The following is a 115343-nucleotide window of genomic DNA, read 5'->3' as shown; positions in this document are numbered from 1 at the left end:
GTAAAAGCAGCGTTGTATAATTTCGAATCCTCATCATACGAGAAGTCCAGGCTTCCGATGTCATAGCCAATCCCCATAACTTTCCCATCATAATTCTGACCTAAGTCCGTCATTTCCTGAATCGTTTCGTCTGTACGTTCAAGGTAAGATTCATTTTTCATGCGCTTGAATTCTCCCATGTCCTTCGCTTCAAAAGCAGCAATATATTCTTCAACGTGTTCTTGAACGGCCTGCTTTAAATCACTCTCGAGATTGTCTGATAACACCTCTTCCTGGCTCTCTGTAGAAAACTCTTCAAACTCTAACGTAATAGGTTCATTCGACGTTTGGTATGTATTTAGTGAAACGACTTCATCATACACTTTATCTCCTCTATGAACTTCTCCTTTTAATACATGCTCACCTGGAGTTAATCCATTGATAGCATATATTCCGTTTGACAGTTTTCCAACTTCTTCACCATTTAAATACAAGGAAACTTCATTTATATCAGACTGGACTTCAGCCTTTGCTGCATCTAATTCAATCGCGTAATGATCAAAAACAAGCCACTTCTTTCCAAAATCTTTAATATGTAAGAAATGTTCTGATTCAATTTCTTCCGATGTACCCGAAGAGGTTCTTAAATAACCCACCGTTGAAACAAACTCACCAGGATGTTTTTTATAATAGTCGATCATATGGTTAGCTTGAGAAGCATTAAATGACTGAGAATCATGAGGAAAAGAAATCAGGTCTGCCAGCTTTTCAGGATCCTCTTGATTGACTGCATGTTCAGCTGAAGAAATTTTATCTAAATAAAGCCAGCCTGTTACTAAAAAAACTAACAGGAGTGAAATAGTAATAATTGAAATGAAGATCCTCTTCCAGTTTCTTTTCTTATATGACTGCTGTGATTCTTTATACTTTTCATAGTAGTTGCTGGCGTCTAACCACTCGGTGCTATTCGCAAATTCAGCAGGCTGTTTTGCTTTCTTTTTATTTTCTCCCACTTTTCTCCCCCCTTCCTCTAAAAACCACTTCTATTTTACTATAAGACTCAACAGGACACTCATGTTTTTCCAATTTTCTCCTCTTCTTCAAATAAAAAAACCTCTCATGCAATGAGAGGTTTTAAGCTCTTTCCTTAACTTTTGTATCTTGAGTGAGGGCTAAAAATTCTCGTACTTCTTGGGATGACAGCCCGATTTCCTTTGCTTCTTTCAAGAGACTGACCCATTCCGCATCCAACTTCATAACCTTATCCTTTTTCAATGAATGACCCCTCCACCATTCACCTAGACGACCCGGCGGTCAAAACCATAGCCAGGGGGAGCCTGACCTTAGACCCGTAGCTTTGCGTCCTTATTTTTCAATAAGTTTGCCTTTATTCAAGGAGAAGTTGTTTTGTTAATCTTCATTATAATAACCTTATCTCAAATATACAATATATTTTTCTGAAAATTATGATATTATTCGGTAATTTTCGTGAGCGACTACGGTACGGTCGAATTCGAAGTCAATTTCGTCTAAATTATCCATAATGGTTAAGTCGACAATAACCGATCTCTGGCATTGACTAGGGATGACTTTCCCTTTAAACATAATATCGTTTCTTTCAAATTCTACAATGTTCCCAGGTTGAGCTATCTTTTTGTCTGGTGTAAACATAATTAAGTCCCCCTTAAACATTTTAACAATATAAAATATAGAATAATCCAATTTCATACATCTGGCAAGCAATACCTATCTTTTTACTAAAAATTCTAATATTTCCGTAATATTTTTATTATCATATCTGCTGATAATAGAGTCCGGCCTTTTTATCGGCAGTTAAGCCTTTCTTTCCGGCGCTTTACTCCCCTCCCCTTCTCCTTTTAAAAAACTAAAAAAACTATATTAAAAAAAGCAAGGCGCAGGTAGTGACCCCTAAAAGTTAGAGTTTTTATTATGCAGCTGATTGGCTGGTTTGAGTTCGGTATTGTATGGGACTTAAACCAGCCAATTTTGCTTTTACGCGTTCATGATTATAGTAGTCCACGTAGACCTCGAGCTTTCTTTTAAGCGCTTCATAAGAAACCACTTCTTCTCCGTAATACATTTCTTGTTTGAGGATCCCGAAAAAATTCTCCATGGCCGCATTATCTGCGCAGTTTGCTTTCCTGGACATACTTTGAAAGATTTGATGTTTCTTTAATGTTTTCACCCACGTGTTGTGTTGATAATGCCAGCCTTGATCGGAGTGGATGGTTGTCCGGTATTCGGCTTCCGTTTGAATGGTATCCAACGCTTCCTTCAACGGCTTTAAAACAAAGTTCAGGGTTGGCCGTTTGGAAATGCCAAAAGAGACAACTTCTCCGTTGAATAAGTCCATAATCGGACTTAAATAAAGTTTCTCATTTCCTGCACATTTGAATTCCGTCACATCTGTGACTAATTTTTGGAGCCGAATGGGCGTATGGAATCTGCGTTTTAATCGATTATGAGCCACTTTCCCGACCGTACCTTTGTACGATTTATACCTGGATTTACGGGTGAATTTTTCACATTTCAATCCGAGCGTACTCATGATCCGTTGAACTTTTTTATGGTTGATGATATACCCCTGGTTTCTAAGTTCGAAGGAAATGCGGCGATAGCCATAGGTTCCGTTGTGCTTATGGAAGAGGTTCGTAATCATTTCTTTCCACTCTTTATTCGGATCTTCCTTCTTGAACTGCTTTCTCTGGTAATGATAAGTGGCTTCAGGAATGTCCACTCTTCGTAAGGCATCTTTTAATTTGAATCCTTCTTTTTTGAGTTCGAATACCAGCGCTGTTTGTGCTTTTCGAGATAGGCATTCGGATTCTCCTGAAAAGCTTTTAACTTTTTTAGATAGGAATTCTCTAAACGTAGGAGTTCATTTTCACGTTCTAATTGTTCTTCACGAGTTAATTCTTTATCTGATTTGGTTGACTTTTTCTTATGATTTTTTGACATAGAGGGCCGTCCTTTCGCTTTTTCTTGGAGGCCTCCGATCCCTTCCTTCCGAAAAATGTTGGACCAGTTCGCAATTAACGCAGGGTTGTTCAATTGGAAGGCAATCGCAGTCTCCTGATGAGAAGCGCCTGTCTGTTTCATAAAGTTTAATACATCCAGCTTGAATTGGACAGGGTAGACTTGTTTCGAATGCTTCCTTTTTAAACCTTCTTCTCCGAAGGCTTGATAAGCACGAACCCAGCGTAAAATTTGAACATCACTAGGGATCGAGTACTTCTTAGCTAATAAAGCGTACCCTAGATGACCTTGGAAGTACTCCGTTACCACCTGTAATTTAAATTTCTCACTATACTTTGACATACAAAAACACCCCGGAAGTTAGATTATTAACTCTAACTTCTGGGGTGCACTACCGCAAAGGCCCTGCTTTTTTTAAGTACCATAGTAATAATAGTAGTTGCTGTTTTTCTTTTCGCGGTCGTTTAAGACGACACCTAGTATGTTCGCTTTAGACTGCTGCAATAATTCTTTCGCTCGCTCTGCTGCAGAAAATTCTGTTTGTGTGCTTCTTACGACTAACAGTACTCCATCTACTTCACTGGCCAGCACCTGCGAATCGGATACAGCGAGTATCGGAGGTGTATCCAGGAGGACTAAGTCATAAGTCTGGCGTGCTTCTAGAAGCAGTTTCGCCATTGCTTTTGAACCTAGAAGTTCTGATGGATTAGGCGGAATAGGTCCGCTTGTTAATACTTCCAGATTCTCTACTGCTGTCACCTGAGAAATATCTTTTAATACTTCTCTTCCCACGAGAAAATTACTTAGTCCACGAGTATTGTTCAGGCGAAAAGTGTGGTGAACAGTAGGTTTTCGTAAGTCGGCATCAACTAAGAGAACTCTTTTGCCCTGCTGAGCAAACACCGCAGCCAAGTTAGCAGCGGTCATGGACTTCCCTTCGGCGGGACCGGAAGAAGTAACCAATAATGTGTGGAGATCCTGATCCACGGATGCAAATTGCAGATTGGCACGAATCGTTCTGTATTGTTCTGAGATTGGAGATTTTGGATTGTCATTTGCAATAATTTTTCTGGCTTTCAATGCAAATTGCTTCTTTTTGGATTTACGTACCAACAGATTCACCTCTCACTTTAGATGAACGACTCGGCTGTCTATTCATCTTCTCTGGTCCTAAGTCTTCTTCAGACACGGTTGAGATGACTCCCATAAGCGGAAGTCCAAGAGTCTTCTCCACATCCTGCTCTGTCTTAATCGTATTATCCAAGTATTCAAGCAGGAAGGCCAGACCAACGCCTACCATTAAACCAACTACAATAGCTATAGCAATATTTAATAGTGGTTTTGGGCTTACTGGGGAAGGATTAGAACTCTCTACAGCGGGAGACAAAATACTGACGTTATCCACATTCATCAGGTCAGGAATCTCCTGTTCGAACGTTTCGACAGTGCCGTTTGCGATACCTACTGCCATAGCAGGACTTTCATCAGTAACCGTAACATTCACTACCTGTGATTCTTCAGCACTGGATACTTGAATCTTCTGGCTTAGCTGTTCGGCTGTCATTTGGAGGTCCATATTTTCAATGACTTCATTTAATATTGCTGGACTTTTTATGATGACGTTATATGTACTGATAAGTTCTATGTTTGTACGTATATTATTTACGTCGTACGGATTCTCTTCCATACTTTCTTCTTGGTTAACTATAAATTCGGACGAAGCTTCATATGTAGGTGTTAATACGAAAAAAGTTATAATTGCGCTAATGATCGCTGCGCCAGCAGTTACAGCAAGAATCATCCACAATCTCTTCTTTAAAACTTCGAAGATTTCCTTGAGAGAGATCGTCTCCTCCATAGATGTTGTACCTCCACTTTGTGTAAAATTTTCAAAAAGATATAAACATTATATCATACAATGTCTTTATTTGAAGAAAGGATAGCAATTCTTACTAAAATTAATCAAAGAGTGAGGAATTTCGACTAGGAAATCTTCACTCTTTGCTCTGCTGTGATTCGATTCTCTTTAAAATAGGGCGGTACTTTTCTCCTGCTACTTCTGTTATTTCGACGATAATCTCCAACGTAAAGACTAACAGAACGACGACGACAAGCGAGTTAATCAGGGTGGCTTGGGAAAACAGCACGGCCGATAAACAAAATAAAGCACTTAAGGTGTAAATTACGACCACCGTTTGCGGGTGACTGTACCCAAGCTTCAGTAAGTTGTGATGCAAGTGAGAAAAATCGGCTTTCATAATCGGCTTTCTTTGCATTGTCCTCCTTACCATAGCAATAATCGTATCGGAAATAGGAACACCAAGGATAAGAATAGGGATAACTAAAGAGAAAAGGGTCACATTCTTAAACCCAAGCAGGGATAAGACACTGATCATAAAGCCTAAAAACATGGCACCTGTATCCCCCATAAAGATTTTTGCCGGGTAAAAGTTAAACACTAAAAAGGCTAATGTCCCGCCAAGCATCATGAGTCCAATTAACATGACGAACTCATTACCCACCATTATTGCCATGCCGGAAATCGTAAGCAGGGCAATCGATGAAATACCGGCTGCCAGCCCGTCCAATCCATCTACAAGGTTAATGGAATTGGTAACTCCTACAATCCACAATAAAGTAATCGGGATGCTCCAAAACTGAAAATCGATCACAGTCTGGTCAGGCAAATTAATAAATTCGATTTGAATTCCTGAGGCAATCACAATAAAAGCAGCTGTCCCCTGGCCCATTAATTTATATAAAGGCTTTAAATTGACAATGTCATCAATAATTCCCGTACAGACAATAATCGTCGCACCGAGAAGAATAGGAAAAACTAAAGGATCATCGGGCATGTACACGATAACTCCAAGGACCACACTTAGATAAACAGCTAAACCACCGAGACGCGGCATTGGTTTCTTGTGCACTTTTCTCCCATTCGGATGATCCGTTGCTCCTACAAGGAGAGCGAGTTTAATGACAAGAGGAGTCACAATCAGTGCTAAAATAAAGCAAAATAAAAATGCACGAAGTTCCACTGTGCACCTCCTTTCGATTCACTATTTCTTTTAATTACACGTGGGATTCTACTTCATTTTCAAGTGGAAGTTTATACAGTAAGTCATAAATTTTTGTTACTTGATCCGCTAAGTGGTTCAATGAATAACGGCTTCGGGCAAAGTTATAAAACTGCTGACCCATCGTCTGTCTTTCTGCGCAGTCCCGTTCATACGCCTGCTTGAGCGCTTCGCTCACCTGATGAGACTCTGTCACCCAGCCATATTTAGGAGATGGAACAAGCTGGTTGACACCGCCGACTTTAGTGGAAATCACGGGTACTTGTGCCCGCGCAGATTCTAATAACACAAGAGGAAAGCTTTCACTTTTTGAAGTAAGCAGAGTTACATCCATCGCAGGAAGGACGGAAGACACATCATCACGCCGGCCTAAAAAGCATACATCTTTTTCGACGTTATACTGCCTGCAAAGGTGTCTAAGCTCTGATTCCCTGGATCCTTCTCCAATCAAAAGCAGTTTCGCGTTTTGATGCTCCTTATGCAAGGAGGCAAAGGACTCAATCGCGATCTCATGCTGTTTGACAGGCTCAAGCCGCGCTACCATCCCAATTAGAAAATCATCTTCAGAAAAACCTAACTCCTGCTTTGTTGCTGTATGGTCAGGTTTATCATTAAAGTCGATCCCGTTATAGATCGTAGAAATTTTGTAATCCGGCACACCGAGCTTTAACAGCAGCTGCTTAAAACTTTCGGAAATAGCTAAACAGTGATCAGCAGAACGAATGACCCACTTATGAAGCCTCGTAAAAAATTCACCTTTTACGCCGTGACCAATAAAGTCATCTTCTGGATCACTGTGCAGCGTCAACACCCAAGGGATGGAAAGTGTCGGCTTCAGCATTTTCATCAGTACATTAGCCCGCGGTCCATGCGTATGAACTACACTAATTTCTTCTTTTTCAATATATCTCTTAATTTGAAACAATACGGAAAGATCGTAAGGAAAGGCTTGATTAAAATTTACTGTATCAATCGATAATTCTTTTGCTCTTCGTTCCATTTCTCCATCTTCCAAAACACCAAGCACTACTTCATCATGGTCTAAAGAATTCAGCAAAGAAAGAATGTGGCTCATGCCCCCGCCTGTTTCGTTCCCTGCATTAAGGTGAAGAATTTTCATAGCGAATCCCTCTTTTCTACCGTATTGCTTTTAGGATGTTACTTTCTCAATAAAATATGCCAAATGAACCTTGGTAATTGTAACATCCGTTTCCAGCGTGACGGTTGTTTTATTAAGCGGTAAAACCATTCCAAGTTAAGATTCTGCCATATCTTCGGTGCTCTTTTTACATGACCGGCCCAGCCGTCAAAGCTGCCTCCGACACCCATAAACAATCCATGCGTAAATTCATTACGATATTGATGTATCCACTTCTCCTGATTAGGAAATCCTAAACCTACGAATACTAAATCAGGTGCAGCGTCTTTTACCTGCTGGACAATCGAAGAGTCATTCAAATCGAAATATCCGTGGTGCCGTCCTGCGACTGTTAAATCCGTAAATCGTTTTTTTATATTCACAACAGCCTGATCCAGAACTTCCTGTCTGCTTCCTAGAAAAAAGCATCTCCAATTTTCTTGTTCGGCTTTTTCTAAGAGCTGATGCATGAGATCAAATCCTGCAATTCTCTCAGGAAGAGGATCCTTCAGCAGCTTGGAGCCAATTACAACTCCTATGCCGTCTGCAATTACATAATCGGCTTTTTGAAGAATACTCTTATATTCTTCATCTTCGTCTGCTGCCATGACGATTTCAGGGTTTGCCGTTACTAGAAACGTGTTTTCTTTATGGTTAATCGCCGGAAACAAATGATCTTTGAGAAGCTGATCATTCGTTACCCGGATAAAAGGAATTCCTTTAATTTCAACATACGTGCTATCTTTACTCATAACAAGCCACCTTCCTGCTTCTTAACAATGTTTAAGATTACATTTACAAAATCCTTACAATTTAAGGATAGTTAGATAATAGGCAATAGGTTTATTATAAAGGGAAGGCACACAAAAACAATCAGAAAATATACTGAGGTGTTTAAATGTATCGTTTCACTGGATGGGTGTTTATTTTACATATCATTCTTATCATTCGCGGCCTAATTATACCTCACCCGCTTATGGGGTATTTTGTGAGTCTTGTGATTGTATTATCATCCCTAGTCTATTTAAAAAATGGACTGTTTCTATTATTTGCCTTCTTCCCGCTGCGTCCTTTTTTGGTCGAGATTAATGAAGGACTGACTTATTTGGGCGACGCCCTTATTTTATTTATTCTTGGAGCTGTGTTCATTAATAAAAGACCATGGAAGAACCTGTTTAAAAACTACAGCTGGCTTGCTGCGGTCGGTGTCTTTCTCTTGATCGGCCTTATTTCAGGACTTCTATCAGGAATTTCGCTGACCGCCGGGATTTTTCAAATACGTGCTTTAATAATTACTGTGCTCGTTTTAATTTTGGCGAAAGAAATTACGTGGAGGAAAGGGGATCTTCAGAAGATCATCTGGATTTCATTAGGAACAGCGGTCCTCCTTTCCCTGCACGGCATCGTAGAGAAGCTGACCCTAAGACAGTGGCTTCTGCCCGAAGCCTGGACGGAATGGAATTTAGCTTCAGCTAATGCGATGCGGATCTATGGTCTAATCGGGAACCCAAATGTGCTGGCGACTTATTTGCTCATCGTCTTTTTTCTAACCTTTTTACTCAAAAAGAAGACCTGGTGGCTAATCCCTGTACGATTGCTGATCGTCGGTACAACACTGCTTACTTTTTCAAGAGGGACGCTTTTAGCATTTGCCGGGGGAACGGCTATCTTCTTGCTCATCTATAGATACTGGAAGAAAATTATTCCGTTAACCTTATATGGTGTTGCTGCTTTTGTGCTTATTTACTATCCTGTCGTATCAGCAACCGAGCTCATTGAGGAAAATGGATACTTCCACGAAACAGCTCAATCTGATCAGTCAGAATCCAATTCAGCGGCGAAAAAGCCAGTGACTGTTAAGGAAAACAACGTATTTATCGAGCGTTTCAAAGAAATGTTTGCCAGTGAAACGGTGCAGGCAAGTGCCGAGTGGGGACGGATTTATGTCGTCTTAAAAGGAGTGGAGATCTTTTTGGATCATCCGCTTATCGGAAGTGGTTTTGCCACCTACGGAGACGCAGCTACCCAAAGCTTTTCTTCTCCGATTTATGAGGAGTATGGAATACTCGATGGTCTGTATGCTGATAACCAGTACATCGCACTGCTGACTGAAACCGGCATAATAGGCACGCTGATCATTCTCACTCTCTTTGGATGGTTGATTTATAAGCTGTGGAATATTCAACACAGGCTTTGGAGAACGATAAGCTTAAGTGCTGTCTTCGTATTCATGATTTCCGGCTTATTTTATAACATCCTTGAAGATAAGACATTTACACTTTACTTCTATTTCATAATAGGTTACGTATTAAACAAACGAAATATGGAGACTGATTATGAAATGGATTAAACTATTTGGAATGGTTACCATTCTATCTGCTTTTGGAAAAATATTAGGCTTTTTCCGTGAAGCTCTTATCGCTTCCTTGTTTGGTGCCAGTCAGACAGCGGATATATTCTTTGTCGCTTATCTAATTCCGACCATTCTGTTCACAGCACTTGGGACAGGAATTCAAGCCGGAATCATACCGCTTTATATCAGTGAAAAAGAACGGTCACCTGAACAGGCCTCACTGCTGATACGAAGACTCGGAACCTTTTTTATCTTCGTTTCTTTAGGGTTAACCATTATTGCCATGGCTCTTATTCAGCCTCTAGTCTTTTTGTTTGCACCAGGGTTTGGGAGCAATGAGCAGAATTTAGCTGTGATCCTGACTCTGATTATGCTGCCTTCCCTTTTATTTATGACAGCACAGTCTCTTGCCCAGGGGCTTCTGCATGCGAATGGAAAATTCGGGCCTTCCGCCTGGGCACCAACTGTGAACAATTTAGGAATCATTGTCTCTATGTTTGCTCTATACGAATGGCTGGGTATCTATGGACTGGCTTGGGGCGTATTGATCGGAAGCATTTTGCAGATTGCTATTCAGTGGCCATGGATACGGCCCCAGCATAGAGGACCGGTTCTATTGCTTCCCTGGAAGGAATGGGGTGCTATTAAGCAAGTCATTCAGCCATTTTGGCCGATAATTCTCGCTTCACTGTTCGTGCAGTTAAATGGAGTAATCGACCGAATCGTGACCTCTTTTCTGGAAGAAGGAAGTGTGTCAGCCCTTAATTATGGAAACCGGCTTTTATGGCTCCCGCTGAGTATTCTGCTTATGCCGATATCGACGATTCTATATCCTCAGCTGGCCAAACTGGCAGCGAGAAATAAAGAAGAGTATTTCCATCTGGTCTACCGAGGGATTACAGTAATTGCTTTATTTTCAATTCCCGTAATGGCAGTGATGGCATCTGAAGCGGAGACATTGGTATCCTTCGCTTTTGAGCGGGGGGCTTTTGATACGAAGGCTGTCTCTTTAACATCGATCGCATTTTTATTTTTCGCGGTCGCCCTGCCGTTCTTTGCCATAAGAGATTACTTAATCAACAGCGCGTATGCGGTCAAAGCCAATCAAACCGCACTAAGATCCTGTATTTATGGGGTGGGAATTAATATTGTAATCAGCGCGAGCTTAGCTCCTATTTTTGGAGTGGGAGGAGTCGCTTTTGCAACAAGTCTGTCCATGCTGTTTCAATCGGTTTATTTATATTACACATTAAAACAAAAAGCACGATTTAAAAAGACAACTTTTCAAAGAGACTGGCTAAAACTTAGTCTCGTGTTGATTTTAACGATGTGCGGTTCTTTCCTGCTGTCTTACAGCTTCCATTTCGATAACCCATGGCTTCAACTGATTATATGTACATTAATAATTTTTGTTTTTTACCTGTTTTTATTGAAAATATTTAACCTGACCTTTCTAAAAGAAGAACTCGCTCACTTACTTAAAAGGAGGGAAACATCGTGAAAGTCTTAATTACCACCATTTTCGACTATCCTCATGAAGGCGGCTTGTCCACTCATGTAACGACATTAAAAAAAGGCCTTGAGACCAGCGGCCATACAGTAGATGTGCTGTCAATTTCTAATATATCCACCTGGAAAAAGAAACTGCTGGCACAAGGTCCTGGTTTTTTAATGAATAAGCTTAAGAAAGGCAAGGGACAGCTGACCAATGATAAACAGCGTATGAAATTACTTGCTGAGCTGATCAAAGACCATGAACACCACTATGACATCATTAACTCTCAGGATATTTTTGCTACCTTAGCCTCTTTGGAAACGAACCTTCCAGTAGTCGCTACGATTCATGGTTATTATGCTTATGAAGCGATTAGCCGAGGCGCCATCGAAACAGACAGCTCGGAAGCGAAAGAAATTAAGGACCTTGAACGTAAAGCCTACACAAAAGCGGTCGCTAACATTACAGTCGATCAGCGCATTAAAGATTATGTGTATGAAACCGCACAGGCGGAAGCAACCGTTGTCCGAAACTTTATAGACCCTGAACCTTTCTTGAAACCCGGAAAAGAGATAAGATCCAAGTTCGGCTTTCCTGAAAATGCCCCTATGCTGTTTGTCCCGCGGCGGCTTACAGAAAAGAACGGCGTCATTTATCCACTGATTGCATTAAAGCAAATAGCGGAAAAACATCCGGACGTTATATTAGTGTACGCCGGAACAGGAGAGCAGCTTCCAGCAATTAAGAAAAAGACTTCTGAATTCAACCTTGAGGACCATGTTTATATGCTCGGCTCTGTCGCTCACTCCGAAATGGTGGAGCTTTATAAGACATCGCAGATTGCTCTAATCCCTAGTGTCCACTCTCACGGAGTGGAAGAAGCCACTTCTATTTCTGCCTTAGAAGCCATGGGTTCAGGCACACCTGTGATCGCCGGGGCGGTTGGAGGACTGAAGGAATTAATCGACCATAGAACGAACGGTCTTTTGTTCGCTGACCGTGATGAAAAAGAATTAACCCACCATATTCTATATCTACTGGATAACCCGCTGCAGGCTCAGGACATGGCAAATAAAGCCCAGCAGAAAATCCAGCAGATTCACTCCCATTCGGCCGCATCGGAGAAATTCCTGGACATTTATGCAAAAGCCATTCAAAAAGAAAGCACCCCCTCTTTTTAAAGAGGAGGTGCTTCTGCATTAAGATGTTGCCTTGATCCCGCTTTGCTTACGGGTAACTTCTTTTTTATATTTTTTCTTTTCCTGTTTAGACATTTTCTTATACTTTTCCAAGAATTCTTCATAATGGCCGAGAACTTCTTTCGCAGGGCCGTACTCTTTTACTTCCCCATATTCCAGCCAAAGAACTTTTTCACAGAACTTCTTCATCTGCCCAATGGAGTGGCTGACAAAGAACATCGTTTTTCCACTCTTCTTAAACTCATACATCTTATTTAAGCTTTTTTCAGCAAATGCTTTGTCTCCGACAGAGAGCGCCTCATCAATAATGAGCACATCCGGGTCTACATTGACTGAAATCGCAAAGCCTAAACGAGATTTCATACCGCTGGAATAAGACTTCACAGGCTGATCAATAAACTTTTCTATTTCAGCAAATTCAATAATTTCATCTTCCAGGCTTTTAATTTCAGACTTGCTGAAACCAAGCATAAGGAGCTTCAGTTCAATATTCTCTCTGCCTGTCAGCTTATTATCCAAACCTGAGTTAACCGCAATTAGGGCTGCCTGTCCTTTTACATCAACAGACCCGGTCGTTTGGGGAACGATCCCAGCAATAATATTAGATAAAGTCGATTTACCGGAACCATTGACCCCGACAAAGCCGACGATGTCTCCTTCATCCACTTCGAAGCTGACGTTTTGAAGTGCGTAAAAATCTTCTCCGTAAGATTTACGTGGCACGATCAGGTCCAGCATACGTTCCCGCGGATTTGAGAAAAGCTTATATTTTTTGGATACATCTTTTACGATGACTGATTTAGCCATATTATCACTTCCGTTTTTTATAGAAAATCAATAAAGTGCCTTCTAAACTTCACATGCAGCGCCGAACCAATCAGGAACAGGACAGCAATTAGAGAGACAAAATACAGCGTGTACTGCCACTCCTCAATAAAATACCATCCCTGGCCAAGCAGTGATGTACGATAAGCTTCTACCACATAGTAGAATGGGTTGATCTGCATAATAATCTTCAACCAATTCAGATCTTCACCGAATTTACTGATATCCCACAAAATCGGTGACAGATATAAAAGCATTCTGAGTGTGGACTGTAAAAGCATCTGAACATCTCTTACGATTGTAGCTAATGTTGAAGTAATTAAAGAAATCGCATATAGCAGCACCAATACTCCAATCATATATAAAGGCAGCTGAATATAATAAATACTTACCGTAAAACCAAGCAAGTTGAGAATAATAATAACAACAGCCAGCAGCATTAAGTGCGGATAAAACTTAGAAAAAATAACATAGCTTGGGATCACACTCATCGGAAAATTCATCTTAGACAGCATTTTAATTTTGGTATAAATCGACTTCGAAGCCTGGATCAGGCCTTGGTGAATCATAAACCAGACTACGATACCAGAAAGCATCCAAGGGAAGAAGTCCATTCCTCCCTCACCTACTCTATTTCGTATACCAAAACCAAACACAAACCAGAAAATGGCAATTTGAATTCCCGGATTGAGCAGCTCCCATAGCATCCCTAAATAATTATTATTGTTCGAGCTTTTCAACTCGTATAAAGATAACCGTCTTACTAAATAGAAATATTTTATCTGTTCTTTTAACACGGTTAAAGCAGACTTCATATATGGTACCTTCCTTAATCCTTTGATCATAACACCCGTCAAATTATACTAAGGATTCTTTAGAAAAACAACAAGCAGTCTTATTGAAAGACGGTTTCAACTACTCGCTTAGAAGATTCACCTTTTTCCCAGGCGCAAAATCTTTCATAAAACGCTTCGAAAGAATCATCGAGCTGGTAGTTATTTCGTTCGAATTCTTTTATAGAAGCAATGACTTCTTCAGTAGTCTTAGTCAATGGACCTGGTGCTTCCTTCTCAAGATCTAGGTAAAACCCGCGTAGACTGTCACGATATTCATCAATATCATATACGTAGAATATAATCGGCCTTCTTAAGTTCGCATAATCAAAGAAAACGGAAGAATAATCAGTAATTAAAATATCAGATATTAGATACAAGTCTCTAATATCTTCGTGTTTAGAAAAGTCATAAGCAAACCCTTCGAATGGGCCAAGATCAAAGTTCTCGGCAATTAGATAGTGCATACGCAGAACAACTACATATTCATCGCCAAGTTCATCCTTCATTTTTTGAAGATCTAAACTCAAATCAAACTTGTATTTCCCTCTTTGATAAAACTGATTGTCTCGCCACGTAGGTGCATAAAGCACAACCTTTTTATCTTCAGGCAGATTCAATTTGGTTTTTAATGCGCGAATCGTCTGCGGGTTATTTTGATTATATAAATAATCATTTCTTGGATATCCCGATTCAATCATATTTTTACCGAATAAGAAAGCACTCTTGAATATTTCGCTGGAGTACTCATTAGGAGCTACAAGGTAATCCCACTTATTTGCTTCCTTAATAAAGTTGCTCTTATATTTCAAAGTGTTCGTGCCGGGCATATGAACTTCATCCATATCAGCGGCCAAGCGTTTTAAAGGAGTACCATGCCATGTTTGGACATACTCAGTACCCTTTGGTTTAGGAAGCCAGTTAGGAAGACGTGTGTTCGTAACCCAATACCCCGCTCTTGTCATAACGAGCAGCCACTTTAAAGAGAAACGTCTTACAACAGGAAGATCTTTTTCCATAAAGTCCGGATAGTGGCGTCGGTCTGCACTCCATATCAACTCATAAGATGGATAATTCTCTTTCATATACTCATAAATCGCTCTTGGGCTGTCGCTATACTGTTTGCCATGAAAGCTTTCAAAAACCACTAAATTTTGATTGCTTGGCAGAAAGCTGAATAAACGGAAAACTTTCTTATAAACGTCTAAGGCCTTCTTGCCCCTTCTAACTTTAACAATTTTTCTTTCAGCTTTTCTAAGTGACTCCTTAATAAAGTTGTCTTCAACGATTTGAACACTGAGATACTTCATCACTTTAGTCTTAGAAACCTTAAATTTCACATCAATGTCTTCTATATTAGTAAGAAACGACTTATCTAAGTCATTTTTACCGTAGAACTTTAAGCGGGGACTCTCTCGCCACATCGTTTGATTTCCATCAGAGGTCTCTAACTCAATAGAAAACTTCAAATAATTTGGAAGTTCACCTGTGTAGAAATTAACGAGATCAGCTTCCGCCTCAAATTCATCGAATGAAGAGTTCTTTTGGGCTGTTATATTTAACGGGATTCTTGTTTCAACGTTTAAAGAATCACTAATCAACAAATTAGCTTCCCTTACGTTATCTAAATCCACTTTTTCTACTTTACCCAATAATGAAAGCTTTCCTTCTTCACTGAGAGTTAAGCTATTGATGCCGCCAAAGAAGTCAATTTCACTGAATCTAAAGGAAACATTTCCTTTCTTTGTTAAATATGGGTGGAATGTTTTTCCTGATTCTTCTCCTTTAACTCTGACATATTCAATAGCATGATTATTGGAATTTAGTCGGTGGTTTCCTTCTCCATTTTGCAAATAAAGATCCCAGAACTCTCCATTCAGCAATTTTTCATTCCACTTTTGGTACTCTAAAATTCCATATATTAGCCTTACATTATCGTTAACATCTTTTTCAAACAAAGGCAGATTAATCTCTTCATAAGATTGGCGATTAATTAAGATTAATCGATTAATCCTATCGTCTTCCTTTGAAACGGGAATATATATGGATATTTTTTCATCCTTGTGCAGCTTTACATCTGCTACGAATGGCTTCAACCTATTTTTCATATAAAATAAAACCCTTTCTGATGATATTTTTCTAATTAAAATTGTTTAATTTCATTGTACACTCTTTCACAATTGTTTGAATCAATATTATTAAAAATTAAGTCTTTCTTTCTAGTGAATATTTCTCTCTCTTTAAACCCATTCTCAATATAACTTTGAACCTTCTGAATTAAAGAGTCTTCAGTAAAGCAGATATCTCCTAAAAAAGTTTCTTCCACGGGCCTTAGTATACCGTTTCTAAAAAAAGATTCCCTATCAAAATGATAAAAAACAACTGGTTTTTCCATATAATGATAATCAAATGATACAGAAGAATAATCGGTTATCATAAAATTACTTTCCAATAAAAGGTCTTGAACAGACTTTTCACCAAGTTTAATAACCTTAATATTTTCCCGTGTAATGTCAAAATGGTCAATAAAGGGCTGCATTCGATAATGAGGATAGCAATTAAGTTCTACATTATACTCATCTAATAATTTATGCAGATTGGGATTTTTTAAAAAACTCTTATATCTGCCAAAATAATCAGATTCTAAGAATTGCTCTTCATTTAAAAGCCAATCTCTCCAGGTTGGTATAAATAATATGGAATAGTTATTATTCTTCTGTTTGAGCAGGTTGTCAAAGCGAGTCAGTCCTGTTACTTTTACATCTTCTTTATCATACCCCAATTTTTTAATGACTAAATTCTTTTCTGATAGTGAGCTTACACAAAATAAATCAAATGGATATTTATAATAATCTTTATGGTACTCTACATTTTTCCTTCCTAAAACACCATGTTGAAGAAAAACCCTTTTCCCATTCTTAAATGACTCAAATTCTACTGCTTTTGCCGGGAGAAAGTATTCTAAGTCATGCGAGCCTATGAATGCAGTAGCTGTAGCCGAAATCTTATAATGTTCTAAAGTTCCTATATGAAGTACGTTTCCTAAGTACTCAATATTTTCTAAATCACCTGACTGAGAGTCAATCGCATAATAAACTTTCATGTCTGGGAAATTCTCCCGGCAATATTTAAAAAAGTGATACCCCGTATCCTGAGCTGTATCTGGACGTTCCCCAATCAGCCAGATATCTTCATGCCCGCTACGGTTTTCCTCCCAATAGCTTTTAGTTAAATACGGTATGGCTTCTAAAGGAATCCGATTTATTTCAATTTTTATGTTGCCACTTGGAGTATAAGTTAAATACAGAATCTCATTAAAAGATGTTTTTGTTAATACTGTACGGTCTATAATATCATCTTTAAAATAATTAAACTCTTTTTGCCCTACTCTCCTCTCCTTAATATTCCCTTTGTATCGGAACCGTACATAAAGATCAAATATCTTTTTCTCCTCATTAGAAAGATCCAAAAATTCGTTCACATTAAGTTCACAGCTAAAACCACTATAAGTGTACCGATAACCGTGGCTTTCAAGATTGTTTTGAATCCCTTCTAATGGAGTAACATACTCTCTTTCTGACTCTCTTTCCCGAATAACTAAATACCTTAACACACCTTCTTTTTCAACCCACTCTACTGTGTCCAAGTAAGCATACCCTTCTATTTTCAAGCTTTCATGAGATAACTGAATGTTCGTGACATTCCGTTCGATGCTCAAATCTTTAAAAGCAATGGACAACTGTTGATTAATGGTAGAGTAAAAATAAATTTGAAAAATCTTATCATCTTCTATTGTAATTCTTGATTGATAGGCTAACTCATCATTTTCTAGTTGGAAGCGTATCTTTTGTTTATCGTTTTCTAAAGGGATCCGTAAAAAAACATCTCCCCTGTAAATTTCTTTATGTTCAGAAGGAATTAAATCTTTATAATTCAATTCAAACTCAAATTTATAGACGTCTTCATTCCCACTTTTTGGTTCTAGTTTTAGTGGCACAACAAACTCTTCATAAATGTTCCTCCTTAAAATTAAAACTTCGACATCTCCCGTTTTCGCTCCAATAATACTGCTTTTTAACACACCCCAGCATTTAACTTTCCAATCATTGAAAACTTTTGCTTCTACACTTTTCATCTTAATTGTGGCCGATTGAATTTTAGAAGAAAGTTTTCCATTTCTAGTTATATAGAATTTATTCCATCTGGATTCTCTTCTGGATGGAAATATACTGCCTTTGGTGTTGTTAATTAATTGATCATTTTCTATCTGAATTCTATACTTTTTATTTTCTGTCTTTAAATAATAGTCCCATATTCCTTTAGAAGGCTCCCAATTAGAAAAGTCTATATGACCTTCCCATTTATTATGTTTTATTACTAGGGGCAGTTGATAACTTAATTTAGATCCTCTTCTTTTCACAATAAACTCTAAATTATCTTTCAGATGTTTCTCTGCAAAAACCTTTCCCTTTATGGTAACTTTTCCATTAACTTTATCGAGGCTTTCTACTACATGGGGTAATGTATTAGAGGAGTTATGTTCACACATGTCTATTACCTTCACACTAAAATTGTTCTTTATAGTGGTATAAGGCACTACCAGGAAATCACTGATTTCTTTAGCATGAGACCAGCCTTTAATTTGGTTATGTAACGCCTGATCCAGGCTTAAACGAATTTTTTCTTGCTCAACAACTAAATAAAAAGCATACTTACCGCTATGTAACAAACTGTCCTTTAAATTAACAACTGCTTCAGACTCCGAATCAATATTAATTTTTTGGACAGTTTCTTCATTATTCATATTAGTGATTATTAATTCTTTTTTTACATTGATTTTATTAGGTAGATTTGCAAGCTGGATATGCAGCTCTCCCTTTTCATATAAGATAATATTCTCTATGTTGACGTTCTCCAGGTTAAGGGAAGTACCCTCAACATTTTCTTTCCACCAAAATATATTAAAAAAAGCCAGCGCGCTTTTTAGAAGTTCCATAAAATCGTACTCCCCTTCAAAACTTTATAAAAAAATTCTCACATCACAACGGTTATTTTAAACATATAATTGAACTCCATCAACTTATTATATCTAGAAATATCTCCCCTTCTTTTTAGAGCAGCAGCAAAAATTTGATTACATTTTTGGTCAAATTCTATCATTTTTCGACATATTTCATTCATTTTCCTGTAACATGATGATATACTATGTCCATAATAATGAACAACATGAAATTTATAGAAGTAAATTAATAGATTTGTACGAAAGTCTACAACCTACCTAGTTCCTGTTTTATTACATTTTAAAATTCCTTTTGAGAGGGTGAGGCTTATGACCAAACTTCTTAAAATGTAAAGGTTGAAACAATTAGAAACTAGGAGGTAGAAATGTAGATGCGTTTTGGGTTTTTTAAATTATTGTCAGCTCTTTTGTTTTTGTTACTGCTAATTGCTTATTTTCCTGCATCGGGCACTGTAACAGCCGAAGAAGAATTTAGAGGGGTTGCTCTTAAGAACCCTACTAAGGTTTATAGCACAGAAAGCAGAAATTCAAATGTGCTGAAACAATATAATGAGGGGTCGATCCTTCAATACAGAGAACACAGCAGCAGCTGGTATATTGCCACTATATATTTAAACTACAAAGCTTACACAGGTTACATACATAAAGATGATGTAGAAAATTCAGTGAGCACGCAACACGATTTAGAAGGACGAGCAATTAATAATCTAGTTAGTGTGTACGAGGAAGCAAATATAGGGGCACAACCTTTAAAATCATACGGGCAGGGTTCTATACTAAGATATAAAACTTTTTCTAATGATTGGTATGAAGCCACCGTGTACTTAGACCACAAACCCTATACAGGTTATATACATAAAAGTCATGTAGAGACTTCCGTGCAGCCTCAACAAGATTTAACAGGAATTGCTCTTCAGAATACTACGAATGTGTATTCTAAAGCAGCAACAGGATCAAAGATCTTAAAATCTTATTCGAATGGAACTATTCTGCAATATAAGTCCTTCTTAAATGACTGGTATGAAGCTACTGTTTATTTGAATCATGAACCTCATACGGGGTACATTCACAAAAGCCACGTAGAGACAGGAGAAGTAGATGGGGCAAAAGATTCGGGTATTGCGTTATTAAAACCAACTAATATCTATTCAAATGCCCGCACAAATTCACAAGTTATAAAATCTTTTTCTCCAGGTACCACCTTATCTTATAAAGATTATTCGAGTAATTGGTATATCGTTGAAAAAGGGGTGAACGGTGTAGAGGAAACAGGATACCTTCACAAAAGTCATGTGGAGAAGCCTTCTTCAACAAATAATGCCCGCAGAGGGATTGGATTGCAGTCCCCAACACATGTTTTCAACGCTGCTTCAACAAATTCCAAGCCACTGAAGTCATACGAACAAGGAAGCATCCTTCAATACAAAGACTTCTCGGCCAATTGGTATGAAGCTACAGTGTATTTGAACCATGAACCCTATACAGGTTATATTGCCAAGTCACACGTCGAGAATCTATCGAGTGATCAACAAATAGTCAGTGGACTAGCAGCTGTTGATCAAACAATTATGTATGAAAAAGCATCAAAGCGGTCAGGGATCATTCATGTCTACAATAAAAATGATATCCTAGACCTTAAAACATTTAGTGCAGATTGGTACGAAGCGAAAGCGTATATAAATGGAGAAAGTAATACTGGATATATTCACAAAGACCAAGTTAATACAGAAAAATTAATCTATGAAACTACTAACTACGATATTCACTTTGATGATGTGCTAGAAATTCAAATGACTAGAACTCCAAAAGCAGACGGTGCTGGAAAAGTGAGTGCTACTGAAGAAGAGGTATCTTATTACTTAAATCCTGATAATTTTGATAAAAACTCCAGCAGTTTTTACCAGTTTTTAAAATTATCACAGCCTGCAGGCCTGAATGCTGAAGAAGCCAACCGTAAAGTTCTTTATAATGCTGAAATATTGGAAGGAAAAGCTTCAGCTTTTATTGAAGCTGGTAAAATACACAGCATTAATGAAGCTTACCTGATCTCCCATGCTATTCATGAAACTGGATATGGCACATCCACCTTGGCTAGAGGTGTTCCTGTTGATAACAATGGTAATGTGGTTTCAGAAAGTAATAAAGTTCATACTGTTTACAACGTTTATGGAATAGGAGCAGTAGACGATTCACCGGTATCAGGGGGAGCTAAGAGAGCTTTTAACGAAGGATGGTTCACTCCTGAAGAGGCTATAATTGGAGGAGCGAGATTTGTTTCTGTTAATTATGTCCATAGCGGTCAGGATACTTTATATAAAATGCGCTGGAACCCTGACAACCCTGGTTATCACCAATATGCAACTCATGTAGCATGGGCTGATTTACAAACAAGAACAATATCTAACATTTATGATGCTCTTAACAATTATGTTTTAGTATATGATGTTCCAGCTTATATCGGTCAGCCTTCTTCTTCGCCTAAACCAGATCCTGATGACTCAGCAGGCACTTATATTGAGTACCCTGCTAATGTAAAAGGAGAAGTTGCAGTACAGACTGGTTCAAATCTGAACTTAAGAAGCGGCCCATCAATAAATGATTCAATTCAAGCTTCTATACCAGGCGGAAGTAAGATTGATGTGCTTGGTACTAATGGATCTTGGTATGAAGTCTCTTTTGATGGTACTAAAGGATGGGTTAGCGGAGAGTTTGTTAAATTGCTAAATCTATTAGAGGTTAAAGCAAGCAACTTAAACGTTAGAACCGGCCCTTCTACTTCCTATCAGCCGGTTGGATCACTGCAAACCGGAGATTTTGTTGCAGGCGTCTTAGACAATAGTGATAAAATCATAACAAGTAATGAATGGTATCAAATTAACTTTAATGATTATACAGCTTGGGCAAGCAGTGGCACCGACCATAGTTTCATTGTAAGAAGATAACAAAAAACAGCAGTTCTCCTTGAGAGAACTGCTGTTTTTATATAATTTGGTAATAACTTCAAAACTATAGAATTCAGTTGTTTTAATTTGTAACATCTTGTAGTATTAGACTAAGCACGCACATTTCTATTATATTCTATAATTTTTATTAAACTGTAAATATAATGTTTTAGTTTTGTAAAATAAAAGGTATATACTCTATAATGGTATGTTTATCAACCAAGGAGGAGAAAACAAAAATGAAAAAAGTAATCACATATGGAACCTTTGATTTACTTCACTGGGGACATATTAATTTATTAAAAAGAGCAAAAGATTTAGGAGATTATTTAATTGTTGCTATTTCATCTGATGAATTTAACGCCATTAAAAATAAAGAAGCTTACCACAGCTTTGAGAATCGTAAAATGATTCTAGAAGCCATTCGTTATGTAGATGAAGTGATTGCAGAAGAGAATTGGGAACAAAAAGTAGAAGATGTTCAAAAGCACGATGTGGACGTTTTCGTTATGGGTGACGATTGGAAAGGTAAATTCGATCACTTAAAAGATTATTGTGAAGTAGTCTATCTTCCACGTACTGTCGGGATTTCAACTAGTAAAATAAAAAACGATTTACTTGATGTGAACGATGGTTAGAGACTTTATGATAAGCAATTATCTGCTTATCATAAGAATTATTTTTAATATCGCTAAGTTAACTCCCCAACGGAAGAAAACGGTGTTTGTTTCTTCTTTTGGGGATAATATTTTGTTTACAGTTGAAGCTCTGAAGAAACAGTACAGTGGAGAAATCGTTATTTTAAAGGAAGATCGATGCAGTTTTGCCTTTCAAGAGGACGAACAGACGACTGTTTTGCCTTTCCAATTCAAACATCCTTTAAAGTTCGTTCAATCTATTTATCATTTAGCGACTTCTGAGAAAGTATTTGTAGATAATTATTTCGGTTTCTTAGCAGCTACTGAATTTCGGGATAATGTAGAGTGCATTCAGCTATGGCATGCCTCTGGTGCCGTTAAACGATTTGGACTGGCCGATCCATCTATTGAGGGCCGGACCCAAAAAGCGAATGAGAGATTTAGAAAAGTATATCAACGATTCGATCAAGTGATTGTAGGCTCTGATAAAATGGCCGACATCTTTAAGAAAAGCTTTGATCTTAAAGATCATAATATCTTAAAGACAGGTATTCCGCGTACTGATTTCTTTTTTGAGGATCACTCAGATATCGAGGAAAGTTTAAAACGAAAATATCCTCAAATTAATGGAAAGCAAGTCATTTTGTACGCTCCTACCTTCAGGGATCACCAATTAACTGACCCTGATATTCAGCTGGACCTTAAGCTTATGTATGAGTCTCTTCACGAAGACTGTGTACTTCTTTTAAGACTTCATCCTGCTGTAAATTCAAGTTTTCGTAATCCTTATCCTGAGTTTATTGTTGATGTATCAAGCGGAGATCATATTAATCATCTATTATTAATAACCGATATTCTCATCACTGATTATTCTTCTATACCGTACGAATTTTCACTACTCAATAAGCCAATGATCTTTTACTCTTTTGATCTTGAAGAGTATGCGAGAGTTCGTGGTTTTTGGGAAGACTATCATGCAATGACGCCAGGCCCTATTGCTTACACTACTGAAGAAATTGTTGAAATTCTTTGGGGAGAAAATTATAACTATGAAAGAATAAAACAATTTTCCAAGCAATGGAATGAGTATTCCGATGGCCGATCCAGCGAAAAATTAATTCAAGCAGTCTATGATAAGAAAGTCTTAAGGCAGCCTGAAGTCGCAGGTCAACTTTAAAAGCTCCATGTGCTTATGCACATGGAGCTTTTTTTAACTTGCAACAGATACTGCTTTTTTCTTTTTTTGATAACCTCTTCTCTTCGTATTTCCAACTACGAAAGATCCTAACGGAATGAGAGAAATTAATTTAATAATAAACATTGTTAGTAGTAAAGATATTAGGAATAAACCAATAACCCCCGTACTGTTGCTTCCAAAGAAATCTCCTACATATGGTGCAATAAGTCGCTGGACTTGCCAATGCACTAAATATATCCCTAACGAATAGTTACTGATTAAATTAATAATCGTGGAGTCCATAAAATAACGCTTTAAGCTAAGAATACTTAAGGTTATGAAGATCGTAAAGGCAAATAAGTCTATTCTGCGTGAATGAACGCCTGTTTCCCCACTCTGAAAATTTATATATATAATTGCTATTGAAAGAAATACACATAAGATTGGCAGCCATATATTTTTAGTAAGAAAACTCAAAATTTCCTTATAATACTTTCCAATAATAAAGGCGGCCGTAAAATAACCGAACCAGGCAGTAAATAAAAGCTTGTGATGTTTTGTGTAGTCTTGTAAAAATTGAAAATTAGCATTGAACGCCATTAAGTGAATGCACATTATAAATAAACTGACAGGTAATAAAGTTTTCATAGAAATATTAAAGGTCACCACAATATAATGAAGAATATAAAACTGCAGTATAATTAGAATAAAATACCCTTCAAATTGCCCAAAAAGCATATTGTCTACTACCTTATCTGATAAAATGATATTGGGGTCCATATATTTCTTTACTAATGCATCGATAATTGAAAAAGAGATAAAAGGCAATATAATAAATTTAAATCTTTTCTTAAAAAAACCTTCTGGTAATTTATCTGGATACCGATTTGCTAAAATGATTTCCGATAAAACAATAAAGGTAGGGGTAGCGTAACACAGTAATACTCTGGCTAATGCATATAAATCATAGTCCGGGAGGCCTAATTGTCTTCCAATGTGGGTTGTACTATGCAAGAAAACAATGGATAGACAAGCTAATACCCTTAAGTAATTCCACTCTTTAACCATACACATTTAACTCCTCTTCTTTTATTGAAAAAATCAACCTCCTAATAACATTCAATAATCTAACAAATTTCATCATTGTTTTCATTGTTATTTTTAGGCATACATTAAGGGAACCATGTATCATTTTCCACATAAAGTGACAAACTTCTCATTTTCGTCGAAGTGTAGTTATCAGTAAGCTAAGAATAACAGGAAACATTAGGACAAATGAAACCCTTAAGAATATCGCGAACATAAGCCAAATAAAAATCAAAACCCCGTTAAGCCAATTGAGACTCAACAGGGTTCTCTTTTCAATTACTATTATTCCACTCCGAACACTAACAGGAAAATCCCCCAATAACTAAATAGCGGGTCCTCTTCACTTTTTACCTCACTATTTACTATATGTGTTTACTAAGTTGTAGAAACTTTGAATTTCCTCTTCAAGACTATCGCTTGTAGGAACAGCGTAAACATTCTTGACTGCCTATTATTAGGGTATCGTTCATAATAATAGGCCTTGAAGGTATCAGCGTTCCCTCTAAATGTATCTCTCCTATTTTTTCACCGCTTTGAGTATCCAATGCTTGAACTGACCCTTTATATTTGAGAAATAAAAGGTCTCATCCTTAGCAGCTGGCGGAGCCTTCATTTCTTCATCTTCGTATTTCCAAAGGAGCACTGCTTACGATTAATAATACATTTAAGATAATGATAGAACTAATCACTGTTCAACAAAACTTCAAAACTTTATCAGTCACCCTTTTTGGTTTTTTTTACATTTCCCCTGTAAATTCTACGAATGGTATGGAGAACCGGTCGTTTACCTTTTTGCACAACCCCCGTCATCTCTGCAAATAAATGCAGCAAAAACAGCATAACAAACGTTATCCCCAGAGAAACACTAAAAGATGTTAATGAGAAAAGAATAGCTAAAAAGCCAAAAAGTGCACTGAACCCATAAATAATGAGCACTGTTGTTCTGTGACTGAAGCCCGCAGCCAAAATCTGATAGTGGATATGCTTATTATCTGGCATCATAATTTTCTGCTTGTTTAAGAATCTTCTTATGATCGAAAACAGAGTATCAAATAATGGAATTGCCAGCACAATGATAGGAATGACAAAGCTGAACAATGTCACATTTTTAAATAAGCCGACCATAGAGATGACCGCCATGGAGTATCCCAGAAATAAGGATCCTGAATCTCCCATATATATTTTGGCAGGGTAAAAGTTGTGTACTAAAAATCCTAAATTACTTCCAATTAACACGATACACAGATAAACAATGGCTACTTGAGGTTCTATCGCTAAAGCCATGATGGCGATGCTTATTAAGGATATTGTCGTAACCCCGGTGGCCAGACCATCCAAACCATCAATTAAGTTGATAGCATTCGTAATACCAATAATCCAAAAGTAAGACAAAACTATACTTACTGGATCACTTAGCGGAATCATCCCGATGAAAGGTATAGTAAGAATATCGATCTGCAGCCCTGAGAATATTAAAATTGACGCTGCCAGAACCTGGCCAGCAAGCTTTGCAATTGGCCTGATTTGAAAGCGATCATCTAAAAGACCCGTTAATACAATGACAAAAGCTCCAATTGAGATAGCTGTCATATATTGAATGGCCGGCTGAATAACCAGCATTCCTACCACCACACCTCCAAAAATGGCTAAACCGCCCATTCTCGGTGTAGTCACCTCATGAATTTTTCTTGCTTCGGGTTGATCCATCATTTTCCACTTTCTCGCCAATTTAATAACTGGAAATACCAAAAGGTAACTTACAGTCATTGCCAGCAGAAAGGCTATCGTAATTTCTATATAAATATTCATAATAATCCTCGCTTAATCGAAAAGGGAATTCCCTTAAAATTAACTAACATTAATAAGAATCTCATTATATCACACGTAATGTCGTGTTTTGGGGAATTCAGGGGAAATTGAAAAAGCAATGTAATAATTCAGTAAGAAAGTCGGCCAAATTGGTGATTTCAAGTAACTCAGAATAATTTTGGAAACACATAAAAAAAAGCCCTGAAATCTCAGGGCTTCCTCTACTCTATTAAACGCTTTTTTTAATTTGTTCATTAACCGATTGTTTAACTTCTTCGATCAGACGTCGGCTTTCTTCACCGGAATTCGTTTTAACGCCATAGTAAAACTTGATTTTTGGCTCAGTGCCGGATGGACGTAAACAGAACCAGCTGTCGTTTTCTAAAATAAATTTCACAACATTGGCTTTTGGCAGATCAATGGATGCTTTTGTTCCATCCACGTTCACGCGCTCAGAAGTGGAATAGTCTTCTACCGCTATCACTTGAAGACCGCCAGCCTGTTTCAGAGGATTTCTTCTGAAGTCCTCCATAATTTGTTCGATACGTTCAGTCCCTGTCTTCCCTTCCATCGTCATGGATTGAAGATCTTCTAAGAAATAACCGTGTTTTTCATACAGAGCATCTAATGCTTCTAATAAAGTCTTGCCTTGAGACTTCCAGTATGCGGCTACCTCAGCCGATAAGACAGCGGCTTGGATGGCATCTTTGTCACGGGCGAAGTCTTTGACTAAATAGCCGTAGCTTTCTTCATAACCAAACATAAAGGTATGCTCGCCTGTTTGTTCATACTCTTTAATTTTTTCACCAATGAATTTAAATCCAGTTAACGTATCAAGACTGCTTAACCCGTGATGTTCAGCAATCACGCGGCCAAATTCAGAAGTAACGATTGTCTTGATGACGATACCGTTTGTTGGAATTTCTTCTGATTGAGAAAGCAGATAGTCAATGAGAAGGGCACCTGTCTGATTCCCTGTTAATACTTTATATTCCCCAGATTCATCCGGAGCTGCAACACCTAAACGGTCAGCGTCTGGGTCTGTGGCAATCAGAACATCTGCATTGATTTGTTTTCCTTTTTCAATCGCCATCTCAAATGCCTGGTGCTCTTCTGGGTTCGGAGACGCTACTGTAGAAAATTCCGGATCAGGCTTCGCTTGCTCTTCAACTGTATAAACGTTTTGAAGGCCCATCTGTTCTAGACCTTTTTCTACAAGCATTTTTGCCGTTCCGTGAAGTGGTGTAAAGACAACACTTAAGTCATCTGCCAAGTTAGATAAGTCTTTATTAACATTGACCGTTTTTAAAGCTTCCAGGTAAGGAAGATCGACTTCTTCATCAATCCACTTTAACAAACCGCTTGCTTCTAATTCTGATTGATCGGCAGCTTCAACCTCTAGTTCGTTTTCTACCTGATTTACCATATCAATCACAGTACTCGCTTCATTAGGAGGCAGCTGGCCTCCATCTGAGTTGTAAGCTTTAAAGCCGTTGTATTCAGGAGGGTTATGGCTGGCTGTAATTACTACACCTGCTGCTGCACCTAGGTGTCTTACAGCAAAAGATAATTCCGGAGTGGGGCGTAGAGAGGAAAATACATAGGATTGGATCCCCTGACGTCCAAGCACTTTGGCCGTTTCTACAGAAAATTCTTTAGACATATAACGGGAATCATAAGCGATTACAACCCCCTGTTCCTGCCCGTTTTGACTTTCCACATAGGAAGCTAATCCTTTAGCAGCACGTCGAACAGTGTAAATATTCATGCGGTTTGTTCCAGGTCCAAGCTTACCTCTCATTCCACCTGTACCAAATTCAAGGTTTTTATAATAAGCGTCCTCCAGCGACTGCTCATCCTGCTGCAGCTTATCCAACTGGGTTCTTAGGGAAGGGTCCAGTGAAGTAAAGTTGTTCCAGCGGTTAAAGTGATCATTCCAAGTCATATTATCAGTCCTTTTTTTAAATTTTCTTACTATGTATTAAGAAGTAATTATACCATATAAAACGAGTTTTTCGGGGCCTTTCAGGTACAAAAAAAAGGACACAAATTTTGTCCTTTTTTGTCTATACTTGAAGTTGTTGAATCATCTGTTTAATTACATCTTCAGAAGAAGACAGCTCGGAGCTTTCCGTCTGCTTTATAATGGATTGAAGGATTTCTTTTAATTCTTCTGCTTTCGTCATTTTTCTCTCACCTTTTTCTTTATACTTAGTGTCCTATATACCTTTATTAATCGAGCTTAAAACTGTTTTTTCGGCGGTTTTCTCTTTTTATTTATCTCCTTCTTAAGAAGAAGATAAATAATACGGCAGCTATCGCTCCTGTACTATCTAAAACGACGTCTCCGAAGTATGGTGTTCGATTAGGTGTAAGTCGCTGGTGAAGTTCATCTGTTATCGCATAAACAACCGTAAGCAGCCATGCAGACAGAAGCGAAATTTGGACAGAGAAATTCCAGGTGCGGACAATCGCCCAGTAGAAAAGCAGCGCCAAGGTAAAAAAGACCACGACGTGTGCTCCTTTTCTAATGAAAAATTCTACAAAACCTTCCGTTCCATGAGTGGCAGCACTGACTATCTGTCCGTTATATGTAAAGGATATCTCGCTTATGTAAGGAGTCAGCCATGCCAGATCCAGCCAGCGCTGTAAAAGCGGCTGAACGTTTTGAGCCTCATAAGGTGTCGAAGAAGAATAAAAAATAATCCCCATCCATAGGAAAGCAGGGATCCAGTTGCTTAACTTTTTCATATGTTGCCTCACTGCTTTTTTTACTTCATACATATATTAACACATTTCGTCAATTTTAGTTTTATTTTTTCAAAAAAATTAAAAAATAGCCATTCATTAGAATGACTATCCATTAGAATGAAGTTTTTCCCGAAATTCCTTAGGACTGACTCCCTCCTGCTTTTTAAATACGCGGGTAAAATAGCTTTGGCTGTTATAACCTAGAATAATACTAATTTCCATAAGCGAATAAGGAGTCTCCCTTAATAAATCTTTAGCTTCTTTAATTCTCTGCTCGTTTATATATTTAGTTAAAGATATGCCCGTGTCTTTGTTAAAAACACTCGAGAGATAATTGGGATTTACCTTTAACTCATCAGCGATAACCTTTAAATTGATTTCCTCTGTTAGATTTTGAAAAATATAGTTCTTCGCTCTATGTACAAGCGGTGAAACCCGGCTGGTCAAATTTTTCTGCTTCATCACATCCAAGAATGCCTGGATCACCATGAACTCGAGTTTTTCTATTTCCTTAATCCCCTGCTTTGTTTCCAGGTGGTTAATGTAAAAGTCATGGAGTGTAAAAGCTTCCGTTTTTGCTACCCCTTCTTCAATCGCTATCCTCGTTAATTTTGAAATCAATGTAATAATATTATTTTTGGCAGACCTCAGCTCATCGCCATTTCCTAGTGGAAACAATGACGATTTTCTTAATTTTTTATATTCCTCTAATGCTTGATTATCCCCCTGTTTAAAGTATCGGTTGAAGTTTTCGTTTAATTCAAGAAGATGTCGAGAGTATTTGGATTTAAGCTGATTATTCTTAAATTCCCGGTAAACCTCCATTTCTTTTGTTGGGATTTGCGCGATCGAATATTCCCCATCCGCTTCGCCGGGAAGCAAGGCTTTAAGAAGCCGTTCAACAGCCATGATTTCCTTTCTTTCTACTACCGGAAGCTGTTTGAAGTAGTCAATTGCTTCTTCTTCATAAGAGAAATCAAGCCCATTGAGCACCAGCAGCTTACGGACCTGAAACTTCCCAACTTCATGTATTAAATAAGGGCCAACCCCAATAAAAGTATAAACACCCTCCTTATTCACAATAGGATAAAAAAAGAAATACTGATAAAATACGTCAGAAAAGAGCTGCAGCTGAAATGGATGGTTTTTGCTTTCCGTTAAACAGTGTTGAAGGGTATGGTGAAAAATTTTAGGCGGACGCTGAAATGTTTCCGGAAAATGCCTAATAATCTCTTCTTGTTCATTAAGGATTAAAATCGATGTTCGAAATACCTGTGAACAATCTTTGAGCAGTTGAAACAGTTCCACTTGTTCCATTTTCATTGGACGAAAGCCCCTCCTCCCTGTACATCCAATATAAATGATTTTCAAAAAAATAACACCAGCTGTTTAGCTGATGCCCCGTTTATACCCTTTATTTGTTTTTGCGAGAAAAATTCTTACCTCTTCTACTGTTAATCCCATTTCTTTAGCCTCTTTGATCATCTCAATCCAGTCCGTATCTAATACAGTCTGATTAGCACATGATTTCATTAATAATGAACCTCCCCGTCCATTCTGCGAACTTTTTTTATTTTGGTCCGCTCGATCCTAAAACCTATGCCTATTATAAATAATTTACCAATAAATGTTTTGAACATTCTTTAGTTTTTTTTCACATTATTGCAATTAATTCTCGACTTCAAGATTAAAACTTTTGTAAAAAATACTCGAACTGTGATTCACAGTATAAGATCGGGTTTCAAAATAATACTTTATATCCTATATTAATTCTTCTTTAACTCAGCTTGTGCGGACCCTGATAAAAACTCTTCCAATGGTACATTAAGTGTAGCCGCCATTTTACCTAAGACGCTTAGTGATGGATTCTTCTGCACCCCCCTTTCAATATTGCTCACGTAAGACTTAGAAACTCCTGCTTTTTCCGCAAACTTATTAATCGAGAGACCTCTTTCTACCCTCATTCTTCTTATACGTTCTCCAATATCCGGCAATATTCCCACCCCTTTATGTTCTTTATAAAGAATAACTTACGTTTATTATAACTTATCATTAACGACAATAAAAGCGTATATTTCTTTATTAAGAACAAAAAACAATAAAAAAAACCCCCTTTCTATAGGGGGCAGTTAAGCATAAATTTCGTTCCATTTATCTGTAAGCTCTTTAAATCGATTCATATCATGGTCGTCCAGCGCTCCATCGATCAGCCTGCGCAGATTTTCTTTCTCAAGTTCAACAATGATTTCTTCCATTTGCGACTCTTCTACTTTTATGACTTCTTTCTTTTCAGTGTCAAAGGGCATAATGATGGAATGTAAATGTGTTAAGAAATCAGGAAGCTTTAGTAAATCTGCTACCGAAACGTAGACCGTCCGCTTTCCTCGCTGGAAAACAAAAATATCAAACACGTTATGAATACGCTTACTTTCTCTGTCATAAATAATTTCTCTAGACTCCATAGGGATAAACTGATACAGTTCTTCGTCAATAAACAGGGAAAAATACTGGTAGGCAAGAACAACTCGAATAAACCGTTTATCTTCCTTAACATAGTATGGCTTTAACATTTTAATATTAAGCAATTAGCCCACCTCTTTAAATCAGAATTTTCTGTATTTTATCTTATTATCTCTCATTTCGTGATAAAAATAAAGTGATTTTATTTACCAGCTGGTCATTTTTCTTTTACAGTCAAAAAAGTGCGAAAGTGATTACGAATCGCATTATGTAATAAGTAGTCATTCATGATTTCCCCGCATAAATTTTCATTATACTTGTGGAAGACCTTCATCCCTTCCTTTAAGAAGAAATCTTCTTTTCCCGACAATCCCATCTCTTTAATAATTCGTGAAATCATCCATTCACGCGCATCCCAAGAATGTAAGACTTTTCTCATATTAAGACCCTCTTTCCATTTAGGTATAATTACTTATATAATGTTGATTCAAAATAGTCAATCACGAGGGAGAAGGAATCACAAGTACAATTTTGTCGATTCATAGATGTTTATGTCGTTTTTTGTCACTTTTGTCATCAAAAAGGTCAAAATATGTAGAATATCCTCTAATCATTTAAGGGAATATGGTAAACTTGAAACAATTATAATATTTGTAATTTTCATTTAATCATGAAAAGAATGAGAGAATGCTGGCTTTCGTCTTGTGCAACCTCGATCTTTTCGTTACAATGTCCATTACATATAATAAAATGTTTATTTCAAGTGGACAGGGAGCGTGTGAGAAATGAAAGAAACAATTTCTGTAGGACTGCTGGGGTTAGGTACCGTTGGAAGCGGCGTTATCGAAATTCTGGAAGATCATAAAGAAAGTATTCAGCATAAGACAGGCTGCAATGTAAACATCAAAACGGTTCTTGTCAGTGACTTATCTAAACCTAGAAACCTGCAAAACCAGGAGACAAAACTGACAGATCAATATCAAGATATTACTCAGGATCCTGAGATAGATGTCGTAGTGGAAGTAATGGGTGGAATCGATCACACTTTAAAAATACTAATGGAAGCCATTGAAAATGGTAAACATATCGTTACTGCAAATAAGGATTTAGTCGCTCAATATGGCGCTGAACTACTGGAAGCTACCCAGCGCAACAGATGCGATCTCTTTTACGAAGCCAGTGTTGCTGGAGGAATTCCAATCCTTCGTTCCATTTTGGACGGGTTATCTTCTGACCGTATCCGCAAGATGATGGGGATTGTAAATGGAACGACGAACTATATTTTAACGAAGATGTCTAAGGAAGGCGTAGATTTTGACACTGTTCTAAAAGAAGCTCAGGACCTTGGTTTTGCGGAAGCTGATCCAACGGCTGATGTCGATGGGCTGGATGCGGCAAGAAAGATGACAATCTTATCTATTCTAGGCTTCTCCATGCCGTTTAACCTTGAGGATGTAGAAGTAAAAGGGATCCGCGGGTTATCACTGGCAGATATAAATTATGCCAAGCAGCTTGGCTATTCTGTTAAATTAATTGGGGTAGCGGACCACAGTGAAAAAGGGGCTGCCGTAAGTGTAGAACCTACGTTGTTACCCCTTGACCACCCGCTCTCCTCTGTTAATGATGAGTATAACGCTGTCTACGTATATGGTGATGCTGTAGGTGAAACGATGTTTTATGGACCGGGGGCAGGAAAACTGCCAACCGCTACAGCCGTCGTATCTGACTTGATTGCCGTAGTAAAAAGCTTAAGACTAGGGACTTCTGGCATGGCGTATGTTCAGCCGCAATTTCCTAAACAAGTGAAAACAAAACAAGACATTCTTACTAAAAAATATTTACGACTGCACGTGCATGATCAGCCTGGCATGTTAATGGAATTAACGAAGATATTCGCCCAGTATGATATCTCTTTTGACCAGATTATTCAGCGAAAAGCAGACCAGGACGACGAACGAGAACTAATGATGGTTACCCACCAGGTAAGTGAAGCTGATTTCGAGCAAGCTTATGAGGAGCTCGGAAACCTCCCGTCAATTCGTTCAGTTGATAGTGTATTCCGTGTGGAAGGGAGCGAATAACATGTGGAAAGGCCTTTTAGATAAATATGCAGATCATTTACCTGTTACAGAGGAAACTCCAAAGCTGACATTATATGAAGGAAATACACCACTTTTGCCAATTCCGACGATTTCTAAGGAGCTCGGAATTGATGCTTACGTAAAAATTGAAGGTGCCAACCCGACAGGTTCTTTTAAAGACCGAGGAATGGTTATGGCAATGGCTAAGGCGATTGAAGCGGGATCTAAAGCGGTGATTTGTGCATCAACAGGGAATACTTCTGCATCTGCTGCAGCGTTCGCTGCACGGGCAGGATTACGTTGTATCGTGGTCATTCCAGATGGGAAAATTGCTGAAGGAAAACTTGCTCAGGCTGTAATGTATGGCGCTGAAATTTTCTCTATTAAAGGAAACTTCGACCAGGCACTGAAGATGGTGAGGGAAATTGCTGAAAAAGAACCAATCACTCTGGTAAACTCCGTAAACCCTTATCGAATTGAAGGACAGAAAACAGCAGCGTTTGAAGTATGTGACGTATTAGGAGAAGCGCCGGATTTCCTTTCTATCCCTGTTGGAAATGCAGGAAACATTACGGCTTATTGGAAAGGATTTAAAGAATATCATGAGAGTAAAGGGACAAAGCTCCCACAAATGTTAGGCTTTGAAGCGAGCGGATCTGCAGCGATTGTAAGGAATGAAGTTATAGAAAACCCTGAGACAATTGCGACCGCTATTCGCATTGGCAACCCTGCCAGCTGGCAGGCCGCAGTAAAAGCTGCTGAAGATTCAAAAGGCAGTATAAATGAAGTAACAGATGATGAAATTATTGAAGCTTATCAATGGTTAGCTCAAACGGAAGGTGTTTTTGCAGAGCCTGCTTCCTGTGCTTCCATTGCCGGAACCATTAAAAAAGTAAAAGACGGTACAATCCCTAAAGGTTCACGTGTAGTGCATGTACTGACTGGAAACGGGTTGAAAGACCCTAACACGGCCATTGAGAAAAGCAAAATTAAACCAACGGTTATCGAAAACGACCTTCTACAATTTGCGGAAGCTGCAGGCGTAAGGTCATGAATACCTTCACGATCAAAGTACCTGCCACATCAGCTAATTTAGGACCGGGTTTCGATTCTGTAGGTTTAGCCTTAGATCTTTATGTAACACTCGAATGTGAACCTGCAAAAGAATGGAATTTCGTTCTTTCTCAACAAGATGCACCATTCATTCCAAATGATAAAAATAACCTGATTTATAAATCTGCTGTCTTTACAGCAGCTAAGTTTGGAAAAGATGAACTGCCTCCACACCAGATTAGAATGACCAATGATGTTCCAATTGCCAGAGGGCTTGGCAGTTCATCTACAGCAGTTGTCGGAGGAATTGAACTGGCAAATCAATTGTTTAGCTTAAACCTGACAAAAAGCCAAAAGCTTCAAATTGCCTGTGAAATTGAAGGCCATCCAGATAATGTAGCTCCTGCAATATATGGTGGAATCACAGTATCAAGTTACGATGGAAGCAATTTGGAATCCGTTCGTTTTTCTAAAGGGCTTGAAAATGTAGTCTTTGCCGCTGTGATTCCTGATTACCATGTGGAAACCGAGAAAGCCCGCGCAATCCTGCCTGATGAAGTTCCGTATAAAGAAGCTGTTTATGCTAGTGGAATGGCTAATGTATTAGTCGCAGCTTTAGCCGAACAGGACTGGGCTCTAGTAGGTAGAATGATGAAACAAGATAAATGGCATCAGCCCTATCGCGGGGAATTGATTCCTGATTTTCCGAAAGTGTCGAATGTCTTAAATACACATGGGGCTCTAGGTTATTATATCAGCGGCGCCGGCCCTACAATGATCGGCATGTTTAACGCAGATAAAGATTTCAAGAATCTGTTCTCAGATTTAGCGGATTACCAAATCGATCTTTTACAAGCTGATACGAATGGGGTAACTGCCGTTAACCCTGCTCCTATGAACCAGTGATAATTAATCACTGGTTCTTATTTTTGAGAGCCTATATTAATCTTAATTTTAATTTTTATAAAAAAGAATTAACCGCAAATATTGTTAAAATATGGGGACAAGTTACACTATAAAAATAGTAAAATATTGTTTACAATAAATTAATAGAGATTAATAAAGGAGTTAAAGTTTATGGCAAAAAGAAGCAAACAATATGAATATGATTTAAATGAAGTTAAACGTTTGATTCAAGACACCGACAAAAATTATCGTGAAATTTCCGCGGAAACAGGATGTCCTTATGCAAGCGTCGTTTACCACGGCCGTAAAATCCGCGGACGTGTCAACCGGAGCAAGCACGAAATCTTTTCTGAACTGGAGACCAGCCATAACAACAGAGCCGAGCCAGAAGAAAATCTCCCTCTATTTGGCGGAACTACTCTCACCATATCACGAAACAATATCTCTATAAATGACGCTGAGCAGGAAGCTGCACGTATGATTAAGGCGGCTAGAGCACTGGGATTAAGCAAAATTAACATAACCATCGAAAAGTAATGACAACCACGCTATTTAATGCGTGGTTGTTTTTCTGTATTTGGCACGCAGATTTTTGCGTGCATGGCGTCCCCAATTTTTAACAGCATCTTTCTTTACTCCCTCTCTCAAAGCAATTTCTTCTACCGACTTATCTAAAATAATAAAGTAATAAACCCATTTCCACTGGTTTGATGTCAGTAAGGACTGGATCTCCTTCCAAAAATAATGGTCTTCAATTACATCTTCCTTAAGATATCTGTCTTCCGACTTCTGATGCTGAATATATAAATCTTCTTTTTTCAATCTTTGAATATCCTGGCGTATACGATCAATCAGCGCGTTTCTAATTTTCCAGCTTAAGTATGTGGAGAACTTTCCTATGGAGGGATTGTATGTATGGTAGGCTTTCCAAAGGGCTTCTAACCCTTCTGCAAAGTACTCGCCGTTGGGGTCTTTAATGTGGAGGTTTTTGATGTGGTAGTAGATAAGTCTTTCATTGCTTTTTACGATGTTTTCAAATTCTAATTCGTCATTAGTCATCTTTCGGCTCCTCTATACTTTTTATCCTTCTATATCTATGATCGAAATGAGGAGCCATTTTGGTGTCATAAAAATCGAATTTTTATTCTTTTTTTATGTTAAAAAACGAATTTTCCATTAATTAATATAATTTTCAGAAAACTATTTTCATTTGCTGGCATTTGAGCGATAATGAAATTACGCGTAATAATAAATTGAATGTTCAATTAGAATCGAGTTGAATTTGAGTAATAAAAGTCAATTTATAGAATACCAGCCTCTTGTCTACTCCACCCTTCACAAACTTCGAGTTCCTCGCCCCTATGATGACTATGTTCAGGAAGCCTACTTTGTTTATGAGAAATGCCGTCACAACTATGATCCTTCCCTCTCAAAATTTTCTTCTTATTTTACCCTTCACTTACTCTACTACTATAAATCTCTCTTCAGAAAGAAAAAGAAACCCCTGCTGGCTTTTGTACCTTCACTGCACACTGATCCTCTGCTGGATGTGATTACCCTTTGGGATATAACGGATCACTGTCATCTAACTAACGTGGAAAAAGATGTACTGTTTCTTACGCTTAAAGATTGGACAATAAAAGAGATCTCCTGTCATATAGACAGGAGTCCATCCACCATTAAAAGAGCAAGAAGATCGATCAGGAAGAAAATTTCGCCTTATGTCAGATCTCAGTAGACCTATTTATAAGTTCTCATGTTAAAATAGTGGGGAATTCAAACGAGAGGGAGATTTATGTGTTTTATTTATTGTTTGCTTTGTTTTTTGCCCTTTTTCTAGTTGCTGGTTATTTCACTCCACTGGAAATTACTTCTACCGGGGCTGCTTTAGCGATCGCTTTTATCATTGCTAATTTATATATGTACTTCAAAAATAAAAATAAAAAAAGCCGCGATTAAATTCGCGGTTTTAAAATACCGAGTACACTCCAGCTTATATGCAATATTTACGTTCTGACAAACAGCTGCAATACCTATCTTCGCTCCCAGAGCCTGAGTTATTTTGCCCTCACTTTTATTTCTAAGATAATATATTTAAAGCAATCGGGATCGTTATCACACTTAATAAAGTAGTAATAAGGGTGATGCTCGATACGAGGTCAGGCTTTGCGTCGAATTGTACAGCATACATCGTTGTGGTTGCGGCAGAAGGCATAGCGGCTGCTATGATTAAAACACTGGCCATTAGATCATTCATAGGCAGTAGCAGCGTAAGACCCCAGGCAATGAACGGAGATACAACTAGTCTGAGTATAGAAGCATAAGTCACCTTGCTCCAATCTAATTGTTTAATTGTAATATTGGCCAGCTGCATCCCTAAGAGAATCATGACAACAGGAATCGCGGCTTGACCGACCAAACCGATACTCGATAACACATTATTTGAGACGGGTATAGAGGTAAACTTAGCAATTAAAGCTAAAATCACAGCATACGTTGGAGGCATCTTTAATACAGTCTGGATAGCCAGCCGAAAGCCAGCCGCTCCTTTGGCCGCGTAATAAACCCCGAAAAAGTTCATAACAATTTGCTGAATGACCATAAAGGATACAGCGTAAACAAAACCCTGCTCTCCAAAAGCGAATAATACGATCGGCGTCCCGTAGTTACCAGCATTCATAAAAGCAGTCGAGAGAATCAGCCCGCTCTCTACCGCGGTTGAGTAGTTCGCTACTCTTGCTGCCAACTTGTTGATCAGAAGGATACATACTAACAGGAGGATTGAAAAAGCAATCATCATCGCGTATTCCTGATTAAATTCTGCTCTGTAAAATGTTTCAAAAACAAGACAAGGCAGCATGATGTATAAAACAACGGTAGAGATCGACTTGATCTCCATTCTCATAAACTTCTGAAGCAGGAATCCAGACAAGAATATTAATATCACTGGCAGAACGACTTCAATAAATATAGCCATAGCCCCTGATTCTTCCTTTCATAATCAACGATTCTACTAGTTTACCAAAAATTTATGGATTATGTAGTTTTATTGAAAGAAAGAATCGAAGCAAAAAAAACGAACAGTCAAAAGACAGTTCGTTTTTTGATTAATTAGATTTCTTAAGCCAAACTTCACCATTTTTATATTGCACTTGTTCCGGATACCTGAGATCTGTAACTTCGTCCTGCGTTTCTTTAGATGGTGCCTTAGTTGACAAGGAAACAATCACGTTTGCTAAAATAGCTGAAATGGCTCCAAATACACCAGCCCCTGTGTCTATAATTCCGAGTATTGTAAAGCCAAGGAATTTAGCAGCAAATATATAGCTGAGTGTTACAGTTAACCCTGTAATCATTCCAGCAATAACTCCCGGACCGTTCGCCCGCTTCCACCATACACCTAATACGAGCGCCGGGAAAAAGGAACCGGACGCTAACGCAAAGGCCCAAGCTACAATCTGAGTAATGGCTCCTGGCGGATTGAGAGCTAATAGACCTGCCGCTACAGTGGCGAGCACAATGGACCATCGTCCTACTACTAAGCGTTTTGTTTCACTCGCGTTCGGGTTAATGGAACGATAGTATATGTCATGCGATAGAGAAGCAGAGATAGCGATCATAAGGCCGCCTGCTGTTGATAGGGCAGCTGCCATGGCCCCCGCCGCCATCAAACCGATGACAAATGCACCCAGGTTGGCAATCTCTGGTGTAGCCATCACGACGATATCGTTACTGATGACTAGCTCAGACCACTGCAGGGTTCCATCGCCATTTGTATCTGCGACAGACAGCTGGCCTGTATCAATCCATGCTGCTGTCCATGCAGGCAAGTTATTAATAGAGGATCCTGCAACCTCTGTCATTAAAATGAAACGTGAAAATGCAGCGTATACAGGCGCGGATAAGTATAATAAACCGATAAATAAAAGTGCCCACGCCCCACTCCACCTTGCTGCTTTCATTGTTGCTACAGTAAAAAACCTTACAATAACGTGTGGAAGTCCAGCCGTACCTGCCATTAGAGTAAACATTAAAGCAAGGAACTGCCATTTTGTAGCTTCAGTAAAAGGTACTATATATTCTGAGATTCCCAACTCCTGATCCAACATCCTCATTTCATCGATGACTTGCCCATAAGAAAGCCAAGGAGCAGGGCTTTGTGTCAACTGTAAAGACATAAAAATAACGGGAATTAAATAGGCGATAATTAATACAAGGTATTGAGCTACCTGGGTCCACGTTATCCCTTTCATACCGCCCATTGCGGAATAGTAAGCAATCAATACGACCCCAATAAGTGTACCAATTGAAGTGTTAACTTCTAATAAACGTCCTATAACAATTCCCGATCCGGATAACTGTCCTACCGAATACGTAAAACTAATAATTATGGTTGCAATCGCTGCAATCAATCGTGCTGTGTTACTCCTGTAACGGTCCCCGATAAATTCCGGCACCGTATAGCGTCCATATTTTCTGAGCTGTGGAGCCAGTAAAAAGGTCAGCAATAAGTAGCCGCCCGTCCAGCCCATAATATAAGCGAGTCCATCATATCCAAGAACCATAACTGTACCGGCCATTCCGATGAATGAAGCTGCACTCATCCAGTCCGCTCCAATTGCCATCCCATTATAAATGGGAGGCACTCCGCGGCCTGCTACGTAGAAGTCTGATGTCTGCCTCGCTTTGTTAAATTGGGCGATCCCTATGTACAAAGCGAATGTTGCTATAATTAAACTGAGAGATACAAGAAATTGTCCGTCCACTTAACGTTCACCCCCTAATGATCCATAGCTTTTTTCTCTTCTTCTGTTTCCTCGACAAACTCTGGATTGAATCCAAATTTTTCATCGATTTTATCGCCAACTATCGCATTAATAAACAAAAGGATAATAAAGGTGACTACTGCCCCTTGAGCTCCCATATAGTAGTGAAATGGAATTCCTAACACGCTAAAAGCTGAAAGCTCTCGGGCGAAAAATACGACGCCATAAGAAGCTGTAAGTCCTATGATTAAATAGATGACAATCATAGTCGTCCGCGCCTTAAAATAAGCATCTGCATGCTTGCGATCGATTTTCCTCATTGATTTCACCTCCCTTCAAGTCCAAAGTGCCCTACCCTCTTAAATCAAAGATAAATTTTACTGTATCCCAAAAAGGCATAGGAACCATCCAAATTTTCACTAAAGCAAATCCGAAAAGAGTAACTATTGGAAGTGTGAGGTAGATCATTTTCTTTTTCCTTAAAGTTAAAACCACCGATAAAATCGTTATCAGTGCTAGTGCCACCACCAGCGCCATAAAACCCCTCCATTGTAAGCGGTGTCATTTTAGCCTTCATTAAAATACATTTAAAATTGTTAGAATTTAAAGAATATTACGATAGATATTATTCTAGATTTATCGGAAAATGTCAAACGAAAATAAGCCTAATCCCATACATCTTTTGGAATCCGGCTTAGTTTATTTTGCTTTTACAAAATAGTGATATGCCCCCATATAGGCAGGGACGATCATCCTTTCGATCTTCAGAAAAGGACTTTCTATATAATGCTGAAACCTTGAGAAGAATAACTCACTTTTCTTTAGAATGCTCCCCGAGACGACAAGTACGGCAGTTGAATCAAGAGAGATTTTTTTATAAAAGCGGTCGACTTGCTCGGCCAGGTCTTTGGCTTCCTGATTGATGAGCCTATAAGCATCAGTATCTTTTTCAGCAAGCTGTAATACATGCGCAGCCAGCCCGGCTATCTCTGTTTTGCTTTGATTGTAGAACCAGTTCTTTACACCGCTTATATCGTGCTGATGAATCAGATGTAGGATCTTAAGTGAGAATACGGACGGATCGTTAACTGATTCTAAGTCTGCTAATACATGCTGGATGCTCAGCTTGCCGATGCTATAGCCTCCGCCCTCGTCTCCGAGCAGATGTCCCCAGCCGCCGGCGATATATGTAATTTCTCCTGCTTTACCGACATGTACGGAGCCTGTGCCAGCAATGGTTAAAATTCCGTTTCCAGAAGGAACCGCCGCCTCTAAGGCCAGCTCCGCATCAGTCATAAGTGTTACTTTGGCGGTCCAGTCCGCAGGAAAATCCAATCCATTTTTCACTGTATTATAACCGGCCATTCCAATTGTAATATGTTCGATCCTCTCTGATGATGCATCCATACACGTCTGCACAGTTTCTTTAATATTTCCCCATGCTATAACGCGGTCTATAAGAGGATTCCCAAATCCTGATTCACAGGTGAAAACTACCTCTCCCTTTAAATTCATTAACGCTCCTTTTGTGGAAGTTCCGCCCGCATCGATTCCAATAATCATCTCTTCACCTCACATATAATTACATTTCAGGAAATCTATTAATAATTTGAAATTTAATTTCATTATAGCATATAATGAGAAAAAGGAATCTGCTATTCGTTAAAGGAGGACTCCTATGTCTTATATATCCGGTGGACTTTCTATGCTTAAAAGTGTAGAAGCCAGCCTGCCTGCTTCTGAAAAAAAGATTGCACAATACATTATGTCATCACCCGAATCGGTCATTACTATGACGGTCAAACAGTTAGCGGAAAAAAGCCAGACAAGCTCAGCTGCAGTGATTCGATTATGTAAGTCGATGGAATTAAAAGGATTCCAGGAATTAAAAATGAGAATTGCCGGGGACGTCCAAAAACCTTCATCTGTTGAATACCGTGACATTGACAAAGGAGAATCTTCTCATCATATCATCGAACAGATGACTCATAATGGAATCCAGATGCTGAAGGAAACCGACGAAATGCTTAGAAGAGAAGATGTGGATCAATCAGTAAATGCTATTCATGAAGCCCGATCTTTACATATTTTCGGCATCGGTGCATCCGGCCTAGTTGCTTATGATGCTCAGCAAAAATTCTTAAGAGCCGGCCGCTATGCTTTCTATCTTCAAGACCCACATCTATCCTACACATCGCTCTCTAACGCCGGCGTTGATGATGTAGCGATCGTCGTATCATTTTCAGGGAAAACGAAGGAAACACTCCAATTTTTAAAGCTGGCTAAAAAGAATGGCTTACGAACGATCAGTATTACGAAATACGGTTCATCACCTATCTCACAAATGGCCGATATCCCCCTTTATACTTCAGCAACAGAAGAAGCGATGATCCGCAGTGCAGCCACATCATCACGGCTTGCTCAGCTACATGTGATTGATGTTCTGTTTATGACTTATGTTTCTAACTTTTATGATGAAGTGATCGAATCTCTGGACCGTTCTAAAGCAGCCATCGACCATAAAAAATAAGAACATATGAAAGAAACCCCGCTGGCTTTTCAGCGGGGCTTTCCTTTATCTAATGATGCTTCTTATGTCCATTACCTTCGCCTATCTCATGTCCTTTCCCTTTTCCTTTATCATGTCCTTTGCCCTTGCTTTTACCTTTATGCCCATTGGAATGTTCATGGCCAGGCTTTCCTTCACCCTTCGTATCAATCTGGGCAACCATTGGGTCATGATCACTTGCACGTCCAGCAAGCTCGGAGAAGTCGGCATTCATATGAACAGCATCGATTTTTGTATCATCTTCTAAATAATCACTTACTAGAATATGATCTAGTGTTTGAGAATTTCCTTGATAGATATAAGAATAACGGTCTTCACCAGGAAGGTTATTTGTTAAATTTGAAAGCTCATCCCCCTGCAAAACCTGAAGAGGATAAGAGAATTCAAAATCATTAAAGTCTCCCATTAAAACAAGGTTTGCGTCCTCTATTTCTGCTTCCGCTTCTTGGACAAAATCATTCAATACCTTGGCTTGCTGAAGGCGCTGCTCTTCACTTCCAAGCTCAATCGGATGACTTGCGCCAAACAGCGCATCGTCTCCACCTTTAGAATTGAAATGGTTAGCGATAAAGATAAACGTTTCACCCTTGAATTCAAATTCTGCAGCCAATGATTTTCTTGAATCTTCAAAAGCTTCATTTGCCGGGTCAATTCGGCCAGGATTGTGAGAGAGTCCCTCTTCATTCACGTCTACAGCTGTGGCTGAATCTCCTTTTGGTTTATCCGTTAACTTTACACGCTCAGGATTATAAATAAATCCGACGCGGATGTTACCGCCAGGCTGCCCGCCATCCTCTTTATCTTCAGGAGCAATATCGGTATATTCATATGATGGTCCGCCAGCCGATTCAATTGCATTAATGATCGTTTCATAGCTTTGGTCAGCTTCTACTGTTCCGTCATCTTTAGGCCCGTTATTATCCTGCACTTCCACTAGTCCTACAATATCAGGCGCGTTCATATTATTGGCAATTTGCTCACCAATACGTTGGGCTTTTTCAGCTCCGCTTGCCTGAGAAAAATTCTCCATATTGTACGTACCTACTGTTAATTCATGTTCAGAACCTTCAAGCTCAGTTACTTGAGGCTCCGTATCTCCTTCAACGAGCTCAGGAAAATCGCCAGTCGGGCGAATTTTAAAATTACTATAGTCATAGCCTACCACTCCAGTGGCTGTCCCATTAAAATCGTCTCCAGTCACAGCATCGAGCCCTAATCCCTCCACATCGAACATGACGCGTTCAGGGTTATAATCATCCGGGGAAACTAGAAGGCCGTCAGCCTGGGTCTTCTGCTGATTGTCACTTGTATGACTGTAAACAGTCAGCTCATCATATTTAATAGGAGCAGCAGCTGTTGCATCCTCTACTGCAACCAGCATTCCTTCAAGGCTTTCATAAAAATCCAGACCATCCTGTTCAGGATCAAAAGACTGCATAGCATCGTCTTCAATGACTTCAGTCGGCGGGGTGCGATCCTGGCCAATTACAATTGGCTCGGGCACTTCATTCCCTGAAGACTCGACTCTAACCCCAGATGCAGAAATCTGGGTTGTCAGCAGATCATCAGCATCCGAATACCCTTCTTCTCTCCACTCTGTCACCTCACCGTCTACTTCTACCGCATCCCCAACTTTCACTTCGTGATTACGGCTGTAGACATATATCCCTTCAGAGGTAGCTTTACTTTTATCAGGATTTGCGGACTGCATATAAAAACCATTTGATCCATCAAGCTTCGTAACGATACCACTTACTTTTTCAACAACTTCTCCTTCATATGGAGAAGAATGGCCAGCCCCTTGAATATGATGGATTTCAACTTCATCGATTGGAGTTAACACCTCATAATTAAATTCGGATATTGGACTTACTTCACCATTTTCACGAAAAACTGCCGCCCGTATCGTCGTATCCTCTTCAATCACAATCGATTCTTCATATAAAAGGCTGTTTTCGTCAGGATTTGAACCGTCCGTTGTGTAGCGGATGTCAGCTCCTTCTTCCGCTGTATATAGTTCAACTTTTCCGCCCGTAACGATGGAACCAGAAACAGGATCAGCTGTTACGGTGAATACAGTCTCTGTTACATCCCTTTTACTCCGAGGAACAAGTTTGTATTCTTCAAAACTATAGGTAACCACTCCAGAGATCCGTTCATACGTTTTTCCTGTTTCCAGAAGATTTTCATCTTGAGGAGTGATAACGAATTCTCCATTCGCATCTCTTACCGAAAAATCCCCATAGCTATTCTTAGATAGAACTTCGACATCTTCCACTTTTACAAGCTCTCCTTCAATAGCTTCTCCTTGATCGGCTGAAAATTGATCAGAACTTACGAGTTCAGTGTCAGGAACTCCGGCTCCTTCTTCCGTTATTTCAACATTAGCTGAAGAAGCAAGGATTTGCTGCATTCCGTAATAAGAAGAGAACTCACCAGTGGCCGTAATTTTGTCACCTACATTCACTGGACTTCCTGGGACACGGACAATAATGCCCGCCGACTCATCTTGAATGTAAAAATTCGTCTGCCCCCCTGTAGAGAAAGCAGCCGTAACAATACCTTCTACTCTTACGGCTGAGCCAGGCTCTTCACCACGGGCTTCCTTGATAGTTTGCAGTTCAACAGGCTCTGTTTCCGGCATTTCATAGGAACCTAAGTAATCAAAGGTGTTCGCCGCATAACTATCCCATTCACCACTTACCGAAAATTCATCAGCAGGATCCTTATCCCCTGCTTGAACTTCCTCCTGGCGAATAAGCGTGACATCGCTTCCAAAGTTCTCATCGTTTCCAATTTGGCCAATGGCGTCGACAACTTCTCCGTTCTTTTTCAAAACGAGCGGGTCATTTCCGTTAAAGTTGACCGCAGAGTTATTTGTCACCTCCGCTTTATTAAGAATATTTTCATCCGCGCGGCTGTTAGCAGCAACGAAAACATCGCCGCTTTCTAATGTGCCTTCCATATCAAGAGTACCTGTCGCTTCTGAAGATCCATTTGCGTACATTTCAATACTATACTGCGATAAATCTACATCTTCATTGGTACCATTATAAATTTCAATAGCTTTATTGTAACTGCTGCCTTCTATGTACTCAGAAAAAAACAATTCCTCTGCTGTCTCCTCCTGTGCATTCACTCCAGAAAGTGCACTAGAGAAAGGACTTAAAGATAATACAGCCACAATACTTACTAAGACTGTCTTTTTCATAACTATTAAATTCCTCCCAGAAAAAACATAATCATTCACCTTATCAGTATAAAAGAATTAAATGGAATAACTATCAAAATATTGTAAATAATTGAAAATGAGACATTAGTAATAATAAATTTGGCGAGTTTAATAGAACCTCCTGCCTATATCCAAAAACAGAAAAATAGCTTTTTCCAATATTCACCCTTTAAAATATAGGGAGAGGTGATGAAAAATGAAAATTGAAATTTGGTCTGATTTTATCTGTCCATTCTGCTATATAGGAAAACGTAAGTTAGAGGCAGCCATACAGCAGCTCTCCCTTACTAATCCTGAGGTCAATTACAAAAGCTTTGAACTCGATCCAGAAGCTCCTAAAAATTCCGGGCTGACCATCCACGAAAAGCTCGCGTCTAAATACGGGAGAAGTATTGAAGAGGCTAAGGAAATGACTTCAAATATGGAACATCAAGCTGCTGAAGTTGGTCTCGATTTCAAATTCTACCAAATGGTGCCTACTAATACATTTGATGCCCACCGACTAGCTAAATATGCTGAAAGTAAAGGGCTGGATAAAGAAGTAACCGAACGACTCTTTGATGCCGTGTTTACAAAGGGTCTGGATGAAAGGGTCTGGATGTAGGAGATTCTGATATTCTCGTGGAATTGGCTGTTGATTCCGGTCTTTCCAAGGAGGAAATCCGCGAGGTATTATCAAGTGAGAAATTTGCGGACAAAGTTCGCGAAGAAGAAATGGAAGCCCGCCAAATTGGGGTTCAGGGTGTCCCATTTTTTGTAATTAACAGAAAGTATGCGATCTCAGGAGCCCAGCCTGTAGAAGTGTTTGTTCAAAGTATTCAAAAAGTGCTTGATGAAGAAAAAGAAAAACCTGCCTTTGAAACTCTCTCTCCTAACCGCGGTAATGCCTGCACGGATGAGAGCTGCTAAAGCTATAAAAAGACCGCCAGGAAAAACTGGCGGTCTTTTTCTTAATTAATATTCATTTAGACTCTTAATAAACTTAATGAAAGCTTCTTTTCCGGCTTCTGTTCGCTTAAATACGCCGGAGTGTTCTAATACCGTAGAGAAGGTCTTTCCTATTTCCCTGCGTAACACGCTTTCTATGTTTGTTTCATTCAATTCCGGTTCTGCTTCTTTGATTCTTAAGGCCCAGTCCACGTGTTTGGCTGTTTTTTCATCAGCCCGGCCTTTTGTTTCTAATTCGTCATTGAGCAAATAACGCCCAACCGCTTCCATTTCTTCCACCAGTCGGCCTGGAAGAACAGCAAGGCCCATTACTTCAATAAGTCCGATGTTTTCCTTTTTAATATGGTGAACTTCTTCATGAGGATGGAAAATCCCTAATGGATGATCTGCATCTGTACGATTATTTCTTAAAACCAGGTCAAGCTCAAACTTCCCTTCCCTCATCCGCGCTATAGGCGTGATCGTATTATGATCCGTACCTTCCGTCCGGCTTAGAATTTCGGCACTTTCATCCGAATATTCCCTCCAGTTGTTTAAAATCTCTTCTCCCAGCTCTGCCACCTGCCGACGGTTTTGCCCCTGAATCCTTAACACAGACATCGGCCAATTCACAATTCCGACGGTTATCCCTGGATACTTTTCAAAACTATATGTTTCCTCCATCGGCGCTTTTGCCATAGGAAACTCATGGCGTCCTGCCTGAAAATGATCATGGCTTAGTATTGATCCGCCAACAATTGGAAGGTCAGCATTAGAACCTACAAAGTAATGCGGATACTGTTCTACAAAATCAAGAAGGCGGTCAAACCCACACTTAGAAATCTTCATAGGACGGTGATCCTTTGAAAGGACGATCGCGTGTTCATTGTAATAAACATACGGTGAATACTGCAGAAACCACCTCTCCCCTTCAAGCTCCATCGGAATCACACGGTGATTATGCCTCGCCGGATGATCGAGACGGCCAGCATAACCGACATTCTCTTTACACAAGAGACATTTCGGATAGGAGATAGAAGCATTCGCCTTAGCTGCTGCGATTGCCTTTGGATCTTTCTCCGGTTTCGATAAGTTGATCGTAATTTCAAGATCCCCATAAGATGTTGCGCTGTACCAATGCACATTTCTCGCAATTCGATTTGTCCTAATATAGTTAGAATCCTTAGAGAGTTGATAAAAGTAGTCCGTTGCACGTTCAACACTCTCTGTCTGATACTTTTGATAAAATGTCTGGATCACTTCTTTAGGTGCAGGGATGAGCTTGTCCATTACCTTTGTATCAAAGATATCCCGGTGAGTAATCGAATCCTCTGGAAGCAATTTTTTCTCAATCGCATAGAACAGCATTTGGTCTAAAATAGGTACAGGATTTTCAAGCTTTTCTTTTTCTACCACAGCTGTCTGATATTCACTCAGTTCAAACACATCTAAAATAGAATTTCTCACATAATCGATATCCCATACTGAGATAAGTTCTTTATCCAGTCCGTAGTTAATCAGCCGGTCAATTTCCCTATAGATATTTACTTCCACATCTGCCGCCTCCCTTCTATACTTCATCCTCATAGCCGTTCGGGTTCTTTTTGAACCAATTCCAGGCGGTTTCAATCATCGTATCCAAATCTGAGTATTTAGGCTTCCAGCCAAGGTCGCGAATCGCTTTCTCTGAAGAAGCCACCAGCTGAGCAGGGTCGCCCGCCCGTCTTGGCGCTGCTTCTGCGGGAATATCGCGGCCCGTGACACGTCTCGCTGCATCAACGACTTCTTTAACTGTAAAACCTTCTCCATTTCCCAGGTTATAAGTGGCGCTTCCTTTTCCTTCTTTTAAATGATAAATCGCAAGAAGATGTGCATCTACCAAATCAGTAACATGGATATAATCCCTTACACACGTTCCGTCTTTGGTTTCATAATCTTCACCGAATATATATACTTTTTCCCGATCTCCAAGTGCCACCTGCAGAATAATAGGAATTAAGTGTGTTTCCGGACGATGATCTTCTCCAATTCTTCCTTCAGGATCTGCCCCTGCAACATTAAAATACCTTAGCACTACATACTCAATTCCATGAGCCTGCTCTGTCCATTTCAGCATTTTCTCAATAGCAAGCTTCGTTTCCCCGTAAGGATTTGTCGGGACCGTAGGGTCGGTTTCCTGGATCGGCATACGTTCGGCTTCCCCATAGGCTGCGGCTGTAGATGAAAAGACAATCCTTTTCACATTGTGTTCCGCCATGGCCGTTAACAGACAAACCGCCCCATACACATTATTATCATAGTATTTCAGTGGCTCCTCTACGCTTTCTCCAACGAGGGAATCAGCAGCAAAGTGAATTACTGAATCTAATTTATTCTCTGTAAAAACTTTATTTAGAAAGTCTTTATCACGAAGATCGCCATTATAATATTTCGCTCCCTCTAAAATGGCTTTCTTATGGCCTTTTTGCAGATTGTCTAACACTACAACTGATTCATTTTTATCCAGCAATTGAGCTACAGCATGACTGCCAATAAACCCGGCTCCTCCACAAACTAATACGGTCATTATACGTCCACCTCCGAAAGAACTTTAGCACCATCTCCAATATCTACTACATAAAAGTCTGCGGTAAGACCGGTTTCTTCGGTGTACTTACGGCCTACATCAGCAATAAAACTTTCTACTGATTCTTCATGAACTAGATTAATGGTACATCCGCCAAATCCTGCTCCTGTCATTCTTGCTCCAATAGCGCCTTCACTCCAAGCTGCTTCTGCTAAGGCGTCGAGCTCTTTTCCTGTAACCTCATAATCATCGCGTAAGGATTTGTGCGATTCATTCATAAGCTTTCCAAATTCCTCAACGTTCCCTTGTTTTAACTTTTCTACCGCCTGGATGGTGCGCTGATTTTCGTATACCGCATGGCGGGCCCGCTTCGTAACGATATCATCACTGATTAAGTGCTTGTTCTGTTCAAACTCATCAATCGATAAATCTCCAAGACTAACGATATTTAATTCATGCTGTAATTCTCTTAAAGCCTGCTCGCATTGTTGACGGCGTTCATTATATTTAGAGTCTGCTAAGCCGCGTCGTTTGTTAGTATTAGCTATAATCAGTTTTTCTTTTTCTAATTTGATCAGTGTATATGTGTAGTTAAGAGAATCACAATCTAAAAGAATGGCATGATCTTTCTTTCCCATACCGATCGCAAACTGATCCATAATTCCGCAGTTAACCCCTACAAATTCGTTTTCTGCTTTTTGAGAGAGTTTCACTAATTCAATACGGTCAATGTTCAGGTCAAAAAGCTCGTTTACTACAATACCAGTTACCAGCTCAATTGAAGCGGATGATGATAGGCCGGCACCGTTCGGGATATTTCCGTAAAAAGCAATCTCAAGACCATAGGGCAGGTCCACAAAATTTTCCTGAATACCGGCAATTACTCCCTTAGGATAATTTGCCCAGTTATGTTTTTCTTCATATTTTAATTCCTTTAGGTTTGTTTCAATTATTCCAAGTTCAGAAAAATTCGTCGAATAAAACTTGACCTTTTGATCTTTTCGTTTTCTTGCGACAGCATAGGTACCTACACTTAGGGCACAAGGAAATACGTGACCTCCGTTGTAGTCCGTGTGTTCTCCGATTAGATTCACACGACCCGGTGCATAAAAATGAGTTAAATCACCATCTTGTCCAAATTGTTCAAGAAACACATCTTTTAATTTCTTCATTTCGTCACCCTCTGCGTATATTTGTGTTGACTTTCACTGCTAACTTCCAAAATAAATGAATCCGTTTCCATATAAAGTGTAAGTGGACCTTAAAACCACCCACTACAGTGACTGACTTAATTAACCAGAACTAACTTAATTAAATTATTTAATTAAGTAACTATTAAACTCAATTTACTATTAATAGATTTTTCTGTCAACAGTTTTTACCGAATTAGAATATCTGGTCTTTGATATTTTTGTTGGCCGACTGTAATATCCTGATACACCCAATTATTCGTATGAGTGATAAATTCGATTCCATTACCTTTTACAAGAACTGTGTCTTCAGACTTCACACCGGGAAGCGAGGGGTTCCACGCGTAGGCCTGGTTTTCTTTAATTACAAATTCTGTGTGTGGGTCAGCTAGGAATTCTCTTGAAGAATAGCCCGTTAATCCACCCTGGTGCAGCAGTTTCCAATCATTTGGAAAACCTTCTTCTTCGTATTGTTTAATACCGGCTCTAATCACATCTCCTGCCGTATTTCCCGGCTTTGTGGCTGCATTCATGGCGGCATCTATTCTGGCCGCTTTTTCTTTATGGGCTTTTATCTCATCTGACAGCTCCCCGAAATGAACGAACCTGGTAACATTGGCAACTAATCCGTTACGCTCCGCACAAAGCACAATCATCGCCTGCTTCTCAAGTGGTTTATTCGTAGGAATAGGATGACGATATTTAAAGATCCGCTCGTCTGTAGCAACGAGAATCACCTGAATACGAATCCCCTGAGCAAGTACTTTGGATGCCAGGTGAGCTTCAACTTCATACTCTGTCTGACCCGGCTCAACTTCCCGGCATGTTTCCTCAACAGCATGTGCTGCACGCTGACAAAGATCCCGGTAGTTCGCTTGTTCTTGTTCACTGAGCACAGATCTGATTTTCATTAGATCCTCATCAACGACCTCCCAGTCGCTAAATGGAGTATCAGTTGCCATTCTTTTTCCTTCCCCCGCCTGGTGGATTATTTTCTCTATATCCTCGTACCAGTCATCCGATAACACTTCTACCTGATAAGGCAGCTGAGAACACTCCTCCTCAAAAACTCTGCGCTCTTCCATTTTAGAAGTGATGAGATACACTTCTTCAGCTGTTATCAATAAGTCTGCTACACCTAATTCTGTCGTTTGAACGATGTGATTATAGTTACCTCCAGTTAACCAGGAAAAATTATTCCTTTTTCTTAATAGCAGTCCATCAAAGTTATTTCCTTCCATAAATTCCCTTACTTTCTGTATTTGCATTCTATCTCTCCTTTACTATCTTTTTTGCTATATCTGACCGTTTCACAGCAGCGTTTTGCATCGAATTATAATGATTTAACTTACTTAATTAAATTAACTATCTTTTATGTTATTATAGAAATATGAAGAATACAAACTAATTTTAAAATTTCCGTAATTATTGGAGGAATGGAAATGCAAGTTAAAGGCAGCTTCCAACTTATGAAATCTCTGAACCGAACCGTTATCTTGAATAAAATTCGTACCGATGGCCCTATTTCTCGTGCTGATATCGCTAAAGAAACCAAATTGACCCCTCCTACTGTCAGCAGTATTGTTAAAGAGCTGTTGGAGACGGAGCTGGTTATTGAAAGTGCACAAGGGCAGTCGAAGGGCGGGCGAAAACCTACGATGCTCGTTATTAATGCCAAGAACTTTTATATTATTGGTCTTGATGTCGGTCCCACCCAGCTTAAATCTGTACTTACTGATTTAAACGGTACGATTATTCAAGAGAGCCGTTCGGAAATCATAAAGCCCTCGACGAATGAAAAGCTTTTAGAGCTTATGAAGAGAGCCATAGTAAATCTGATGGATGTAGACAAGGAAAAAATTATTGGTATCGGAGTAGGAATGCATGGTGTTGTAGATGTTGCGAACGGTGTTTCCTTATTTGCTCCTAATCTGCAATTAAGAGATATTCCTATTCAACAAACTTTAGAAGAGGCGTTTGGAATTACAGTACGAGTAGAAAATGACGCACGAGCCCTTGTGCTCGGTGAATTATGGTTTGGAAATGGAAGCGGCTCAGAAAATATCGTGGCTGTAAACCTTGGCCGGGGAATCGGTGCTGGGATTATTATCAATGGAGAGCTTTTCCATGGAGACGGCTCTACTGCAGGTGAGATCGGACATATGACGATAGATATCAGAGGGGCTAAATGCAGCTGTGGAAACTACGGGTGTTTACAAACGTTAGCTTCTGGTCCGGCAATTGCGGAGAACGCGGCTAGAGAAATAGCTATCGGGAAAGAAAGCCTTCTTCGTGACAGAGTTGGCAGTCACTTAGACAAAATCGACGGAAAAATGATCTATGAAGCTGCTTTAGAAGGTGATCCTTTAAGCAAGGAAGTATTAAAAGAAGCCGGTATCTATTTAGGAATAGGATTGACTAACCTTATCCATACAATTAATCCTACGAAAATCATTATTGGAGGAGGTGTCTCCAAAGCTGGAGACTTCCTATTAAACAGTGTAAAGGAAACGATCCAAAGCAGAGCAATAACGTCATCGGCCAAACAAACTACTGTTCTTCTTTCTAAATTTGGCGAACAGGCGACAGCACTTGGTGCAATATCTCTAATTCTTTCTGAACTTTTCTCACGAACAGAAACTTCATGAATTTCGACCACCCCTTCTTTTTCTCGCGAAGGGGATTTGGTTATGATCTTTTTAAATAGGACCATTGCTTCCCTTTACATTTTTTTCTAACAGGTGATAATAAGAGATATGGTATATTCGCTAATTCCTCCCAGCTTTTAGTCAAATATTAATTAGGAGAGTGATGGATATCGCTTTTTCTCATTTTCCCTATAAAAATCCTGGCAGTTCTGGCAAAGATGGCCCCCCCGGTATTCCCGGTGAGTGGTACGCCGGAGAAAGTCCATCTATTATCGACTATAATAAATCCCCAATCGTATTTATCCATGGTTTAAACGGATCATCACATATTTGGAGGGATGACAATGATATGGATGACATCGCTTATAATCAAGGGTTTCAAACAGCTTATGCAGACCTCTATCCCGCTAGCGATATGTGGAATAACGGCCAGCTTCTAGCCAGACAGCTTCAAGAGATTTATATGCATTTTGGCGAAAGGGTTATAATCGTTGCGCATAGCAAGGGTGGAATTGATTCACAAACCGCACTTGTCCATTTTGGGGCATCCCCTTATGTGCGAAGTGTGGTTACCCTCTCTTCTCCCCATCATGGAGCCGAGCTGGCAGACTTGGCCTATAGCAGCTGGGCGGGATGGCTGGCAGAAATTATCGGCGGTAAAAATGAAGCCACTTATTCATTACAAACGGGTGCAATGAGCTTATTTCGAAAAAGAACTGACACTCAGCCTAATGTAACCGAAGTTCCGTTTTATTCATTGGCTGGAACAGGATGGGGCACATTTGGCACAGCCCTGTACTGGGGGGGTTTGTACTTAAGGAGCTACGGGAGAAATGATGGAGCTGTAACGGTTGAAAGTTCCAGACTCTCTTATGCGGAAGAAATTGAAGTCAGGGACTGGAACCATTATGAAATCCAGCAGGGAAGCTCGACATTTCCTTTGTTTCATGATTACTTATATGAGAACACCGAATCCCTACAGAAGCCCCCTTCTACCTATGATAGTCCTCCATCTGCGGGTGCTTACATTCGTGGAGGAAAGTGTTCAGGAGAAGCAATAGAATCTTTTTATGTAGAAGATGGAGTGAATTCCATCACCATTAATTGGATGAGTGAAGAAAAGCATAGTGAGTTAACCATAATAACCCCCGGGGGAGAAAAAGCCGCTGACTTTATGGTCCACATAGATGACAGCAGTATTTTTCAAGGGAGCTGCCATCATCTCCTCACAGTTAATAACCCTCTTGAAGGAAAATGGACCATTACCTCTAAGAATAAAAACAGCCATTACTTGTTATCCGTCCTTTTTGAAAGCCGTCTAAATAAAGAATTAGACTTAAACATTGCCAGTGTAAGCGGCCTGGAGTTAACTTTTAAAAAAATGCATGCCTTTTTACAAGGAAAACAGATTTCAAGCACCATTAGAGTGGAACATTATCATAATAGTCAACATACATCACACAAATCAACCTGGGATAATATGAGAGCATCTTCTAAACAAATTTCAACTCTTGGTGAAGGGATCTATAATATTACCGTAGATATAAACGGCAGGACCCCCTGTAACTATCCATTTAATCGAACGATCATCCGCTCCATTTATATGGACCATAACGGCGACCTGCTGAAATAAGAAAAAAGTCTCTTCCCAATTATTAGAGAAGAGACTTTTCTTTATGGCTGCTTAATTAAGCTGCCTATTCCTTTGAAAAGCAAATAAACTATACAAAAGGCTAAGAAACCTAAAATGCTGTAGGCCGCATCAGCAAATTCCATGTTTCCTGCTCCTGTATTACGCTGCTGAATCTCAACAGCAAAGACAAAAACGAGAACCACGGCGAAAGTAAATAGAAACGATATGGCGGTAATGCTCCATTTAGAAATAGCATGAAACACTAAATCTACAAATAAGAGACCTATTATCCCTAAAATTCCAATTACCCAAAAGTGTAATTCTTTATCAGTTAAGTTCAGCCCAAGGCTGTTGGAAATTCCCCAGATCAGTTCATGAAAGATATTCACTATTTCAGCTAATATTAATATAACTTCCCTCAAGAATAAAGCACCTGACTTTCATTAATTATTCCTCATTCATACTATCATACTACATGATAATTCTATGACTTATGAATTCACAGAATATTCTTTTACATTTTACACCAATACAAGTATAATATAGGGATAATGGAAGCCTATTTTTAAGACAGAGGTGGGTGCTCATGAGCCGTAAAAAAAGAAGATCTAAATCAAAAAAAGGCCGCTGGTGGAAGGTTTTGCTAGTCATATCAGGAGCCATTGTACTTACGGCGGGAGCTTTTGCATTATTGGTTTTAAATGATGTGAGGAGTACTGTAAACAATAAGCTCCATGAAGATATAGATTCAATTGATGCGGCGGCTGCAAAGGAAAAGGTGAAAAACGAAGAGCCTGTCAATATCCTGCTTCTTGGGGTTGATGAACGCGAAAATGATAAAGGCCGATCTGACACAATGATCGTGATGACCCTTGACCCTAATCGTGAACAGATGCAGCTCGTGAGCATCCCTAGAGATACGGAAGCAGAGATCATGGGCGATGGGCGGATTACCCGGATTAACCATGCTTATGCTTACGGCGGAAGTGATATGGCGGTCAATACGGTAGAAAACTTCTTAAATATAGAAATTGATTATTTTACTAAGGTGAACATGGAAGGTTTGTCTCAGCTGGTTGATTCAGTTGGCGGTATCACTGTATATAATGAACTGGCTTTTACACAAGATGGGTATCATTTCCCTGAAGGACAGACAACTCTTTCAGGAAGCCAGGCCCTTTCTTACGTCCGCATGCGCAAAGAAGATCCACAGGGTGATTTAGGGCGGAACAGCCGGCAGCGCCAAGTGATTGAAGGCGTTATCGAAAAAGGAGCGAGCCTTAATATGATTAACCAAGTCGGAGACGTCATGGAAGTGTTAGGAAATAATGTAAGCACGAACATGGACTTTGAAGACATGAGGAAGCTCGCCACTAAATATAGCAATGCCCGCAAAAGTACAACCACCTATCAAATGTCAGGGAGCAGCAAAACGAGTTCCGGTATGTATTTAATTGAAATGTCTGAGGAAGAAATAAATAAAACGAGTGAAATGATAAATAACTTTGGATCTAATCAAACGGCCCCTTAAATGCAGAGGCCGTTTAATTTATGCTTTCTTCCGTGTTAAGCCAACGCTTCCTCATTCCCTTTAGAAAGAAAAAAAACTAAAAACCGGTATTGGTTTCTAGTTAGAGAATCTATCTTTTTACTTTTGTTGCTTCATTAAGTCTATTTAATAAATGATCTAATTCAGTAGATACTTCTAAAACACGTTGATCTGTAGGGTTTTCTGAATAAAACTTATACATTTTTAATCGAACTTGTTCTATTTTCTCTTCTAATTCGCTGATTTTATCCACATCCGTACCCCCTAAGAAGATATCCGTCTCAAGATAGCTGCTTTGTGAAGCGGACCCTACTTCTTTTTCTTTATAATGAACACGTTAAACCTGTGGGAGTGTAAATCCAATTCATCGTTTCCCCAGAAAAATATTCACCCACTACTATACTCCAAAAACAGTAAATCTCATATTACATTTCTGTTTCAATTCTTTAACATTACAAACATTGATGCAGATAAGTACTCAGTCTTACAGTAATTCCGTTATTTTTATTATATTACATTTCTGTCTATAAAAAAACAAAAATACGAACTTATGTTTCAGAGCAAGAAAAAGAGGAAAAGAGTATACTACATTTCGTTAGAGGAGGTTCTATGATGGGATTCATTCTATACTTAATAGTCGGAGGTTTAATTGGCTGGCTTGCTGGAGCTATTATCGGCCGTGGTATGCCTCTTGGAATTATAGGGAATATTATAGCGGGAATTGTTGGTGCCTGGATTGGCGGAGAATTATTAGGATCGTTCGGCCCTTCATTGGCAGGCATTCCCATTATCCCAGCACTGATTGGGGCTGCTATCTTCGTATTTATTATTAGTCTTATTATGAGAGGATCACGAAAAAAATAAGAAATGACAGCTCAAGTGTATCTTGAGCTGTTTTTTATTTTTGGAAGTACATGGAATGAAGAGTTACTGATAAATGTATTTATTGTTCTTCTTAGTGAAGCTTTCTAATTCAGTATTCCATTTAGATAAACTAGTTGGACTTACCCCATACTTTTGAGCGATATCCTTCTGAGAAAGACCTGTTGATGGATGAATGGACTGATAATAAAAATATTCTAAGGCAGCTGCCATTACTTCAGGCTTCCTTAAGGCAGGCTTCTTTTTTTTATAAAATTCTTCCCAAAGAAACGTAAGTTCCTTATAGGAACCGTCCTTCACTACTTCCTGATCGACACTCGCCTTTAGAATTTCTATTACAGCTATTTCGGTGTCAGATTCTTCTCTGTTACTCTCCTGCTGATTAAGTTTCTCCTCGGAATAAATCCATAAAGGCAGGTGCTCTTCTAAAAATGTCTCGTGGAAGTATTCGGACAAGGATCGATAGGACGTCTGCTCTTGAAATCCTTTTTCGAGCTTTTTCTGGTAGATTTCATACGTATTAGGCTCTATAGGCACAGCCATAGGGCTGAACCTGTAAAAATCTCCCCAGTTTAGCAGGATCCCTGTGTAATAAGGAGCTGAGTCTAAATCTTCATCCTTTAATGGGATACGTGTTCTGTCTACCTTGTACGTTTCTTCATGAAGCAAATCCCTCACATACACAAATCCTTTAGGATCTACACCGGTCATTTTATAAATACTTGATTTAGCAGTTTCCCAATCTTTTAGAATCATCTCTGTTGCCGATCGTGAAATCTTTTTTTCTGTTTTTCTTAGAAACCGCTGATAAACGGTGGCCCCTCCTTTTTGAGGCATAAACATTCCTTTATAAAGCAAGCGTATAAAGGAATGGACCTCTTCCTCCTCGGAAGCGGGTTTTTTGCTTGGGAACAGGTAGGGGTAATAATCCCGCATATATGCTTGAAATTGAAGAAAATACTGTTCTAAGTCTTCGGCTGCTCTTTTAGAGGGAAATTCAATAAGGTTCGATTTTCCGTGGCATTTCTTATATTTCTTTCCGCTTCCACAAGGACAAGGATCATTCCTTCCTACTTTGGCCATAATTGAGTCTCCTTTCCTATACTATTATAGTTTAGTATAAACTATTTAAAGGAAAAGAGAAAAAACGCTGTTTTTTATCAAATAGGAGGAATTTACAATGCAGACAACAGAGAAGAAAAAAGCACGTCAACTATTCGACAAGTTAAAAGAAAATGCATCCGATTTAGTAAACCAGCCCGAAAAAGCAAGAGTGGTTTTAAAACAGGGAATTGATAAAGCTTTCGATAATGAAGGACCGTTAGCTGAAGTATGGCACGATTTACAGCTGATGTTCGCCATGGTAAGGGATTGGATTCGTGGAAACTATGACCAAGCACCCAAACGTTCAATTACAGCTATTCTTGGAGGAATATTATACCTGGTCGTTCCAATAGATGCTATTCCAGACTTTATTCCGATTGCTGGTTTAGTAGATGATGTATATGTCCTTAATTTAGTGATCAAACAAGTAAGAACAGACTTAAATGACTATAATCTATGGTTAATGGAACAAGATGATCAAGAGAATGAAGAGGATGAACTGCCTGAATCTTAATTTCATGCTCTGTTAGCTGAGAGGAAGCTTAATCGTATGCCTGTAAAAGCGAGAAGGCCTTGCCTTTAGTTAAATAAAAAGCAAAGTAAAAAAGCCGCTCAATAAAGGGCGGCTTTACTTATAATATTTATACAGCGCCTGGGTCCCGCTGTTATTCTCACCACCTTCTGCAATCTGCTCGTACATATTTTTTGCCAGCTTTAGGCCGGGAAGGTCTAAATCCAGTTTCTCAGCTGAATCAAGAGCAATTTTCATATCCTTTATGAAGTGCTTGATAAAGAACCCAGGTGAGAAGTCTCTTTTAATGACTCTTGGCGTCAGGTTGCTTAAAGACCAGCTTCCCGCTGCTCCACCGCTGATACTTTTAAGTACTGTATCTGGATGGAGTCCGGCTTTCTCTGCATAAACAAGTGCTTCTGTAACACCAATCATTGTCGAAGCTATGGCAATCTGATTACACATTTTTGTGTATTGACCTGCCCCGGCTGGCCCTTGAAGAACGGTCTGGCTTCCCATCTCATTAAAGAGAGGCTGTGCTTCTTGAAATGCCGCTTCTTCTCCACCAGCCATAATGGATAGTGTTCCTTTACGTGCTCCAATATCCCCTCCTGAAACAGGAGCATCGATCGCATCCGCTTGTTTACTTTTAGCTTCCTTGGCTATTTTTGCAGCAAGTTCCGGAGAAGATGTTGTCATATCTATAAGCAGTGTTTGAGGATTGATGTGGTTGAGTAAGCCACTCTCCCCAAAGTAAACCTCTTCTACGTCGCTTGGATACCCCACCATTGTAATGACTATATCCGAGTTAGCAGCAACATCAGTAATCTCGTTATGCCAGCTGGCTCCTGCAGTTATCAGTTCTTCTGCTTTTTCCTTTGTTCTCGTAAAAATATGTAAGGGGTAACCTGCCTCCATTAATCGCATCGCCATACTTTTCCCCATCACACCTGTTCCAATGAAACCAATCTTTTTCATCTCATGCATTTTTTTCCACCCCTCTGCCTTTTTCAACAATATAACATAAAAAAGTCCGCTAGTTTAATAATCTAGCGGACTTTTTTATTAACCTTTACTATATTCAATGATCTTCTCTCTAGTGTTTTGAATCTCTGATTCTGGGATATTCATATAATAAATGTCATTAATATACGTATCTTCTCCTTTCATTTGATACGTATGAATGTCATGGCGGGAACTGCGATAATTTTTCACGAGATTTTTTATATCTTTAAATTTCATATTGGTTGCAGCATTATTGCCAAGCACGTTCATCATTTCATCAATATTGTTGGCGATATTTATGTTTTCCCCTTTGTTTATCGTACCCTGAATAACGTCGCGCTGGCGGTCGTTACGCCCGGCATCACCTTGAGGATCGTTTTTTTTCATTCGAACATAAGCGAGAGCTTCCTCGCCCTCAAGCTGCAATGTTCCTTTGTCAAAGTCGTGTCCTCCTTGAGAAAACGCCTGGTCATTCTCTACTTCAATACCACCGACAGCATCAACCATTTGGGAAAGACCATCCATGTTCATTTTCACATAATAATCCAGGTCTACATCCAAAAAGTTTTCAACTGTCTGTACAGACATGTCACTTCCACCATAGGCGTAGGAATGATTAATCTTATCTACTATCCCCTTGCCCGCAATTTCTGTCCGCGTGTCCCTTGGAATACTTACCATCTGCATTCGGTCATTTTCCGGGTCCAGCGATAAAACAATCATAGTATCCGCTCGACCTGTATCCTTCTCTCTCTCATCAACACCCAGCAGTAATATATTAATAGGGTTCTGTTTATTTACTTTTTCCTGTGTTTGATCAATATCAATTCCATCTACATCTCTATGAATATCCTCATCCACCGTTGACTTCACATTATTATAAATAGAATAGAGATAGGCAGCACTTCCGCCTGCGATCAATAGGAAAACAGCAAGAGTAGCGAGCAGCCAAACGTTTTTACGTTTTCGTCTATATCTTACTTTTCTGGATTGCATCTATAGGTCACTCCTTTTTACAGCAAAACATATACCAACTATTTGTAACATAACTCGTCAACAAATTCAAAAAAAGCTGAAAATTATAGTCCGGGCATATAGTCCTACCCATGTAAGATGGTATATCACTTCATTCATCTGTGTATTGTTCACCGATTTGTCACCTGTATCTTCTTCCTCTATAATTTACTGTATGTTTCTGAAAATTTTATCGATATGAGGTGAAAATTTGGATTATACGATTACTCCTTTAGGAGACCAAGCGGTTGTAGTCACACTTAGTGAAACTATTAACGATGACGCCCAGAAGAAAGTTCGCTTTTTAACTCAGACCCTTGAGGAATCCGCACCTGAATGGGTTGTTGAATACATCCCCGCTTTCACGACGGTCACTATTTTTTACAACCCTTTATATTTCAAAAATTCGAGTTTTCCATATGAACAAGCGAAAGCTTACATGGAAGAATTACTTTCCACCGTAACCGAAAAAGAAACGGAAGAACCGCGAACGATTGAGATCCCCGTTTGTTATGGAGGCGATTTTGGTCCGGACTTAGAATTTGTCGCCAAACATAACGGCCTCTCTCCTGAAGAAGTTATTGATATCCATCAGTCTGGAGAGTATATCGTTTATATGATTGGGTTTGCCCCGGGATTTCCTTTTATAGGAGGAATGTCTGAAAAAATTGCAGCTCCACGAAGAGAATCACCTAGGCTGACTATCCCAGAGCGCTCCGTAGGAATAGCCGGAAACCAAACAGGTGTTTATCCAATTGAAACTCCAGGTGGTTGGCAGCTGATCGGCCGAACTCCTGTAAAATTATTCACGCCGGAGGAAGAAACCCCGAGTCTCTTGAAGGCAGGCGACCGGATCCGGTTTAAAGTAATCGAACAGGAAGAATATGAAAACTGGGAGGACCATCAGCATGTTAAAGATAGTTAAAGATGGATTGTTAACCAGCATTCAGGATTTAGGGCGAACTGGTTACCAGAAGTATGGAGTGATTTCCAGCGGCAGCATGGACACTTATGCCCACCGAATCGCTAACGTCCTTGTAGGTAATGAAGAACAGGAAGCCACTGTTGAGGTCACTTTACTCGGTCCTGAAATTAAATTTGAGGAAGACGCGCTTCTTTCAATATGTGGCGGAGATCTATCCCCTAAAGTGAATAATCAAAATGTAAGTATGTGGAAACCCGTCTATATTGAAAGAGGTTCTACTCTTAAGTTTGGAAAGCCAAAGTCAGGATGCCGGGCTTATTTAGCCATTGCCGGCGGTCTGGATATTCCAGAAGTAATGGGAAGCCGATCTACATATCTCCGGGCAGAGCTGGGCGGCTTTAAAGGAAGAGCGCTCAGTTCTGGAGATGAAATAGCTTTTCGATCTGCTCTTTCAGACGAAAGAAAGAAATCTTTAAGCGGAAAAGGTTTTATAGAAAGCAGATGGATGGTGGCAAAAGATATCATTCCGGATTATTCATCCCGCCCTGTAGTTTCGATTATTGATGGCCCTCAATATGACTGGTTTGATAAAAACAGTCAGGAATCTCTTTTCAAAGAATCCTTTAAAGTTTCTTCTCAATCCGACCGAATGGGCTACCGTTTAAACGGACCTTCACTTTCCCTAAAAAAGAAAAAAGAATTAATTTCTGAGGCCGTAGCCTTTGGCTCTATTCAGGTTCCTCCTGATGGAAATCCAATTATTTTACTAGCCGACAGACAGACAACTGGAGGATATCCAAAAATTGGGCAGGCAGCCAGTGTAGAGCTGCCGGTCATAAGTCAAATCAAACCTGGAGAGCAGATATCGTTTAAAAGGATCACATTAGAAGATGCTCAGCGTGCTCTATTAAAACAAGAACAAGATATTCATATCCTTAAACGTTCTATTTCCAATAAATCTAAGGAGGAATAAACATGGGTTACTCAGTAGATATTAATTGTGATATGGGAGAAAGCTTCGGAGCTTATACATTGGGACGTGATGAAGAAATTTTAGACTTCATTACTTCAGCCAACATTGCATGCGGGTTTCACGCAGGTGATCCATCCACGATGAGAAATACAGTAAAGATGGCTCTAGAAAAAGGAGTAGGTATTGGTGCTCATCCTGGTCTGCCGGATTTAGCCGGATTTGGCCGCAGGAATATCCATATTTCTCCTCAAGAAGCTTATGACCTCGTTGTTTATCAAATTGGTGCTCTTTATGGATTCGTAAAGGCACAAGGTGGAAATCTGCAGCATGTGAAGCCACATGGGGCTCTATTCAATATGGCCGCTAAAGACGCTGAATTGTCCAAAGGAATTGCAGAAGCTGTTTACGATGTAGATCCTGAACTTATTTTATTTGGTTTATCGGGCAGTGAACTCGTGAAAGCAGGTGAAAATATCGGTCTCAAATCAGCGAACGAAGTGTTTTCTGACCGCACGTATCAAGAGGATGGATCGCTCACTTCCCGTCGAGAAGAAAATGCCTTAATCACAGATCCCAAAGAAGCAATTCATCAGGTCATCCGTATGGTAAAAGAAAATAAAGTTCAGACAGTCCAAGGTCACGATATTGAAATTAAGGCTCAAACCATCTGTATTCATGGGGATGGGCAGACCGCTTTAGAATTCGCAGATAACATCGCTTCCTCGCTGGCTGAGGCAGGAATTGAAAAAGCTTCAATTAAAAATATTTTATAAGCAAAAGGTGGGAAACAAAGTTGAAAAATACAAACCGCAGTATATTAATAGGTGCCGCTTTTTTAATGGCAACCTCCGCTATTGGACCAGGGTTTCTGACTCAAACCACTGTGTTTACCGAAACTCTTCTAGCCAGCTTTGGTTTTGTCATTCTCATGTCAATCATTATTGACATTGGCGCCCAAATGAACATTTGGCGAATTATCGCTGTCAGTGAGAAGAGAGCCCAGGATATCGCCAATGACGTGTTGCCTGGCTTAGGGTATTTTTTAGCGGCATTAGTAGTAGCTGGTGGATTAGCTTTTAATATTGGTAACATCGCCGGAGCAGGGTTAGGTACTAATGTCCTTTTTGGTATATCACCTAAACTCGGCGCCTTGCTCAGCGGAGTTTTAGCGATAGGGATTTTCACCGTAAAAGAAGCTGGCCGTGTAATGGACCGCTTTACACAATTCCTCGGTTTTCTAATGATTGGTTTAACCATTTACGTCATGTTTACTGCTCAGCCGCCTGTAGGAGAAGCCGCCGTTAAAACCTTTGCACCCGATACCATTGACTTCCTGGCTATCGTTACATTAGTCGGCGGTACTGTTGGAGGGTATATTACTTTTGCCGGAGGCCACAGACTGATCGAAGCTGGCTTAAAAGGAAAAGAAGCTCTTCCGGAAGTTACGAGAAGCTCGGTTTATGCTATTGGTGTAGCTTCGATCATGAGAGTATTCTTATTTTTAGCCGTACTCGGAGTTGTATCTCAAGGACTAGCACTAAATCCAGATAACCCGCCTGCTTCCGTATTTCAGCTCGCTGCAGGAAATATTGGATACAAAATGTTTGGGGTTGTTATGTGGGCAGCAGCCGTAACGTCCGTAGTAGGAGCGGCTTATACTTCTGTTTCCTTTATCCGGTCATTTAGTCCGGTTTTAGAAAAAAATCACCGATACTTAACTATTGGATTTATAACAATTTCTACTATCGTTTTTATATTTGTTGGACAGCCTGTAAATATTTTAGTATTAGTAGGATCGTTAAACGGATTAATCCTTCCGATCGCACTGGGCGTAATGTTATTAGCTGCCCACAAATCGAGTATCGTCGGCAATTACAAACATCCGATTTGGATGACCATCTTTGGAGTATTAATTGTAATTGCTATGTCTTATATGGGTGTTTTCACACTGATTGAGGGTATCCCTAAACTCTTTGAATAACAAAAAGGTCACTGGCAATCCAGTGACCTTTTTTAGCTTGTAGAGAAACCTCATGCTTTTTAGACGACCGACTTTTCTTTTGAAAGGTTAGTGCAAAGGGCTTCGGGAAACGGATCGCTTTCCTTGGGCGTACGGTGAGCTTCCTTAAGGCTTTCGCCTTGTGGGATCTCACTCTGTACTTTCCTCCCACAGGAGTCTCACCGTTTCCCTTCACCCTATCCTAATAAGTTTTCTCTCTCGTTCTATTGGCCTCTTCCCGGGGTCTAAGCTCTTAAGGATCTCGCATGAGCAGGATACCCTTCGCCTTTTTCCACGTAATGGGAAGGGCAAGCAGCGAGACTCTCCTCTATCTAGCTAACTCTGTATAGGAGACATTAATTCTGCTTAAAACCGACAAATATTTCCGAGGAAATATTATGATGAGCTGACTTCTGTAATCATCTCATGGGCTTTTTCCACTTCAGATTGTGGCACCTGCAAATAATAGATGTTATCAATTCTGGTACCTTGCCCTGTCATTTGGTACGTCGAAATATCCTTGCGAGCTGCCCTGTAGTTAGTGACTAAATTTCTCATATCCTCAAATTTCATGTTAGTAGCTACATTATTCCCTAATACATTCATTACTTCATTTATTTTCCCAACAGCATTCATATTAGCGCCTTTATCAATTATCCCTTGGATCACCTGGCGCTGCCTTTCATTACGGCCGGCATCTCCCTGAGGATCATCGTACCTCATGCGTACCCAGGCTAGAGCTTCTTCCCCCTTAAGGTTAATCTCTCCTTCTGAAAAACTCTTGCCAGAATAATCGAAAGCAAAATCATTATGAACGGAAATACCGCCAACCGCATTAACGAGCTGTCCCAAACCTTCCATATTCATACGCAGATAATAATCAAGTTCGATATCCAGAAAGTTTTCAACCGTGTTCACGGACATATCACTCCCCCCAAAAGCATACGCATGGTTAATTTTATCTTCGATACCTTTTCCGGCAATCTGAGTCCTTGTATCGCGAGGAATACTCACCATCTGCATCCTTTCATTCGCAGGATCCAACGTCATAACAATCATCGTATCCGAGCGTCCTCGGTCCCCTTCCCGTTCATCAACCCCGAGCAGCAAGACATTTAACGGCTCCTTCGCCTCAACTTTTTTCTCCGTTATTTCACGATCAATCCCTGTTACTGACTCGTGTATTTCATTATCAACTGTAGATTTCACATTATGATAAATGGAGTAAACGTAGACTGCCACCCCCACTCCAATTAATAAAATTACGGTTAAGGTAATCCAGAGCCATTTCTTTCTTCTCTTAGGCTTATGTAAATCTTTTCTCTTTTTCATTCGTACAACCCCTTAATTCTATGTATTACCATTATAAAATAGTTTGATATGAATTTATACGTTTACACCTATTTTTCAGACTTAATACGACAAAGAACAGAGGCTTAAAGCGCCCTGGTAGACACGAAACGCATAAGCAAAACGGCCGGAGGAAGGTGGCCTCCCCTTTCCGCAGGGCGGATTGCTTATGACGCGAGTGTCTGGGTGCTGGAGCTGGATGTCGCTCTTTTAAACATATATATCCTCAGCTTGGTATTTTATAATTTCCTAGACAACTAAAAAGGCCGCCTGACAGCGGCCTTCCGTAACTTATAGAACTTTACTTAAGAATTCCTTAGTACGAGGATTATCCGGATCTCCGAAAATCTTCTCAGGAACGTTTTCTTCCATAATAATTCCTTCATCCATAAAAATTACCCGGTCGCCCACTTCCCGGGCAAAGCCCATTTCGTGGGTAACGACGACCATTGTCATTCCTTCTTTGGCCAACTCCTTCATAACCGCTAAAACGTCCCCTACTAATTCAGGGTCAAGGGCAGAGGTCGGCTCATCGAAAAGCATGATTTTCGGGTTCATGGCTAATGAACGGGCAATCGCCACTCTTTGCTTTTGCCCGCCTGATAAGCTCTCAGGATAAACATTAGCTTTATCACCAAGTCCGACTTTTTCTAAAATCGGCCTTGCTTCGTCTTCGGCTTCTTTTTTCTTTTTCCCTTTAATCTTTCTTGGTCCAATCGTAATATTATCCATAACCGTCATATGCGGAAAAAGATTAAAGTGTTGAAACACCATCCCGACACGCGTTCTCACTTCATTAATATTTACCTTTTTATCAGTCAAATTATTTCCTTCTATTAATACATCCCCGCTGGTCACTTCTTCTAATAAGTTCAAGCATCTCAGCAAAGTACTTTTCCCTGAACCGGAAGGACCAATGACGCAGACAACTTCCTGTGGTTTGACCTCTAAGTTAATTCCTTTAAGGACTTTAGTGTCTCCAAAGGATTTATGCAATTCTCTTACACTAATCATTAGACATCCAGTCTCCTTTCAACCCGTCGCAAATAAACCGAGGTTGGTACAGTAATAGCCAGATACATGAGACAGACCATCGTAAGGGCCTCAAACGCCGCAAATGTTAGTCCATAATACTGCTGACCCATATAGAGCATTTCCCCAACCGCGATAACGGAGAATAAAGAAGTGTCTTTTAAACTGATAACAAATTGGTTGCCAAGTGGCGGAATCATACGTTTAAACGCTTGCGGCCAAATAATATAACGCATTGTTTGTCCTTTTGTTAAACCAATAGATCTCCCGGCTTCTGACTGTCCTTTATCAATTGAATAAACGGCCCCGCGGACGATCTCTGCAATATAAGCCCCTGCGTTAACCGCAATTGCAATAATAGAGGCTGTGATTTTATCAATATTAAATCCTAATAAGTCCGGAAGTCCGAAATAGATAAATAGGATTTGTGCCAATATTGGTGTTCCCCTTAGTACTTCTACATATACAGAAGCAATTCCATAAACTAATTTGTTCTTCGATAAACGGGCCAGCCCGAAGATAGCTCCTAAAATAAACCCGAAGAATAGACCCACTCCTGTGATGAGAAGTGTATAAACGAGCCCTTCAAGTAAAAAAGGCATTACCCGCATATAGTGACTTTCCATGAAAGCTTCCATCAGTAATAACTCCCCTTATGTCTCAGCCTTTAGTATGTTTAGTGGTTGGTCATAAAAAAGCGCAACAAGCCATAGACCTGCTACGCTTTCTTGCATGTGAAGTTTATTCTGCTTCAGTACCGTATTTACGCTCACCGAACCATTCTTCATAGATATCGTCATAAGTACCATTATCGATTAGCGTTTGAAGAGCTTCGTTTACATCTTCCACTAACTCAGAGTCTTTAGGGAAAGCAATTCCGTACTGCTCACCTTGCAGAACATCTCCCACCGTTTTTAATTTGCCTCCTGAATCATTAGATACATAGTATTGAACGTTAGGCACATCATACATAACGGCATCCACGCGGCCATCTTGAAGATCCATGTAAGCTTCTACAATTCCAGGGAATGTTACTATTTCAGCTTCTGGATGATTCTCTTTTAAGTAACTTTCACTCGTCGTTCCTGAACGTGTGGCGACCTTTTTACCAGCTAGATCATCTTCTGATTGAATATCTGTATTGCTTTCTTGAACGGCAAGCATCAGACCTGCATCGTAGTAAGGATCTGAGAAATCAATTGTTTCTGCACGCTCTTCAGTAATAGTCATACCGGCAATACCAATGTCGTACTTACCTGTCTGCATTCCTGTAACTACGCCATCGAATTTCATAGATTCTATCTCTACTTCAAAACCCGCTTCGTCGGCAATCGCACGAATTAGATCCATATCGAACCCGGTCATTTCACCAGTTTCTTCATCGAGGAATTCAAAAGGAACGAAGTTATTATCGGTCGCTACAGTATATGTCTCGCCACCATCTCCTTCAGAACCTTCTGACTCTGATGAACCACACCCTACAAGGATGATAGAAAGTAGTATACCTAATAAAAGCCAGCTTAATTTGTGTTTTTTCATCTTGTCTCCCCCTTTTATAGTCAATATTTATTATCTCAAAGATTGCTAATCACGTAAATATTCTGAATAATCTCGAATAATATCATATTCCCCTATTTTTCTATTCTTCTATCAAATTAAGAGCTCATAGCTTAGTAATCCTCAGCAATCGTCTTATTTACTCCTTTTTTCATAAAATTAATGGGATCTTTCGAAAAGTCCTCGACATTTATAGACCAAATTCCTGTGTATTTTCAGAAAATTAATTCCAATTTTTCATATCTTATTTCCCATACCTTTGAATTTTATATAATGATATGATGTTAGGCGGACACTGGTTTGAGTACTCAGGGAGGTAGTTGTCAATTAGTTTAAGTCGTATTATAATAGTTCTGTTTCTTCCTCTTTATTTGTATATTTGTTATAAAGAGATGCTAATTGAGTCCTACGAAAAACTAGATAATAGATACATAGAGTAAAAAGCCGACCCTTCTTATAGATCGGCTTTTTTATTTAGATTCAGGATGCATGAGCATTTTTTCGAGTTTTTTTTCTCTCTTTCAACGAGAATCCCCACCTTGCAGACATTATCCATAATAGCAAGGACGACAGCGAGACTCCTGCAAGAAATTAACATAGTCAAAAGACAAAATAAAAAGCAAACAAACTTATCGTGTAAAATTCTCTCAAATTCATTAATGTAATCAAACGTTCACCTCCTATACTCCTGCTCAAATCTTTACTCATATATGTAATATGCAAAAAGCCCCAGATTCTAAAGAACCTGGAGCTGTTAGCTTTTTTCCATAGACTTATTTAGCTTTATGACAACGCCGCAATTCCTAATTTTCCTCCAGCTGATCTGTAATAAGCATATGGCCGGGGGCGTGAGAAATCATAATTTCCGGTTTCGCCTGCAGACCTACATTTTGTGGAGTAACTCCGCAAGCCCAAAATACAGGAATTCGTTCTTCCCTGTTAAAAACGACGCTTTCCCCATAGTCAGGATAATTAAGATCCATTATACCGATCTCTTCTGGGCTGCCCACATGGACAGGACCACCATGAGACGTTTGAAAGTTATTTGTGATTTCAACCGCAAGCTCTACTTCTTCCGGTTTGAGAGCCCGCATACTAACTACCATATGACCTTCAAAGCGGCCGGCTTTTTCACAAGGGATATTTGTTTTGTACATAGGGACAACACGCTGCTGATCTTGATGAAGAAGCTTTATTCCATCATCTAATAAAGCTTTTTCAAATGTAAAGCTGCAACCGATTAAAAAAGTTACAAAATCTTCTCTCCAGTACTTCTGAATATCGTGAACTTCCTCTTCCAGCTTTCCATTTTTATAGATTCTATATTTCGGCAGGTCTGTCCGTATATCTGCTTCTGCGACTCGCGGTTCAAATTGCCCTGGTTCTAGTACGTCAATAATGGGACAGGGTTTTGGATTACGCTGGCAAAATAAGAGAAAGTCAAACGCATATTCTTTAGGTAGAGTAATCATATTTGCTTGCAAATAATTATCACACATACCAGAGGTCGTCCCTCTATCCAGCTGGTTACGGAAACGGTGACGCTGTTCCATCGGTGTTACCATTTTATCTTCCTCCTTTTCTTTACTATATCAGAAATAAAAAACAACCCGTGAATCCGGGTTGTTTTACTGTTCAGAAGTCGTTATTTTTAAATGTACTCGATAAAAAGCAGAAAACGTTAGAAAAGCAATGATCGATCCAGTGAAAAGTGGAATAATTAACGGAAAAATATACAGGCTGATCATCAAAATAATTCCACTGCAAATCACGATCGCGGCGAATAATATAGGACTTCCTATCGTAATTACAAACGAATGCTTAATCACTTTAAGAAGCTTCATATCATAATGGACAAGGACGCAGAGAAAATTAATTGTCCATACAAACAAGAGTATTCCCATGATTAGAAAAGCATTCATTAGAAAAGAGTTTCTAGTTGAAAAATAGTAAATATCCGCAGCGAGAACGCTCCATAGTAAAACGAAGACAAGTCCGCCGGTCATGCTTTTGAAATAGTTTTCTTTATAGTAACTGAAATAAGACTGTTCTCTATTCCCTTCCTCTTCTTTTTTTACCCACTCTCTTGCCTTAGCAAAAAGTGCGGCAGTTGCAGGAAAGAACACAAAAGGTGTCAACAGCCCAAGCGGGAATAAAAGATAAAAACCAAGGTCACTGTTTTCAAGTGACAATAAGCTGAGAAGAAGAAGACCCACAGGCAGATTAAACAGGGCCCATTGAAGATTCCCCAATGAGAACTTCATAATCCATTCACTTACTCCAAATAATCCACCCATTAAACCTTTGGCCATCTTCATCTCTCCTTCTTATGATCTTACGCCCACCACATCTCAGCAGGCTGTTCTTCTATATTAACGGCTTTTAAATTTTTCACAGCCTGGCTGAAACCTTCGCTGATTGACATAATTGGATCTTCATGTTCGATGCTGATGACGTGATCATATCCAAAAGTTCTAAGTGCACTTACAATATTAGACCATTCCTGGATTCCATGACCATACCCGACAGATCTGAAGCTCCATGCTCTCGTTCTTACTTCACCGTATGGCTGCATATCTGTCAGGCCATACATGTTCACATTTTCTTGGTCAATGTACGTATCTTTTGCATGGAAGTGGTGAATTGCTCCTTCTTTGCCAAGAATCTTGATGGCTGCAACTGGATCAATCCCCTGCCACCATAAATGGCTTGGATCTAAGTTCGCCCCAACGGCTGGGCTTGTGGCTTCGCGCAGTTTAAGCATTGTGAAAGGTGTATGGACAAGAAAACCTGCGTGCAGCTCTAATCCAATCTTCACATTATTTTCTTCAGCTAATTTCCCCTGTTCTTTCCAATAAGGAATCAGCTTTTCTTCCCACTGCCACTGCAGAATATCGGAGTACTCTGCCGGCCACGGAGTTACCGGCCAGTTAGGTGTAGTGTCATTGTCAGATCCAGCTGGAGTACCAGAGAACGTATTAACAACTGGAACATTCATTAATCCAGCTAATTTTACTGTTTTTACAAAAGCGTCGTGTGATTCTTTCGCAAACTTCTCATCAGGAGAAATTGGGTTTCCGTGACAGCTGAAGGCACTGATCGTAAGGCCCCGGCTGCTGACCTTTTCTAAGTACTCGTTACGTTTTTCTTCACTTTCTAAGAGATCGTCCACTTTACAGTGAGCGTCTCCCGGGTAGCCGCCAGTACCAATTTCAACTGCTTTTAACCCTGACTCTTTAGCTTTATCCAGCATCTCTTCAAAAGAAAGGTCGGAAAATAATACAGTAAATACTCCTAATTTCATAATTTCGTACCTCCTCGATTAAGTTAACTTCACACTTGAACCAATTTCACTACTTTTATAGATAGCTTCCATTAATTTCGTAACCTTCAAAGCCTGCTCCGGCTTAACGACCAACTCATCATTTCCTAAACAGCTGTCTACGAAATTTTTGGCCTGGTAAAAGCCAGGGCTTAAATTCGCTTCTTTCAAATTAGGCTGGCTGTTCCATACCGTTCCGTATTTTGTCTGGTAAAGCTGAAACGGATAGACGTCCATTCCGCCATCGACTCCTGAAACGCTAAGAGCTGTATAATCTTCTTTAATATTGGCTGCCCACGAACATTCAAACTGAAGGGACATACCATTTTCAAAAGTAATATAGCTTGTTACATGGTCGTCGACATTAAAAGTTTCGTGATCAAAGGCACCCCAGTCATTTACCTGACCCGGCGTCTTGCTTAATTTGTCGTAAGTTTTCCCGATAACTTCAACAGGCTTTGGATCATCAAGCAGCCATAAGGCTAAATCCAGTAAGTGACAGCCAAAATCGATTAAGCTGCCGCCCCCCTGCAGATCTTTATTTGTGAAAACTCCCCAGCCAGGTACTTTGCGACGGCGCATGGCCTGGACTCTAGTAACAAGCGGTTCACCAATCTCCCCGTTAATAATCGCTTCTTTTCCGAGCTTTCCTTCCGGTGTAAAACGATAGTGATAGGCAATGGAAAGTAACCGGTCATTTTTCTGAGCGGCTGCGATCATTGCTTGACATTCTTCTGCAGTAATAGCCATTGGCTTCTCTACCAGTACATGTACGCCAGCTTCTAAAGCAGCAATAGCGATTTCAGAATGGAATTTATTTGGGGTACAAATCGTAACAGCATCTACTTCTTTAAACAGCTCGTTATAGTTCTCAAAAACGTGAGGAATTTGAAAGTTTTCAGCAGCTTCTTTAGCTCGCTCTACATTAATGTCCTGAAGAGCTGTTAATTCTACTATATCCTGCATACCAGAGTAAGCAGGGATATGCCGCTCCTGAGCAATCCCGCCAACTCCGATGACTCCCATTTTTAACTTCGCCATATCATCACTTCTCTACTTTCGTGATTTTACCTGACTCACTTGATTCCAGCGCAGCAATGATAACTTCCAGAGAACGCTTTCCTTCTTCTCCGTCAATCAGAGGCTGCTTATCTTCAAGCACGGATTCTACAAAATGGTCTATAACACCTGTGCTTGTCTGGCCGCCTGAATCATTGGATTGGATCTGGCCCAGTTCATATTTAACAGTGTCTCCATTAGAATATTGAGCAACTAAAGAGTACGTTGGATCATCTTCTAAACGCAGAATCCCTTTTTCTCCGTAAATAACAGTCGAATTATCTTCACCTGCATTGTAAGCCCAGCTTGCTGTAAGCGTTCCAACAATTCCGCTGCCTGTACGAAGGATACATACAGCGTTATCATCTACTGTAATATCACGTTTTGCATTGTTTTCAACAAATCCTGCTACATCGGTAAATTCTTCTCCAAGAATGTGGCGTAGCAGATCCGCTTTATGTACGCCAAGGTCTCCCATTGCACCAATAAACGCTTCGTCTTCTTTAAAGAACCAGCTGTTCATGCCATCCGCACTCCAGCCTTCAGGACCGCCGTGTCCGAATGTCGTGCGGAAGCTGTATACTTTGCCGATTTCTCCGGCTTCGATTATTTGTTTTGCCTTCTGATGAGAAGGTACAAATCGCTGGTTATGAGCAATCATGAGCTTTCTTCCATTGCGTTCTGCTGCTTCAATCATTTCATTTGATTCCTGACGGGAAGTTGCCATCGGCTTTTCGCAAAGAACATGAGCTCCTGCATTTAAGGCTGCAATAGAAACAGGTGCGTGTAAGTAGTTAGGTAAGCAGACACTTACAAGGTCGACCTCTTCTTTATTAAGAAGTTCTTCATAATCCGTATAAGAATGAGCACCAAATGCTTCTGCTGTTACCATTGCACGCTCTTCGACAATATCACAGACAGCTGTAATATCAACATTTTCATTCGCTTCATATTCCAGCAGGTGACGATTCTGGGCAATACTACCACAGCCGATTACTGCTACTTTTAACTGTGTCATTTACATTTCCTCCTCTTAAATCATTACCAATTATTTTTCTGAAATTTTTTCCAGAGGTTTAGCATTTCCATATACATGTTTAGGAGTACCGCCGTTGTACGCCCATTTTACGCCGTTTTGGATAACTTTTTGTACGTCTTTGTGATAGTAGGTTGGATAAGTTTCATGTCCTGGACGGAAGTAGAAAATCTTCCCACGGCCGCGCTTGAACGTCGCTCCGCTTCTAAACACTTCTCCGCCTTCAAACCAGCTGACAAATACGAGCTCGTCAGGTGTTGGAATATCGAAATGCTCTCCGTACATTTCTTCCTTCTCAATATCAATATACTCTCCAAGACCTTCGGAAATCGGGTGAGTTGGGTCTACTACCCAGATACGTTCTTTATCATCAGCTTCACGCCATTTCAAGTCGCATCCCGTTCCCATTAGCTTCTTAAATACTTTAGAGAAATGAGCAGAGTGAAGGACGACAAGCCCCATTCCATCAAGTACACGCTGTTTTACTTTCTCAGCAATCTCTTCTTTGACTTCCTCGTGAGCTTTGTGGCCCCACCATACGAGAACATCCGTATTATTTAGTACTTCATCCGTTAAACCGTGCTCTTCCTCATCTAACGTAGCTGTGCGTACGATATGATCTTCTTCTTCAAGAAACCCGGCAATTGCGCCGTGAATACCTTCCGGATAAATATCTGCTACCACTTGATCTTCTTTTTCATGTCTAAATTCATTCCATACTGTTATGTTCATTTCTCTCTCTCCTTTGGTATTGATTTGTTATTGAACAATTTTGACAGCTTTGCAAGATTCCCTTTCCACAATAGTAGTAGGAATAATTACACCTCTTTTTAAAGCCGAAGGATCACGTAAAATATCTATTAAACTATTGGATGATTGGAAGCCCAGCTGGTATGGATTTGTATCTACTGTTGTTAAAGGCGGATTGGCCAGCTTAGCAATCATTGTATTGTTAAACCCGATAATGCTTACATCATCGGGCACTTTTAAATTGTGCTCCTGAAAGGCGGATATTACTGTTAATCCGTTATAGTCATCTGTTACGAGTAATGCAGTAGGCCGATTGGGAAGCGCCATCAGCTCACTGACAATCTTCTTGCCATTTGTTATAGGATTATTTAAATCCATGCTGAGAATAAATTGATCTGCTTTCTTGATTCCATTATCTTTGGCAGCCTGTTTAAATCCCGTAAGCCGATCTTTTGCAACCTCAAATTTCAAATCGCCGCCGATAAAGCCAAGTCTTCTATGCCCCAGGTTAATAAGGTGATTGGTTGCTTCTCGACTGGCCTCTACATTGTCGTTATCGACGTACATATGTTTATTTGCTCCAAATAACGGCTTACCTACTACTACAAAAGGAAAGTTACGTTCCATTAAATAAGGAACAACTGGATCGTCTTCCCTTGAATACAAGACAATAATTCCATCTACGCGTTTGCCTTGAACCATTTTAATGACATCCTGGAAGATCGCTTCCTGCGATTCACCCGTTGTTAAATTAATACTGTAATCCTTTGCATGACATGAACCACTTATCCCCTTTAGAATTTCGGAGAAGAACGGGTTCTCAAATGAATGAGTTGCTGAGTCCTTCATCACAATCCCAATTGTTTGCGTAGACTGTCGGACGAGAACGCGGCCATTAATGTTTAAATGGTAGCCCATTTCTTCCATGACTTTCCGTACTCTTTTCTTGGTGTCTTCGCTGATTCTTGGGCTGTCAGATATTACTCGGGAGACAGTGGATGGAGCCACATTTGCTTGTTTTGCAACATCTTTGATAGTGACTGACAATTTTCATCCACTCCTTAACTATTATTTAACAGCACCTTCAGATACTCCCTGAATGATTTGTTTCTGGGCAAAGAAATAGCCGATGATAACCGGAATGATTGCAATCGTTAATCCAGCCAGAGCTAAGTGCCATTGCTTCGTATACTGTCCGAAGAAATAGAACATTTTCAAAGGAATCGTTGCATTTGACTCATTTAGTACTAGAGAAGGAAGGAGATAATCATTCCAAATCCAGATAACATTTAAGATTCCCACCGTTACAGAGATTGGTTTGAGCAGAGGGAAAATGATAAACCAGAACAATTGGAAACGGTTAGCTCCATCAATAATCGCAGCTTCATCCATTGATTTAGATACCCCTGTCATCGCCCCATGATATAGGAAAATGGAAAGACTGCATCCAAAGCCTAAGTACATGAAAATTAATCCACCGGCGTTTAACATGTCCGCCTGGCCAAACAATGCAATAAGCGGGATCATAACCGACTGGAACGGAATAAGCATCGCAGCTACAAATACGAAAAACATGAATCCGCTCAGCTTACTTTTATTCCTCTGCAGGGCATACCCGGCCATCGCTGAGAAGACGATAATTACCGCAACACTTAAGACAGTAATCATAACCGAGTTAAACAAAGATTTAAGAAACTCTAAGTCGATAAAAGCTTCTACGAAGTTTTGAGTAATCCACTCTTCAGGCAATCCCAGTACGCCTGAAAAAATATCTCGCTTTGTCTTAAAAGCATTAACGATCATTAGATAAAACGGGGCAATCCACAGAAGACCCAGGATAATCCCCAGCACTTCGATTGAGAATAAATTTCTTTTTTCATTGTTTTTCTTCATTACATCTCAACCTCCCGCTTCTTGTTGTAATACACTTGGGTTAAAGCTACGACGGATACAATCAAGAAGAAAATAACGGCTTTCGCCTGGGCATATGCCATGTCATTATCTGAGAAAGCGGTATTTACGATGTCCATTGCCACCATTTCTGTCTGGTTGGCCGGTCCCCCATTCGTAAGGGACAAGTTTTGGTCGTAAATTTTAAAAGACATAGAAAGCGTTAAGAACATGCTGATTGTGAATGCAGGTGCAACTAAGGGGAAAGTGATATTTTTAAATCTCTGAAATGCACTTGCCCCATCAATCTTAGCGGCCTCGATTAAGTCTTTTGGAATATTCTCCAGGTAAGCAATATAGATAATCATGATGTAGCCTGCCATCTGCCAGCACGTTAAGATGACGATTCCCCAGAAACCTGTATTGGCAGTTGATAACCAGCCATTAAGGCCTTCAATTCCTGTAAGGTTTGCGATGTCACCAAACACGCTGATAAAAATGAACTGCCAAATAAAACCGAGAATCAATCCGCCAATTAAGTTCGGCATAAAGAATATAGTTCGCAGCAGATTGTTTGATTTAATATTACGAGTAACTATTAAGGCAAGTGCCAGTCCGAAAATATTAAGTAAAAATACGGCTACTACAGCAAATTTGGTAGTAAACCAAACTGCGTTGATAAACCCTCTTTCCTGAAATAGGTTAATATAGTTCTGCAGTCCAAGGAATTCTCCTGCTCTTAGCCCATTCCAATCTGTAAAGGAATAAATAAATCCATAGATGAAAGGGATAACAACGACGATACCTAAACCTAAAATTACCGGAGCCATGAAGAGCCAAAAAGCAAAGCTTTTATTTTTCATGCGATAACCGCCCTCCTAAATTGAATGCGCTATGTATAGCGAAATTTGTGGAATATTTTATGAGATCGATTTCATAACATTTGAAACATCTCATCTATTAGGCTGTTTATACTTATAAACAACTTAATAGAAAAGATATTATGGAAGTCAACAAGAGTATGTTCCAACCCTTGTTGACTTAAAATTATTATTGACGGGAGCTTTCCCAATCTTCAATTGCTCTCTTTTCAACTTCTTCCCAAGTGATATCTCCACCAAGGTAGCTTTGCATCGCAGTTCCTAAAGCATCTTCCGTCCAGCCAGTCGGAGCTCCTAGGAAGACCCATCCTAATGTATTGCCATTAGATGCATATTCATAGATTTCTTTAGAAATTGGATCAGCAATCTCTTGATCTTCATATCCTTCATAAGCAGGGATAAACTTGAACTGTTCGGTTACAAACTTCTTGCCTTCTTCAGATGTGTACATCCAGTCTAAGAAGTCTTTACTTGCTTGCACAACTTCATCTCCAGACTCTTTGTTTACTACCCAATAGTTTGGCACTCCTACAGGAACTTTGCCTTCATATCCTTCAACAGGAATTGGAAGTAGTCCTACATTGTTTTCAGCAAACTCAGGGTCCATAGATTCGATCGTGTTATACACCCAGTTTCCTTGCTGAATCATTGCTACGTTACCAAGAGAGAAATGTTCTTCTACTTGTTGAGAATAGTCCAGGCTAAGTACAGGCTGGATAGAGTTTTCTGCTTGAAGATCAAGGAAACGCTTCATTTGATCGCCCATTGCAAATTCTACAGTTTCTGCTTCATAAGCTTCCTGAACACTGTGGTTAAACTCATCAGCAAGGTAAGTGTTCGCTAAGTGGTTACCCATAACCCACTTTTCTTTTCCTGGTAGAGCGAATGGTGCTTCAATTCCTAAATCTTCTTTCTGCTCATCGATCGTTTGTACTGCTTCTTCTAAATCATCCATTGTTTTAATAGATTCTGGATCAACACCAGCTTTTTCAAATATTTCTTTATTGTATAAGATGCCGTATCCTTCCTGGTTAAACGGAAGACCTAGAATCTTATCGTCTCTATCAACTGAAGTAAGAGTACCTTCAAGCGCGGCTCCTGCTGCTTCAGTGTCAGAAAGGTCTGCTAAGTAATCCTCATATTCGTCTACATCTGTAGGGCCGCCTACGTTGAAAATATCAGGCTCTTCACCAGATGAGAATGAAGTCTTTAAAGATTGGCCGTAATCATTACCGCCGCCTACTGTTTTAACGTTTATATTAACGTCAGGATTCTCTTCCTCATACATGGATACCAGTTCTTCAAACTGATCCTTAAATTCTACTTTAAATTGAAAGACATCTACTGTAACTTGATCTTCAGATGCTTCTTCAGAACCTCCGGAAGAAAAAGAACATCCCGCCAGAACTGTTGTTGCTAACGCAGCAGAAGCTAATCCAGTAAACAATTTTTTCTTCATGTAACACACTCCCCTATTTTTTCTGTGTAACAATGAATTGAATGCGCTTCCAATATCCACTGAAAAATTTATGGAACCAGCTAAAGATTACTAGTTTCACATAATAATAATAGTAATGCATGCAGAGTGCACTCGTTTGCATTTACACATGCGTCACCGTGCACAAAACTGCGAATACGCTTAACTATTATTGATATAAACAATGAAAGCGTTTTGTGAATACGTTTGCACAAATTCATTAAATAAACTATAACATGGACAATATTTAAACACAACATGATTTTTCGAAATATTTTTCACTTATCTAGAAAACGCTTTTATAAGAATAAAAATAATATATTGGCAAATTTTGCTGAATGTTTGGTTTTCTGAAATTTATTATGTATGATCGAAGTGTATATCTATTACATAGAAAAGAGGGATTCATAGAATGGCCATTCCAACCGCAGTACAGCTATATACGTTAAGAAAAGAAACAGAGAAGGATTTTGAAGGTACGTTAAGAAAAGTAGCAGATTTGGGATTTGCCGGAGTAGAGTTTGCCGGGCTCGGAAGCTATACCGCTTCTGAAATGAAACAGCTTTTAGACGAACTTGGATTAAAGGCCGTATCTAGTCATGTTCCATTAGAGCAAATCAAAAATAACCTCACTCAAGTAATTGAAGTTCAAAAAACTTTGGGCAGTGAGTATATTGTCTGCCCATATTTTGAACCTGAGGGCGAGGCGGATTACATTAAGCTGATCGGTGTTTTGAAACGTGCCGGGGAGATGTGTCGCCTAGAAGGAATCACTCTTTGTTACCACAACCATGATTTTGAATTAGACAAGCTTTCTGATGGAAGGACTGCACTGGAAACTATTTTTGATGATGTAGAGCCAGCAGATTTAAAAGCTGAGTTGGATATCTACTGGCTGCAAAAAGCAGGACAGGATCCCGCAGCTTGGATCGACCGCTACCAGGGACGAACGCCGCTCATCCACTTAAAAGATATGACGACAGATGAAGAGCAGTTTTTTGCCGAACTTGGAACGGGCGGAGTTGATCTCGAGGCTGTATTAACTAAAGGTGAGGCTGCCGGTGTAAAATGGTGGATTGTCGAGCAGGATGCCAGCCGTCTAACCCCTCTTGAGAGTTTAGAAATAAGCATAAATTATTTGAAGAAAAAAGGAATCGCATAAAAAAGGAACAGCCTTAAAAGCGGCTGTTCCTTTTTTCTTATTTCGCTGCTTTCTTATTATCCTCCGCCTTTTCTATTGCTAAGAGGAATTTTTCTTTATAGATTTCTTTATTAAAATTTTCTTGTATAAACGCTGCTGCTCTCTCTCCCATCTCCTTGGTTCTTTTAGGGTTTTGGAAAAGATCAATCATTTCATCAGCTAGTGCATTGATGTTTTTATCTTCCACCAGCTTTCCTGTTTCATTGTGCATGATTAAATCTTCAGGGCCATACCTGACATTATAGCTGACAACAGGCGTCCGGTTTGCCGCGCTTTCTAATACTGACAGGGCAAAACCTTCGCTTTTAGAAGTAAGAACAGAAAACAATCCCCGTTGATAAACATCATCTGGATCATGAGTATATCCTTTAACACTCACATGGTCCTCGAGATTTAGATCTATTATTAGCTTTTTCAGCTTTTCTTCTTCTGTGCCTGTTCCCCAGATTTCCAGCTTAGCATGCGGGACAGCTTCTGCTACTTTTTTAAAAGCTTTGATCGGATGATCTATTCTCTTTAAAGTAGATAACCTGCTGACAACGACAGCGGTAGTTGGATCGGTTTTATCGTCTTTAGTCAACAGCTTTTTAATTCCATTTTTCTGTTTGCATTCATGATAATGAGGCACCGTATGAAAGAAGTCTTCACGGCCAAACCTTTTAATTAAGTCCTGTCGCTGCTGTTCTGTTAAAACAAGGGCTCCGTCATAGTTATCGAGATTTTCAATCCCTGTTTTAACCTTCGTTGCAATTTCACCATTCTGGTCAAATGGATAGTGAACATGGCTGCTGTGGAGACGCCACAATTTCACAGAAAGACTGCTGTCAACTTTAGCTAGAATTTCATCTGTGCTTCTTGTATCAGAAACAATCACTGGATCTTTATAGTTTTTTAACAGCTGGTTAACCCAGTCTGTTTTAAATTGTACCGAACCATCTCTATATTTTTTCGTCACTTCACCGGTTTTTGGGTCGAATTTATTAATACGTGTCAGCTCACCCGTATTAGGGTTAACCCACTCAGACAGGTAAGCATTGCCTTTTTGATTATAATAGATGATCTGGCAAGGTTTGTTTTTTTGAAAATCCATGTAGCTCACACGTTTAATGTGTCCTTTAGGATCGTATTCCTCCCGCTTTGTCCGGTATCTATTTTCATTGAAATAATCGATAAAGCGAAGATGATCATCTTCTCCGTAATCAATGTATTTCACATACATTCCGTTTTGATAGATACGATAAGCATTTTTTCCTTTCCGCTTATCGATCACTCCTCCATCCGCCAGATCCTTAAGCGTAGCCTTCTTCAATGTTTTCCGGCTGGGGTTTTTGTTAATATGGCCGTCCAGTTCTTCATATTGGTTGAGGATCGTTACCTTCGGATGGATCTTGTCCATTTCAATCAGTTCTTTACGGATACCAGGGTAGTTGAGGTTATAGTTAAACGTCAGCATATAAACTTCAAAGCCCATTTCAGCAAACGTAGAAGCCTGCTTTAAAGAAGCTTTTGTTAAACCGCCGCGTACTAAATCAATAGAGTTCATGAGAAAGAAAATAGGCTGTTTTTTGTCCATGATTTCACCTGCTTATTATGAATTTTCTAAAATGATTCGTAAGATGTTAGTTATTTGCACGTGACATCCTTTTAATTCCCCATTTTCTAAACCATAAACAATGTCAATTCTCACCTTTCCCATAGGGAAGTTTATGTCCATAAAAAGGAAGCCTGATCGCTTTCAGTTTTAACAGCCCCTAATAAAAAAGAAGCGGGATAAGTCCTGTTTCTTTTTAAAGCCTCTTTAAAGCCATTGCCTTTCTCATCTGTGCAATCGCCTGTTTTCCTTTACTCTGCTGGGCTATCATTACATTCGTATATAAAGCATCAATGATACTCAACTGTGCAATTCTAGAAGAAAATGCTTCTGAACGAAAGTCGGTTTCCTCCGAAACGGTATAGAGGCAAATGTCAGCCTTCTTCGTTAATGGCGATTTAGCGAAGTTTGTAATTGCAATTGTTTTTACATGACGGTCTTTTAAAACCTGCAGCACATCTAAAGAATCCTTTGTGGTCCCTGAGTGGGATATTATAATCGCCACATCTTCCTCTGTCAGCTGGGAAGCAGACATTAACTGCATATGGGAATCCAACTGTGTCCCTACAGGTATACCTGTCCGGATAAATTTGTGGTAGCTGTCCAATGCTACGGCTGCGGACCCGCCGCAACCGTAAAACTCCAGTTTTTTTGCCCCCAGAATTGACTGGACCGCTTTCTCCATTGAGGCCCCGTCTAGAATCTGCAGCGTGCTGTCGAGCGTTTTGTTATTAGAACGAAATACCTTCTCAGATACGGTCCCGATACTGTCTCCATCTGTAATTTCCTCGTGAATGTCTTTAATGGGCGTTACGATTTCTGCAGCTAAGGCTATTTTAAAAGCCTGATATCCTTTAAAACCTATTCTCTTACAAAAACGAAAAACGGTAGATTCAGCCACACTTAACTCATCTGCCACTTGGTTGATTGTATGATGAATAATGATTTCGGGATTATCCAAAATGTAATCGGCAATTTTTTTCTCTTTATCGCTGAACCTTCCATAATGACTTCTAATCCTGGCTAAACCATGCTGGGCTTCATTTTCCATAATAGCGACACCTCTGTTTAGTTCATTAATACTATTATATACGAAAAAATATTTTATAAATATGTTGTATATGAAAAAAAATTTGATATAATTCTCGTTAGATAAAAAAATATTCTTTTTCTAACAGGAGGAACAACTTATGAAAATTGGTATGGTTGGCCTGGGAAAGATGGGCTTTAACTTAACCTTGAACTTACTTGACCATCAACATGAGGTGGCGGGTTTTGATAAGGACGTTACGATAAAGGAAAAAATTTCGAACGAAAATTTTTCCTTTGCCGATTCATTAGAAAACCTCATCCGAGAGCTGCCAAAACCTAGAGTCGTTTGGCTGATGGTACCAGCGGGAGATATAACTGAAAGTACAATTTCTGAACTAACGAAACATCTCGAACCTGGCGACATGATAATCGATGGCGGAAATTCCAATTACAAAGACACTCTTCGTCGTTCAGAAAGCCTTGAAGAACAGGGAATTTATTTCTTTGATTGCGGAACAAGCGGCGGAACTGATGGAGCTCGTGAAGGTGCCTGTACTATGATTGGCGGTCATCCTGATAAATTTAACCATATTGAACCCATTTTTGAAGACGTTTGCATAGAAAATGGTTACCTTTATACAGGCAAAACAGGAAGCGGTCATTTTCTGAAAATGGTTCATAACGGAATCGAGTATGGCATGATGCAGGCGATTGGCGAAGGTTTTGACATCCTACATAAGAGTGAATTCGATTATGACTATGAGCAAGTTGCCCGGGTATGGAACCACGGATCAGTTGTCCGCTCCTGGCTGATGGAACTGATGGAACAGGCGTTTTCCAAAGATGCCAAATTGGAAGATCTTCGAGGAATTATGGATTCCTCAGGTGAAGGAAAGTGGACGGTGGAAACAGCGCTTGATCTGCAGACCTCTGCTCCTATTATCGCCCTCTCTTTAATGATGAGGTATCGTTCCCAGGAAAATGACACTTTTTCTGGAAAAGTCGTCGCAGCTTTACGAAACGAGTTCGGAGGACATGCTGTCGTTAAAAATTAAGTTTTTATTCATTTTGAAAGCGTTTAAGGAGGAATTGAAATGTCAGATGTATCGTTAATTTTTGTAGCCATAACTGGTATATTTCTATTGTTATTTTTAGTAATTCGAACAAAACTCCATGCCTTTGTTGCCCTATTGCTTGTAAGTTTAATGGTAGGTATCGCCGCAGGAATGCCCCTTGGTGATGTTATTGGTTCCATGGAAGCCGGTATGGGAGGAACTCTTGGGTTCGTTGCCATTGTTGTTGGTTTAGGTGCGATGTTTGGGAAACTCCTTGAAATTTCAGGAGGAGCGGAAAGACTGGCTCAAACACTAATTGCGAAGTTTGGGGAAGATAAAGCTCAATGGGCACTGGGAATTACCGGTTTCCTTGTAGCTATCCCTGTATTTTTCGACGTAGGTTTTATCATCCTTGTACCAATTGTTTACGGTTTGGCAAAAAAAGCAGGAAAGTCTGTTTTATACTATGGGATTCCATTATTAGCTGGTTTGGCTGTTACCCACAGTTTCATCCCTCCTACGCCAGGGCCGATTGCTGTTGCTGATTTAGTCGGTGCCGATCTTGGCTGGGTTATCCTATTCGGTGCCATTGCCGGTTTACCTGCAATGATTCTAGCAGGCCCTCTTTTTGGACGATACATTGCTTCAAAAATCAATGTAGGCGTTCCTGATTATATGGAAGGTGACAATGAAGAACCGAAAAAAGGGTATGACAAAGAACTGCCCGGGTTTGGCCTGATCGCCAGCTTAATTCTAGTTCCATTAGTGTTGATTCTTGTGAACACGATTTCAGATGTATTACTCCCAGAAGGAAATACTTTTAGAAGCATCGCTACGTTTTTCGGCCATCCGTTTGTGGCTTTAACAATTGCGACTTTACTTACCTTCACTTTCCTTGGTACTAAGCGAGGCTATACACGCCAGGATGTTCAGGATATTGCTACGAAAGCATTAGAACCAGCCGGTATTATCATTCTTGTAACCGGGGCCGGTGGTGTATTTAAACAAGTACTAATCGATTCTGGTGTTGGTGATGTATTAGGTAATATTATGATCGAATCCGCTTTACCACCTGTTCTGCTTGCGTTTGTGATTTCAACGGCCGTACGATTGGCCCAAGGTTCTGCAACGGTAGCTATGGTAACAGCAGCCGGATTGATTTCTCCGCTGATTGAAACGTTAGGCCTTGATGGACCTATGCTTGGTTTATTGGTAATCTCTATTGCTTCCGGGGCTACTGTTTTCTCTCACGTTAACGACTCCGGTTTCTGGCTCGTTAACCGCTATTTCGGACTTGATGTAAAAGATACTTTAAAATCCTGGACTGTCATGGAAACCATCATTGGTTTTGTAGGATTTGCAGTTGTATTCGTCATCAGCTTGTTTATAGCGTAAAATAAATGATAACTAAAAAAGGGATAGCCTCGTCTATCCCTTTTCTCTGCAAAAAAAATTAAGTTTGATGGAGGTTAAACTCATGCAATCCTATTACTTAGGTGTTGATATTGGCACCACAAGTACTAAATCTGTACTTTTTAATAAAAAAGGAGAAGTGCTGGCGCAGCATACGATAAATTATCCTTTACATACACCAAATCCTTTAGTCGCGGAACAGAATCCAGAAGAGATATTTGAGGCAGTTCTTGGAACGATAAGAGATACCATTCGAAAAAGCGGTGTGGCGAGCAGTGAGATTCAGTTTGCTTCTTTCAGTTCTGCGATGCACAGCCTAATCGCTGTAGATGATAACGGTGCTTTATTAACGAACAGCATAACATGGGCGGATACGCGAAGCGCCGCCTATGCAACAGACATTAAAGAGAATCAAAATGGCCATGAAATCTACCTTCGTACAGGAACACCGATCCATGCGATGTCTCCCCTGTCAAAATTAGTCTGGCTGAGGACCGAAAAGCCGGAGATATTTAACAAGGCTGCTAAGTTTATTTCGATTAAAGAATACGTATTCCACAAGCTTTTTGGAGATTATATTGTAGATCATTCGATCGCTTCAGCGACAGGGTTATTTAACTTAAAAGGTCTTGCCTGGGATGAAGAAGCTCTTCAAGTAGCCGGGATTACAGAAGAACAGTTATCGACATTAGTCCCCACAACCCACTATGTTACGGGCATGAAAAAAGAATATGAGCAGTTCTTAGGGCTTGCTGAGAAAACACCGTTTATTGTCGGAGCCAGTGATGGTGTATTGTCTAATTTAGGAGTCAATGCCATCGATCCAGGGGTTATTGCGGTAACGATCGGTACAAGCGGTGCGATCCGCAGTGTAACCAGTGAGCCTAAAACCGATCCAAAAGGAAGAATCTTCTGCTATGCTTTAACGGAAGACCACTGGGTCATCGGCGGACCTGTTAATAATGGCGGAATGGTGCTTCGCTGGCTGCGCGATGAGTTTGCGGCAGCGGAAGTTGAAACAGCAAAGCGCTTAGGAATCGACCCTTATGATGTGCTGACAAAAATAGCAACCAACGTAAACCCGGGTTCTGACGGCCTGATATTCCATCCATTCCTAACAGGAGAACGAGCTCCATTATGGAACTCAAGTGCCCGCGGCTCCTTCTTCGGCCTGAGTATCCACCATGAGAAACAGCATATGGTTCGTGCCGTACTGGAAGGGATTATTTACAACCTTTATACCGTATTGCTGGCCTTAGAAGAACTAACGGGAGAACCGAGACGTATTCAAGCAACCGGAGGATTTGCACGATCAACCGTCTGGCGACAAATGATGACTGATATTTTTGACAAGCCTGTCGTTGTTCCTGAAAGCTATGAAAGCTCCTGCTTAGGCGCGGTAGTGCTTGGCATGTATGCTACTGGAGAAATTGATGACTTCAGCATCATAACCGATATGATCGGCACCACTCACACTCATGAGCCAGAGCCAAGTACATCTTCCATTTATCGGGAACTGCTGCCGATTTATATTCGCCTTTCTCGTTTATTAAACGAAGAATACGATTCAATTGCAGAATTTCAGCGAAAACATATCCAATAAACAAAAACTCCCTCTGAGGGAGTTTTTGTTGTTTTTATGAGAATAGATGTATGTATGAAATAGATAAGTGAAGCGTTTATCGAGCTCCGCAATAATGGTTTTTAGAAAGAGAAAAAAGGCCGCGGAAGGCGAGTGGTATTCTCTTCCACGAGACTTCTCTACAAGTTTAAAAACTCCCTCCTATTTAATTGGAAGAAGTTTTTAAGCTTTCTCAGATAAGTGTTTTAAATAATACTCAAATGTTAGATCTGCAAGCATCACGAGTGAAGATCGGTTAGATACATCATATCCTTCATATGCAACCTTCTGAACAGGAGCACTGACGGACTGGCTGCACATTTTATACAGCGGGCTGTCAGGGTTGTTCGTTATCGCTGCTGTATCAATATTTAAGTGTTCCAACTTTTCACAGGCATTAATTAATGTTTCCGTTTCACCACTGGATGAAATAAATATAACGAGATCATCCTGACTGATCCAGTTACTAATTAGATCGATCATATGTGATTCATAAATGTAAGTCGAAGACAAATTCATTTGCATTAAACGTTTGCTAAGGTATTCTCCAATCATCTTGGTCAATCCTACAGATAAGATGACAATCCGCTGAGCCTTATCAATAGAGGAAGCAATATTCTTTAAACTTTCTGGACTCAATTGGGATAAGCTTTGCTGCACATCCTTCATATATCGCATAATTGGATCGATTTCTTCTGGTAAGACATCTGCCTCATAATTTTTCAGCAAAAATTTAAGCTCCGAAAAACCTTCCAGACCCAATTTGTGACACAGCCGAATAATAGTGGTGGTGCTCACACTATTTTCCTCTGCCATCTTAGTCAAAGGCATAGTCTTTGACTCCTCAAAATGATGCTCAATATAGTAAAGCACTCGCTTCTCTGAGTGTGTTAGCAAAGGAATCTTCGTCGAAAATTCATCAAGTAAAACTCCCACCTAAAAAGCCCTCCTCTGGCAAAACTATTTAGAGTATAGCATTAAAAATGTACAATTGTACATTTTCTGTACAACCATCACCCTTCTACCTGTGATAAAACTAAATTAGGGAATGAAAACACTTACAAAAAAATGAAGCAAAGAGGTGACTGGAATGAACTTAGCACAGATGACGGATCAAGCTCTTGTTCGGTTTGATTTATTAGACACTAATAAAAAAGATGTCATTTGGAAATTAACTGAGCAATTATATAATGCTGGTTATCTTTCCTCAAAAGAGGATTTTTATCATGAAGTACTGGAAAGAGAAAAGCTCTCAGCTACGGGGTTTGAAGCAGGACTTGCGATCCCACATGGCAAATCTTCAGCTGTTAAAAAGGCTGGCTTTGCAGTAGCTCGTCTATCCAATCCGATAGATGATTGGGAAAGCATCGACCCTGATAATAAAGTAGAGCTAGTCTTTTTACTCGCTATTCCAGAAGGAGAAGCTGGTTCTACCCACTTAAACTTGTTAGCTGAGTTAAGCACACGGCTAATGGATAAAAGCTATTATGAACAGCTCATGAAAGCCCAAAACCCAAATGAATTTATAAAGGCATTAGATTATCAATCCGATAATTCAGATCAAGGAACACCTCAGGACACTAACCAGACTGTTCTTGTTATTACAGCCTGTGCGGCAGGAATTGCTCACACTTATATGGCTGCCGAAGCTATGGAACAAGCCGGTAAGAAAAAAGGCATCCGCGTCTTTTCAGAAAAGCAGGGCGCCAATGGTCTAGAAGACGAACATACGAAAGAAATGATTGAACAAGCAGATGCTGTCGTCTTTGCAACAGACATTTCTCCTAAAGGGAAAGAACGCTTTAAAGGACTTCCATACGTACAAACCAGAGTTGCCGCTCCCCTTGAACGCGGAGAAGAACTGCTTGATAAAGCTTTAAATAACCCTGATGGAATTATTGAAGGAAATGGTTCCAAAGAGGAAGAAACTACTTCACGGCAAAACCAAGGATTCCTTGCAGAAATGGGGCAGGCGATCCTTACGGGTATTTCATATATGATTCCAGTTATTGTTGCAGCAGGTTTAATGATGGGAATCGCTAAATTAGGAGCTATTCCATTTGGACTTGTTAACGAGATCAATGACCAGAGTTATGCCACTTCTGACAATGAACTTTTCGTTATCTTACATCATTTAGATAAATTCGGATTTTTGATCTTTCAGTTTATGTATCCTATTTTTGCTGCTTTCACTGCCTACTCATTGGCTGACCGAACAGGGATTGTTCCAGGTTTTATCGGCGGGATGTTCGCTGCAGGTGTCCACTATAAGTATTGGGGAATTGAAGAGGGTATTCCTTCCGGCTTCCTCGGCGCTTTAATTCTAGGATTAACCGCAGGTTATCTGGCAAGATTCTTAAATGAAAAAATTAAGCTCAATAAAAACTTCCAAGCCATGAAGCCGATGTTAATTATTCCGGCTATAAGTGTATTATCTATTTTCTTATTGAACTTCTATGTTGTAGACCCGGTTTTCGGCGGGTTAAATGAACTGCTGCGTACAACGATCGAGTCAGCGCAAGAATCAGGAGAAGTCGTACTATCTACGATTATTGCAGCGGCTACAGCCTTTGACCTTGGCGGACCAATTAATAAAGCAGCCGGTGCCATTGCGATCGGATTAGCAGCAGACGAAATTTTCCCATTAACAGCACGTGTGCTCGCCATAGTTATTCCGCCAATTGGTTTAGGACTGGCTACGGTATTAGACCGTTTCGTGGTAGGTCGTCGTGTATTTGATGCGAACTTGCGTGTTGCAGGAAACACTTCTATCCTGCTCGGTTTTATCGCGATTAGTGAAGGGGCTATCCCATTTATGCTGAGGAACCCTATCATCACCATTCCAATTAACATTGTCGGTGCTATTATCGGTTCAGTCACAGCCGTTCTCCTTGGAGCGGTACAGTGGTACCCGCTTCCAGCCTTCTGGGGATGGCCGCTGGTCGAGAATATCTGGTCCTATTTAATTGGCCTTTTCGTGGGTGCACTATTTATTGCTCTTGCGAATATCTTTATTCGTCACGCGCTTATTAAAAAAGGCCGTATTAAGATTTAACACAACCATAGATGTGCAGCCTGTCTGAGTAATCCTCAGACGGGCTGCCCTTATTAAAGGAGGATTTTTTAATGACTAAGAAACGCGTTTATATCGTTCCTCACTCCCACTGGGACAGAGAATGGTATTTTACAATAGAAGATTCCAACCTGCTTCTTGCAGAAAACCTTGATCACTTAATAGAGCTTTTGGAAGAGAACAGTGATTTCCATGGCTACATCTTTGATGCTCAGATTTCCATTGTAGACGAATATTTAAAAGTACGGCCTATGAATGCCGAAAGATTACGCGAATTGGTTACGAAGCGCCGAATCTTTGTCGGGCCATGGTACACCCAGGCTGATTCCCTTCTAGTCCATAAAGAATCCCTGATAAGAAACCTTCTTTATGGTGTGAAAGGCGCTAAAGAAATGGGACATTCCTTAAACGTCGGCTATCTCCCGGATATCTTCGGCCAGAATCAGTATCTTCCTTCTATTTTTAAAGGATTTGGAATTGAAAATTCTATCTTACAGCGTGGGATCTATACTGATGAGTTAGATGAGAATACAAACTTTCTATGGGAAAGTCCCGATGGTGAAAAAATTCCTGCCAACTTAATCCCACTAGGATACGGTCCTGGTAAGTTTCTTAGTTCTGATGAAGAATTTTACGAAGGCCGTCTCCTCCCGATGCTGGATAAGTTAAATAAAATGAATCGTGATTCCAGCCATTTATTACTTCCATCTGGAGGCGATCAAGTACTCGTCAGGGACCACTTCCCAACTACAGTGAAAGAATTAAATAAAAAAGGCAGTGAATATGAATTTGTGCTGTCTGATTACGAAACGTTCATGAAGGATACGTGGGAAAATAGTAACTTTACTCACACTGTTAAAGGTGAGCTCATCGGGACCGAATCAGCCCGAATTCACAGCACTATCGGATCTCAGCGTTATGACTTAAAACAGTTAAATGACAGAGTGGAACATAAAATAATTAATCAGCTGGAACCTTTAGCTGTTATCGGCCAAAGTCTGGGCTTACGCTATCCACAGGAATGGCTGGACGTTATGTGGAAGCAGCTGTTTGACGTTCATGCCCACGACAGCATTGGAGGCTGTAATTCAGACGATACGAATCATGATATTAAGCAGCGTCTCATCAAGGTTGAGCGTCAAGCTGATGGTTTAATGAACCTGTTAAAAAAACAGATGACAAAAGCTGTACAGAACCACGTCCAAAACGAAGAAATCGTCGTTTTCTGGAACACCCAGCCAAAGACTTATAAAGGGTTTCTTGAAGCTGTATTATTCACACGCTCTCCTCATGTTGGAATCCATTCCATAGAAGGAGAAGCGAAAGACATTACATTCATAGATCAGGAGTATTTAAGCGGCGGGAAAAAAATAGTAGTGACAGCCGAAGGAGACAAGGAAGTTGAAATCCCTGGCTACTACCGTACCAGAGTACTGATACACGATACGAAACTGCCTGCTCTTGGATATTCTACTTTTTATGTAAGGGAAAATGAGAAAGGCGAGTCCCTGCAGGCAGCCAGTCAAAATTATATAAATAATAACGCCTATACTGTTACTTTCAAGGACGGAACCTTATCTTTAAAGGAAAATTCTTCGGGTCTGACCATCGAAGACTTTATTCAGTTTGAAGATACAGCAGATGCCGGGGACTCTTATGATTATTCCCCTCTTGAAGGAGATGCTCCAATTTTAACTGGTGCAGCTGAGGTTCTATCTGTTGTGCATTCTAATGTAATGGACAAGTTAACTGTTAGACACAGTCTGAATCTGCCCAAAGACTTGGAATCTCGTAAGCAACATAAAGCAGAAGTCCTTTTAACTATTGATACAGAAATTGAACTTCGCGAAGGTGAGTCTTACGTTCGAATGAAGCATGTGATAGATAATAAAGTGAAAGATCACCGAGTGAGAGCAGTTATTAAGTCACCAGCTTCTCAGCCGGATCTTTCCTTTAGTGACCAAGGTTACAGCTTAATCCAACGTCCTGTAGTAAATAAGCGTATGGAAGATTGGCGTGAAAAAGGATATAAAGAAGCTCCTGTACCAATCTATAAAGTAGAACAATTTGCCGGCATTTTAAATGAAAATGGGTCCCTTATGGCATTTACTAAAGGAATAAAAGAATATGAGGTATCAGGAAATCATCTTTCATTAACTTTATTTAGAAGTGTAGGTTTGCTGGGACGTGATGATTTACTATGGCGTCCGGGACGCGCATCAGGCATTAACAACAAGGTAGTGACAACACCTGATGCCCAAATGCAGACAGAAATGACATTCGAATATGCTCTTCAGCTGTCCTCAAACAAACTGAGTGAAAATGAATTATTTACAACCGCTGATCATTATCGTGAGCGTTATATTTCGTACCATTGGCAGGATCTCAATACATTCGAAGAACGCCTAGATCGATTTGAGATTCCTTACCCTATTAACAGCCTGCCTGCGCAGTACTCTTTAGCTGAAGTGACCGGGGACCTCTTTGTAAGCTCTATTAAGAAATCCCATAATGATAACAGCTGGATCATCCGGTTATTCAATCCTGACCATCAACCTAAGAAAGTAGAGATTTCTACAACTGGCAAAACTAGATTAGTGGACTTAAAAGAAGATCCAATCGAAGGCGATTATGTTGTCCAGGCGAAAAGCTTTCAAACGATTCAGCTAAGTAAGGAGGCGCACAATGAATAAATCACAGCTGCTAAAAAATATAAAACAACACCTTGAAAAAATTTATGACAACGTAGAAGGAAAAGATCTTGAGGCGTTTGAAGATTTAATTGAACGCTGGGCAGAAGAAAAATGGGAGCCGGCAGAAGCTCCTTCCGAAAAGAATGTATATTTAATTACCTATGGAGACAGCGTTTATCATAATGAAGAACCGACACTTCCGGTTCTTCATCGTTTCTTACAACAAGAAGCGGGTGATCTGATCACGGATGTTCACCTGCTCCCTATGTTTCCATACACTTCAGATGATGGTTTCTCTGTAACAGATTATCGTGTCGTTGATCCGAAGCTCGGTGACTGGAATGATATCAAGAGCTTTTCTCGCGACTTTCGTATGATGTTTGATTTTGTTGCGAACCACATTTCAAAATCAAGCCCTTGGTTTAAGGGGTATTTAAATGATGATCCTAAATATAGAAACTACTTTATTGCAGAAGATCCCTCATTTGATACAAGTCAGGTTGTTCGTCCGCGAACTTCTCCCCTTTTTCACAACTATGAAGGAGGGAAAACCGCCTGGACTACATTTAGTGAAGACCAAGTAGATGTGAACTTTAAACATCTTCCGGTTCTTGTAGAGATGACGGATATTTTACTCGAATATGCCTATAATGGAGCATCGAGTATTCGTCTTGATGCGATCGGATTTATATGGAAAGAATCAGGTACCTCTTCTATTCATTTGCCGCAGGCCCATGAAATTATTAAGCTGTGGCATACGATTCTTAATGCGTTTAAGCCCAATACACAAATTATCACCGAAACGAATGTGCCTCATCAAGAAAATATCAGTTATTTTGGCGGAGGAGCAGATGAAGCGAATATGGTCTATCAATTCACCCTCCCTCCCCTGGTTCTTTACAGTTTGATAACTCACAATGCCAAGAAGCTGTCAGACTGGGCAAAAACCATTGATAAGGTGTCAGATCAAGCCACGTATTTTAACTTTCTTGCCAGCCATGATGGTATTGGCATGCGTCCGACAGAAGGTATACTCACTGAAGAAGAAAAGCAAAGTCTAGTGGAGCAGGTAAAAAGAAACGGAGGGGAAGTCTCCTATAAAAGTAATCCAGATGGGACTCGGTCCGTTTATGAGCTTAACATTAATTATTCAGAAGCTCTTATTAATGCCGAAGAAGATGTAACGGAAGATATCCAAGTGAAGAAGATGCTGGCAGCACATTCTATTCTCTTATCAGTCATTGGGGTTCCTGCCATCTATTATCACTCCCTGCTCGGTTCCACCAATGATTATAAAGGGTTAAAAGAATCAGGTATTCCACGGCGGATTAATAGAGAGAAACTATCATATAATTCTATTAAAGAAGAGCTGGTTTCTAATAGCCGCAGATCAGCGATTTTTAATGGCCTCAAGGAAATGATATCTGTTCGCACGAAGGAAAGTGCCTTTTCTCCATATGCCCGGCAGGAAATTGTGGAAACCGATGAACGGATCTTCAGCTTAAAACGGATCAATGAGGAAACGCAGGAGGAAGTCTTTTTCGCTGTTAATACTTCTATAGAAACTGTCAAGATCCCTCACCCTTACACAAGAGAAGGAAAATCTGATGTATTAAAAGGAAATGCCTCCGAAGATATGATCATATTAGATGCTTATGACTTCATTTGGTTAAAACGTTAACATAAAAATTATGTTACAATGCCGATAGAGTTGAACTAATAGTCAAAGGTGTGAAGTGAAAAACATGTATAAAGAACCCATTTTCTTAGAACCAGAGTTTAAAGAGCGTATTTGGGGAGGAACAAAGCTAAAGGAAATCTTTAATTATGATATTCCTTCTGATGAAACTGGGGAGTGCTGGGGAATTTCCGGGCACGCCAATGGACCGAACCGAATTAAAAATGGCCCTCTCGCTGGAAAGACATTAGCTGAAGCATGGGAACAGCATCGCGAGTTATTTTCCAATGAAGAAGGAGACGAATTTCCTTTACTCGTAAAAATTCTTGATTCAAAGCAGGATCTATCTGTACAAGTCCACCCCGATGATCAATATGCCCGGGACGTGGAAAATGAAACGTATGGAAAAACCGAATGCTGGTACGTGATTGATAGTGAAGAAGGTTCTGAAATTATCCTTGGACATCATGCTAATGATAAAGAAGAACTGACTTCTATGGTAGAAAATGGGCAGTGGGACAAACTGCTGCGTCGAATTCCCGTAAAACCTGGAGACTTCTTCTATGTCCCAAGCGGTACAATTCATGCGATAGGAGCAGGAATTCAGATTCTAGAAACCCAACAAAGCTCTGATATTACCTATCGTGTATACGATTATGACCGTGTTGGACAGGACGGCCAAAAACGCGAACTTCACCTTGATCGTTCACTGGACGTTACAACAGTCCCTCATGAAGACCCCTCTTTAGAAAGAGAATCGGCTGCTATAGATGGGCTCCGTTACGAAAAGCTTGTAGAAGAAGAGTATTTTACTGCTTTTCATTGGGCTCTTGATGGTCGAAGCAAAGAAATGACTTTGAAACGATATAGACTGATGAGTGTCCTTGACGGCAGAGGCAGAATTACGATTGATAATGTTGACTATTCATTTAAAAAAGGGGACCACTTCATTATTCCTTCAACTGTTGACAGCTACTCAGTAACAGGAAAAGCAACAATTATTACTTCACATTCGAATAAGGTTTAACCTAAAAACACGCCTGAACTAAGGGCGTGTTTTTTATTTTTGAACTTGATATGGGAATTAGAGTAGTATATCTCACGGTCTCCTATAGGGAAGGTTCTCCCCTATATAGCTAGAGTCAGCTATATAGAGGAGAATTTATTTAATGAAAGGAATACCAAAAGACTCCTGCAGAAATACGGACAACCCAGCCCGGCAGCGTGTTTTTGCGAGGAGGTTCATTTTTAATAAAGAAGGTCGATTAAATTCGGCACGCTGTACCAACATCGAACGCCTCCATATCGTGTGGGACCGCGTTAAGCGACGTTGCAATTAGCTCGCACGTTGGCGATAAAAAAACACGAGCTCAAAGGCTCGTGTTTTCAGGCTGTGGCGAGAAAGTCTCAAGCGATCCGTTTCCCGACGCTCTTTGCTGTATCCTATACAAGATGAATCTTCACCAAATGTTGAAGTCTTTTAATCCATTGCAAGACCTAAAGCCCCTTTTACCCCTGCTTCGTTCGTTAATCCAGGCGGGACAATGTATTCATCAATATTGTCTGCTGTCAGTCTTGGTGAACTCACATAGCCATTAAGCATTTCGATCACATATTCTCTAATTCTTCCAAACAGCTGCTCTTGCTGCATAACGCCGCCGCCCATAATAATTCTTTCAGGAGAGAGAACATAAATGTAATTGACAAGTCCTTGGGCTAGATAGTAGGCTTCCATATCCCAAACTTGAGGGTCGTCAGCCAGCTCAACACCTGCTTTCCCCCATCTTGCTTCTATAGCCGGACCTGCTGCCATTCCTTCTAAGCAATCTTTGTGATAGGGGCATTTCCCTTCAAAGGAATCCTCTTTATGACGACGTACTCCAATATGGCCCATTTCCGGGTGAGAAAGACCTTTAACAGTTGCTCCATTTACGACAGCCCCTGCTCCAATCCCTGTTCCAACGGTAATATACAGGCATGTATCTACATCTGTCGCATTTCCCCAGCGAGATTCTGAAAGAGCCGCAACATTTACATCGGTATCAACAATTACAGGGACGTTTAAATGCTTTTTAATTTCATCTGCCAGCGGGAAATCCACCCAGTCGATTTTAGGTGTTTTTTGAATCGTTCCATAAGAACCGCCATTTTCATTCAAATCTATGGGACCAAAACTTCCAATTCCCATTCTCTCAATGCCTTTACTTTTAAAGAATTCATAGACTTTAGGCATTGTGATAGAGGGAGCTTCTGTTGGAATTACAACTTTTCCAAGGATTTCTCCCTGGTCATTCCCTACGGCACAAACAAATTTCGTGCCTCCCGCTTCAATTGCACCAAGCTTCATACTGCATCACCTCTTGTAGTTTTCTTGCTTTATTGTATCATTTTTTAAATCCCAAACTTGCAAACCTGCAGAATTTATAGGTTTTATTTTCAGTGAATTATTTGATGGATCTGCGAACAGTCTTGAAGTGAAAACTTCCTCTCCATTATTTACAAATATTTCGAGAGAAGAGTGATCAACAAACAGATGCAAATGCTCAAGATCATTCTTTAAAATACAGCTCCGCTGCTCGATTTCACCATTTCTATAGCTGGGTCTCTCAAGTGTGAGGATCATGCGTTTACGATCATAGATTAATCTGGAGTAATCAAATAGAACGATAGATTCGATTTCACCATCAAGCTTTATTTCTGAAGTTCTTTCAATTTCGGTGCTAATCTCTTCCTCAATCGTAGTATTATTTCTATGAATCGATCTTAATTCTTTCATTTCATTTAAAGGAAGCTGATAGATCTTCCCATCCATCAGTTTCAGCTCACGAGGCATTGTCATTTGGTGAACCCAGCCGTTTTTCACAGTAGGCTGAAGCTCCTCATCCTGGTCAGGAACTCCCATCCAGCCTACAACTATGCGCCGTCCCTGGTCATCTAAGGCAGACTGCGGGGCATAAAACTCAAACCCTCTGTCAAGCTCAGTAAAATCACCATGCGTATATCGGGCCTCTTTGTAATCTAGTTCACCCACTACATATCCAGTTTGATATTGGTTGTTGAAATCGATTCCATCTGCCTCTAGCCCCTGTGGTGAAAACACGAGCACATCTTTTCCTCCCAACTCAAATAAATCCGGGCATTCCCACATGTACCCTAAGTTTGTAAATGGCTTTTCATTCCCGCGGCTGAGAATTCCTTTGTGTGTCCATTTTTCTAGATCAACAGACTCAAATAAAACAACAGATCCCCAGTTATCCTCCGTTTGAGCGCCGATGACCATATACCAGCGGCCGTTATGTTCCCAAACTTTCGGATCTCTAAAATGAGGAGTATAGCCCTCTGGCAGCTCTATTTTTACTCCCTTTTTCGTAAAAGTAATTCCGTCTTCCGACTCCGCTAATACTTGATAACTCTCTCTTTGGTTATGCTCATCTTTAACATTGCCTGTGTAAAATAATTTTAGCTTCCTGTCTGCATCGACGGCGCTGCCGGAATAACAGCCGTTTTTATCAAACCAGTCACTCGGGGTTAAAGCGATGGGTTCAAGATTCCAATGTACAAGATCTTCAGACGTGTAATGTCCCCAGAACTTAGCCCCGTGTCCGGCGTGGAACGGCATCCACTGAAAGAATAAATGATAGATTCCTTTCCATTGAATCCAGCCGTTTGGATCATTTAAAAGACCCACGGGAGGGGCTAAATGATATCCAGGATAATAGGGATCTTTTCGTACCGACTCCCCTTTTTCCTCAACTGCCAGATAGGCCTGTTGTTTTAGCATTTCATCTTGCTTCATAACCATATAACTCCCTTATAAGAAAAGGAGACCCAGCAAGTATCTCCAGGTCTCTCTTCAATTTAGTTCTTATTTTTTATCCACCATTTTATCATTAAATCCGAATAGGTACGTTAGGACAAACGCTAAACCAATTGCAATAACATTAACAATCAAGTACCCAAAGATCTGGGAATTAAGGTAAAGCAGTGTTCCCGGGATTACGGTAATAGCCATCCCTGTAGCTTCCAGGTTAAGAATGGATGCTACGAACCCGGAAGCACCACCCGCGATAAGCCCCATCACGAAAGGCTTCATGTAACGAAGGTTAACCCCGAAGATAGCGGGCTCGGTAATTCCTAGAAAAGCAGATAGTGCAGATGGATAAGATAGAGCTTTAAGTTTCTTAGAGCTCGTCTTCACTGCTACTGCAAGAGCTGCTCCACCTTGAGCGGCAATAGCCCCTGTAATAATTGGGTTGAATGGGTTAGCGCCAAGATTTTCTAACAGCTGTATTTCTAAGAAGTTAAAGATATGGTGAATTCCTGTAATTACAATCACTTGGTGTAATAGACCGATGATTAAACCACTAAGTCCAAATGGAAGTTCAAGCAAGAACAGCATAGCTTCGAAGATTCCGTTCTCAGCTGCGTGAAGAACTGGACCAATTAAGAATAGTGATAGTGTAATCATAACAAGTAATACAATGAATGGTGTCAGGATCAAATCCAGTGCTTCTGGAATTCGCTTACGGCACCATTTCTCAAGCTTAGCTCCAATAAATCCGGCAAAGAATGCTGGTAAAACAGACCCTTGGTAGCCGACAATTGGAATAAAGTCAAGGAAGTAAATTGGATCTGCATTTCCTTCGGCAACCGCCCATGCGTTAGGCAGTGATGGTGATACGAGCATTAATCCTAGTACGAGACCAATAACAGGGGTACCGCCAAACACCCTAAATGCTGACCAGGCTACGAGAGCCGGTAAGAAAATAAAAGCTGTATCTGTAAGTACTTGTGTAAAGAGCACGAGATTTTCGGGAACACTTTCAGGTGTAAGGCCAAAGATTTGCAGAACCTGCTCTTGAAGCAGTAACCCGCGAAGACCCATGAATAGTCCAGTCGCTACCAGCACCGGGATAATTGGGACGAACACATCTCCAAATACTCTGATCGCACGCTGGAAAGCATTCCCCTGCTTTGCTGCTTCTTTCTTCATCTCTGATTTGGAACTTCCTTCTACTCCCAGCTGTGTGACAGCTTCATAGACACGGTTAACAGTACCTGTACCGAAAATTACCTGATACTGACCAGAATTATAAAAAGCTCCTTTAACTTTCTCAATATCTTCTAAAGTTTCTTTGTCTACTTTCTCATGATCATGAACCATTATTCTTAAACGGGTTGCACAATGAGCAATAGACTGAATGTTTTCTTCGCCTCCAACAGCTTCAATAACCTGCTTAGCGATTTCTGAATAGCTAGCCACTTAAGTTTCCTCCCTTAAATACTTAATTGTGTGATCGATTACACACCAGTTAAAAATTAAAAGAAAGCCCTTACCTCAACTTCCATATGTGATCGATTACACATTACTTAAATAAAAAATGAAAGCGTTTGTAATTTTTTTCAAAAAAGAAAGGATGATGTGTAATCGATCACATATCCTGTATTTAGTTAGTACTATACACTATCTCTTTTTATGAGTCTATAGGTTTGTACATATTTTTTTCTTGGCATTTTTTTCTTCATGTCAGCAATAAGCAGTTGAGCCGCTTTTTCGCCGGCTTCTTTATTAAAGTAATCTACCGTCGTTAAAGAAGGAGTGACGTGTTTTGACATCGTTGAAGCGCCAATTCCAACTACAGCTATATCAGCCGGAATCTGAAAACCTTGTTCACGTAAATATTCCATTGCTCCGATTGCCATCCGGTCAGTAACAGCAAAAATGGCCGTCGGTAATTGACTGCTATTTTTAATAATAGTTTTCGTGCATTCATATCCGGACTCAATACTAAAGTCCCCTGTTTGAATCCAGCTGTCTTCGTTGGGAAGGTTATGTTTTGATAAAGTATCCAAATACCCTTGTTTACGTAATTGGCCGACAGATGGATCTTCCTCTCCTACTCCAATAAAAGCAATTTTTGTATGATCGTTACTAATGAGCATATTCGTAATATCTGCAGCAGCATGATAATCATCGTATACAATTGAAGTCACTTCCGGTAAATCCTGCCCTAGCGAAATAAACGGCAGATTCGCATCTTTAATAGTTGATATTAACCGGTCATTTATATTCGTAGCCAGAAGAATAATACCGTCAACATGCCGGCTTTGAAGAAGCCTGATGTACTCAATTTCTTTATTTTTGTCCAACTCTGTATCAGTTAAGAGGATTTGAAAGTTTTCTTTTGCCACCACTTCATTAATTCCGCTTACTACCCGGCTTGCCGTTTCAGTATTTATTCTTGGCAGGATTACTCCAATAACCCCTGACCTCTTTGTTCGCAATGATTTAGCAGAAAGACTGGGAATATAGCCTGTCTCTTCTACGATTTTCAAAATCCTTTTGCGGACTTCTTCACTTACATAGCCATTATTATTCAGCACTCGAGAAACGGTTGTGCGGGATACATTCGCCATTTTTGCTATATCGTTGATTGTCGTCATCTTTTGGCCCCCTCACTTGTCTACAATTATTTTAGGGGAAAAGTAAAGAATTGTCTATGTGGAGAGAAACTAACCTTGTTTACCGAACTTGGAGAATGTCTTTAGTTCTTCATAGAAGTTATAGCAGTCTTCACAAAGTTCTGCCCAAGAAGTTCTCCCATTGGTTACTGTCACTAAATCCTTTTCATCCACTAGCTCTTTACATTTCCAGCAAGTAGACTTCACAGATACAGTTTCAATTAGTTCTTTTCTATTTACATAATCAAAATAACTCAAAATCATCCCTCCGTTCTTCTTTGTCCAACCATACTAATGAATTAAGAAAAGTACGAATGTGCAAAATTTACTTTTTTAAAAATAAACAGATAGTATCTTTGTATAATTCACTGAAAGAGAATTATTTTTTGAGGATTTTCGCCTATTAAATTTGTGATTCATCAAGAGTTTCTTGAAGCTGCTGTTTCATTTGCTCAGCTTCCTCCCCTTTAAAATAAAATTGACGGTCCTTCGTGATTCTTCTATACTATCGAATAACTCAACCCACGTTAGACCTAGATAGTGTGTTCCTATAAAAAAGGAGGAAGCGATATGTTCCTATCAATGAATACAAGAAAAAACTTAGCGGCTGTTGCGCTGGGGAAGAGAAAAGCAGACGTTATTATTCAAAATGGTGTTTTAGTTAACGTACATTCGAAAGAACTGCTTCATCAAAAAGAAATCGCTATTACAGATGGATGTATTGCCTTTATTGGAGATTGTTCTCATCTGACCGGAGAGGAAACAACCGTACTTGATGCGAAGAACCGCTATATTACTCCAGGTTTGATGGATGGGCATATGCATGTTGAAAGTACGATGCTTACCGTCACTGAATTCGCCAAAGCTGTCATAAAAGAAGGGACCACTTCTATTTTTATGGATCCTCACGAAATTGCAAATGTGTTCGGTCTTGAAGGCGTAAAGTGGATGCATGAAGAAGGCCAGCAGCTCCCGTTGAGAGTTTTCACAACTGTTCCCTCCTGTGTGCCCTCCGCTGACACCCTTGAAGATGCAGGAGCAGAACTTCTCCCTCAGGAAATCGAAGAATCTCTTCAATGGAAAGACGTTGCCGGACTGGGGGAAGTTATGAACTTTCCTGGGGTTGTTCATGGTGAAGAGAAAATGATGAAAGAAATAGAGGCGACTATAAAAGCTGGAAAGGCAGTAACCGGCCATATTCCTGCTGATGATCCTAAATTACTTCAAGCCTATATCGCTTCTGGTGTTACGTCTTGTCATGAAACAGTTACACGTGAACAGGCCATTGAAAAAGTAAGATTAGGCATGCACCTGATGATTCGAGAAGGATCTGCCTGGCAAGATGTCAAACAGCTGGCCCCTGTTATTACGGAAGATCAACTTCCGACAGAAAATATGTCTTTGATTACTGATGACGTGTATCCTCAAACTTTAGCTGCTGACGGTCACCTTAATTATGTGGTGCGTAAAGCCATACAGGAAAGTGTGGATCCTGTCACAGCCTTGCAGCTGGCAACCATTAACGTTGCCAATTATTTTGGATATGGAAATCAATTAGGCAGCCTGGCTCCCGGAAAATATGCCGACCTTCTATTTATAGATGACTTAGAAAAAGTTGAGCCGTCCACCGTGATGATTAATGGAGAAATTATCTTTGATGAAGAAAAATATCAAGTCGACTTCCCAGCCTATACTTATCCTGAAAAAGCCAAACAATCCGTAAAGGTGAAAGAACCCCTCCGTCCTGAAGATTTTCTGACAAGGACTACGAAGCACCATACAGCAAAGGTTAATGTGATTCATGCCTTAGAAAATAATGCGAGAACAGAAAAATACAAGGCTTCACTCCCTGTAGAAAATGGAGTTATACGGCCTGACGTTAAACAGGATATTACTCGATTATCCTGCATCGAGCGTCACTATCAGAGTGGAGAGATCTCGAACGCCTTCGTCCATGGCTTTCATATTAATAAAGGCGCTGTTGCTTCTACAGTTGCACACGACAGTCACAACCTTCTTGTAATGGGGGCTGACGAAGGGGACATGGCATTTGCTGCGAACGAGATTATAAAAAGAGGCGGTGGAATGATTGTTGTTGAAAATGGCAAGATTCTTGCCGAAGTCCCACTGCCAATTGCCGGACTAATGTCTGATCAGCCTGTTGAAAAAGTTACAGAGCAAGTCCAGGAATTAGAAAAAGCGTGGACGGAGCTGGGATGTACGCTGCATGCTCCCTTTATGACTTTTTCTTTAATTGCCTTGCCGGTTATTCCATCCCTGAGAATTACAAATCGCGGACTAGCTGATGTCGATACATTCTCTCTAATTCCTTTAGAGGTTGATTGAGCAACGTCGGATATGGGCAGCTTAAAGCTGAAGTCCTGAATGCGAACGCCGGATTTTCCTCCCTGAATGTCGTATTCTAGACGAAAATATAGTTGAAACACCCACCACCTGTTGTTCGCATACTCTACTCCTAGATCGCCTGTGCCAAGTGGGCGGTCAAGGAGGCATTTAACCATGGAACTTACATTATCCCACTGGCTGTATGGATTCTTTACTTTTCTTATTATTATAACGATGGTTTTCCGAAAAGGGGTTGTCCTCCCCACCTTGTTAGGGACGTTTGTTATCGCTTGGGTTTTTAATGGCAGTATAATTGGCGGGTTTATTGCGGTATTTAACGCCAACTTGGTGGCGGCTACAGAATTATTCAATATATTTCTCATAATTACGTTTATGGTAGCCCTCCTTCACTCCCTAAAGGATCTCGGGGCTGACCGAAGAATGATTGAACCGATACAAAAAATAATGGTGAACAGTCATATTTCCTTTTTTGTGCTGATCAGCGTCACTTATGTCATTTCCCTATTCTTCTGGCCTACGCCAGCTGTACCTCTCATCTGTGCATTGCTTGTTCCGGCAGCTGTACGTACGGGCCTTCCCGCTATGACAGCAGCGATGGCTGTGGCCTTAGCCGGTCAAGGAATGGCTCTATCATCGGACTATATTATTCAAGTTGCTCCCGGCATCTCTGCTAAATCAGCGGGCGTCTCCACGAATGCTGTAATGGATCAGGCCATAATTCTGTCTTTAATTACAGGAGGAGTTGCGATTTTTCTCGCTTACCTCATGAATAGAAAAACATTTAGGAAACCTTCAGACCCTAAAAATGAGGAAGAAATTCTTTTGATGCAAGGAGTTAAGAATAAGCATGTAACAGAGAACAAAAACGTTCATACATGGAGTAAAGTATTTGCTGTTCTCGTTCCTTTATCCATGCTTGCTGTCATGATATTCATGATCTTTTCCAAACTTAACTCTGGTAGAATGGGTGGATTTGAAGGCGGTGACGGGGCAGCTTTTATTGGCGGGGTAGCCGTTGTTTTATTGCTATTATCGACCGTGGCTTTCGGAAAATACCGCGCACTTGATTATATCAGTGACCACATCACCGAAGGATTTGTGTTTGCCTTCAAAGCGATGGGACCTGTCATTCCAATTGCAGGATTTTTCTTTCTCGGAAGCCCAGACTTTGCGGGAAATATTTTATCGGTCAGTGATGAAGCAGCGCCTGCGTTGTTGTTCGACCTCGTACAGTCTATCCAGCACGTACTGCCGCAGAGTGCTTTCTTAGCGGCGTTTAGTATTCTAATTATCGGTATCATCACAGGTCTGGACGGCTCAGGTTTTTCCGGCCTGCCTTTAACTGGTGCCCTATCTGCTTCCCTTGCGAACACAAGTATAGATCCCGTTACTCTGGCTGCCATTGGCCAAATGGGATCCATCTGGACTGGAGGCGGTACGATTATCGCGTGGTCTTCCCTGATCGCCATTGCCGGATTTTGCGGGGTACCCGTCATGGAGCTCGTGAGGAAGAATTTTATTCCAGTCATGTTAGGCTTACTACTATCAACGGCTCTAGCGCTGTTTATATTTTAGGATTTAAAAGCTGCTGCCTTATTTCAAATTACAAGGGCGGCAGCTTTTTCTGAAAACGATCTATTCTATCATTAAGCTTATATTTATATTAAAATGAAAGCGTATACGAAACCTCACGAGTGAACCCTCAAAAAAACTACATCGATAAGGAGCGAGTAATAATGAAGAAAATCATTAACGATCCAGAATCCGTAGTTTCAGACATGCTGGATGGATTAACGTCCGCTTACCCCGATCTGCTTAAACAGCTTCCGGATACAACAGCAGTTGTCAGAAAAGATGCTCCTGTCCCTAATAAAGTAGGACTAGTCAGCGGCGGTGGAAGCGGTCATGAACCGGCACACGCTGGCTACATTGGTAATGGCATGCTTGATGCTGCCGTTTGTGGAGAAATGTTTACATCTCCTACACCAGACCAGGTATTTGAAGCCATTAAAGCGGTGGACGGAGGCGCAGGAGTTTTTCTCATTATAAAAAACTATTCCGGCGACGTTATGAACTTTGATATGGCCGCCGAATTAGCTGAAGCTGAAGGAATTCAGGTCGAGAAAGTAGTTGTAAATGATGATGTGGCCGTAGAAGACAGTTCGTTCACTACAGGAAGGCGCGGGATCGCCGGAACGGTATTCGTCCATAAAATTGCCGGAGCAAAAGCAGCAGCCGGAGGATCACTTGAAGAGGTAAAAAACGTGGCCGAAAAAGTGGTGGCTAATGTGAGATCTATGGGCATGGCCCTTACCCCTTGTACTGTCCCTGCTGCCGGTAAACCGAGCTTTTCTCTGCAGGAAAATGAGATGGAAATTGGTATCGGGATTCACGGTGAACCAGGTATTGAGAAAAAACAGATCTCTACAGCTGATGAAATTGCCGAAGAATTAACAGAGAAAATATTAAACGATATCTCATGGCACAAAAATGATGAAGCAGCTGTTATGATTAACGGCATGGGCGGAACTCCAGAAATGGAACTTTATATACTAAACAAAAAGGTGAATCAGATTTTAACAGAGCGAGGCATTCACATTCATAAAACATTTATCGGTAACTACATGACTTCCTTAGAAATGGCTGGGTGCTCTGTTACTTTGCTGAAACTGGATGATGAGTTAAAACCGCTGCTTGCATCTGAAGCAATTACCCTAGCATTTAATATGTAAGAGGAGGGAAACGATGGAACTTACCGTATCAAACATTGCCACTTGGATGGAAAATACGAATGAAAAGCTCCAAGCCAATAAAAGTTATTTAACATCTCTAGATCAGGCGATCGGCGATGGAGATCATGGGGTAAATATGGCTCGCGGCTTTAAAGAAGTGGTCCAGAAAATTTCAGGTCAGGAATACGAAACGCCTGCAGATCTGTTTAAGGATACAGCCATGACGCTTATGAGTAAAGTGGGCGGGGCTGCAGGACCTTTGTATGGAACAGCTTTTTTAAAAATATCTACAGATCTAAAAGGAAAAAACACTATCGATTATGACAGCTTTATCTCCAGTTTGGAAGCAGCTGTGGAAGGCGTAAAACAACGCGGGAAATCAGAGCCAGGGGAAAAAACACTTCTAGATGTCTGGGCTCCGCTGATCGATAGACTAAAAGAACAAGCGGATTTTGATTCCAACATCCTAAAAGAGACCAGTGAATCACTAATGACTGCCACAAAAGATATTAAAGCAACGAAAGGACGAGCCTCTTACTTAGGAGACCGCTCGATCGGTCACTTGGACCCTGGTTCTGTTTCCTCTTTTTATATTTTTGAGGCATTAGCTGAAGCCATTGAAGGAGGTCACTAACAAATGGCCAATGTAGGAATTGTACTTATATCCCACAGCCCCAAAGTTGTGGAAGGAATTAAAGATATCATCAACCAAGTCGCTATGGACGTTAAAGTTGCCACGGCTGGGGGCTCAGATGAAAACGAAATTGGGACGAGTGTAGAAAAAATCCAGCACGCGATTGAGAAAGCTCAATCTGATCGCGGGGTCCTCTTAATATATGACCTCGGCAGTGCCATGATGAATGCCGAGCTTGCGATTGAAATGAGTGAACTTGATAACCTTCAAATTGCTAATGCCCCTATACTGGAGGGTGCCTATGTTGCTGCGGTGGAATCAGGAATGGGTAAAGAATTAAGTGAGGTAAAACAAGCAGCGGAAAGTGCTTTACAAAACAAATAGCAAAACGATTAGAACCTCGTTTCCTTATTACAAACGAGGTTCTTTTTTACGCCGCATTAGACCGGGCTTTTCTTCTTCTGATTAAATAATCTACTGTCCCCGTGCCAATGAGCACACCGCTGACAATTAATACTAAGCCGGCGACGTGAAACCACTCGATCACTTCATCCAAAAATAATGCTGAACCGAGCAAGGCAAAGAAAGAATTAAAATTAATAAAAATTGCTGATTCGGCCGGTCCTACTTGTTTAATTGCGAAATTGTAAACCATATGGCCAAAGGCCGTACAAATGAAGGCACTAAATAAGAAAATAAGGCCGAGCTTAGGATCCCATAATTTTAAAATTTGAGCTGGATTGGATTCGAGGCTTAGCCCGGCAAGAAATATGACACATGAACCTCCCACCATCATATAGCCCGTCAAGAGACGTGGATCCAAGTCAGGGTTCAGTTTACTTATTAATATAAAGCTGAACGCCTGTGTCGCAATTGATAGAAAGATATATAAATCTCCGATGGAAACGGAAGCTATCCCCCCTGACCCTATCAATGTGGTCAACATGACGCCGGCAAATCCCAGGAAGAATCCAAATGCTTTGAAAACAGTAATATGCCTGCTAAGCATGAGGGTGGATAAAATCATCGTAAGGAGCGGGCCAAGACCGACGATTAAACCGGCATTAACTCCAGAAGTCAATGTAAGGCCTAGCGCCATAAACCCGTGGTGCGCCACTACGTTAAAAATGGATATATAAAATATCATAAGAAGTTCTTTTTTCGTAGGAAGGCGCAAGATTTTCATAAAATATAAGATTCCAAGAACTCCTAGTCCAGCAGCAAAGATGCGGACTGAGGTTAAGAGGATAGGATCGATATTGGCTACAAGCACCTTAATGGCAGCCACATTAAATCCCCATGCCATCATGACGAAAAGCAGCAAGATATATATTCGTTTCATTCTTTTATCACCAGATTCCTTCTCACAAGTATCCTTTTACTATACTACGAATTATATTTTTTTCTAGATCTGACGTTTAAAGTTGATCCATCTCCTTGAACTAATTATGATGGAAAGAAGACAATTTAAAAGATGAAGGTTGATCCATTTGAAAAATTCTAACTCTCTGCAATACTGGCTGAGCCGTGTCCAAGCCTCTGATCCCGGGCGCAAACGGTTGAACCAGGCAAGTAAAGCGACTTTAAGTTTAATACTTTCTGTATTTACCGTACTCTTAATCATTAATCTAGCAAACGGTCCGCAATTAACTCCCGCCATAATGGGAGGTATTGCCGGGATGCTCGGTATCCTGGTCGTCAACGATGACACGGAAAAAGAAAAAAAGCTGACGACCATTCTGCTTATCATCCCAGCGATATTGGGAGTAACACTGGGTGCTATCTTAGCTTGGAATGTTTACCTTATTTCCTTGCTGATGATCGGCATTATTTTTAGTGCATTTTATTTTACGAAGTATGGCACCCGCTATTTTTCTATCTTTATGATTGCATTCATTACCGTATATTTTGCTTCTTTCTTACAGCTCCCTGCCGCTGATATGCCGTGGTTCTACGGAGCTTCGATGATTGGGCTTATCTATGCCTACTTTCATAACTTTATTCTTTTTAAAAGTTCTTCTCACATTTTAAGAAGGAGCATGTCCTCCTTTCACAGGCAGGCTAACCTAACTTTTGATATGCTGATTGATTTATTAAAAGAATCAAAGGAAAATGCGAAAAGCAAAAAAAGACTTTCTTATAATGTAAGTAAGCTAAGAGAATATGCCGGCCACGTTTCCACTGATTTAAATGCTCATGATGTGCAGGAAATTTGGCCAGGTCTAACGACAAAACAGCTGAAGCTTTACATTTTCGATACAGCGATGCTTGTAGCCACATTAAATGATTCGCTTCAGCAATTAAAAAAGAATGACGCTCTGGAAACAGACGAAATCCGTCAGCTGGTCGTTCGGGTGATTTCCTCTTTACAGCAAGCGGATGTACTTGCGGAAAACTATGATGAAAAAAACCTGGCAGAAGCACAGTCAGCCACAAAAGAATTAAAGCAGACAATTAATAAACTTTTTCAAAAGCAGACCAACAAACCAGAAGGATGGCTTTTCTTGCTGCGCCGGATTGAATCTATTGCTAATCATGTAACGTATGCCGCATTGACGATTCAACGTGCTAAGAATCATCCTTTACCTGCAGCACAAGTAGATAATAAGTTAAAAGAGAAAGACGATAAAGAATTATCAGATTCAGACTCTGAAAATACAGGAGAATTAAAACCTTCGACGAAGAAAGCATTTCAAGCCTTGGTAGCGGGATCGATATCGATTGCCGTTGGATACGCTATTTCTCCGGTACAGCCGTACTGGGTGGTATTAACATCGTTTATTGTATTGCTTGGAACTCAATCTGTCGGACGAATCTATCAAAAAGGGCTCCGGCGTTCAATTGGAACAGTCGTAGGCGCGGTGATTGGCTTTTTCCTTGCTCAAATGGTTTCAGGCAATTCACAGCTTGAGGTATTTCTTCTGTTCACTGTTGTCTTTTTCGCTTTTTATTTACTCACGGTCTCCTACACAATGATGAGTGTTTTTATTACAATGCTTATTGCTTTTATGTATGACCTTCTTCTGGGAGGCATCAGTTTCTCTCTTTTAGGAGCCCGTGTAGTAGATACGATAACAGGCGCAGCAATCGCCTTGATTGTTTCATCGTTCCTGCTTCCTACAAAAACACGGGATAAAGTAAACGAGTCTTTTAAAGATTATTTAACGGAACTCGAAGAATACCTGACTCAATATATTCGTAGTTTCACACAGCCGATTCAAGTAAAGGAACTAACGGACCATGCATTCACACTGGATGAAAAACTAACCGCCATCCAGGATGAAGCGGATCCTATATTAAACAATCCCCTTGGCCGCAGAATGTCAGAGCTGCCGAGATGGATAACCATTTTTACAGCCATTAATTATTATTCAAGTCACTTAATCGCTTCCTCATACCAAAAAAATCTTGGATATCCCAAGGAAGTGAGAAATTCATTCCCTTTGTTGGAGGAGAAAATCATTCATAACCTGCGTACTGTTAGGCAGCTGCTTGATGAAAAAGACCCGGAGGCAGAGCTTTATACGCTCACAAAGGAAAGAGAGCAAATTGAACGGGCCGCGCCTCTTGAAAGCCAGCACCATATCGATCTTGTTCACCATGTGTATTATATTTGGAGAATCAATCAATCTTTAATGCTGCTAGGTGAAAAACTAGGAGCTAAAGAAAAAGCCATGTAGAGGACGGATCCTCGACATGGCTTTCTTTTATTTTATTCTAAGGACCTGTCCCAATGACGGTGCTCAGCAATGGCTTCTACAAATTCCTCTACGAAGTCTTTAGCGTCGTTCCCTATTACAACTCCGGGAGCTCCAGCTATCTCAACTTCTTCTATCCACTTTTTCCCGTCGTGGCTAGCTCCAATTGGCTTGAAGTGAGAGAAGGCTTCCTGAATAAAGTACAGGGCATCTTTTCTAACTTTATCACTTGGATTATTGCTGCCTGCAGCGTAAATAGCATCAAATAGAACAGATTCGCCGGTTAAATACGTATGGTTCGCTTCCAGTTCTGTTCCATCGGCTCCTTTAACTCTGCCTAATTTATCACTCACAATCTCCGGCTGAACGCCTTTATCTTCCAGACCTTCAATTATTGAGTGTACCTCTGATCCGTTAAAGCCATCCGTTAAAAGAACAGCAACCTTTCGGGTATCAGGTTTTTTCTTCGTATTTTCCTGGCTTAAGGCAGGAGAAGATTTCGTTACATCAGATCCGCCTGTTTCAGGAACGCGAACTCCGATATTCTCGGCAACTTCCTGAGCGAGCTCCAGGCTTACATTTGTGAACATGTCCACGACCTGCTGCTTAACAGACGCACTTTCCACTTTTCCAAGCTCAAAGCTGAAGGCTTCTTTAATATGATCTTTCTCCGGATCACTCATACTGTTCCAGAATAAAGTGGCTTGGGAGAAGTGATCCTTAAAGCTCTCGCTTCTTGCTCTTACTTTATGTCCGTCTACCTTTTCCTGATAGTGTACATAACCGCCTTTCTCTTCATCTACTGGGGAAGGAGTATTTTTCGCAAGAGAGTTTTTATGATAGCTGACCGGCCCTTTATTAATTGTCATCCGGCCGTAGCCATCACGCTGATTGTTATGAAACGGGCATACAGGACGGTTAATCGGCAGCTCATGGAAGTTTGGTCCTCCTAAACGAATGAGCTGGGTGTCTGTATATGAAAATAGACGTCCCTGAAGAAGAGGATCATTGGTGAAGTCAATTCCAGGAACTACATTACCTGGGTGAAAGGCTACTTGTTCCGTTTCAGCAAAAACATTATCGACGTTTCGGTTAAGTGTTAATTTTCCAATAATCTTAACTGGAATATCCTCTTCCGGCCATACCTTGGTCGGATCAAGAAGGTCGAAGTCAAAGTTAAACTCGTCCTCTGCTTTTACAAGCTGTACTCCTAATTCATATTCAGGATAGTCTCCTGCTTCAATAGATTCATAAAGGTCTCCACGGTGAAAGTCAGGGTCTTTCCCGTTGACTTTTTGAGCTTCATCCCAAACAAGCGAGTGTGTACCGAGGACTGGTTTCCAGTGGAATTTCACAAAGTGTGCTTCCCCTTTGTCATTTACAAACCGGAACGTATGCACACCAAATCCTTCCATCATACGGAAGCTTCTAGGAATCGCGCGGTCGGACATCGTCCACATGACCATGTGAGCTGATTCCTGGTTATTGGCAACGAAATCCCAGAAAGTATCATGAGCAGAAGCTGCCTGAGGCATTTCATTGTGCGGCTCAGGCTTTACAGCATGTACCAAGTCCGGGAATTTCATAGCATCCTGAATAAAGAATACCGGAATATTGTTCCCTACTAAATCGTAGTTTCCTTCATCCGTATAAAACTTAGTTGCAAATCCCCGGGCGTCTCTTACCGTTTCAGCTGAACCTTTAGATCCTGCAACGGTAGAAAATCGAACAAACACCGGCGTCTTCTTATCTGGATCTTGTAAAAAACCTGCTTTGGTATATTCTTCCATAGATTCATAAACCTGGAACTCCCCATGAGCCGCATAACCGCGGGCATGCACAATTCGTTCAGGAATACGTTCATGGTCAAAATGGGTCATTTTTTCGCGGAAATGAAAATCCTCCATTAAGGTAGGACCACGTTCGCCAGCTTTTAGTGAAAATTCATCTTCGGAAACCTTAACTCCATGATTCGTCGTCATTTCCTTCGCACGGTCATCCGCACGAAACTCTTCTAACTGTTCATCTTTTTTATTTTTACTCATCCATCTACTCCTCCTTCTTAACCACGAATATGTAATTGAGAATATGGATTACTAGTACCACTTGCTAAATGTTATTAAACCGTTTCCCCTATTAAAATTTTCCACTTTCTACATTTAATTAATTGTAAATAAACAAATTATATAAATTAAAATTTAATAAAATCCTTGATATCAAGGCTTCGCCATTTAGCACCCTATTTAACCTCGAAGTAAAGAAAGATTATTTTTTTATTTTTTCAAAAATATAGTATATAATTGAAATAAATGTAGTTAATCTAGCCTATAAAAGGCAGAAAGGGTCGTGCCGTGAATGGGGTGCCATAGCGTAATTGAGCCAAGTCCCATTACCAAAATTCAAATAAATTTTGTATCAAACATTTATTCATATTACTACCAGTCTTTAAAAAAGCATTCAAAAATGAAGGCTTCTACACTCACACGCGATTATTGCATGAAGCATGAACCTAAGAGTTTTGAAGATCAGCTAGCTTATCTGGAGTTTTTATATACTAATGATTACGTTGAAGAAGTGAATAAGCTGCTTAACTTCAGTTTTATTGAGAATAAAGCTGCCTGGCTGTACAACCTGCTCATCAAGCGCAAACATCGCCTGTTGACAAAAGAAGATGTAGAGATGCTTGAGTGCATGTCCTTTGAACACCCTTCGCTGCACTGTCTCCATATGTTTACTATTGTTTACGGCTACTATGATATAAAACAGTACACAGGTTTTGATAAGTATATCGAATTGTGTGAAGCTGCTCTAAGAAATGTAAATGAACCGCTCTTTTATTATTTTATGAAGCTTCGTTTCGATGAAATTGCTTTTCAGCATTATTGGAAAACCGATAATAAGCTCCTTGCTCAAAAATATGCTTATAAATACGTTAATAAAGTCCTTCCAGGCCGGCAATTAAGTAAGATGTATCATCATCTCGCCTTATGCAATTTATATGAAGGGTACAGCACCTCAATAAGTCATGCAGAAAGGGCTTTAAATATTGCAAAAGAACATTCTTTAACAACATCTATTTCATCGATCGAAAACCACACTATCCCCTTCATCAGTGCGTTTCATGGAATAACAGCAAACGTAAAGACAACAGATCCGACTGAAACCGCCCACCTGGCCTTGGCTAATCATGATTACAAAACTGCCTATGGAATTCTAAGTGAAATTAAGAACCCTACTCCTTTTCAGGAAACCTATTTAGGTGCAGCCTCGCATGATCACGAATTACTCCTAAACGCACACCGGCGTTTTAAATACGATCTAGGGGATCATTTTTTTGCAAAAGTCCCATTAATTTATCTTAAAAAATATAAAAAGTCTGCTTATTAAAACGTCAATTCATTTTGACGTTTTAATTTTTGGATTATTTTTTTATTTATTCAATTTTTTCCCTTACAAACTATTTACTATTCTAAAAGTACTTAGATATAATTGAATCAGTTAAAATGAAAGGTTGTTGAAGATATGTGTCAAGAACATAAAATTATAGAACCAGAACAATTTGCCGGCATTCAAATGAAGAACTTTTCATTTTTATACGAAATTTACCACCAGTTTCTTAAAACTACGTCGAAAGAAAAAGCTACTCAGATGACAAAACAGTACTGCCTGACAAATCCTCCAGTAAACATGGATGAAGAACTCGCCTATCTGGAATTCATGTATATGAATGGTTTTTTCGATGATTTAAAAACCTTTACCTCATCCGATCAATTCTCCTCAGAAACAACATTCCTCTACAAAATACTGCTAATTAGAAAGCAAAGACGATTCACACCCAAAGAGTTAAACCATTTAGAACAACTCAGCTTCAGCCCCCCTTCCATTAAGTGCTTGCACTTATTCACTCTCGTTTATCTTTACTATGACTTGAAAACATTTACAGGATTGGATAAGTTCATGGACCAATGTCTTAGTCAAATAAGTGAAATAAAAGAACCTTTATTCTACTATTATATGAAATTAAGGTTTAACGAGCTCGCATTCCAGCATTACTGGAAAACCAATAATACGATTTTAGCGAAGAAATATGCTTACAAAGTTATTAACTGTACCCTCTCTCCTGAAACTCAAGTGACCATGTATCATAACTTGTCGCTGTGTTACCTATTTGAAGGATTTAAATTATCCATGATTAATGCACAAATAGCTCTAAAAAAAGCGAATGGCTATGGAAGATTAAAAGATGCCGCCACTCTAAGGAATCGCACCATCCCTTTTATCTGCGCCTTCCACCAGCAAACCGATAATATTTCCACCCCAGACCCTATAGAAACAGCTCACTTAGCATTAGCTAGTAATAAAAGAGACAAAGCGATTCAAATTTTGACATCTCTAAAGAGGATGACGCCGTTTCAGGAAAG

The 115343-nt window shown here is 40.1% G+C and carries 100 protein-coding genes, 2 pseudogenes and 1 riboswitch (2 of these 103 only partly in view); of the genes and pseudogenes, 39 read left to right on the top strand and 63 right to left on the bottom strand.

Features of this window, described 5'->3' with window-relative positions; translation table 11 throughout:
* The 10 genes from HUS26_RS02190 to HUS26_RS02145 form a co-directional block, all read right to left on the bottom strand.
* Positions 1-992 carry the 5' portion of a hypothetical protein gene (locus tag HUS26_RS02190; RefSeq protein WP_173915603.1) on the bottom strand. It extends 190 nt beyond the left edge of the window, so only the first 992 of its 1182 coding nucleotides appear in the window; it begins with the start codon at positions 990-992; its stop codon lies beyond the left edge, outside the window.
* Positions 993-1113: 121 nt separating this feature from the next.
* Positions 1114-1254: an anti-repressor SinI family protein gene (locus HUS26_RS02185; protein WP_371809529.1), complete on the bottom strand. Its 141-nt coding sequence runs from the start codon at positions 1252-1254 to the stop codon at positions 1114-1116.
* 23 nt (positions 1255-1277) lie between these two features.
* Positions 1278-1375: riboswitch (cyclic di-GMP riboswitch) on the bottom strand.
* 68 nt (positions 1376-1443) lie between these two features.
* A complete protein-coding gene (locus HUS26_RS02180) occupies positions 1444-1650 on the bottom strand; it encodes a YkvS family protein (protein ID WP_173915602.1) in 207 nt (68 codons plus the stop codon).
* Positions 1651-1927: 277 nt separating this feature from the next.
* Positions 1928-2791, bottom strand: a complete 864-nt coding sequence (locus HUS26_RS02175; protein ID WP_173918712.1) for an IS3 family transposase — start codon at positions 2789-2791, stop codon at positions 1928-1930.
* Positions 2755-3318 carry a helix-turn-helix domain-containing protein gene (locus HUS26_RS02170; protein ID WP_173915601.1) on the bottom strand — a complete coding sequence of 188 codons (564 nt, stop codon included), beginning with the start codon at positions 3316-3318 and terminating at the stop codon, positions 2755-2757. The genes HUS26_RS02175 and HUS26_RS02170 overlap by 37 nt, the downstream gene beginning before the upstream one ends.
* 72 nt (positions 3319-3390) lie before the next feature.
* Positions 3391-4089 carry a CpsD/CapB family tyrosine-protein kinase gene (locus HUS26_RS02165; RefSeq protein ID WP_173915600.1) on the bottom strand — a complete coding sequence of 233 codons (699 nt, stop codon included), beginning with the start codon at positions 4087-4089 and terminating at the stop codon, positions 3391-3393.
* A complete protein-coding gene (locus HUS26_RS02160; RefSeq protein ID WP_173915599.1) occupies positions 4079-4834 on the bottom strand; it encodes a YveK family protein in 756 nt (251 codons plus the stop codon). Before HUS26_RS02160 ends, HUS26_RS02165 begins: the two co-directional genes overlap by 11 nt.
* 136 nt (positions 4835-4970) lie before the next feature.
* Entirely contained in the window at positions 4971-6017 is a 1047-nt protein-coding gene (locus HUS26_RS02155) for a glycosyltransferase family 4 protein (RefSeq protein ID WP_173915598.1), read from the bottom strand.
* Positions 6018-6051: 34 nt separating this feature from the next.
* Entirely contained in the window at positions 6052-7176 is a 1125-nt protein-coding gene (locus HUS26_RS02150) for a glycosyltransferase (protein ID WP_173915597.1), read from the bottom strand.
* 38 nt (positions 7177-7214) lie between these two features.
* Positions 7215-7946: a WecB/TagA/CpsF family glycosyltransferase gene (locus HUS26_RS02145; RefSeq protein WP_173915596.1), complete on the bottom strand. Its 732-nt coding sequence runs from the start codon at positions 7944-7946 to the stop codon at positions 7215-7217.
* Between the two features lie 146 nt (positions 7947-8092).
* On the opposite strand from HUS26_RS02145, the gene HUS26_RS02140 reads away from it, so the two are divergent.
* Genes HUS26_RS02140 through HUS26_RS02130 form a run of 3 tightly spaced genes read left to right on the top strand, consistent with a single transcriptional unit; the run spans position 8093 to position 12223 of the window.
* Positions 8093-9544 carry an O-antigen ligase gene (locus HUS26_RS02140; RefSeq protein WP_173915595.1) on the top strand — a complete coding sequence of 484 codons (1452 nt, stop codon included), beginning with the start codon at positions 8093-8095 and terminating at the stop codon, positions 9542-9544.
* Positions 9531-11048, top strand: a complete 1518-nt coding sequence (gene murJ, locus HUS26_RS02135; RefSeq protein ID WP_173915594.1) for a murein biosynthesis integral membrane protein MurJ — start codon at positions 9531-9533, stop codon at positions 11046-11048. Before HUS26_RS02140 ends, murJ begins: the two co-directional genes overlap by 14 nt.
* Positions 11045-12223 (top strand): glycosyltransferase family 4 protein, encoded by a 1179-nt coding sequence (locus HUS26_RS02130; RefSeq protein ID WP_173915593.1) that lies wholly within the window; start codon positions 11045-11047, stop codon positions 12221-12223. The genes murJ and HUS26_RS02130 overlap by 4 nt, the downstream gene beginning before the upstream one ends.
* 18 nt (positions 12224-12241) lie before the next feature.
* On the opposite strand, the gene tagH is transcribed toward HUS26_RS02130, so the two are convergent.
* From tagH to HUS26_RS02110, 4 genes are all read right to left on the bottom strand, one after another.
* Entirely contained in the window at positions 12242-13048 is an 807-nt protein-coding gene (tagH, locus tag HUS26_RS02125; protein WP_173915592.1) for a teichoic acids export ABC transporter ATP-binding subunit TagH, read from the bottom strand.
* A gap of 17 nt (positions 13049-13065) precedes the next feature.
* Positions 13066-13881, bottom strand: coding sequence for an ABC transporter permease (locus HUS26_RS02120; RefSeq protein ID WP_173915591.1), 816 nt, complete (start codon positions 13879-13881; stop codon positions 13066-13068).
* A gap of 80 nt (positions 13882-13961) precedes the next feature.
* Positions 13962-16007, bottom strand: coding sequence for a CDP-glycerol glycerophosphotransferase family protein (locus tag HUS26_RS02115; RefSeq protein ID WP_173915590.1), 2046 nt, complete (start codon positions 16005-16007; stop codon positions 13962-13964).
* Positions 16008-16042: 35 nt separating this feature from the next.
* Positions 16043-18895: a CDP-glycerol glycerophosphotransferase family protein gene (locus tag HUS26_RS02110; protein ID WP_173915589.1), complete on the bottom strand. Its 2853-nt coding sequence runs from the start codon at positions 18893-18895 to the stop codon at positions 16043-16045.
* 395 nt (positions 18896-19290) lie between these two features.
* Between HUS26_RS02110 and HUS26_RS02105 the strand changes: the two genes are divergently transcribed.
* The 3 genes from HUS26_RS02105 to HUS26_RS02095 all read left to right on the top strand — a co-directional run bounded on the left by HUS26_RS02105 (position 19291) and on the right by HUS26_RS02095 (position 23676).
* Entirely contained in the window at positions 19291-21861 is a 2571-nt protein-coding gene (locus HUS26_RS02105) for an SH3 domain-containing protein (RefSeq protein ID WP_173915588.1), read from the top strand.
* Positions 21862-22100: 239 nt separating this feature from the next.
* On the top strand, positions 22101-22499 hold the full coding sequence (gene tagD / locus HUS26_RS02100) for a glycerol-3-phosphate cytidylyltransferase (protein ID WP_173915587.1): 399 nt from the start codon (positions 22101-22103) through the stop codon (positions 22497-22499).
* A complete protein-coding gene (locus tag HUS26_RS02095) occupies positions 22492-23676 on the top strand; it encodes a CDP-glycerol glycerophosphotransferase family protein (protein ID WP_371809528.1) in 1185 nt (394 codons plus the stop codon). Before tagD ends, HUS26_RS02095 begins: the two co-directional genes overlap by 8 nt.
* A 33-nt stretch (positions 23677-23709) precedes the next feature.
* On the opposite strand, the gene HUS26_RS02090 is transcribed toward HUS26_RS02095, so the two are convergent.
* From HUS26_RS02090 to HUS26_RS02050, 9 genes are all read right to left on the bottom strand, one after another.
* Positions 23710-24744, bottom strand: a complete 1035-nt coding sequence (locus tag HUS26_RS02090; RefSeq protein WP_173915585.1) for an acyltransferase family protein — start codon at positions 24742-24744, stop codon at positions 23710-23712.
* Positions 24745-25479: 735 nt separating this feature from the next.
* Positions 25480-26574 (bottom strand): glycosyltransferase family 4 protein, encoded by a 1095-nt coding sequence (locus tag HUS26_RS02085; protein ID WP_173915584.1) that lies wholly within the window; start codon positions 26572-26574, stop codon positions 25480-25482.
* A 229-nt stretch (positions 26575-26803) separates the two neighbouring features.
* Complete coding sequence (locus HUS26_RS02080; RefSeq protein ID WP_173915583.1) at positions 26804-28519, bottom strand: phospho-sugar mutase; 1716 nt, start codon at positions 28517-28519, stop codon at positions 26804-26806.
* A gap of 332 nt (positions 28520-28851) precedes the next feature.
* Positions 28852-29325, bottom strand: a complete 474-nt coding sequence (locus tag HUS26_RS02075; protein ID WP_173915582.1) for a VanZ family protein — start codon at positions 29323-29325, stop codon at positions 28852-28854.
* A 105-nt stretch (positions 29326-29430) separates the two neighbouring features.
* Positions 29431-30648, bottom strand: a complete 1218-nt coding sequence (locus HUS26_RS02070; RefSeq protein ID WP_173915581.1) for a helix-turn-helix domain-containing protein — start codon at positions 30646-30648, stop codon at positions 29431-29433.
* A gap of 66 nt (positions 30649-30714) precedes the next feature.
* Positions 30715-30858, bottom strand: coding sequence for an anti-repressor SinI family protein (locus tag HUS26_RS02065; RefSeq protein WP_173915580.1), 144 nt, complete (start codon positions 30856-30858; stop codon positions 30715-30717).
* A 233-nt stretch (positions 30859-31091) separates the two neighbouring features.
* Entirely contained in the window at positions 31092-31319 is a 228-nt protein-coding gene (locus tag HUS26_RS02060) for a helix-turn-helix domain-containing protein (RefSeq protein ID WP_173915579.1), read from the bottom strand.
* Between the two features lie 135 nt (positions 31320-31454).
* The gene (locus HUS26_RS02055; protein ID WP_173915578.1) at positions 31455-31910 is read right to left on the bottom strand and encodes an IDEAL domain-containing protein; all 456 of its coding nucleotides are present in this window, start codon (positions 31908-31910) and stop codon (positions 31455-31457) included.
* 92 nt (positions 31911-32002) lie between these two features.
* Positions 32003-32224: a hypothetical protein gene (locus HUS26_RS02050; protein ID WP_173915577.1), complete on the bottom strand. Its 222-nt coding sequence runs from the start codon at positions 32222-32224 to the stop codon at positions 32003-32005.
* 346 nt (positions 32225-32570) lie between these two features.
* On the opposite strand from HUS26_RS02050, the gene HUS26_RS02045 reads away from it, so the two are divergent.
* The 4 genes from HUS26_RS02045 (at position 32571) to HUS26_RS02030 (ending at position 36362) form a co-directional block, all read left to right on the top strand.
* The gene (locus tag HUS26_RS02045) at positions 32571-33866 is read left to right on the top strand and encodes a homoserine dehydrogenase (RefSeq protein WP_173915576.1); all 1296 of its coding nucleotides are present in this window, start codon (positions 32571-32573) and stop codon (positions 33864-33866) included.
* Between the two features lies 1 nt (position 33867).
* Positions 33868-34920, top strand: a complete 1053-nt coding sequence (gene thrC, locus HUS26_RS02040) for a threonine synthase (RefSeq protein ID WP_173915575.1) — start codon at positions 33868-33870, stop codon at positions 34918-34920.
* Positions 34917-35825, top strand: coding sequence for a homoserine kinase (gene thrB / locus HUS26_RS02035; RefSeq protein ID WP_173915574.1), 909 nt, complete (start codon positions 34917-34919; stop codon positions 35823-35825). The genes thrC and thrB overlap by 4 nt, the downstream gene beginning before the upstream one ends.
* 171 nt (positions 35826-35996) lie before the next feature.
* Positions 35997-36362, top strand: coding sequence for a hypothetical protein (locus tag HUS26_RS02030; RefSeq protein WP_173915573.1), 366 nt, complete (start codon positions 35997-35999; stop codon positions 36360-36362).
* A gap of 15 nt (positions 36363-36377) precedes the next feature.
* Here HUS26_RS02030 and HUS26_RS02025 read toward each other — a convergent pair whose 3' ends face one another.
* Positions 36378-36884, bottom strand: coding sequence for a sigma-70 family RNA polymerase sigma factor (locus HUS26_RS02025; protein ID WP_173915572.1), 507 nt, complete (start codon positions 36882-36884; stop codon positions 36378-36380).
* A 223-nt stretch (positions 36885-37107) separates the two neighbouring features.
* On the opposite strand from HUS26_RS02025, the gene HUS26_RS02020 reads away from it, so the two are divergent.
* Entirely contained in the window at positions 37108-37563 is a 456-nt protein-coding gene (locus tag HUS26_RS02020) for a sigma-70 family RNA polymerase sigma factor (RefSeq protein WP_173915571.1), read from the top strand.
* Positions 37564-37622: 59 nt separating this feature from the next.
* On the top strand, positions 37623-37784 hold the full coding sequence (locus HUS26_RS02015) for a hypothetical protein (RefSeq protein WP_173915570.1): 162 nt from the start codon (positions 37623-37625) through the stop codon (positions 37782-37784).
* Between the two features lie 121 nt (positions 37785-37905).
* Here the strand turns inward: HUS26_RS02015 and HUS26_RS02010 are convergent, their stop codons facing one another.
* The 5 genes from HUS26_RS02010 to HUS26_RS01990 form a co-directional block, all read right to left on the bottom strand.
* Positions 37906-38802, bottom strand: a complete 897-nt coding sequence (locus HUS26_RS02010; RefSeq protein ID WP_173915569.1) for an AEC family transporter — start codon at positions 38800-38802, stop codon at positions 37906-37908.
* A 130-nt stretch (positions 38803-38932) separates the two neighbouring features.
* Entirely contained in the window at positions 38933-40591 is a 1659-nt protein-coding gene (locus HUS26_RS02005) for a sodium:solute symporter family protein (protein WP_173915568.1), read from the bottom strand.
* A 14-nt stretch (positions 40592-40605) separates the two neighbouring features.
* Positions 40606-40911: a DUF4212 domain-containing protein gene (locus tag HUS26_RS02000; RefSeq protein ID WP_173915567.1), complete on the bottom strand. Its 306-nt coding sequence runs from the start codon at positions 40909-40911 to the stop codon at positions 40606-40608.
* A gap of 31 nt (positions 40912-40942) precedes the next feature.
* Positions 40943-41128, bottom strand: coding sequence for a hypothetical protein (locus HUS26_RS01995; RefSeq protein WP_173915566.1), 186 nt, complete (start codon positions 41126-41128; stop codon positions 40943-40945).
* Positions 41129-41290: 162 nt separating this feature from the next.
* On the bottom strand, positions 41291-42154 hold the full coding sequence (locus HUS26_RS01990; RefSeq protein ID WP_173915565.1) for an N-acetylglucosamine kinase: 864 nt from the start codon (positions 42152-42154) through the stop codon (positions 41291-41293).
* A gap of 115 nt (positions 42155-42269) precedes the next feature.
* On the opposite strand from HUS26_RS01990, the gene HUS26_RS01985 reads away from it, so the two are divergent.
* A complete protein-coding gene (locus HUS26_RS01985; protein ID WP_173915564.1) occupies positions 42270-43121 on the top strand; it encodes a MurR/RpiR family transcriptional regulator in 852 nt (283 codons plus the stop codon).
* A gap of 49 nt (positions 43122-43170) precedes the next feature.
* Here HUS26_RS01985 and HUS26_RS01980 read toward each other — a convergent pair whose 3' ends face one another.
* A complete protein-coding gene (locus HUS26_RS01980; RefSeq protein ID WP_173915563.1) occupies positions 43171-46371 on the bottom strand; it encodes an FN3 associated domain-containing protein in 3201 nt (1066 codons plus the stop codon).
* Between the two features lie 217 nt (positions 46372-46588).
* On the opposite strand from HUS26_RS01980, the pseudogene HUS26_RS01975 reads away from it, so the two are divergent.
* Positions 46589-47301 (top strand): annotated as a pseudogene (locus tag HUS26_RS01975) (DsbA family oxidoreductase).
* A gap of 45 nt (positions 47302-47346) precedes the next feature.
* On the opposite strand, the gene galT reads toward HUS26_RS01975, so the two are convergent.
* The 4 genes from galT to HUS26_RS01955 form a co-directional block, all read right to left on the bottom strand.
* Positions 47347-48900, bottom strand: coding sequence for a UDP-glucose--hexose-1-phosphate uridylyltransferase (gene galT, locus HUS26_RS01970; protein ID WP_173915562.1), 1554 nt, complete (start codon positions 48898-48900; stop codon positions 47347-47349).
* On the bottom strand, positions 48890-49885 hold the full coding sequence (gene galE, locus HUS26_RS01965) for a UDP-glucose 4-epimerase GalE (RefSeq protein ID WP_173915561.1): 996 nt from the start codon (positions 49883-49885) through the stop codon (positions 48890-48892). Before galE ends, galT begins: the two co-directional genes overlap by 11 nt.
* Positions 49885-51057: a galactokinase gene (locus HUS26_RS01960; RefSeq protein WP_173915560.1), complete on the bottom strand. Its 1173-nt coding sequence runs from the start codon at positions 51055-51057 to the stop codon at positions 49885-49887. The genes galE and HUS26_RS01960 overlap by 1 nt, the downstream gene beginning before the upstream one ends.
* Positions 51058-51263: 206 nt before the next feature.
* Positions 51264-52343, bottom strand: coding sequence for a Xaa-Pro peptidase family protein (locus tag HUS26_RS01955; protein ID WP_173915559.1), 1080 nt, complete (start codon positions 52341-52343; stop codon positions 51264-51266).
* A 174-nt stretch (positions 52344-52517) separates the two neighbouring features.
* Between HUS26_RS01955 and HUS26_RS01950 the strand changes: the two genes are divergently transcribed.
* Positions 52518-53723, top strand: coding sequence for an ROK family transcriptional regulator (locus HUS26_RS01950; RefSeq protein ID WP_173915558.1), 1206 nt, complete (start codon positions 52518-52520; stop codon positions 53721-53723).
* Positions 53724-53886: 163 nt separating this feature from the next.
* On the top strand, positions 53887-55356 hold the full coding sequence (locus HUS26_RS01945; protein ID WP_173915557.1) for a hypothetical protein: 1470 nt from the start codon (positions 53887-53889) through the stop codon (positions 55354-55356).
* A 41-nt stretch (positions 55357-55397) separates the two neighbouring features.
* On the opposite strand, the gene HUS26_RS01940 is transcribed toward HUS26_RS01945, so the two are convergent.
* Complete coding sequence (locus tag HUS26_RS01940; RefSeq protein ID WP_173915556.1) at positions 55398-55778, bottom strand: hypothetical protein; 381 nt, start codon at positions 55776-55778, stop codon at positions 55398-55400.
* 164 nt (positions 55779-55942) lie between these two features.
* Between HUS26_RS01940 and HUS26_RS01935 the strand changes: the two genes are divergently transcribed.
* Positions 55943-56887: an LCP family protein gene (locus HUS26_RS01935; protein WP_173915555.1), complete on the top strand. Its 945-nt coding sequence runs from the start codon at positions 55943-55945 to the stop codon at positions 56885-56887.
* Positions 56888-56996: 109 nt separating this feature from the next.
* On the opposite strand, the gene HUS26_RS01930 is transcribed toward HUS26_RS01935, so the two are convergent.
* On the bottom strand, positions 56997-57158 hold the full coding sequence (locus HUS26_RS01930) for an aspartyl-phosphate phosphatase Spo0E family protein (RefSeq protein ID WP_173915554.1): 162 nt from the start codon (positions 57156-57158) through the stop codon (positions 56997-56999).
* Between the two features lie 359 nt (positions 57159-57517).
* Here HUS26_RS01930 and HUS26_RS01925 point away from each other — a divergent pair, with 359 nt between their 5' ends.
* Positions 57518-57769 carry a GlsB/YeaQ/YmgE family stress response membrane protein gene (locus HUS26_RS01925; RefSeq protein ID WP_173915553.1) on the top strand — a complete coding sequence of 84 codons (252 nt, stop codon included), beginning with the start codon at positions 57518-57520 and terminating at the stop codon, positions 57767-57769.
* Between the two features lie 63 nt (positions 57770-57832).
* Here the strand turns inward: HUS26_RS01925 and HUS26_RS01920 are convergent, their stop codons facing one another.
* Positions 57833-58870: an SEC-C metal-binding domain-containing protein gene (locus tag HUS26_RS01920; protein WP_173915552.1), complete on the bottom strand. Its 1038-nt coding sequence runs from the start codon at positions 58868-58870 to the stop codon at positions 57833-57835.
* A gap of 97 nt (positions 58871-58967) precedes the next feature.
* On the opposite strand from HUS26_RS01920, the gene HUS26_RS01915 reads away from it, so the two are divergent.
* Positions 58968-59405 (top strand): YkvA family protein, encoded by a 438-nt coding sequence (locus HUS26_RS01915; RefSeq protein ID WP_173915551.1) that lies wholly within the window; start codon positions 58968-58970, stop codon positions 59403-59405.
* A gap of 114 nt (positions 59406-59519) precedes the next feature.
* Here HUS26_RS01915 and HUS26_RS01910 read toward each other — a convergent pair whose 3' ends face one another.
* Both HUS26_RS01910 and HUS26_RS01905 read right to left on the bottom strand, forming a co-directional pair.
* Complete coding sequence (locus HUS26_RS01910) at positions 59520-60380, bottom strand: NAD(P)-dependent oxidoreductase (protein ID WP_173918711.1); 861 nt, start codon at positions 60378-60380, stop codon at positions 59520-59522.
* Between the two features lie 87 nt (positions 60381-60467).
* On the bottom strand, positions 60468-61403 hold the full coding sequence (locus HUS26_RS01905) for an LCP family protein (protein ID WP_173915550.1): 936 nt from the start codon (positions 61401-61403) through the stop codon (positions 60468-60470).
* 229 nt (positions 61404-61632) lie between these two features.
* On the opposite strand from HUS26_RS01905, the gene pxpB reads away from it, so the two are divergent.
* The 4 genes from pxpB to HUS26_RS01885 all read left to right on the top strand — a co-directional run bounded on the left by pxpB (position 61633) and on the right by HUS26_RS01885 (position 65300).
* Positions 61633-62346, top strand: coding sequence for a 5-oxoprolinase subunit PxpB (gene pxpB / locus HUS26_RS01900; RefSeq protein WP_173915549.1), 714 nt, complete (start codon positions 61633-61635; stop codon positions 62344-62346).
* The gene (locus HUS26_RS01895; RefSeq protein ID WP_173915548.1) at positions 62330-63319 is read left to right on the top strand and encodes a biotin-dependent carboxyltransferase family protein; all 990 of its coding nucleotides are present in this window, start codon (positions 62330-62332) and stop codon (positions 63317-63319) included. Before pxpB ends, HUS26_RS01895 begins: the two co-directional genes overlap by 17 nt.
* 2 nt (positions 63320-63321) lie before the next feature.
* Positions 63322-64092, top strand: a complete 771-nt coding sequence (locus HUS26_RS01890; RefSeq protein ID WP_173915547.1) for a LamB/YcsF family protein — start codon at positions 63322-63324, stop codon at positions 64090-64092.
* 65 nt (positions 64093-64157) lie between these two features.
* Positions 64158-65300 (top strand): NRAMP family divalent metal transporter, encoded by a 1143-nt coding sequence (locus tag HUS26_RS01885; protein WP_173918710.1) that lies wholly within the window; start codon positions 64158-64160, stop codon positions 65298-65300.
* Positions 65301-65714: 414 nt separating this feature from the next.
* On the opposite strand, the gene HUS26_RS01880 is transcribed toward HUS26_RS01885, so the two are convergent.
* From HUS26_RS01880 to HUS26_RS01815, 14 genes and pseudogenes are all read right to left on the bottom strand, one after another.
* Positions 65715-66650 carry an LCP family protein gene (locus HUS26_RS01880; protein ID WP_173915546.1) on the bottom strand — a complete coding sequence of 312 codons (936 nt, stop codon included), beginning with the start codon at positions 66648-66650 and terminating at the stop codon, positions 65715-65717.
* Between the two features lie 309 nt (positions 66651-66959).
* Positions 66960-67682: an amino acid ABC transporter ATP-binding protein gene (locus tag HUS26_RS01875; RefSeq protein ID WP_173915545.1), complete on the bottom strand. Its 723-nt coding sequence runs from the start codon at positions 67680-67682 to the stop codon at positions 66960-66962.
* Positions 67682-68338 (bottom strand): amino acid ABC transporter permease, encoded by a 657-nt coding sequence (locus tag HUS26_RS01870; protein WP_173915544.1) that lies wholly within the window; start codon positions 68336-68338, stop codon positions 67682-67684. Before HUS26_RS01870 ends, HUS26_RS01875 begins: the two co-directional genes overlap by 1 nt.
* 103 nt (positions 68339-68441) lie before the next feature.
* Positions 68442-69239: a glutamine ABC transporter substrate-binding protein gene (locus tag HUS26_RS01865; protein WP_173915543.1), complete on the bottom strand. Its 798-nt coding sequence runs from the start codon at positions 69237-69239 to the stop codon at positions 68442-68444.
* Between the two features lie 821 nt (positions 69240-70060).
* Positions 70061-70825 (bottom strand): annotated as a pseudogene (locus HUS26_RS01860) (putative hydro-lyase); the annotation flags it as partial.
* A gap of 60 nt (positions 70826-70885) precedes the next feature.
* Positions 70886-71569 carry a YesL family protein gene (locus HUS26_RS01855; protein WP_254434117.1) on the bottom strand — a complete coding sequence of 228 codons (684 nt, stop codon included), beginning with the start codon at positions 71567-71569 and terminating at the stop codon, positions 70886-70888.
* A 23-nt stretch (positions 71570-71592) separates the two neighbouring features.
* On the bottom strand, positions 71593-72561 hold the full coding sequence (locus HUS26_RS01850; RefSeq protein WP_173915540.1) for a sugar phosphate isomerase/epimerase: 969 nt from the start codon (positions 72559-72561) through the stop codon (positions 71593-71595).
* An 18-nt stretch (positions 72562-72579) separates the two neighbouring features.
* Positions 72580-73620 (bottom strand): Gfo/Idh/MocA family protein, encoded by a 1041-nt coding sequence (locus HUS26_RS01845; protein WP_173915539.1) that lies wholly within the window; start codon positions 73618-73620, stop codon positions 72580-72582.
* A gap of 4 nt (positions 73621-73624) precedes the next feature.
* Positions 73625-74656 (bottom strand): Gfo/Idh/MocA family protein, encoded by a 1032-nt coding sequence (locus HUS26_RS01840; RefSeq protein WP_173915538.1) that lies wholly within the window; start codon positions 74654-74656, stop codon positions 73625-73627.
* Positions 74657-74686: 30 nt separating this feature from the next.
* Positions 74687-75406 carry a ThuA domain-containing protein gene (locus HUS26_RS01835; protein WP_173915537.1) on the bottom strand — a complete coding sequence of 240 codons (720 nt, stop codon included), beginning with the start codon at positions 75404-75406 and terminating at the stop codon, positions 74687-74689.
* Positions 75407-75433: 27 nt separating this feature from the next.
* Positions 75434-76471, bottom strand: coding sequence for a LacI family DNA-binding transcriptional regulator (locus HUS26_RS01830; protein WP_173915536.1), 1038 nt, complete (start codon positions 76469-76471; stop codon positions 75434-75436).
* A 21-nt stretch (positions 76472-76492) separates the two neighbouring features.
* Positions 76493-77317, bottom strand: a complete 825-nt coding sequence (locus HUS26_RS01825; RefSeq protein WP_173915535.1) for a carbohydrate ABC transporter permease — start codon at positions 77315-77317, stop codon at positions 76493-76495.
* A complete protein-coding gene (locus HUS26_RS01820) occupies positions 77317-78177 on the bottom strand; it encodes a carbohydrate ABC transporter permease (RefSeq protein ID WP_173915534.1) in 861 nt (286 codons plus the stop codon). Before HUS26_RS01820 ends, HUS26_RS01825 begins: the two co-directional genes overlap by 1 nt.
* Positions 78178-78364: 187 nt before the next feature.
* The gene (locus HUS26_RS01815) at positions 78365-79654 is read right to left on the bottom strand and encodes an ABC transporter substrate-binding protein (protein ID WP_173915533.1); all 1290 of its coding nucleotides are present in this window, start codon (positions 79652-79654) and stop codon (positions 78365-78367) included.
* Between the two features lie 430 nt (positions 79655-80084).
* On the opposite strand from HUS26_RS01815, the gene HUS26_RS01810 reads away from it, so the two are divergent.
* Complete coding sequence (locus HUS26_RS01810) at positions 80085-80834, top strand: sugar phosphate isomerase/epimerase (protein WP_173915532.1); 750 nt, start codon at positions 80085-80087, stop codon at positions 80832-80834.
* 37 nt (positions 80835-80871) lie between these two features.
* Here HUS26_RS01810 and HUS26_RS01805 read toward each other — a convergent pair whose 3' ends face one another.
* Both HUS26_RS01805 and HUS26_RS01800 read right to left on the bottom strand, forming a co-directional pair.
* Positions 80872-82446 carry a glycosyltransferase gene (locus HUS26_RS01805; RefSeq protein WP_173915531.1) on the bottom strand — a complete coding sequence of 525 codons (1575 nt, stop codon included), beginning with the start codon at positions 82444-82446 and terminating at the stop codon, positions 80872-80874.
* Between the two features lie 214 nt (positions 82447-82660).
* Positions 82661-83515 carry a MurR/RpiR family transcriptional regulator gene (locus tag HUS26_RS01800; protein WP_173915530.1) on the bottom strand — a complete coding sequence of 285 codons (855 nt, stop codon included), beginning with the start codon at positions 83513-83515 and terminating at the stop codon, positions 82661-82663.
* A 139-nt stretch (positions 83516-83654) separates the two neighbouring features.
* Between HUS26_RS01800 and gnd the strand changes: the two genes are divergently transcribed.
* From gnd to gntK, 3 genes are all read left to right on the top strand, one after another.
* Positions 83655-84551 carry a phosphogluconate dehydrogenase (NAD(+)-dependent, decarboxylating) gene (gene gnd / locus HUS26_RS01795; RefSeq protein ID WP_173915529.1) on the top strand — a complete coding sequence of 299 codons (897 nt, stop codon included), beginning with the start codon at positions 83655-83657 and terminating at the stop codon, positions 84549-84551.
* Positions 84552-84590: 39 nt separating this feature from the next.
* Entirely contained in the window at positions 84591-85946 is a 1356-nt protein-coding gene (locus HUS26_RS01790; protein ID WP_173915528.1) for a gluconate:H+ symporter, read from the top strand.
* A gap of 82 nt (positions 85947-86028) precedes the next feature.
* A complete protein-coding gene (gene gntK / locus HUS26_RS01785; protein ID WP_254434116.1) occupies positions 86029-87567 on the top strand; it encodes a gluconokinase in 1539 nt (512 codons plus the stop codon).
* A gap of 201 nt (positions 87568-87768) precedes the next feature.
* Here the strand turns inward: gntK and HUS26_RS01780 are convergent, their stop codons facing one another.
* Complete coding sequence (locus tag HUS26_RS01780; RefSeq protein WP_173915526.1) at positions 87769-88521, bottom strand: MurR/RpiR family transcriptional regulator; 753 nt, start codon at positions 88519-88521, stop codon at positions 87769-87771.
* A gap of 154 nt (positions 88522-88675) precedes the next feature.
* Between HUS26_RS01780 and HUS26_RS01775 the strand changes: the two genes are divergently transcribed.
* The 4 genes from HUS26_RS01775 (at position 88676) to manA (ending at position 96056) form a co-directional block, all read left to right on the top strand.
* Positions 88676-90640, top strand: coding sequence for a fructose-specific PTS transporter subunit EIIC (locus HUS26_RS01775; protein WP_173915525.1), 1965 nt, complete (start codon positions 88676-88678; stop codon positions 90638-90640).
* Positions 90641-90711: 71 nt separating this feature from the next.
* Positions 90712-93351, top strand: coding sequence for a glycoside hydrolase family 38 C-terminal domain-containing protein (locus HUS26_RS01770; protein WP_173915524.1), 2640 nt, complete (start codon positions 90712-90714; stop codon positions 93349-93351).
* On the top strand, positions 93344-95032 hold the full coding sequence (locus tag HUS26_RS01765) for a sugar phosphorylase (protein ID WP_173915523.1): 1689 nt from the start codon (positions 93344-93346) through the stop codon (positions 95030-95032). Before HUS26_RS01770 ends, HUS26_RS01765 begins: the two co-directional genes overlap by 8 nt.
* Before the next feature lie 64 nt (positions 95033-95096).
* Positions 95097-96056, top strand: coding sequence for a mannose-6-phosphate isomerase, class I (manA, locus tag HUS26_RS01760; protein ID WP_173915522.1), 960 nt, complete (start codon positions 95097-95099; stop codon positions 96054-96056).
* A gap of 453 nt (positions 96057-96509) precedes the next feature.
* On the opposite strand, the gene HUS26_RS01755 is transcribed toward manA, so the two are convergent.
* The 5 genes from HUS26_RS01755 to HUS26_RS01735 all read right to left on the bottom strand — a co-directional run bounded on the left by HUS26_RS01755 (position 96510) and on the right by HUS26_RS01735 (position 101755).
* Positions 96510-97376, bottom strand: a complete 867-nt coding sequence (locus HUS26_RS01755) for an ROK family protein (RefSeq protein WP_173915521.1) — start codon at positions 97374-97376, stop codon at positions 96510-96512.
* Positions 97377-97382: 6 nt separating this feature from the next.
* Positions 97383-98831 carry a sucrose-6-phosphate hydrolase gene (locus tag HUS26_RS01750; RefSeq protein WP_173915520.1) on the bottom strand — a complete coding sequence of 483 codons (1449 nt, stop codon included), beginning with the start codon at positions 98829-98831 and terminating at the stop codon, positions 97383-97385.
* A gap of 63 nt (positions 98832-98894) precedes the next feature.
* Positions 98895-100292, bottom strand: coding sequence for a sucrose-specific PTS transporter subunit IIBC (locus HUS26_RS01745; protein WP_173915519.1), 1398 nt, complete (start codon positions 100290-100292; stop codon positions 98895-98897).
* Positions 100293-100486: 194 nt separating this feature from the next.
* Entirely contained in the window at positions 100487-101473 is a 987-nt protein-coding gene (locus HUS26_RS01740; protein WP_173915518.1) for a LacI family DNA-binding transcriptional regulator, read from the bottom strand.
* A 69-nt stretch (positions 101474-101542) separates the two neighbouring features.
* Positions 101543-101755, bottom strand: a complete 213-nt coding sequence (locus HUS26_RS01735) for a hypothetical protein (protein ID WP_173915517.1) — start codon at positions 101753-101755, stop codon at positions 101543-101545.
* Between the two features lie 306 nt (positions 101756-102061).
* Between HUS26_RS01735 and ade the strand changes: the two genes are divergently transcribed.
* From ade to dhaM, 5 genes are all read left to right on the top strand, one after another.
* Positions 102062-103837 carry an adenine deaminase gene (gene ade, locus HUS26_RS01730; protein WP_173915516.1) on the top strand — a complete coding sequence of 592 codons (1776 nt, stop codon included), beginning with the start codon at positions 102062-102064 and terminating at the stop codon, positions 103835-103837.
* Between the two features lie 174 nt (positions 103838-104011).
* Positions 104012-105433 carry a hypothetical protein gene (locus HUS26_RS01725; RefSeq protein WP_173915515.1) on the top strand — a complete coding sequence of 474 codons (1422 nt, stop codon included), beginning with the start codon at positions 104012-104014 and terminating at the stop codon, positions 105431-105433.
* 161 nt (positions 105434-105594) lie between these two features.
* Positions 105595-106590, top strand: coding sequence for a dihydroxyacetone kinase subunit DhaK (gene dhaK / locus HUS26_RS01720; RefSeq protein ID WP_173915514.1), 996 nt, complete (start codon positions 105595-105597; stop codon positions 106588-106590).
* A gap of 13 nt (positions 106591-106603) precedes the next feature.
* The gene (gene dhaL, locus HUS26_RS01715) at positions 106604-107224 is read left to right on the top strand and encodes a dihydroxyacetone kinase subunit DhaL (RefSeq protein ID WP_173915513.1); all 621 of its coding nucleotides are present in this window, start codon (positions 106604-106606) and stop codon (positions 107222-107224) included.
* 3 nt (positions 107225-107227) lie between these two features.
* Positions 107228-107608 carry a dihydroxyacetone kinase phosphoryl donor subunit DhaM gene (gene dhaM, locus HUS26_RS01710; protein WP_173915512.1) on the top strand — a complete coding sequence of 127 codons (381 nt, stop codon included), beginning with the start codon at positions 107228-107230 and terminating at the stop codon, positions 107606-107608.
* A gap of 46 nt (positions 107609-107654) precedes the next feature.
* Here the strand turns inward: dhaM and HUS26_RS01705 are convergent, their stop codons facing one another.
* A complete protein-coding gene (locus HUS26_RS01705; RefSeq protein ID WP_173915511.1) occupies positions 107655-108566 on the bottom strand; it encodes a DMT family transporter in 912 nt (303 codons plus the stop codon).
* A gap of 148 nt (positions 108567-108714) precedes the next feature.
* Between HUS26_RS01705 and HUS26_RS01700 the strand changes: the two genes are divergently transcribed.
* Entirely contained in the window at positions 108715-110904 is a 2190-nt protein-coding gene (locus HUS26_RS01700) for an FUSC family protein (protein WP_173915510.1), read from the top strand.
* 32 nt (positions 110905-110936) lie between these two features.
* Here HUS26_RS01700 and HUS26_RS01695 read toward each other — a convergent pair whose 3' ends face one another.
* On the bottom strand, positions 110937-112967 hold the full coding sequence (locus HUS26_RS01695; RefSeq protein ID WP_173915509.1) for a catalase: 2031 nt from the start codon (positions 112965-112967) through the stop codon (positions 110937-110939).
* 310 nt (positions 112968-113277) lie between these two features.
* On the opposite strand from HUS26_RS01695, the gene HUS26_RS01690 reads away from it, so the two are divergent.
* Together HUS26_RS01690 and HUS26_RS01685 are read left to right on the top strand one after the other, a co-directional pair.
* Complete coding sequence (locus HUS26_RS01690; protein ID WP_217424723.1) at positions 113278-114309, top strand: AimR family lysis-lysogeny pheromone receptor; 1032 nt, start codon at positions 113278-113280, stop codon at positions 114307-114309.
* Positions 114310-114444: 135 nt separating this feature from the next.
* Positions 114445-115343, top strand: the 5' portion of a protein-coding gene (locus tag HUS26_RS01685) for an AimR family lysis-lysogeny pheromone receptor (protein ID WP_173915507.1). It continues 124 nt past the right edge of the window; the window shows 899 of its 1023 coding nt (coding positions 1-899); the start codon lies at positions 114445-114447; its stop codon lies off the right edge, out of view.

It is taken from the genome of Halobacillus sp. Marseille-Q1614, from assembly GCF_902809865.1.
Taxonomy (GTDB): domain Bacteria; phylum Bacillota; class Bacilli; order Bacillales; family Halobacillaceae; genus Halobacillus_A.
Note: the sequence above shows the minus strand (reverse complement) of the source record. Positions and strands in the feature narration are given on the sequence as shown.

What these genes read in the sequence shown, in the direction of transcription:
- HUS26_RS02180 (WP_173915602.1), bottom strand. Translation starts at nt 1,650, where the DNA reads ATGTTTACACCAGACAAAAAGATAGCTCAACCTGGGAACATTGTAGAA.
- HUS26_RS02170 (WP_173915601.1), bottom strand. Translation starts at nt 3,318, where the DNA reads ATGTCAAAGTATAGTGAGAAATTTAAATTACAGGTGGTAACGGAGTAC.
- HUS26_RS02160 (WP_173915599.1), bottom strand. Translation starts at nt 4,834, where the DNA reads ATGGAGGAGACGATCTCTCTCAAGGAAATCTTCGAAGTTTTAAAGAAG.
- HUS26_RS02150 (WP_173915597.1), bottom strand. Translation starts at nt 7,176, where the DNA reads ATGAAAATTCTTCACCTTAATGCAGGGAACGAAACAGGCGGGGGCATG.
- HUS26_RS02145 (WP_173915596.1), bottom strand. Translation starts at nt 7,946, where the DNA reads ATGAGTAAAGATAGCACGTATGTTGAAATTAAAGGAATTCCTTTTATC.
- HUS26_RS02140 (WP_173915595.1), top strand. Translation starts at nt 8,093, where the DNA reads ATGTATCGTTTCACTGGATGGGTGTTTATTTTACATATCATTCTTATC.
- murJ (WP_173915594.1), top strand. Translation starts at nt 9,531, where the DNA reads ATGAAATGGATTAAACTATTTGGAATGGTTACCATTCTATCTGCTTTT.
- tagH (WP_173915592.1), bottom strand. Translation starts at nt 13,048, where the DNA reads ATGGCTAAATCAGTCATCGTAAAAGATGTATCCAAAAAATATAAGCTT.
- HUS26_RS02120 (WP_173915591.1), bottom strand. Translation starts at nt 13,881, where the DNA reads ATGAAGTCTGCTTTAACCGTGTTAAAAGAACAGATAAAATATTTCTAT.
- HUS26_RS02115 (WP_173915590.1), bottom strand. Translation starts at nt 16,007, where the DNA reads ATGAAAAATAGGTTGAAGCCATTCGTAGCAGATGTAAAGCTGCACAAG.
- HUS26_RS02110 (WP_173915589.1), bottom strand. Translation starts at nt 18,895, where the DNA reads ATGGAACTTCTAAAAAGCGCGCTGGCTTTTTTTAATATATTTTGGTGG.
- HUS26_RS02105 (WP_173915588.1), top strand. Translation starts at nt 19,291, where the DNA reads ATGCGTTTTGGGTTTTTTAAATTATTGTCAGCTCTTTTGTTTTTGTTA.
- tagD (WP_173915587.1), top strand. Translation starts at nt 22,101, where the DNA reads ATGAAAAAAGTAATCACATATGGAACCTTTGATTTACTTCACTGGGGA.
- HUS26_RS02095 (WP_371809528.1), top strand. Translation starts at nt 22,492, where the DNA reads ATGGTTAGAGACTTTATGATAAGCAATTATCTGCTTATCATAAGAATT.
- HUS26_RS02090 (WP_173915585.1), bottom strand. Translation starts at nt 24,744, where the DNA reads ATGGTTAAAGAGTGGAATTACTTAAGGGTATTAGCTTGTCTATCCATT.
- HUS26_RS02085 (WP_173915584.1), bottom strand. Translation starts at nt 26,574, where the DNA reads ATGAATATTTATATAGAAATTACGATAGCCTTTCTGCTGGCAATGACT.
- HUS26_RS02080 (WP_173915583.1), bottom strand. Translation starts at nt 28,519, where the DNA reads ATGACTTGGAATGATCACTTTAACCGCTGGAACAACTTTACTTCACTG.
- HUS26_RS02075 (WP_173915582.1), bottom strand. Translation starts at nt 29,325, where the DNA reads ATGAAAAAGTTAAGCAACTGGATCCCTGCTTTCCTATGGATGGGGATT.
- HUS26_RS02070 (WP_173915581.1), bottom strand. Translation starts at nt 30,648, where the DNA reads ATGAAAATGGAACAAGTGGAACTGTTTCAACTGCTCAAAGATTGTTCA.
- HUS26_RS02065 (WP_173915580.1), bottom strand. Translation starts at nt 30,858, where the DNA reads ATGAAATCATGTGCTAATCAGACTGTATTAGATACGGACTGGATTGAG.
- HUS26_RS02050 (WP_173915577.1), bottom strand. Translation starts at nt 32,224, where the DNA reads ATGAGAAAAGTCTTACATTCTTGGGATGCGCGTGAATGGATGATTTCA.
- HUS26_RS02045 (WP_173915576.1), top strand. Translation starts at nt 32,571, where the DNA reads ATGAAAGAAACAATTTCTGTAGGACTGCTGGGGTTAGGTACCGTTGGA.
- thrC (WP_173915575.1), top strand. Translation starts at nt 33,868, where the DNA reads ATGTGGAAAGGCCTTTTAGATAAATATGCAGATCATTTACCTGTTACA.
- thrB (WP_173915574.1), top strand. Translation starts at nt 34,917, where the DNA reads ATGAATACCTTCACGATCAAAGTACCTGCCACATCAGCTAATTTAGGA.
- HUS26_RS02030 (WP_173915573.1), top strand. Translation starts at nt 35,997, where the DNA reads ATGGCAAAAAGAAGCAAACAATATGAATATGATTTAAATGAAGTTAAA.
- HUS26_RS02025 (WP_173915572.1), bottom strand. Translation starts at nt 36,884, where the DNA reads ATGACTAATGACGAATTAGAATTTGAAAACATCGTAAAAAGCAATGAA.
- HUS26_RS02010 (WP_173915569.1), bottom strand. Translation starts at nt 38,802, where the DNA reads ATGGCTATATTTATTGAAGTCGTTCTGCCAGTGATATTAATATTCTTG.
- HUS26_RS02000 (WP_173915567.1), bottom strand. Translation starts at nt 40,911, where the DNA reads ATGAGGAAAATCGATCGCAAGCATGCAGATGCTTATTTTAAGGCGCGG.
- HUS26_RS01995 (WP_173915566.1), bottom strand. Translation starts at nt 41,128, where the DNA reads ATGGCGCTGGTGGTGGCACTAGCACTGATAACGATTTTATCGGTGGTT.
- HUS26_RS01990 (WP_173915565.1), bottom strand. Translation starts at nt 42,154, where the DNA reads ATGATTATTGGAATCGATGCGGGCGGAACTTCCACAAAAGGAGCGTTA.
- HUS26_RS01985 (WP_173915564.1), top strand. Translation starts at nt 42,270, where the DNA reads ATGTCTTATATATCCGGTGGACTTTCTATGCTTAAAAGTGTAGAAGCC.
- HUS26_RS01980 (WP_173915563.1), bottom strand. Translation starts at nt 46,371, where the DNA reads ATGAAAAAGACAGTCTTAGTAAGTATTGTGGCTGTATTATCTTTAAGT.
- galT (WP_173915562.1), bottom strand. Translation starts at nt 48,900, where the DNA reads ATGAAGTATAGAAGGGAGGCGGCAGATGTGGAAGTAAATATCTATAGG.
- galE (WP_173915561.1), bottom strand. Translation starts at nt 49,885, where the DNA reads ATGACCGTATTAGTTTGTGGAGGAGCCGGGTTTATTGGCAGTCATGCT.
- HUS26_RS01960 (WP_173915560.1), bottom strand. Translation starts at nt 51,057, where the DNA reads ATGAAGAAATTAAAAGATGTGTTTCTTGAACAATTTGGACAAGATGGT.
- HUS26_RS01955 (WP_173915559.1), bottom strand. Translation starts at nt 52,343, where the DNA reads ATGCAAATACAGAAAGTAAGGGAATTTATGGAAGGAAATAACTTTGAT.
- HUS26_RS01950 (WP_173915558.1), top strand. Translation starts at nt 52,518, where the DNA reads ATGCAAGTTAAAGGCAGCTTCCAACTTATGAAATCTCTGAACCGAACC.
- HUS26_RS01945 (WP_173915557.1), top strand. Translation starts at nt 53,887, where the DNA reads ATGGATATCGCTTTTTCTCATTTTCCCTATAAAAATCCTGGCAGTTCT.
- HUS26_RS01935 (WP_173915555.1), top strand. Translation starts at nt 55,943, where the DNA reads ATGAGCCGTAAAAAAAGAAGATCTAAATCAAAAAAAGGCCGCTGGTGG.
- HUS26_RS01925 (WP_173915553.1), top strand. Translation starts at nt 57,518, where the DNA reads ATGGGATTCATTCTATACTTAATAGTCGGAGGTTTAATTGGCTGGCTT.
- HUS26_RS01920 (WP_173915552.1), bottom strand. Translation starts at nt 58,870, where the DNA reads ATGGCCAAAGTAGGAAGGAATGATCCTTGTCCTTGTGGAAGCGGAAAG.
- HUS26_RS01915 (WP_173915551.1), top strand. Translation starts at nt 58,968, where the DNA reads ATGCAGACAACAGAGAAGAAAAAAGCACGTCAACTATTCGACAAGTTA.
- HUS26_RS01910 (WP_173918711.1), bottom strand. Translation starts at nt 60,380, where the DNA reads ATGAAAAAGATTGGTTTCATTGGAACAGGTGTGATGGGGAAAAGTATG.
- HUS26_RS01905 (WP_173915550.1), bottom strand. Translation starts at nt 61,403, where the DNA reads ATGCAATCCAGAAAAGTAAGATATAGACGAAAACGTAAAAACGTTTGG.
- HUS26_RS01895 (WP_173915548.1), top strand. Translation starts at nt 62,330, where the DNA reads ATGTTAAAGATAGTTAAAGATGGATTGTTAACCAGCATTCAGGATTTA.
- HUS26_RS01890 (WP_173915547.1), top strand. Translation starts at nt 63,322, where the DNA reads ATGGGTTACTCAGTAGATATTAATTGTGATATGGGAGAAAGCTTCGGA.
- HUS26_RS01885 (WP_173918710.1), top strand. Translation starts at nt 64,158, where the DNA reads ATGGCAACCTCCGCTATTGGACCAGGGTTTCTGACTCAAACCACTGTG.
- HUS26_RS01880 (WP_173915546.1), bottom strand. Translation starts at nt 66,650, where the DNA reads ATGAAAAAGAGAAAAGATTTACATAAGCCTAAGAGAAGAAAGAAATGG.
- HUS26_RS01875 (WP_173915545.1), bottom strand. Translation starts at nt 67,682, where the DNA reads ATGATTAGTGTAAGAGAATTGCATAAATCCTTTGGAGACACTAAAGTC.
- HUS26_RS01870 (WP_173915544.1), bottom strand. Translation starts at nt 68,338, where the DNA reads ATGGAAGCTTTCATGGAAAGTCACTATATGCGGGTAATGCCTTTTTTA.
- HUS26_RS01865 (WP_173915543.1), bottom strand. Translation starts at nt 69,239, where the DNA reads ATGAAAAAACACAAATTAAGCTGGCTTTTATTAGGTATACTACTTTCT.
- HUS26_RS01855 (WP_254434117.1), bottom strand. Translation starts at nt 71,569, where the DNA reads ATGGCCAAAGGTTTAATGGGTGGATTATTTGGAGTAAGTGAATGGATT.
- HUS26_RS01850 (WP_173915540.1), bottom strand. Translation starts at nt 72,561, where the DNA reads ATGAAATTAGGAGTATTTACTGTATTATTTTCCGACCTTTCTTTTGAA.
- HUS26_RS01845 (WP_173915539.1), bottom strand. Translation starts at nt 73,620, where the DNA reads ATGGCGAAGTTAAAAATGGGAGTCATCGGAGTTGGCGGGATTGCTCAG.
- HUS26_RS01840 (WP_173915538.1), bottom strand. Translation starts at nt 74,656, where the DNA reads ATGACACAGTTAAAAGTAGCAGTAATCGGCTGTGGTAGTATTGCCCAG.
- HUS26_RS01835 (WP_173915537.1), bottom strand. Translation starts at nt 75,406, where the DNA reads ATGAACATAACAGTATGGAATGAATTTAGACATGAAAAAGAAGATCAA.
- HUS26_RS01825 (WP_173915535.1), bottom strand. Translation starts at nt 77,317, where the DNA reads ATGAAGAAAAACAATGAAAAAAGAAATTTATTCTCAATCGAAGTGCTG.
- HUS26_RS01820 (WP_173915534.1), bottom strand. Translation starts at nt 78,177, where the DNA reads ATGAAAAATAAAAGCTTTGCTTTTTGGCTCTTCATGGCTCCGGTAATT.
- HUS26_RS01815 (WP_173915533.1), bottom strand. Translation starts at nt 79,654, where the DNA reads ATGAAGAAAAAATTGTTTACTGGATTAGCTTCTGCTGCGTTAGCAACA.
- HUS26_RS01810 (WP_173915532.1), top strand. Translation starts at nt 80,085, where the DNA reads ATGGCCATTCCAACCGCAGTACAGCTATATACGTTAAGAAAAGAAACA.
- HUS26_RS01805 (WP_173915531.1), bottom strand. Translation starts at nt 82,446, where the DNA reads ATGGACAAAAAACAGCCTATTTTCTTTCTCATGAACTCTATTGATTTA.
- HUS26_RS01800 (WP_173915530.1), bottom strand. Translation starts at nt 83,515, where the DNA reads ATGGAAAATGAAGCCCAGCATGGTTTAGCCAGGATTAGAAGTCATTAT.
- gnd (WP_173915529.1), top strand. Translation starts at nt 83,655, where the DNA reads ATGAAAATTGGTATGGTTGGCCTGGGAAAGATGGGCTTTAACTTAACC.
- HUS26_RS01790 (WP_173915528.1), top strand. Translation starts at nt 84,591, where the DNA reads ATGTCAGATGTATCGTTAATTTTTGTAGCCATAACTGGTATATTTCTA.
- gntK (WP_254434116.1), top strand. Translation starts at nt 86,029, where the DNA reads ATGCAATCCTATTACTTAGGTGTTGATATTGGCACCACAAGTACTAAA.
- HUS26_RS01775 (WP_173915525.1), top strand. Translation starts at nt 88,676, where the DNA reads ATGAACTTAGCACAGATGACGGATCAAGCTCTTGTTCGGTTTGATTTA.
- HUS26_RS01770 (WP_173915524.1), top strand. Translation starts at nt 90,712, where the DNA reads ATGACTAAGAAACGCGTTTATATCGTTCCTCACTCCCACTGGGACAGA.
- HUS26_RS01765 (WP_173915523.1), top strand. Translation starts at nt 93,344, where the DNA reads ATGAATAAATCACAGCTGCTAAAAAATATAAAACAACACCTTGAAAAA.
- manA (WP_173915522.1), top strand. Translation starts at nt 95,097, where the DNA reads ATGTATAAAGAACCCATTTTCTTAGAACCAGAGTTTAAAGAGCGTATT.
- HUS26_RS01755 (WP_173915521.1), bottom strand. Translation starts at nt 97,376, where the DNA reads ATGAAGCTTGGTGCAATTGAAGCGGGAGGCACGAAATTTGTTTGTGCC.
- HUS26_RS01750 (WP_173915520.1), bottom strand. Translation starts at nt 98,831, where the DNA reads ATGGTTATGAAGCAAGATGAAATGCTAAAACAACAGGCCTATCTGGCA.
- HUS26_RS01740 (WP_173915518.1), bottom strand. Translation starts at nt 101,473, where the DNA reads ATGACGACAATCAACGATATAGCAAAAATGGCGAATGTATCCCGCACA.
- HUS26_RS01735 (WP_173915517.1), bottom strand. Translation starts at nt 101,755, where the DNA reads ATGATTTTGAGTTATTTTGATTATGTAAATAGAAAAGAACTAATTGAA.
- ade (WP_173915516.1), top strand. Translation starts at nt 102,062, where the DNA reads ATGTTCCTATCAATGAATACAAGAAAAAACTTAGCGGCTGTTGCGCTG.
- HUS26_RS01725 (WP_173915515.1), top strand. Translation starts at nt 104,012, where the DNA reads ATGGAACTTACATTATCCCACTGGCTGTATGGATTCTTTACTTTTCTT.
- dhaK (WP_173915514.1), top strand. Translation starts at nt 105,595, where the DNA reads ATGAAGAAAATCATTAACGATCCAGAATCCGTAGTTTCAGACATGCTG.
- dhaL (WP_173915513.1), top strand. Translation starts at nt 106,604, where the DNA reads ATGGAACTTACCGTATCAAACATTGCCACTTGGATGGAAAATACGAAT.
- dhaM (WP_173915512.1), top strand. Translation starts at nt 107,228, where the DNA reads ATGGCCAATGTAGGAATTGTACTTATATCCCACAGCCCCAAAGTTGTG.
- HUS26_RS01705 (WP_173915511.1), bottom strand. Translation starts at nt 108,566, where the DNA reads ATGAAACGAATATATATCTTGCTGCTTTTCGTCATGATGGCATGGGGA.
- HUS26_RS01695 (WP_173915509.1), bottom strand. Translation starts at nt 112,967, where the DNA reads ATGAGTAAAAATAAAAAAGATGAACAGTTAGAAGAGTTTCGTGCGGAT.
- HUS26_RS01690 (WP_217424723.1), top strand. Translation starts at nt 113,278, where the DNA reads ATGGGGTGCCATAGCGTAATTGAGCCAAGTCCCATTACCAAAATTCAA.